The organism is Paenibacillus violae (genome assembly GCF_032461945.1).
Classification (GTDB): domain Bacteria; phylum Bacillota; class Bacilli; order Paenibacillales; family NBRC-103111; genus Paenibacillus_E; species Paenibacillus_E violae.
In genome coordinates this window covers 57672-170049 of sequence record NZ_JAWCUD010000012.1, presented here as the reverse complement: position 1 = coordinate 170049, position 112378 = coordinate 57672, and the positions used below count along the sequence as shown (strand labels likewise).

At 48.3% G+C, this 112378-nt stretch carries 120 protein-coding genes, 1 pseudogene and 1 riboswitch (2 of these 122 only partly in view); of the genes and pseudogenes, 75 read left to right on the top strand and 46 right to left on the bottom strand.

The annotated features are described in order from the left end of the window. Together hmpA and RQP52_RS28730 are read right to left on the bottom strand one after the other, a co-directional pair. Positions 1-148, bottom strand: the 5' end (the start) of a protein-coding gene (gene hmpA, locus RQP52_RS28735; RefSeq protein ID WP_315955029.1) for an NO-inducible flavohemoprotein. Its footprint begins 1067 nt before the window's first position; the window shows 148 of its 1215 coding nt (coding positions 1-148); its start codon is at positions 146-148; its stop codon lies off the left edge, out of view. 204 nt (positions 149-352) lie between these two features. Then, positions 353-571, bottom strand: coding sequence for a hypothetical protein (locus RQP52_RS28730; RefSeq protein WP_315955028.1), 219 nt, complete (start codon positions 569-571; stop codon positions 353-355). Between the two features lie 115 nt (positions 572-686). On the opposite strand from RQP52_RS28730, the gene RQP52_RS28725 reads away from it, so the two are divergent. After that, positions 687-2288 carry a beta/alpha barrel domain-containing protein gene (locus RQP52_RS28725; RefSeq protein WP_315955027.1) on the top strand — a complete coding sequence of 534 codons (1602 nt, stop codon included), beginning with the start codon at positions 687-689 and terminating at the stop codon, positions 2286-2288. 21 nt (positions 2289-2309) lie between these two features. Beyond that, the gene (locus RQP52_RS28720) at positions 2310-3044 is read left to right on the top strand and encodes a metallophosphoesterase family protein (protein ID WP_315955026.1); all 735 of its coding nucleotides are present in this window, start codon (positions 2310-2312) and stop codon (positions 3042-3044) included. Positions 3045-3323: 279 nt separating this feature from the next. Here RQP52_RS28720 and RQP52_RS28715 read toward each other — a convergent pair whose 3' ends face one another. Continuing rightward, the gene (locus RQP52_RS28715; RefSeq protein WP_315955025.1) at positions 3324-3959 is read right to left on the bottom strand and encodes an FMN-dependent NADH-azoreductase; all 636 of its coding nucleotides are present in this window, start codon (positions 3957-3959) and stop codon (positions 3324-3326) included. 267 nt (positions 3960-4226) lie between these two features. Between RQP52_RS28715 and RQP52_RS28710 the strand changes: the two genes are divergently transcribed. From RQP52_RS28710 to RQP52_RS28690, 5 genes are all read left to right on the top strand, one after another. Continuing rightward, complete coding sequence (locus RQP52_RS28710) at positions 4227-5261, top strand: agmatine deiminase family protein (RefSeq protein WP_315955119.1); 1035 nt, start codon at positions 4227-4229, stop codon at positions 5259-5261. A 6-nt stretch (positions 5262-5267) separates the two neighbouring features. Next, entirely contained in the window at positions 5268-6143 is an 876-nt protein-coding gene (gene aguB / locus RQP52_RS28705) for an N-carbamoylputrescine amidase (RefSeq protein ID WP_315955024.1), read from the top strand. Between the two features lie 3 nt (positions 6144-6146). Further along, positions 6147-6767 (top strand): LysE/ArgO family amino acid transporter, encoded by a 621-nt coding sequence (locus RQP52_RS28700; RefSeq protein WP_315955023.1) that lies wholly within the window; start codon positions 6147-6149, stop codon positions 6765-6767. Positions 6768-6855: 88 nt separating this feature from the next. Then, entirely contained in the window at positions 6856-7281 is a 426-nt protein-coding gene (locus RQP52_RS28695) for a YkvA family protein (protein WP_315955022.1), read from the top strand. A gap of 348 nt (positions 7282-7629) precedes the next feature. After that, the gene (locus tag RQP52_RS28690) at positions 7630-9147 is read left to right on the top strand and encodes a malate:quinone oxidoreductase (RefSeq protein WP_315955021.1); all 1518 of its coding nucleotides are present in this window, start codon (positions 7630-7632) and stop codon (positions 9145-9147) included. Positions 9148-9278: 131 nt separating this feature from the next. On the opposite strand, the gene RQP52_RS28685 is transcribed toward RQP52_RS28690, so the two are convergent. Beyond that, complete coding sequence (locus RQP52_RS28685) at positions 9279-10349, bottom strand: branched-chain amino acid aminotransferase (protein ID WP_315955020.1); 1071 nt, start codon at positions 10347-10349, stop codon at positions 9279-9281. A gap of 128 nt (positions 10350-10477) precedes the next feature. Between RQP52_RS28685 and RQP52_RS28680 the strand changes: the two genes are divergently transcribed. Beyond that, positions 10478-11374 (top strand): LysR family transcriptional regulator, encoded by an 897-nt coding sequence (locus RQP52_RS28680; protein ID WP_315955019.1) that lies wholly within the window; start codon positions 10478-10480, stop codon positions 11372-11374. Positions 11375-11408: 34 nt separating this feature from the next. After that, the gene (locus RQP52_RS28675; RefSeq protein ID WP_315955018.1) at positions 11409-12383 is read left to right on the top strand and encodes a TRM11 family SAM-dependent methyltransferase; all 975 of its coding nucleotides are present in this window, start codon (positions 11409-11411) and stop codon (positions 12381-12383) included. Here RQP52_RS28675 and RQP52_RS28670 read toward each other — a convergent pair. Together RQP52_RS28670 and RQP52_RS28665 are read right to left on the bottom strand one after the other, a co-directional pair. Further along, positions 12380-12988, bottom strand: coding sequence for a DUF3298 and DUF4163 domain-containing protein (locus tag RQP52_RS28670; RefSeq protein ID WP_315955017.1), 609 nt, complete (start codon positions 12986-12988; stop codon positions 12380-12382). The genes RQP52_RS28675 and RQP52_RS28670 overlap by 4 nt on opposite strands. A gap of 196 nt (positions 12989-13184) precedes the next feature. Beyond that, positions 13185-13343, bottom strand: coding sequence for a hypothetical protein (locus tag RQP52_RS28665; RefSeq protein WP_315955016.1), 159 nt, complete (start codon positions 13341-13343; stop codon positions 13185-13187). Between the two features lie 196 nt (positions 13344-13539). Between RQP52_RS28665 and RQP52_RS28660 the strand changes: the two genes are divergently transcribed. Continuing rightward, positions 13540-14109, top strand: coding sequence for a pyridoxamine 5'-phosphate oxidase family protein (locus RQP52_RS28660; protein WP_315955015.1), 570 nt, complete (start codon positions 13540-13542; stop codon positions 14107-14109). An 11-nt stretch (positions 14110-14120) separates the two neighbouring features. Here RQP52_RS28660 and RQP52_RS28655 read toward each other — a convergent pair whose 3' ends face one another. Continuing rightward, a complete protein-coding gene (locus RQP52_RS28655; RefSeq protein WP_315955014.1) occupies positions 14121-14513 on the bottom strand; it encodes an acyl-CoA thioesterase in 393 nt (130 codons plus the stop codon). A gap of 206 nt (positions 14514-14719) precedes the next feature. Between RQP52_RS28655 and fumC the strand changes: the two genes are divergently transcribed. Further along, positions 14720-16102 carry a class II fumarate hydratase gene (fumC, locus tag RQP52_RS28650; protein WP_315955013.1) on the top strand — a complete coding sequence of 461 codons (1383 nt, stop codon included), beginning with the start codon at positions 14720-14722 and terminating at the stop codon, positions 16100-16102. A gap of 44 nt (positions 16103-16146) precedes the next feature. Here the strand turns inward: fumC and RQP52_RS28645 are convergent, their stop codons facing one another. The 3 genes from RQP52_RS28645 to RQP52_RS28635 are packed head-to-tail and all read right to left on the bottom strand — an operon-like array spanning position 16147 to position 18871. Next, the gene (locus RQP52_RS28645; RefSeq protein ID WP_315955012.1) at positions 16147-16920 is read right to left on the bottom strand and encodes an ABC transporter ATP-binding protein; all 774 of its coding nucleotides are present in this window, start codon (positions 16918-16920) and stop codon (positions 16147-16149) included. Continuing rightward, complete coding sequence (locus tag RQP52_RS28640; protein ID WP_315955011.1) at positions 16920-17915, bottom strand: FecCD family ABC transporter permease; 996 nt, start codon at positions 17913-17915, stop codon at positions 16920-16922. The genes RQP52_RS28645 and RQP52_RS28640 overlap by 1 nt, the downstream gene beginning before the upstream one ends. A 2-nt stretch (positions 17916-17917) precedes the next feature. Then, positions 17918-18871, bottom strand: coding sequence for an ABC transporter substrate-binding protein (locus RQP52_RS28635; protein ID WP_315955010.1), 954 nt, complete (start codon positions 18869-18871; stop codon positions 17918-17920). 353 nt (positions 18872-19224) lie between these two features. Here RQP52_RS28635 and isdC point away from each other — a divergent pair, with 353 nt between their 5' ends. The 6 genes from isdC to srtB all read left to right on the top strand — a co-directional run bounded on the left by isdC (position 19225) and on the right by srtB (position 27913). Then, the gene (gene isdC, locus RQP52_RS28630; protein ID WP_315955009.1) at positions 19225-19896 is read left to right on the top strand and encodes a heme uptake protein IsdC; all 672 of its coding nucleotides are present in this window, start codon (positions 19225-19227) and stop codon (positions 19894-19896) included. A 40-nt stretch (positions 19897-19936) separates the two neighbouring features. After that, the gene (locus RQP52_RS28625) at positions 19937-24382 is read left to right on the top strand and encodes an NEAT domain-containing protein (protein ID WP_315955008.1); all 4446 of its coding nucleotides are present in this window, start codon (positions 19937-19939) and stop codon (positions 24380-24382) included. Positions 24383-24463: 81 nt separating this feature from the next. Beyond that, entirely contained in the window at positions 24464-25381 is a 918-nt protein-coding gene (gene isdE, locus RQP52_RS28620; RefSeq protein ID WP_315955007.1) for a heme ABC transporter substrate-binding protein IsdE, read from the top strand. Positions 25382-25394: 13 nt separating this feature from the next. After that, entirely contained in the window at positions 25395-26378 is a 984-nt protein-coding gene (locus RQP52_RS28615) for a FecCD family ABC transporter permease (protein WP_315955006.1), read from the top strand. Then, entirely contained in the window at positions 26368-27138 is a 771-nt protein-coding gene (locus tag RQP52_RS28610; protein ID WP_315955005.1) for an ABC transporter ATP-binding protein, read from the top strand. The genes RQP52_RS28615 and RQP52_RS28610 overlap by 11 nt, the downstream gene beginning before the upstream one ends. A 34-nt stretch (positions 27139-27172) precedes the next feature. Then, positions 27173-27913: a class B sortase gene (gene srtB, locus RQP52_RS28605; protein WP_315955004.1), complete on the top strand. Its 741-nt coding sequence runs from the start codon at positions 27173-27175 to the stop codon at positions 27911-27913. An 88-nt stretch (positions 27914-28001) separates the two neighbouring features. Here the strand turns inward: srtB and RQP52_RS28600 are convergent, their stop codons facing one another. Both RQP52_RS28600 and RQP52_RS28595 read right to left on the bottom strand, forming a co-directional pair. Further along, on the bottom strand, positions 28002-28415 hold the full coding sequence (locus tag RQP52_RS28600; RefSeq protein ID WP_315955003.1) for a hypothetical protein: 414 nt from the start codon (positions 28413-28415) through the stop codon (positions 28002-28004). 37 nt (positions 28416-28452) lie between these two features. Continuing rightward, on the bottom strand, positions 28453-28848 hold the full coding sequence (locus tag RQP52_RS28595) for a YtxH domain-containing protein (RefSeq protein ID WP_315955002.1): 396 nt from the start codon (positions 28846-28848) through the stop codon (positions 28453-28455). Positions 28849-29073: 225 nt separating this feature from the next. Here RQP52_RS28595 and RQP52_RS28590 point away from each other — a divergent pair, with 225 nt between their 5' ends. The 6 genes from RQP52_RS28590 (at position 29074) to rsbW (RQP52_RS28565) (ending at position 35454) form a co-directional block, all read left to right on the top strand. Then, positions 29074-30213, top strand: coding sequence for a fused response regulator/phosphatase (locus RQP52_RS28590; RefSeq protein WP_315955118.1), 1140 nt, complete (start codon positions 29074-29076; stop codon positions 30211-30213). A 138-nt stretch (positions 30214-30351) separates the two neighbouring features. Then, positions 30352-32253: a 1,4-alpha-glucan branching protein GlgB gene (gene glgB, locus RQP52_RS28585; protein WP_315955001.1), complete on the top strand. Its 1902-nt coding sequence runs from the start codon at positions 30352-30354 to the stop codon at positions 32251-32253. Between the two features lie 7 nt (positions 32254-32260). Next, complete coding sequence (locus RQP52_RS28580) at positions 32261-33454, top strand: glucose-1-phosphate adenylyltransferase (RefSeq protein WP_315955000.1); 1194 nt, start codon at positions 32261-32263, stop codon at positions 33452-33454. Between the two features lie 20 nt (positions 33455-33474). Then, positions 33475-34569: a glucose-1-phosphate adenylyltransferase subunit GlgD gene (gene glgD, locus RQP52_RS28575; RefSeq protein WP_315954999.1), complete on the top strand. Its 1095-nt coding sequence runs from the start codon at positions 33475-33477 to the stop codon at positions 34567-34569. A 139-nt stretch (positions 34570-34708) separates the two neighbouring features. Beyond that, a complete protein-coding gene (locus tag RQP52_RS28570) occupies positions 34709-35041 on the top strand; it encodes an STAS domain-containing protein (RefSeq protein ID WP_315954998.1) in 333 nt (110 codons plus the stop codon). Continuing rightward, on the top strand, positions 35038-35454 hold the full coding sequence (gene rsbW, locus RQP52_RS28565; RefSeq protein WP_315954997.1) for an anti-sigma B factor RsbW: 417 nt from the start codon (positions 35038-35040) through the stop codon (positions 35452-35454). Before RQP52_RS28570 ends, rsbW (RQP52_RS28565) begins: the two co-directional genes overlap by 4 nt. A 289-nt stretch (positions 35455-35743) precedes the next feature. On the opposite strand, the gene RQP52_RS28560 is transcribed toward rsbW (RQP52_RS28565), so the two are convergent. Next, positions 35744-36202 carry a Dps family protein gene (locus tag RQP52_RS28560; protein WP_315954996.1) on the bottom strand — a complete coding sequence of 153 codons (459 nt, stop codon included), beginning with the start codon at positions 36200-36202 and terminating at the stop codon, positions 35744-35746. A 186-nt stretch (positions 36203-36388) separates the two neighbouring features. Between RQP52_RS28560 and RQP52_RS28555 the strand changes: the two genes are divergently transcribed. From RQP52_RS28555 to RQP52_RS28510, 10 genes are all read left to right on the top strand, one after another. Beyond that, positions 36389-36844, top strand: a complete 456-nt coding sequence (locus tag RQP52_RS28555; protein WP_315954995.1) for a DUF948 domain-containing protein — start codon at positions 36389-36391, stop codon at positions 36842-36844. A gap of 15 nt (positions 36845-36859) precedes the next feature. After that, the gene (locus RQP52_RS28550; protein ID WP_315954994.1) at positions 36860-37228 is read left to right on the top strand and encodes an STAS domain-containing protein; all 369 of its coding nucleotides are present in this window, start codon (positions 36860-36862) and stop codon (positions 37226-37228) included. Next, complete coding sequence (gene rsbW / locus RQP52_RS28545; protein WP_315954993.1) at positions 37225-37683, top strand: anti-sigma B factor RsbW; 459 nt, start codon at positions 37225-37227, stop codon at positions 37681-37683. Before RQP52_RS28550 ends, rsbW (RQP52_RS28545) begins: the two co-directional genes overlap by 4 nt. Continuing rightward, entirely contained in the window at positions 37680-38447 is a 768-nt protein-coding gene (locus RQP52_RS28540) for a sigma-70 family RNA polymerase sigma factor (RefSeq protein WP_315954992.1), read from the top strand. The genes rsbW (RQP52_RS28545) and RQP52_RS28540 overlap by 4 nt, the downstream gene beginning before the upstream one ends. Positions 38448-38460: 13 nt before the next feature. After that, a complete protein-coding gene (locus RQP52_RS28535) occupies positions 38461-39276 on the top strand; it encodes a PPK2 family polyphosphate kinase (RefSeq protein WP_315954991.1) in 816 nt (271 codons plus the stop codon). Positions 39277-39369: 93 nt separating this feature from the next. Then, on the top strand, positions 39370-42162 hold the full coding sequence (locus tag RQP52_RS28530) for a CHASE3 domain-containing protein (RefSeq protein ID WP_315954990.1): 2793 nt from the start codon (positions 39370-39372) through the stop codon (positions 42160-42162). Beyond that, the gene (locus RQP52_RS28525) at positions 42132-43025 is read left to right on the top strand and encodes a CheR family methyltransferase (protein WP_315954989.1); all 894 of its coding nucleotides are present in this window, start codon (positions 42132-42134) and stop codon (positions 43023-43025) included. Before RQP52_RS28530 ends, RQP52_RS28525 begins: the two co-directional genes overlap by 31 nt. A 419-nt stretch (positions 43026-43444) precedes the next feature. Continuing rightward, positions 43445-43978, top strand: coding sequence for a DUF1003 domain-containing protein (locus tag RQP52_RS28520; protein WP_315954988.1), 534 nt, complete (start codon positions 43445-43447; stop codon positions 43976-43978). Positions 43979-44058: 80 nt separating this feature from the next. Beyond that, entirely contained in the window at positions 44059-44223 is a 165-nt protein-coding gene (locus tag RQP52_RS28515) for a DUF1328 domain-containing protein (protein ID WP_127458160.1), read from the top strand. A 76-nt stretch (positions 44224-44299) separates the two neighbouring features. Further along, complete coding sequence (locus RQP52_RS28510) at positions 44300-44680, top strand: general stress protein (RefSeq protein WP_315954987.1); 381 nt, start codon at positions 44300-44302, stop codon at positions 44678-44680. Between the two features lie 132 nt (positions 44681-44812). On the opposite strand, the gene RQP52_RS28505 is transcribed toward RQP52_RS28510, so the two are convergent. Then, the gene (locus tag RQP52_RS28505) at positions 44813-45013 is read right to left on the bottom strand and encodes a cold-shock protein (RefSeq protein ID WP_127457760.1); all 201 of its coding nucleotides are present in this window, start codon (positions 45011-45013) and stop codon (positions 44813-44815) included. Positions 45014-45084: 71 nt separating this feature from the next. Beyond that, on the bottom strand, positions 45085-45285 hold the full coding sequence (locus tag RQP52_RS28500; RefSeq protein WP_028555458.1) for a cold-shock protein: 201 nt from the start codon (positions 45283-45285) through the stop codon (positions 45085-45087). A gap of 188 nt (positions 45286-45473) precedes the next feature. Further along, a riboswitch (purine riboswitch) is annotated at positions 45474-45570 on the top strand. A gap of 49 nt (positions 45571-45619) precedes the next feature. Here RQP52_RS28500 and RQP52_RS28495 point away from each other — a divergent pair. Then, positions 45620-46975: an 8-oxoguanine deaminase gene (locus RQP52_RS28495; protein WP_315954986.1), complete on the top strand. Its 1356-nt coding sequence runs from the start codon at positions 45620-45622 to the stop codon at positions 46973-46975. A 65-nt stretch (positions 46976-47040) separates the two neighbouring features. Here RQP52_RS28495 and RQP52_RS28490 read toward each other — a convergent pair whose 3' ends face one another. Next, on the bottom strand, positions 47041-47373 hold the full coding sequence (locus RQP52_RS28490; RefSeq protein ID WP_315954985.1) for an LSm family protein: 333 nt from the start codon (positions 47371-47373) through the stop codon (positions 47041-47043). A gap of 117 nt (positions 47374-47490) precedes the next feature. Then, positions 47491-49050 (bottom strand): copper amine oxidase N-terminal domain-containing protein, encoded by a 1560-nt coding sequence (locus RQP52_RS28485; RefSeq protein ID WP_315954984.1) that lies wholly within the window; start codon positions 49048-49050, stop codon positions 47491-47493. Between the two features lie 186 nt (positions 49051-49236). Between RQP52_RS28485 and RQP52_RS28480 the strand changes: the two genes are divergently transcribed. From RQP52_RS28480 to RQP52_RS28470, 3 genes are all read left to right on the top strand, one after another. Then, a complete protein-coding gene (locus RQP52_RS28480; RefSeq protein ID WP_157323527.1) occupies positions 49237-49764 on the top strand; it encodes an NfeD family protein in 528 nt (175 codons plus the stop codon). A 36-nt stretch (positions 49765-49800) separates the two neighbouring features. Then, positions 49801-51249, top strand: a complete 1449-nt coding sequence (locus tag RQP52_RS28475; RefSeq protein ID WP_315954983.1) for a flotillin family protein — start codon at positions 49801-49803, stop codon at positions 51247-51249. A 111-nt stretch (positions 51250-51360) separates the two neighbouring features. Beyond that, entirely contained in the window at positions 51361-52878 is a 1518-nt protein-coding gene (locus RQP52_RS28470; RefSeq protein ID WP_315954982.1) for an HD domain-containing phosphohydrolase, read from the top strand. A gap of 81 nt (positions 52879-52959) precedes the next feature. On the opposite strand, the gene RQP52_RS28465 is transcribed toward RQP52_RS28470, so the two are convergent. From RQP52_RS28465 to RQP52_RS28450, 4 genes are all read right to left on the bottom strand, one after another. Next, positions 52960-54243, bottom strand: a complete 1284-nt coding sequence (locus RQP52_RS28465; RefSeq protein ID WP_315954981.1) for a MerR family transcriptional regulator — start codon at positions 54241-54243, stop codon at positions 52960-52962. Between the two features lie 138 nt (positions 54244-54381). Next, positions 54382-55671: a hypothetical protein gene (locus tag RQP52_RS28460; RefSeq protein WP_315954980.1), complete on the bottom strand. Its 1290-nt coding sequence runs from the start codon at positions 55669-55671 to the stop codon at positions 54382-54384. Beyond that, positions 55658-56224: an RNA polymerase sigma factor gene (locus RQP52_RS28455; protein WP_315954979.1), complete on the bottom strand. Its 567-nt coding sequence runs from the start codon at positions 56222-56224 to the stop codon at positions 55658-55660. Before RQP52_RS28455 ends, RQP52_RS28460 begins: the two co-directional genes overlap by 14 nt. 275 nt (positions 56225-56499) lie before the next feature. After that, positions 56500-57762 carry a hypothetical protein gene (locus RQP52_RS28450; RefSeq protein ID WP_315954978.1) on the bottom strand — a complete coding sequence of 421 codons (1263 nt, stop codon included), beginning with the start codon at positions 57760-57762 and terminating at the stop codon, positions 56500-56502. A gap of 177 nt (positions 57763-57939) precedes the next feature. On the opposite strand from RQP52_RS28450, the gene RQP52_RS28445 reads away from it, so the two are divergent. From RQP52_RS28445 to RQP52_RS28430, 4 genes are all read left to right on the top strand, one after another. Beyond that, entirely contained in the window at positions 57940-58389 is a 450-nt protein-coding gene (locus RQP52_RS28445) for a hypothetical protein (protein WP_315954977.1), read from the top strand. Between the two features lie 243 nt (positions 58390-58632). Continuing rightward, positions 58633-59862 carry an S-layer homology domain-containing protein gene (locus RQP52_RS28440; RefSeq protein ID WP_315954976.1) on the top strand — a complete coding sequence of 410 codons (1230 nt, stop codon included), beginning with the start codon at positions 58633-58635 and terminating at the stop codon, positions 59860-59862. A gap of 141 nt (positions 59863-60003) precedes the next feature. Next, on the top strand, positions 60004-60693 hold the full coding sequence (araD, locus tag RQP52_RS28435; RefSeq protein ID WP_309492452.1) for an L-ribulose-5-phosphate 4-epimerase: 690 nt from the start codon (positions 60004-60006) through the stop codon (positions 60691-60693). Between the two features lie 403 nt (positions 60694-61096). After that, a complete protein-coding gene (locus tag RQP52_RS28430) occupies positions 61097-61588 on the top strand; it encodes a GAF domain-containing protein (RefSeq protein ID WP_315954975.1) in 492 nt (163 codons plus the stop codon). Here the strand turns inward: RQP52_RS28430 and RQP52_RS28425 are convergent. The 4 genes from RQP52_RS28425 to RQP52_RS28410 all read right to left on the bottom strand — a co-directional run bounded on the left by RQP52_RS28425 (position 61581) and on the right by RQP52_RS28410 (position 64278). Beyond that, on the bottom strand, positions 61581-62030 hold the full coding sequence (locus RQP52_RS28425; protein ID WP_315954974.1) for a PilZ domain-containing protein: 450 nt from the start codon (positions 62028-62030) through the stop codon (positions 61581-61583). The two genes, RQP52_RS28430 and RQP52_RS28425, sit on opposite strands and share 8 nt — an antisense overlap. A 79-nt stretch (positions 62031-62109) precedes the next feature. Further along, positions 62110-63201, bottom strand: a complete 1092-nt coding sequence (locus RQP52_RS28420) for a polysaccharide deacetylase family protein (RefSeq protein ID WP_315954973.1) — start codon at positions 63199-63201, stop codon at positions 62110-62112. A 112-nt stretch (positions 63202-63313) separates the two neighbouring features. After that, on the bottom strand, positions 63314-63955 hold the full coding sequence (locus RQP52_RS28415; RefSeq protein WP_315954972.1) for a thiamine diphosphokinase: 642 nt from the start codon (positions 63953-63955) through the stop codon (positions 63314-63316). 89 nt (positions 63956-64044) lie between these two features. Beyond that, the gene (locus RQP52_RS28410) at positions 64045-64278 is read right to left on the bottom strand and encodes a hypothetical protein (protein WP_127457745.1); all 234 of its coding nucleotides are present in this window, start codon (positions 64276-64278) and stop codon (positions 64045-64047) included. Positions 64279-64414: 136 nt separating this feature from the next. Between RQP52_RS28410 and RQP52_RS28405 the strand changes: the two genes are divergently transcribed. Then, complete coding sequence (locus RQP52_RS28405; protein WP_315954971.1) at positions 64415-65149, top strand: DUF554 domain-containing protein; 735 nt, start codon at positions 64415-64417, stop codon at positions 65147-65149. On the opposite strand, the gene RQP52_RS28400 is transcribed toward RQP52_RS28405, so the two are convergent. Beyond that, positions 65146-65847 carry a response regulator transcription factor gene (locus RQP52_RS28400; protein WP_315954970.1) on the bottom strand — a complete coding sequence of 234 codons (702 nt, stop codon included), beginning with the start codon at positions 65845-65847 and terminating at the stop codon, positions 65146-65148. The two genes, RQP52_RS28405 and RQP52_RS28400, sit on opposite strands and share 4 nt — an antisense overlap. A 319-nt stretch (positions 65848-66166) precedes the next feature. On the opposite strand from RQP52_RS28400, the gene RQP52_RS28395 reads away from it, so the two are divergent. After that, positions 66167-67087, top strand: coding sequence for a GGDEF domain-containing protein (locus RQP52_RS28395; protein WP_315954969.1), 921 nt, complete (start codon positions 66167-66169; stop codon positions 67085-67087). A 162-nt stretch (positions 67088-67249) separates the two neighbouring features. Further along, positions 67250-68884 (top strand): S-layer homology domain-containing protein, encoded by a 1635-nt coding sequence (locus tag RQP52_RS28390; RefSeq protein ID WP_315954968.1) that lies wholly within the window; start codon positions 67250-67252, stop codon positions 68882-68884. Positions 68885-68983: 99 nt separating this feature from the next. On the opposite strand, the pseudogene RQP52_RS28385 reads toward RQP52_RS28390, so the two are convergent. The 5 genes and pseudogenes from RQP52_RS28385 to RQP52_RS28365 all read right to left on the bottom strand — a co-directional run. After that, positions 68984-69406, bottom strand: a pseudogene (locus RQP52_RS28385) (spore germination protein GerPE); the annotation flags it as partial. A 3-nt stretch (positions 69407-69409) separates the two neighbouring features. Further along, on the bottom strand, positions 69410-69589 hold the full coding sequence (locus RQP52_RS28380) for a spore gernimation protein GerPD (protein ID WP_157323778.1): 180 nt from the start codon (positions 69587-69589) through the stop codon (positions 69410-69412). Positions 69590-69594: 5 nt separating this feature from the next. Then, positions 69595-70335, bottom strand: coding sequence for a spore germination protein GerPC (gene gerPC, locus RQP52_RS28375; RefSeq protein ID WP_315954966.1), 741 nt, complete (start codon positions 70333-70335; stop codon positions 69595-69597). A gap of 60 nt (positions 70336-70395) precedes the next feature. Continuing rightward, complete coding sequence (locus RQP52_RS28370) at positions 70396-70605, bottom strand: spore germination protein GerPB (RefSeq protein ID WP_315954965.1); 210 nt, start codon at positions 70603-70605, stop codon at positions 70396-70398. A gap of 34 nt (positions 70606-70639) precedes the next feature. Next, entirely contained in the window at positions 70640-70867 is a 228-nt protein-coding gene (locus tag RQP52_RS28365; protein ID WP_127457737.1) for a spore germination protein, read from the bottom strand. A gap of 136 nt (positions 70868-71003) precedes the next feature. Here RQP52_RS28365 and RQP52_RS28360 point away from each other — a divergent pair, with 136 nt between their 5' ends. Beyond that, the gene (locus RQP52_RS28360; RefSeq protein WP_315954964.1) at positions 71004-71462 is read left to right on the top strand and encodes an Hsp20/alpha crystallin family protein; all 459 of its coding nucleotides are present in this window, start codon (positions 71004-71006) and stop codon (positions 71460-71462) included. Between the two features lie 142 nt (positions 71463-71604). Here RQP52_RS28360 and RQP52_RS28355 read toward each other — a convergent pair whose 3' ends face one another. From RQP52_RS28355 to RQP52_RS28345, 3 genes are all read right to left on the bottom strand, one after another. Next, positions 71605-72126 carry a C40 family peptidase gene (locus tag RQP52_RS28355; RefSeq protein WP_315954963.1) on the bottom strand — a complete coding sequence of 174 codons (522 nt, stop codon included), beginning with the start codon at positions 72124-72126 and terminating at the stop codon, positions 71605-71607. Between the two features lie 204 nt (positions 72127-72330). Continuing rightward, positions 72331-73698 (bottom strand): sensor histidine kinase, encoded by a 1368-nt coding sequence (locus RQP52_RS28350; protein WP_315954962.1) that lies wholly within the window; start codon positions 73696-73698, stop codon positions 72331-72333. Continuing rightward, on the bottom strand, positions 73695-74453 hold the full coding sequence (locus tag RQP52_RS28345; protein ID WP_315954961.1) for a response regulator transcription factor: 759 nt from the start codon (positions 74451-74453) through the stop codon (positions 73695-73697). Before RQP52_RS28345 ends, RQP52_RS28350 begins: the two co-directional genes overlap by 4 nt. Before the next feature lie 201 nt (positions 74454-74654). Between RQP52_RS28345 and RQP52_RS28340 the strand changes: the two genes are divergently transcribed. Continuing rightward, on the top strand, positions 74655-74978 hold the full coding sequence (locus tag RQP52_RS28340; RefSeq protein ID WP_315954960.1) for a hypothetical protein: 324 nt from the start codon (positions 74655-74657) through the stop codon (positions 74976-74978). A gap of 96 nt (positions 74979-75074) precedes the next feature. On the opposite strand, the gene RQP52_RS28335 is transcribed toward RQP52_RS28340, so the two are convergent. Next, on the bottom strand, positions 75075-76040 hold the full coding sequence (locus tag RQP52_RS28335) for an aldolase catalytic domain-containing protein (RefSeq protein WP_315954959.1): 966 nt from the start codon (positions 76038-76040) through the stop codon (positions 75075-75077). Between the two features lie 172 nt (positions 76041-76212). Between RQP52_RS28335 and RQP52_RS28330 the strand changes: the two genes are divergently transcribed. The 3 genes from RQP52_RS28330 to RQP52_RS28320 all read left to right on the top strand — a co-directional run bounded on the left by RQP52_RS28330 (position 76213) and on the right by RQP52_RS28320 (position 79210). Then, positions 76213-77037, top strand: a complete 825-nt coding sequence (locus RQP52_RS28330) for an inositol monophosphatase family protein (RefSeq protein WP_315954958.1) — start codon at positions 76213-76215, stop codon at positions 77035-77037. Further along, positions 76997-77515: a hypothetical protein gene (locus RQP52_RS28325; protein WP_315954957.1), complete on the top strand. Its 519-nt coding sequence runs from the start codon at positions 76997-76999 to the stop codon at positions 77513-77515. The genes RQP52_RS28330 and RQP52_RS28325 overlap by 41 nt, the downstream gene beginning before the upstream one ends. Positions 77516-77854: 339 nt before the next feature. Further along, a complete protein-coding gene (locus RQP52_RS28320; protein ID WP_315954956.1) occupies positions 77855-79210 on the top strand; it encodes a dicarboxylate/amino acid:cation symporter in 1356 nt (451 codons plus the stop codon). A gap of 69 nt (positions 79211-79279) precedes the next feature. Here the strand turns inward: RQP52_RS28320 and RQP52_RS28315 are convergent, their stop codons facing one another. Next, positions 79280-80536: a BaiN/RdsA family NAD(P)/FAD-dependent oxidoreductase gene (locus tag RQP52_RS28315; RefSeq protein WP_315954955.1), complete on the bottom strand. Its 1257-nt coding sequence runs from the start codon at positions 80534-80536 to the stop codon at positions 79280-79282. A 156-nt stretch (positions 80537-80692) separates the two neighbouring features. Then, the gene (locus tag RQP52_RS28310) at positions 80693-81574 is read right to left on the bottom strand and encodes an FAD:protein FMN transferase (protein WP_315954954.1); all 882 of its coding nucleotides are present in this window, start codon (positions 81572-81574) and stop codon (positions 80693-80695) included. Between the two features lie 221 nt (positions 81575-81795). Between RQP52_RS28310 and RQP52_RS28305 the strand changes: the two genes are divergently transcribed. The 3 genes from RQP52_RS28305 (at position 81796) to RQP52_RS28295 (ending at position 85982) form a co-directional block, all read left to right on the top strand. Continuing rightward, a complete protein-coding gene (locus tag RQP52_RS28305; protein WP_127458044.1) occupies positions 81796-82479 on the top strand; it encodes a response regulator transcription factor in 684 nt (227 codons plus the stop codon). Next, positions 82476-83999 carry a sensor histidine kinase gene (locus RQP52_RS28300; RefSeq protein WP_315954953.1) on the top strand — a complete coding sequence of 508 codons (1524 nt, stop codon included), beginning with the start codon at positions 82476-82478 and terminating at the stop codon, positions 83997-83999. The genes RQP52_RS28305 and RQP52_RS28300 overlap by 4 nt, the downstream gene beginning before the upstream one ends. Before the next feature lie 885 nt (positions 84000-84884). Further along, positions 84885-85982, top strand: a complete 1098-nt coding sequence (locus RQP52_RS28295) for a hypothetical protein (protein ID WP_315954952.1) — start codon at positions 84885-84887, stop codon at positions 85980-85982. A gap of 57 nt (positions 85983-86039) precedes the next feature. Here RQP52_RS28295 and RQP52_RS28290 read toward each other — a convergent pair whose 3' ends face one another. Then, positions 86040-87095 (bottom strand): metallophosphoesterase family protein, encoded by a 1056-nt coding sequence (locus RQP52_RS28290; RefSeq protein WP_315954951.1) that lies wholly within the window; start codon positions 87093-87095, stop codon positions 86040-86042. A gap of 156 nt (positions 87096-87251) precedes the next feature. Between RQP52_RS28290 and RQP52_RS28285 the strand changes: the two genes are divergently transcribed. From RQP52_RS28285 to RQP52_RS28275, 3 genes are read left to right on the top strand one after another with little or no spacing between them, the layout of a single operon-like run. Next, positions 87252-87620, top strand: a complete 369-nt coding sequence (locus RQP52_RS28285; RefSeq protein WP_127458717.1) for a GntR family transcriptional regulator — start codon at positions 87252-87254, stop codon at positions 87618-87620. Further along, positions 87620-88516 (top strand): ABC transporter ATP-binding protein, encoded by an 897-nt coding sequence (locus tag RQP52_RS28280; protein ID WP_315954950.1) that lies wholly within the window; start codon positions 87620-87622, stop codon positions 88514-88516. The genes RQP52_RS28285 and RQP52_RS28280 overlap by 1 nt, the downstream gene beginning before the upstream one ends. Continuing rightward, positions 88513-89196 carry a hypothetical protein gene (locus RQP52_RS28275; protein ID WP_315954949.1) on the top strand — a complete coding sequence of 228 codons (684 nt, stop codon included), beginning with the start codon at positions 88513-88515 and terminating at the stop codon, positions 89194-89196. Before RQP52_RS28280 ends, RQP52_RS28275 begins: the two co-directional genes overlap by 4 nt. Positions 89197-89238: 42 nt before the next feature. On the opposite strand, the gene RQP52_RS28270 is transcribed toward RQP52_RS28275, so the two are convergent. Next, on the bottom strand, positions 89239-89469 hold the full coding sequence (locus tag RQP52_RS28270) for a spore germination protein (RefSeq protein ID WP_127458720.1): 231 nt from the start codon (positions 89467-89469) through the stop codon (positions 89239-89241). 190 nt (positions 89470-89659) lie between these two features. Here RQP52_RS28270 and RQP52_RS28265 point away from each other — a divergent pair, with 190 nt between their 5' ends. From RQP52_RS28265 to nadE, 9 genes are all read left to right on the top strand, one after another. Further along, positions 89660-89980 (top strand): LiaF transmembrane domain-containing protein, encoded by a 321-nt coding sequence (locus RQP52_RS28265; RefSeq protein WP_315954948.1) that lies wholly within the window; start codon positions 89660-89662, stop codon positions 89978-89980. A gap of 39 nt (positions 89981-90019) precedes the next feature. Continuing rightward, positions 90020-90715 carry a PspA/IM30 family protein gene (locus tag RQP52_RS28260; protein WP_315954947.1) on the top strand — a complete coding sequence of 232 codons (696 nt, stop codon included), beginning with the start codon at positions 90020-90022 and terminating at the stop codon, positions 90713-90715. Continuing rightward, positions 90684-91148, top strand: coding sequence for a PspC domain-containing protein (locus RQP52_RS28255; protein ID WP_315954946.1), 465 nt, complete (start codon positions 90684-90686; stop codon positions 91146-91148). Before RQP52_RS28260 ends, RQP52_RS28255 begins: the two co-directional genes overlap by 32 nt. A gap of 3 nt (positions 91149-91151) precedes the next feature. Then, positions 91152-91838 (top strand): PspA/IM30 family protein, encoded by a 687-nt coding sequence (locus RQP52_RS28250; RefSeq protein ID WP_315954945.1) that lies wholly within the window; start codon positions 91152-91154, stop codon positions 91836-91838. A 221-nt stretch (positions 91839-92059) separates the two neighbouring features. Next, positions 92060-92950: a polysaccharide deacetylase family protein gene (locus RQP52_RS28245; protein ID WP_315954944.1), complete on the top strand. Its 891-nt coding sequence runs from the start codon at positions 92060-92062 to the stop codon at positions 92948-92950. A 62-nt stretch (positions 92951-93012) separates the two neighbouring features. After that, a complete protein-coding gene (locus RQP52_RS28240; RefSeq protein ID WP_315954943.1) occupies positions 93013-93900 on the top strand; it encodes a prolipoprotein diacylglyceryl transferase family protein in 888 nt (295 codons plus the stop codon). Continuing rightward, positions 93897-94289: a DUF3905 domain-containing protein gene (locus RQP52_RS28235; RefSeq protein ID WP_315954942.1), complete on the top strand. Its 393-nt coding sequence runs from the start codon at positions 93897-93899 to the stop codon at positions 94287-94289. The genes RQP52_RS28240 and RQP52_RS28235 overlap by 4 nt, the downstream gene beginning before the upstream one ends. Positions 94290-94422: 133 nt before the next feature. Then, complete coding sequence (locus RQP52_RS28230; protein WP_315954941.1) at positions 94423-94860, top strand: BrxA/BrxB family bacilliredoxin; 438 nt, start codon at positions 94423-94425, stop codon at positions 94858-94860. Positions 94861-95015: 155 nt separating this feature from the next. Further along, positions 95016-95825, top strand: coding sequence for an ammonia-dependent NAD(+) synthetase (gene nadE, locus RQP52_RS28225; RefSeq protein ID WP_127455021.1), 810 nt, complete (start codon positions 95016-95018; stop codon positions 95823-95825). A gap of 74 nt (positions 95826-95899) precedes the next feature. Here nadE and RQP52_RS28220 read toward each other — a convergent pair whose 3' ends face one another. Next, entirely contained in the window at positions 95900-96877 is a 978-nt protein-coding gene (locus RQP52_RS28220; protein WP_315954940.1) for an aldo/keto reductase, read from the bottom strand. A 208-nt stretch (positions 96878-97085) separates the two neighbouring features. Between RQP52_RS28220 and acpS the strand changes: the two genes are divergently transcribed. Next, on the top strand, positions 97086-97472 hold the full coding sequence (gene acpS, locus RQP52_RS28215) for a holo-ACP synthase (protein WP_315955117.1): 387 nt from the start codon (positions 97086-97088) through the stop codon (positions 97470-97472). Between the two features lie 5 nt (positions 97473-97477). Here the strand turns inward: acpS and RQP52_RS28210 are convergent, their stop codons facing one another. Further along, the gene (locus tag RQP52_RS28210) at positions 97478-97807 is read right to left on the bottom strand and encodes a c-type cytochrome (protein WP_315954939.1); all 330 of its coding nucleotides are present in this window, start codon (positions 97805-97807) and stop codon (positions 97478-97480) included. A 118-nt stretch (positions 97808-97925) separates the two neighbouring features. Then, positions 97926-98489, bottom strand: a complete 564-nt coding sequence (locus RQP52_RS28205; RefSeq protein WP_315954938.1) for a hypothetical protein — start codon at positions 98487-98489, stop codon at positions 97926-97928. A gap of 99 nt (positions 98490-98588) precedes the next feature. On the opposite strand from RQP52_RS28205, the gene mutY reads away from it, so the two are divergent. Then, entirely contained in the window at positions 98589-99710 is a 1122-nt protein-coding gene (mutY, locus tag RQP52_RS28200; protein WP_315954937.1) for an A/G-specific adenine glycosylase, read from the top strand. A gap of 21 nt (positions 99711-99731) precedes the next feature. Here mutY and RQP52_RS28195 read toward each other — a convergent pair whose 3' ends face one another. From RQP52_RS28195 to RQP52_RS28185, 3 genes are all read right to left on the bottom strand, one after another. After that, entirely contained in the window at positions 99732-100415 is a 684-nt protein-coding gene (locus RQP52_RS28195; RefSeq protein WP_315954936.1) for a Crp/Fnr family transcriptional regulator, read from the bottom strand. 203 nt (positions 100416-100618) lie between these two features. Further along, positions 100619-101230, bottom strand: a complete 612-nt coding sequence (locus RQP52_RS28190) for a superoxide dismutase (protein ID WP_127455033.1) — start codon at positions 101228-101230, stop codon at positions 100619-100621. An 87-nt stretch (positions 101231-101317) separates the two neighbouring features. Further along, positions 101318-101539 carry a hypothetical protein gene (locus RQP52_RS28185; protein WP_315954935.1) on the bottom strand — a complete coding sequence of 74 codons (222 nt, stop codon included), beginning with the start codon at positions 101537-101539 and terminating at the stop codon, positions 101318-101320. 155 nt (positions 101540-101694) lie between these two features. On the opposite strand from RQP52_RS28185, the gene RQP52_RS28180 reads away from it, so the two are divergent. Genes RQP52_RS28180 through RQP52_RS28170 form a run of 3 tightly spaced genes read left to right on the top strand, consistent with a single transcriptional unit; the run spans position 101695 to position 105475 of the window. Further along, positions 101695-103251, top strand: a complete 1557-nt coding sequence (locus tag RQP52_RS28180) for a spore germination protein (protein WP_315954934.1) — start codon at positions 101695-101697, stop codon at positions 103249-103251. Beyond that, on the top strand, positions 103251-104360 hold the full coding sequence (locus RQP52_RS28175) for a GerAB/ArcD/ProY family transporter (RefSeq protein ID WP_315954933.1): 1110 nt from the start codon (positions 103251-103253) through the stop codon (positions 104358-104360). Before RQP52_RS28180 ends, RQP52_RS28175 begins: the two co-directional genes overlap by 1 nt. Further along, the gene (locus tag RQP52_RS28170) at positions 104360-105475 is read left to right on the top strand and encodes a Ger(x)C family spore germination protein (RefSeq protein WP_315954932.1); all 1116 of its coding nucleotides are present in this window, start codon (positions 104360-104362) and stop codon (positions 105473-105475) included. Before RQP52_RS28175 ends, RQP52_RS28170 begins: the two co-directional genes overlap by 1 nt. Positions 105476-105517: 42 nt before the next feature. Here RQP52_RS28170 and RQP52_RS28165 read toward each other — a convergent pair whose 3' ends face one another. Further along, positions 105518-107386, bottom strand: a complete 1869-nt coding sequence (locus tag RQP52_RS28165; protein WP_315954931.1) for a PAS domain S-box protein — start codon at positions 107384-107386, stop codon at positions 105518-105520. Positions 107387-107602: 216 nt separating this feature from the next. On the opposite strand from RQP52_RS28165, the gene RQP52_RS28160 reads away from it, so the two are divergent. The 6 genes from RQP52_RS28160 to RQP52_RS28135 all read left to right on the top strand — a co-directional run. Further along, positions 107603-108958, top strand: a complete 1356-nt coding sequence (locus RQP52_RS28160; protein WP_315954930.1) for a TrkH family potassium uptake protein — start codon at positions 107603-107605, stop codon at positions 108956-108958. A gap of 53 nt (positions 108959-109011) precedes the next feature. Continuing rightward, entirely contained in the window at positions 109012-109524 is a 513-nt protein-coding gene (locus tag RQP52_RS28155; RefSeq protein ID WP_315954929.1) for a hypothetical protein, read from the top strand. After that, positions 109505-110011 (top strand): hypothetical protein, encoded by a 507-nt coding sequence (locus RQP52_RS28150; protein ID WP_315954928.1) that lies wholly within the window; start codon positions 109505-109507, stop codon positions 110009-110011. The genes RQP52_RS28155 and RQP52_RS28150 overlap by 20 nt, the downstream gene beginning before the upstream one ends. Before the next feature lie 280 nt (positions 110012-110291). Beyond that, positions 110292-111500 (top strand): MFS transporter, encoded by a 1209-nt coding sequence (locus tag RQP52_RS28145; RefSeq protein WP_315954927.1) that lies wholly within the window; start codon positions 110292-110294, stop codon positions 111498-111500. Between the two features lie 238 nt (positions 111501-111738). After that, on the top strand, positions 111739-112170 hold the full coding sequence (locus RQP52_RS28140) for a GNAT family N-acetyltransferase (RefSeq protein ID WP_315954926.1): 432 nt from the start codon (positions 111739-111741) through the stop codon (positions 112168-112170). A gap of 142 nt (positions 112171-112312) precedes the next feature. Then, a protein-coding gene (locus RQP52_RS28135; protein ID WP_315954925.1) for a DUF402 domain-containing protein crosses the window boundary here: on the top strand, positions 112313-112378 show its beginning. The gene runs 489 nt beyond the window's last position; 66 of the gene's 555 nt are visible here — the first part of the coding sequence; it begins with the start codon at positions 112313-112315; its stop codon lies off the right edge, out of view.

Below are 112378 nucleotides of genomic sequence, written 5' to 3'. Positions count from 1 at the left end.
GTTTTTGATTAGCATGGTTAAATATGTTCAGCAGTTCGGGGTGTGAAGTGAATAACATTTCATAGAAGCGTTTCGTGATGGATGTACCATGTATCTCTAATACGGGAGCTGTGGATTTAATGATATCGATGGATTGTTGACTTAGCATAGGGACTCGCCTCACTTCAGAAAGTTTTGGTGGTTATGAGGTAAGTATAGTAAAAAGCGAATGGGTGAGATGTGATTGTAATCACATGAAAAGACAACAATCTGTGTCTGTATTCATTTCAATCTTTTTCGCGTTATACTAGAAATGAACAAATTTCCATATCATTATAAGAGACAGGAGCGCATAGATGCCTGACTGGTCTTATCATTCGATATTTAAACCACTTTTGTTTCGTTTGCCGTCCAAGATCGCGCGGGACCTTACATTACAGACGATGGGCGGATTAAGCCGCATGCCGGGCGGTACCTTCGTTATCAAAACGATGGGGCATTTCGAGCAGTCGGCCGTGCTGCAAGATGAAATCGCTGGGGTGCCGATTCCGTGCCCCGTCGGCTTGAGCGGAGCTCTCGATCCCGAGGGCATCGCGCACAAAGCGCTGGCCCAGCTCGGGATCGGCTTCATCGAGCTTGGCCCCATCACCGTGCGCGAAGTGCGCTGCGACGCGCCTATCGAGCGCGTCCCCGAGCAGGAAGCCATCGTGTACCCCGATGGCTACGCCAATGCTGGCGCAGATGCGGTCGCCGAGCGGCTGCGCAAAGGCACAGGGCATCGCCTGCCGCACTTCGTGCGACTCCGGCCGATGCCGGGCAGCACGCCGCGCGAAGCGCTGCTTCAGCAGCAGGAGCTGCTGGAGAAGCTGGCGCCGTACGCGGCGGGCTTCTACATCGATGGCCTCGCCGAAGGCTGGCCACCGGACGAAGCTTTGTCGTACCTCCTCGAGGTACGACAGCTGGCAGCAGCAGCGGGCAAGCCGGCGCTGCTGTATATCCCGCCGCAGCTGCCCGAAGGCATGCTGCGTGAGCTCCAGCCGGCCAGCTGGAGCGGGGTCGTCGTCGGCGAAGCGCAACGCGAGGAGGGCAGCCGCCGCATCTGCGTTGGCGGCCGATCTGTCCTCAGCGCGCAGCTGAGCCTGATTCGCCGTCTCCGCGCAGCTGGGGCGGCCACGATCGTCGCGGCTGGCGCGGTGAGTCAGCCGCAGGATGCGCTAGAGCTACTGGCCGCAGGCGCGAATAGCGTGCAGCTGCACAGCGGGCTCGTATACGCGGGGCCAGGGCTGCCAAAGCGAATCAACGAAGCGATTCTTTATGACCGCATTCGTGACACAGAGGAGCCGCCGCCGCCGTCGTTTTGGGCGAATTGGGGCTGGATGAGCTTGCTCGGCATTGGCATGATGATCGGCGGTGTGCTGGCTTGGCTGATCGCTTCAACCAGCGTGCTTTTGCCATATGATGAAACCTTCCTTGGCGTGAGCCGGAGTGTCATAAATCGATTTAACGGGCATATTATACATTTCATGTCTCATGACCGTATTACTTTAGCGGGGACCATGATCTCGCTAGGCATTTTTTATTACCAACTGGCCACACATGGTTTGCGGTTCGGCTCGCACTGGGCTCGTACCGCGCTGCTTACTTCATGCACAGTAGGTTTCAGCAGCTTTTTCCTGTATCTTGGTTATGGCTATTTCGACCCGCTGCATGCTATCGCAGCTGCTGTGCTTCTCCCCATGCTGCTGCTCACCTTGCGCGGGTTGAATGATTATCCTTCAAGGAAGCCTCCGGGCTTACGGAATGACGCCCTCTGGTACAGAGCCCAGTGGGGGCAGTGCTGTTTCGTTGTCCTTGGGTTTGGTCTCGCGATCGGCGGGCTGACCATTGCTTTTGTCGGGATTACGCAGGTGTTCGTACCGACCGATTTAGCGTATCTGGGTGTAACACCTGAGCTTCTTACAAATTGGAACGAGCATCTGATTCCGCTTATCGCGCACGATAGGGCGGGTTTTGGGGGCGCCTTATTTTCATTGGCTGTAGCCATTGCAGCTTCCGCGCTCTGGGGAGTGAATCAAGGCGAAAGCTGGCTGTGGTGGACGTTTCTGTGGGGCGGAATACCAGGCTTTGCAGCAGGGTTGCTGGTCCATTTTCATATTGGCTATACAAATTTCATTCATTTGCTTCCCGTTTACATAGCTGTGCTGCTGTATGCCATTGGCCTATACCTGTTGTATCCGTTTCTAGTTCGGAGGGCGGGGAAAGAGGCGGACGTGTCAGTAACGGCATCATCAGCGGAGGAATCATTTTAATTTAAAGGCAGGTGCGGCTTGATGGAGAAACTAGCCCTTATTTCAGATATCCATGGCAATATGCCTGCATATGAAGCGGTCATGCACGATATTCAGGAGCGGAATGTGACGCAAATCATTTGTCTCGGCGATCTCGTCGGCAAAGGACCGCATTCCGAACAGGTCGTGGACCGTGTACGGGAATCCTGTGATGTAGTGATCAAAGGAAATTGGGATGATTTCATCGGAAACCAAGTAACGGATCCGGTTTTGCTTTGGCAGCAGGAGCGGTTGGGGATAGAGCGGACGACATATCTAAAAGAGCTGCCTTTTTCCTATGAATTTTGGATGAGCGGTAAATTCGTAAGATTGTTCCACGCTTCGCCAAGAAGTGTCTACGAACGCATCCAGCCGTGGGACTCTATGGAGAGCCGATTGTCGATGTTCGAATCCTCTGAAGCTTGCGGTGATCCCAGGGAAGCGGATGTGGCAGGTTACGCCGATGTCCACAATGCTTTTCTGCAAATACTCAAAGGACGAATGCTTTTCAACACAGGCAGCGTGGGCAATCCTCTAGATATGACGCAGGCTTCTTATGTCCTATTGGAGGGAAATTATCACAGCAAAGAGCCTGGTACGTTTAATCTTCAGCATGTGAGAGTTCCATACGATATCGAGCTTGCTGTACAGCATGCCAAGGATGAGCAGATGCTGGACGCGGATGCTTATATTCTGGAGCTGCGAACGGGGCAATACCGGGGCCGTAAGAAAACATAGACCAAAAAAGCTAAGTAGACCGTATACCGGTTTACTTAGCTTTTTTTGTGTTGGAGGGAACTATGATCCTCTATTTTCCATGGTAAGGCACAGTTTCTACGTGAAAGGGGAACTACGTTCCTCTATTTAAGTGTTTTTACCTAAAAGTACGCCATGGAGGATAAATAAAAGCCTGTAGTTCCGCTAGGAGAGGAAACAGCTCGTTTTTCTCCAGAATAGAGGCCTCCAGTTCTCTTGTTACCCTGGCTGGGGGGCGTAGTTTCCCCGACAGTCTTCCCTCTAAAAGCTCTTTGCCAAATCCTTGGCCTTAGCAATCGCTTCTTCTTTAATTTGCTGCGCTCTATCCGCGAACTGATTGGTCCCTTCTATGAAAAGTCCTTGGAAGTCGGTGATTCCAAAGAAAGACATAATGATGCCAATATAACGATGGCCCATCTCCATAGCTGCCGCGGGACCTTCTGAATACACGCCGCCACGGGCTTGGATGTGCAGTGCTTTTTTGCCTGGCAGCAGGCCTACGGCGCCGCTTTCTGTGTATTTGAATGTTTTGCCGGCCATACATATGGAGTCAATATAGGCTTTCATGATGGGAGGAAAGGAAAAGTTCCACATCGGTGTCACAAAAACATATTTATCCGCGGCGACAAACTGGTCGGTTAATTCGCCGAGGCGAGCAACCTTGGCCTGTTCTTCCTTGCTTAGCGAAGTAAATTCTTGGCCGCTCCGTAATTTGCCCCATCCGCTGAACACATCCGCGTCAATGTGCGGAACCGAGATTTTGTACAAGTCGATTGGAATCACTTCGTCATTCGGATTAGCTTCCCGATAAGCATCGATGAAGGCCTTCCCTACAGCCATACTGTAGGAAGTCTGATGATCGTGAGGGTGTGCGGTAATGTGTAAGATAGTTGCCAAAATTGGTCATCCTCCCTAATGTGTTGTGTTGTGCGCTGTTCAAGCCTTTTTTAATGTTCATAAATCGGAGGCAAACTATACGAAGCTAATTCTGGATGGCTTTTAGGTCTAGCTAGAGTTTGATAGAGTTTGCTAGCAGGTCGTTCTCAAAATTGTAAACCTCTGTACATTGAGTGGAGGCTCCTTTTGGTATATGATGAAAGACGGTGCTTTTTGGCCCTCAAAAATACGTATATAAATTTTATATAAAGTGAGATGGATGAAATGATGAAACCTAAGGATTTACGCTATAAAATGCCCGCAGAGTGGACAACTCATGAACGCACTTTCATTTCATGGCCTGTCCAAGCTTCCATGGTGTACCCAGAGGATCACGCTGTCGTAACAAAAGGCTACGCGGATTTGGTCAAGGCCATCGCGGAATTCGAGCCTGTGACGGTCGTTGTCAATCCTGCTGATGCCGATCAAGTTAAGGCAATGTTTACGGAGCCTAACGTTGATTTTCTAACAATTGAACATAACGATGCCTGGTTCCGTGATAATGGCCCTACCTTTTTGCTGAACGAACAGCAAGAAATCGCCGCGGTGAATTGGAAATTCAATGCATGGGGCGGCAAATATGCGCCCTGGGATCTGGATGATAACGTGGCTCCGCAAATTTTGGAGCACCATGGCGTGAAGCGTTTCGACGCTCCGCTAGTGATGGAGGGCGGCTCCATTCATGTCGATGGAGAAGGCACGCTTTTGACAACGGAAGAATGTTTACTTAATACGAACCGTAATCCGGAGCTAAGTCGCGAAGCGATTGAAGAACTTGTGAAGGACTTCGTGAATGTCGAGAAAATCATTTGGTTGAACAAAGGACTCGACGGCGACGAAACGGACGGCCATGTCGATAATATCGCTTGCTTCGCTGCCCCGGGCAAAGTCATCTTGCAAGTGTGCAATGACCCTTCCGATGCGAATTATGCCATCACACAGGAGAATCTGGAGATTCTGCGCAAGGCGACAGATGCCAAAGGCCGTTCTTTCGAGATTATCCAAATCGAACAACCGCCTATTACTTTCTTTGAAGAGCAGCGTTTAACACTTAGTTATTTGAACTTTTATTTCGTGAACGGCGGCATCATTTTGCCGGTGTTCGGCGGGACAGCCGAGGAGACGGATCGCAAAGCGGAAGAAGTGCTGAGCGCAGCATTCCCGGACCGCAGAATCCGCAAAATCAACGGGATGTCCATTATCAAAGAGGGCGGCAACGTCCACTGCACAACGCAGCAAATGCCAGCTAGCCAGAAAGGGTGATACATCGTGAGAAACGTTAAAGTAGCAGCCACTCAAATGAGCTGTTCCACAAACATTGATGAAAACATTCGCAAAGCAGAAGCTTTGGTTCGCCAAGCCGCTGCGAAGGGCGCGCAAATCATTTTGATTCAAGAACTTTTCGAGACGCCTTATTTCTGCCAAAAAGAAAAGTCCGATTACTACGTGTACGCGACGGAACTCGAGAATAATAAAGCCATTAATCATTTCCGCGAGATTGCCAAAGAGCTTAAAGTCGTGCTGCCGATTTCTTTTTATGAGAAAAAAAATTATGCGCGCTACAATTCGCTTGCCGTCATTGACGCTGATGGCCAAGTGCTCGGCACTTACCGCAAAAGCCACATTCCGGATGGTCCAGGGTATGAAGAGAAGTTTTATTTCAATCCTGGCGACACCGGCTTCAAAGTGTGGAAAACCCGTTACGCCAAAATCGGCGTAGGCGTATGTTGGGACCAGTGGTACCCGGAAGCTGCCAGAGTAATGGCTTTGATGGGCGCTGAGCTGCTGTTCTACCCAACGGCAATCGGCTCTGAGCCGCAAGATGGCTCCATTGATTCCAAAGATCACTGGCAAATGTGCATGCGTGGACACGCCGCGTCGAACCTGATGCCGGTTATTGCTTCGAACCGCATTGGGAAAGAAGTAGACGAAGATTCCAGCATCGACTTCTATGGATCTTCTTTCATTGCCGGCCCTCAGGGCAACATGATCGAAGAAGCTGGCCGCACGGAAGAAACGGTGCTTGTCGCTGAATTCGATTTGGATCAGTTGGAAATTCAACGGATCGAATGGGGCATTTTCCGCGACCGTCGTCCGGATCTTTACAAAAAAATTGCGACCTATGATGGAGATCAGGTGCTGTAAGTTATGCTCATTGCCTTATTGAAAGGTATTTTACTTGGGCTCTCGATCGCAGCGCCGGTCGGGCCCATTGGTATATTATGCATTCGAAGAACAATCGCATTAGGCCGCTTGCATGGCTTCTTGTCAGGGCTGGGAGCTGCGACAGCTGACGCTTTCTACGGCTTTATCGCCGGATTCGGATTGACGCTGATCACCGGCTTTCTCCTTGACCAAAAGGTGCTGCTGCAAGCGGTAGGCGGTTTATTCCTGATCTACTTGGGTGTGCAAACCTTTCGTTCCCGGCCTGCTACGGAAGCGGCCAAAGCCTCTGGTGATACGCTGCTCAAATCGTATGCGTCGACCCTCATGCTCACCATCACCAACCCGATGACCATCATGTCGTTCCTTGGTGCTTTTGCCGGTTTAGGCATGGGTGGCGCGCAAACCGGCATGGGGGCGGCCATCGCTCTGGTGATTGGCGTATTCGCCGGATCTGCCTTATGGTGGCTGGCGCTCAGCTTCGTGATCGGGATGTTTCGCGATCGTATCCATGTTTCCGTGTATCGCTGGATTAACCGGATATCGGGTGTCATTTTAACCATATTCGGTCTTGTAGCCATTGTTGGGCTGCTCCTTGGGGGGTAGCCTTTTGTCTTGCGAGTGCGAGAAGGTGTGATTTAGCTCATCACCATCGATAGTGGTATAATGGGGATAAGAATGGAGTGATCGTGAAATGGACGCTTCTAAATATCAAAAGTATTTTAATCGGGATGATTTCTGGTCCAAATTGAAAAAAGGTGCTAAAAAGGCAGGAAGCAAAGTGATTTACAGTTGCTTGTTGCTTTATTATGCCGTCGAGAGTCCTCGAACACCGCTAAAAGCTAAAGTACAAATCTACGGGACACTCGGCTATCTCATTCTGCCGCTGGATCTTATCCCTGATTTGCTGCCGATTGTCGGTTATGTCGATGATTTGAGCGCGCTTGGATTAGCTCTCGCCGTCGTCGCGAAGAATATTGACGAGGATGTGAAGATCAAGGCCAAGAGCAAGCTGAGGGATTTTTTCGGAGAAGAGGCCGTGAAATCCAAAGATATTATCGATATTGACGGTAAGTTGGTGGCTGATCGGGAAAAAGGAGAAGCACCTGAGCAGAAGTAAGACGAGTTCATGTTGATCTAACAGAAAGCGCCCCTCAGTCTATGGCTGTGGGGCCAAATACTATCATTTAGTTTCATACAAGATGTAAAGATAGGCATAATTGGTTCGGAAACTGCTTTCGTGGAAGCTTCTACGCACGATGTAAGGAATAACCTGCAAGGCTTCTTGGCCTTACTTCTTGTCGTACAGCTTATAACTATCATATAATAGTTAAATAAATATTTTATAAATAGGGTTAGTTTTGATCCAGAAAAGATGTGTGACTAGCTTGCTCCCTGGCTTGCTGTAGCGTCTTACCAAGAACGCCTACATCCTTTCTGCAAATCTTAGGGTATAAGGACGGTTAAAATGAGCAACAGACAAATGAAAACAGATGTTATCTTAATTGGTGCCGGAATCATGAGTGCGACCTTGGGGTCACTGTTGAAAGAGTTAGTGCCGGAATGGAAAATTACAGTAATTGAGAAGCTCGCAAGCGCTGGCGAGGAAAGCTCTAACGAATGGAATAATGCGGGAACGGGACATTCTTCATTGTGCGAGCTTAACTACACCGTCGAAAAATCGGACGGATCCATAGATATCAGCAAAGCTATCAAAACGAATGAAGAGTTTCAAGTTTCCAAACAATTCTGGTCTTATCTGGTCAATAGCAAACTGATCCGTAATCCGCAGGACTTTATCTCACCGCTGCCTCATATGAGTCTAGTACAAGGGGCGCAAAATGTAGCATTTTTGAAGAAACGCTTTGAAGCACTAACGAATAATCCATTGTTTCAAGGGATGGAATTTTCCGATGATCCGGCTAAATTGGCGGAATGGATTCCACTTATTATGAAAGATCGGGAATTGAATGAACCTATCGCAGCAACAAGAATTGAATCAGGCACTGATGTCAACTTTGGCGCGTTAACGCGTAACTTGTTTGCTCACCTAAAGGATCAAAACGTCGATATCATGTACAAACATAGCGTGGATGATATCAAACGTGCGAGCGACGGCTCTTGGGAGCTCAAAGTACGGAACCTTGATAGCGGTAACGTCGACCACCACTCGGCCAAATTCGTCTTTATCGGTGCAGGCGGAGGAAGTCTCCATTTGCTGCAAAAATCCGGTATTCCGGAAGGAAGAGGGATTGGCGGATTCCCGGTAAGCGGGATATTCATGGTATGTCAGAAACCGGAAATTGTCGACCAGCATTTTGCAAAAGTATACGGCAAGGCGCCGGTGGGTGCTCCTCCGATGTCGGTTCCGCATTTGGATACGCGATTTATCGATAAGAAAAAATCGTTATTCTTTGGACCGTTTGCCGGCTTCTCACCGAAGTTCTTAAAAACCGGCTCCATGTTTGACTTAATCACTTCCGTCAAAACGGATAATCTTGTAACGATGCTCGCGGCAGGCAGCAAAAACATGTCATTGACCAAATACCTGATCAAGGAAGTTATGTTATCCAAAGAGCAGCGTATGGAAGCTTTGCGTGAATTTGTCCCTAACGCCAAAAGCGAAGACTGGGAACTGGTGGTTGCTGGCCAGCGCGTGCAGGTTATCAAAGATACAGCTGCCGGCAAAGGAACGCTTCAATTCGGAACGGAGCTTGTTAGCGCCGCTGATGGTTCAATAGCAGCTTTGCTTGGTGCTTCTCCGGGGGCATCGACAGCCGTTTCCGTTATGCTTGACTTAATCAAAAAATGCTTCCCGCAACAGGTCAAAGCTTGGGAACCAAAAATCAAGGAAATGATTCCTTCGTTTGGCGTTTCGCTATTAAAAAACCCTGAGCTTATCAAACAAATTGATTCTTCAACAGCACGGGCGCTTGGTTTAGTTGAAAACTTGCCGTTAAAGGTAGCAAGCCGCACCGTATCATAATAACCGGTGGTACACGGACTTAAGGGTTAAGCGAAAGCTTAACTCTTATTTTGTTTTGGTGGTGAAACGAAAAAAGAACCTTTCCAACCACCTAAGTGGAAGGAAGGTTCTTTCAAGATGCAAGGATGCGATTAGCAAGTTACCATCCAACCGTGCTTATCCGCGATACGGCCGTACTGGATGCCAGTGATCGTGTCGTAAAGCTTATGGACGAGCTCACCGATCTCGCCATTGTTAATAACCATGGGAGTGCCCTGCCACAGCAGGCTGCCGATAGGCGAAACAACGGCGGCTGTGCCTGTGCCGAAGGCCTCTTCCAGCGTGCCATTTTCATACGCTTGCACGATTTCGTCGATGGAGATTTTCCGCTCCGTGACAGGGATGCCCCAATCGTTCAGCAAGTGGATGATGCTTTTGCGAGTAATGCCTTCCAAGATCGAGCCGCTAAGGCTTGGCGTCACGACTTCGCCGCTAATTTTGAAGAAGACGTTCATGCTGCCGACTTCCTCTAAGCTTTTCTTGTCGATAGCGTCCAGCCACAGCACCTGCGCGCAGTCATGCTCTTTAGCGAGCACTTGTGCCTTCAAGCTGGCTGCGTAGTTCCCAGCAGCTTTGGCACCGCCAGTACCGCCTTGAACCGCTCTGGCGTAATGGCTTTCTACGAGAATTTTGACGGGTTGAAGCCCTTCCTCATAGTAAGCGCCTACCGGCGACATAATGACAACAAAGGAGTAGCGCGAAGAAGGACGCACGCCAAGGCCGGCTTCAGTAGCAATCACGAAGGGACGAATATAGAGAGACGCACCTTGTTTGCTTGGTACCCAGTCAGCGTCGACACGCACGAGCTCTTGAATGGCGTTTACGATGAAGTCCTCATCGATTGGTGGCATATTAAGCCGTTCGCTGGAACGGTTGAGCCTTTTGGCATTTTGGTCCGGACGGAAAATTTGAATTTCTCCGTTCGCGGTACGAAAAGCTTTTAACCCCTCAAAAACAGCTTGCCCATAATGAAAAATCATCGCGGCAGGGTCATAAGAGAGCGGGGCATAAGGAACGATCCGCGGATCGTGCCAACCTTGTCCTTCTACGTAGTCCAGCACAAACATATGGTCTGTAAAGATACGCCCAAAGCCTAGGTCATCCTGGACGCCTGGTTTTGTTTTGAGGTGCGGATTGCGTTCAAATCGAATTTGTCCATACATGGGCAAGTAACCACCTTTCGTTTACGATCTTAATCGTTATTCTATACTATAGAAAAATAACAATCATTGATCAATTGGGAAATATCAATTACGATCATAGTTAATCGCTATGAACGGGGGCTAAGAGGATGGATTATCGGTTATTGGCCTACTTTTTGGCAGTTTGCGAAGAACTGCATTTCACGAAAGCCGCAGAGAAGCTGGGAATCAGCCAGCCCACATTAAGCCAACAAATTCGCATCTTGGAGCAGCGGATCGGTTCGCCTCTTTTTCAGCGCATCGGCAAAAAGGTTTATGTGACAGAGGCCGGAGAGATTTTGCTTAAGCACAGCCGCAATATTTTTCATGAGCTGGAGCAAGCGCAGGCTGCTTTCAACGAGATTCAAGGGATGCAGCGGGGGCGGCTGCGTATTGGCTGCTCGGGCAATCATCTGCTGACGGCTACGATTATGGCTTTCCATGCTGAGTATCCGAAAATAGAACTGTCTGTAGCTGAACTGGCTACCGAAGAGACGATAGAAGGGCTGCTGAACAATCAGCTGGATCTAGGCGTTGTTTTTTTGCCGGAAGAGGATGAGCAGTTGGTTCGTATTCCCTTGTATAAGGAAAAACTGCTGCTAGTCGTCTCGAAAGATCACCCGTTGTCTAACGCCGAGGCGATCCGGTTGGAGGATCTTGTGCAGCTTCCAGTCGCCATGCTGCCTAAGAAATTTTATGTCCGGCATATGATAGAGGCATGCTGCGAGCAGTCAGATTTGCTATGTAAGCCGGTGTTGGAGCTGTCCACTCTGGAATCTTTGCTGCAAATGGCTAAAAATCATGTGTGCGGTGCGGTTTTACCCGGCTCCTATTTGGAAGGTATTCAGAGCAGTGAGATCCGCTGTATTCCCATTATGGATCCTGTGCCGCAAAAGGATGTTGGCATCGTATATCGCAAGGATATGTTCTTGTGCCAGACGACCAAAACTTTCATGAAGCAAGTCACGCAGCAATTCCTAAGCGAAAACAAAGATGTTACTTCATAACCTAGATTCACATTTAAATGAGGGATACCGATCAATGGAACACATCTATATTTACGCCTGCCATGAAGACGAGCAGGCGCTATGTCAGTTAGAGCTGCGCACCTTACTGGGCGCAGGAACCGTGCTCGGCGCGGGCTACGCCGTCAGCCCGCGCTGCGTGGAACCGAGCCGCAGCCCGTTCCTGAAGCTGCGGCTGGATGTTCGGTACGAGGCCGGCAGCCTGCCGGAACTGGCCTCGCAGGTCGAGACGTTGACCGTACGCGGGTCAACGTTCAAGGTTGTGTTCGCGGAGACGGATACCCCGGTCAGCTATGACCGGCGGCGGGACGTCGAACGCGAACTAGGCCGGCATCTCCGCGGCAAAGCCGAGATGCGGAAGCCGGAGCAGTGGTTCGCCGTGACGCAGCTGGGGGACCGCTGGTTGTTCGGCGACTGCTCCTACGGCGAAGCCGTCTGGCTTCAGCATCAGCAGAAGCCGCAGAACTACTCCACCGCCCTGAGTACGCGCGTAGCGCGAGCGGTGGTGAACATCGCCGTGCCCGTCATAGCGGGCACGCGGGTCATTGACCCGTGCTGCGGCATCGGCACGGTGCTGGTGGAAGCGATGTCGATGGGCATCGACATCGTTGGCAATGACATGAACCCGCTGGCGGTGCGCGGCGCGCGGGTGAATCTGGCCCACTTCGGCATGCCGAACGTGGTCACGCTTGGTGACATGCGGTCGCTGGGCCTGCCAGCGGCCTCCCTTGTCTCTGCTGTCCCAGCTGCTGGCAGCGCAGAGAGCCGCTATGACGCGCTGATCCTGGACATGCCGTACAACTTATGCTCGAAGCTGCCGGAGGACGAGCAGCTGCAAATGCTGCAGTCAGCTCGCCGCTTGGCACAGCGTGCGGTCATTATTACGACGGAGCAGATTGATCCGCTGATCGAGCAAGCGGGCTTTCACATAGCAGAGCGCTGCGAAGTCAATAAAGGAAAGTTTAGCCGACAAATTATCGTCTGCGTTTAACTGAACATTTTCCCCAGCGGGCCCTCTTCGGCAATGATGTCTTGAATGGCATACACAGAAATAGGGAAATAAAGAAAACCGTACACATAAGCTGCCAGTTCGTAAACTTGAAAATAGATGACGAGTGCTTTATCCGCGATATAAAAATCCTGATCCGGCCGAATCGCTTTGAAATCTACCAGTAAGGGAATATCTCGCAGTTTAATTTCAGCTTTAATCATTTCGCTGAGCTTGCCGACATAATCGCTGCCCGGCTTAAACAAATCTTTTAACGCATAAGCCTGACCGGTTTCTGTATTGAAAGTTAAAGCATTTTGAATCGTAAGGCCATGAGCGCCGCCGGAAAACGCATAATTCCATAAGGTCAGGCTGAGTACCCCTCGCTGATTGTTTTTCAGTTCGTAGTAGGCTGTAACGTCTGTCTTCGGATTTTGGGGGTAGCCTTGATCGTAAAGCTGCTTGTTAACGGCATTAACAATCGCCACGTTCATGGCGCGCTCCGCGGTGTAAGGCGTGTGATGAATAACGGCGGGGTAGAGCAGTTTTAATTTGTCGTTGAGCATCTGGTAGGTTTGTATACTTACAGGGTGATCTAATCCGTCCATACGTAACATCCATCCCTAATGTTTTTGCTACAATTTATTCCGTCGATGGGCGATTGGTTCATGGGGATGGAGGTAGAGATGCTAGTCCTGCTGCGTATAAAAAGAGCTCTCCCCAGGTCCGGATTGACCTGTCGGGAAAGCTCTTTTAGTGTTTGTCCCTAAGGGCAAACGGTACTCAAGTAAAAATAGCGTTGCACTACTCTTCAGAGGATGTTTCCTCATTGGCATCGGCTGTTGAGCTTTGCAGCATGGAGCTTAGCTCTTCCACCTGCTGCTGCGCTTGGCTGTCTTCCGCATTGGCCTGGGCCGCGTTGATGGCGTGGCTTACCACATCGTTTTGATTGTTCGTTGACATGAACACTCACCTCCTCATTTTTCAACCAACTAAGTATGCCTCCATGTTTCCTGAATTATACAAATAATTTCCATCTTTTTTGATATCATTTGGTAAATGACCATAGGAAATAACTATAAAGCACGCCAAAGAAATATATTTCACAAATAGAGTAAGGAGGAGCATAATAGAAGAAAATGGAAAGGTGGAGAGCGCAATGGGGAAATCATTTGAGGCCATATTGCCGGAACATGAGGCGTTTATTGCCAAGCAGCACATCTTTTTCGTAGGATCGGCACCGCTGTCTGGGGATGGGCATGTAAATTTATCACCGAAAGGCCATGACGTTCTGCGCATTATGAATGCAAATGAAGTGGCCTATTTGGATTTAACGGGGAGCGGGAATGAAACGAGCGCGCATCTCGAAGAGAACGGAAGGATAACGGTTATGTTCACCGCATTCGAAGGACCGCCAATGATTCTGCGCTTATACGGGCAGGGGCGCGTCATTCTACCGGAAACCCCGGAATGGGAGGCGTTAGCCCCCATGTTCACTATGCTGCCTGGAGTCCGGCAAATCATCGCTGTCAAAGTCCATGAGGTCAAGACCTCCTGTGGCTTCAGCGTTCCCTTTTATAATTACGAAGGTGAGCGGAATACGCTGCAGAAATGGGCTGTAAATAAAGGGGAAGAAGGACTGTTGGCGTATTGGCAGGAGAAAAACATGATCAGCATGGACGGCATGCCGACACCACTTGGGGAAAAGTTATCCACAGGTAACCTTTAACTTTCTCTTTTTCAGCTAAAATGTTTCCGCAGCGCTTCAGGCGCTTCCACGCTTTTGCGTGTCGTGCTGTCCATTGTCACGCTGGTTACCAGAGCATCTGCGCACAGCTCCCCTTGCTCGTTATAAATTTCTTGCTTCAGCACATAGCTGGAGCGTCCCATTTTATCCGGGCGGCAGGTAATGGTGAGGTGTTCGCCTTGTTTGCATTCTTTTTTGTAATTAATGTTGATGTTCACCGTTACGGTTTGGATGCCCATCGAGCCGAAGGTCTCGTAGGATAGTTGGGAAAGTTCGTACCATTCCTCACGGCCCCACTCCAGATACTCCAAATATTTGGCGTTGTTGACGTGGCCGTTCACATCGATTTCCGTCGAGCGGACGATGATAGCAAGTCTGGATTCCATGCGTGAGAGCTCCTTTGGATACCCTGTACAGGGCACATGTTTTATTAGTTATCCTTGATTATAGCTTGTTTGCAAGGGAGAAAACCAGTTTATGGCTCATAGCGTTCCATCATTTGGGCAAACTATGCTTCATGTGTTTGACGCTAGCCATTGGCTGGTTAACAGAAGGTATTGGCGGTCAGCGCCTACATAGGAGGATGATTGGTTTGGAGCAGCAATTCCGGATTGAACGAGATACAATGGGGGAAATCAGAGTACCTGTGGATAAGTTGTGGGGCGCTCAGACGCAGCGCAGCTTTGAGAATTTCAAGATTGGGACCGAGCGGATGCCGGAGCGGTTAATAGCTGCTTTTGCGTTATTGAAAAAAGCGGCCGCTATTGTTAACCGTGAGCTTGGCGGGTTAACGCCGGGGAAAGCAGACGCCATCGCGCAGGCGGCAGATGAAATCGTGCAGGGCCGCTGGAGCGGCGAGTTCCCGCTCGTTGTCTGGCAGACCGGCAGCGGAACGCAGTCGAACATGAACGTCAACGAGGTGATTGCGCATCGCGGCAGCGAATTGCTTGGGGATGGAGCGCGCATCCATCCCAACGACGACGTGAATCGTTCGCAGAGCTCGAACGATACGTTCCCTACCGCGATGCACGTGGCCGGCGTTCTCGCGGTGGAGCAAGAGCTGCTGCCTGCGCTAGAGCTATTGCAGGCAACGCTGCACAGCAAGATGGAGGCCTATGCCTCCATCGTCAAAATCGGCCGCACCCACCTGCAGGACGCCACCCCGCTGACGCTGGGGCAGGAGATCAGCGGCTGGTGGGCGATGCTGGAGCAGAGCGCGCGCATGGTGCGCAGCAGCGTGGATACGATGCGCGAGCTGGCCATTGGCGGCACCGCGGTGGGCACCGGGCTGAACGCGCATCCGGAATTCGGCGCGCGCGTTGCCGAGCAGCTCTCGAACGAGACGGGCACGAGCTTCGTCTCGGCGGCGAACAAGTTTCATGCGCTGACCAGCCATGATCAGATCGTGTACGCTCACGGCGCGCTGAAGGCGCTCGCGGCGAATTTGATGAAGATAGCCAACGATGTACGGTGGCTATCGAGCGGTCCCCGCTGCGGGATCGGCGAAATCACGATCCCGGAGAACGAGCCCGGCTCTTCGATCATGCCGGGCAAGGTGAACCCGACCCAGAGCGAAGCGATGACGATGGTCGTGTGCCAAGTCATGGGCAACGATGCGGCCATTGGCTTCGCCGCCAGCCAGGGCAATTTCGAGCTGAACGTGTTCAAGCCCGTCATCATCCACAACTTCCTGCAGTCCGTCCGGCTGCTGGCCGATAGCATGCGCTCGTTCAACGACAATTGCCTCGTGGGGATGGAGCCGAATCGCGAGGTGATTCAGCGCAATCTCGAGCAATCGCTCATGCTGGTTACGGCGCTCAACCCGTATATCGGGTATGAGAAAGCCGCCAGCATTGCGAAGCAAGCCCACAAGGAAGGGCTGACGTTGAAAGAGTCAGCCGTGCGCAGCGGCTACTTGACGGCGGAGCAGTTCGATACTTACGTGCGGCCGGAGGATATGGTGCAGCCGAAATAACAAAACGGTTGAACAGCGCATTGTGTGCTGTTCAACCGTTTTTTTTACAATTTGCGAAGAGGCATGATGTTGACGTAGTTATCTTCGAACCTAACCTTGGCTTCGATCTGGTAAATATCTTTAAGAAATTCAGCTGTTATGACTTCCTTGGGATTTCCTGTTTGCTGGATTTCGCCCCTTTTCATAGCGACGAGGTAATGGCAGTAATTCGCAGCTTGCTGAAGATCATGAAGAACCATAACAATCGTTATCCGATAAGCTTCGTTGATCTTCACGAGCATTTCCATGACATCCAGCTGATGGGCGATATCAAGGAAAGTAGTCGGTTCATCGAGTAAAATAATCGTCGTTTTTTGAGCGAGTGCCATCGCAATCCGCGCCTTTTGCTGTTCGCCCCCAGACAGGGCATGAAACATGCGGTTTTCATGCCTCTGCGTGTGCGTAACCTCCATGGCCCATTGAACAATCTCTCGATCCTCCTGATTCATATGGTCAAATAATCGTTTGTATGGCGAGCGGCCATACGCGACGAGTTCGCCTACGGTTAGATTCGGTATCGTATGTTTGGATTGCGTCATGAGCGCGATTGTCCGCGCAAGTTCAATTGTTTTAAAACGCTGCAGGGGCTTATCCTGTACAAAAACTTCTCCCTGATCAGGCGTCAATAGACGGGTCATCGCTTGCAGTAAAGTCGACTTGCCGGAGCCGTTAGGCCCTACGATAGCTGTGATTTTTTCAGAAGGAATGGAAAGCGTCACATTCTGAAGTTGAAAACCGCCAACATGGAGGTGTACCTGCCTCGTTTCAATTGCAGACATTACATGATCCTCCGCTTCTTCAACAAGTATAAAAAGAATGGCGCACCCAGCCCCGCAAGCAAAATGCCGACAGGAAGTTCAATCGGATCAAACCACGATCGCGCCACGGTATCGGCAAGAACGACGAGGGCCGCTCCGCCCAGAATGGATAACGGGAGTAAATACCGATAATCGTCCCCAATCAGCAGGCGAATGGCATGAGGAACAATCAAGCCGACGAAGCCCACTAAGCCTGCTACGCTGACAGCAGCCCCCGCTAATAAGGAAGACAACAGGATAATAAGGAGCCGTTGAAGTTCGACTTTCTGGCCTAATAACTGCGCAGTATGATCACCCAACTGCAGCAGATTGGAGGGTTTGATCATCAAGGCGGACAAACCGAGACCAATGAGCGCGTAGGGAGCCATAAATGCCAAGTGATGCCAGCTTCTCCCGCTCAGTCCGCCCGCCAACCAAGGCAAAATAGCCTGAACACGGTCGCTGAATAGAACCATGACACCACTTGTTGCAGCCCCTAGCAGAGCATTGATAGCGACTCCGGCCAAAATAATTTTGAGTGGCGAGGAACCTTTATCCCATGCCAGCAAATAAATGAAAATGGAAGTGATGAAGGCTCCGAGAAAAGCGGCAATAGGCAGCAAATAGCTGTATTGCGGAAAAATAATCATGGTGACAACCGCGGCAAGACCTCCGCCGGCCGAGACGCCAATGACCCCTGGGTCGGATAAGGGATTTTTCATGGCGCCTTGGAGTAAGGCACCGGACGCAGCCAAGCATGCACCGACGAGCAATCCGATGAGCACCCTTGGAAGTCGGAGATTCATAACGATTTTCTCGTGTAAAGGCGATCCCTCCGCCATGAAGACGGCCCAGATTTCGCTGAGCGAGATATGCACGGAGCCGTAAGTTAATCCATAGATGGACACGAGAGCGACAAGGATAGGAGCGACAATAAAACTTAGTTTTCTTCTAGTATCACGCTGTTGTATGTTCATAGTTATTTAACAGAAAGGAGAAGCTTCTGCATCAGCGTAAGGGATTCAATGACGCGTGTTCCCGGATTGGAGCCGAACAGATCGGATGGCAGCACTTCAATGCGATTATTTTTAACGGCGTCCAAACTGTTCCATGCTGCGTTCATCTGCATCTCCTTCAGAAAACCCTCCTTCACTTTGTCTGTATCTCCATGTGCCATAAAGAAAATGACCTGTGGGTTCGATTTTATAATTTTCTCGGTATTTAGCTGCGCATATTGCGGATATTTATCCAGGCTTGGATAGTCTGACGCAATGTTCTCCCCGCCTGCGATCGAGAGAATATCACCGCTCAGCGAATTGTTAAGAGCAGCCATATAGGTGCGGGGAGCACCGTAAACAAGCAGAGCGCGTATCTTTGCTGAAGGCTGATTTTTTTGCAACTCACTAATTTTCTTATCAATGGCTTGAATTTGCTCGTCGGCACGCGTTTTTTTGCCCAGCACTTCGCCGAAAAGCCCAATTTGTTTTTTGATTTCTGGTACACTGTTGGCATCCGTCAAAATCATCTTGGAGCCGAGTGCCTCGACGGCAGGCACGTCTTTCAGGTTCAACGGGTTATTGCCCAGAACGACATCCGGCTGGACGAGCGCCACTTTCTCCATGTCCATGCCGTGAGGCGTCCCGATCTGTTCAGCGCTAGCCGCTTCTTTGATGGTAAGAGGGGCAGTGGATGTAGGTCTGCCTACCAATTGGCCGCCAAGCGCGTATACAATATCCATTTCACCGTTGCTAAGAGCAGCAACTTTCGTCGGAATCTTGGAGAAAGTCACTTTGCGGCCGGAAAAATCTGTAACGGAAAGGGAGCCGCTGCTCGCTTGCTGGTTGGTATCCGAAGACTGTGGGGGAGGAGTGGAACAACCCGCTAACATGCCAACCAGGATTGTGCTTAATAAGAGAAAATGAACTCTTTTCATAAAAGATGACCTCCAGATATTTTAAGAAAATGATGTGACCGATTCATATGACAGCACCTTTAAAATGATAATGAAAATCATTATCAAAAGTCAATCGTAATTTTTTATAATAAATCTAGGGGTTTAGAATGTATTGACAATTTTCATTAGGCTAGGCTAAGATTAAACCATAAACCAATTAATAATGATTATCATTCTCTATTAACAAGCGACTTCTGCTATCTTAGCATTCGACTTGCAAATGGGGTGTTGCGAAGTAATAGAATAGAAAGCCTATTCTTTTTTTTTGCTGTTTATTGATAATGATTATCATTATCTTAATTCCCAAGGATGATGAAAGGAGGGGAAAGAACATGAAAAAATGCTTATCCATCTCGGCTTCACTTTTAATGATGCTGATCTTCGTAGTGCTCATTAACGTGCCTGTAGCGAAGGCTGCTGCTCCTGCAGATGGGACGTACTCCATTGGATATACAGTTCTTCAAGGAGATAATGACTCTGCTTCCATGGCTAACGATTACTGGGAAAAGCCAGCGATTCTCCATGTGAAAAATGGGGAAATGACCATGCAAATGACATTGAATCACAGTTCATGGGTTACGGTTTTTAAAGTGGACAATGACGGAGGTTTCGCGGATACCCAAGTGCTAAAAAGCGATAGTGCCGATGATACGCGGATGGTTCAGTTTAAAGTGAAGGATGTATCGAGTCCGCTCAAAGCCAAAATCCATGTGACGGTGAAATCCGTCGATTACGATCATGATTATACGATTCGCTTTGCTTTTGACGCGAAGAGTATGAAAGCACTGAGCACCGCTGAAGCAAAGTCCGACACGGCTGCAAACGTAACGCCAAAAGCGAAGAGTGACAGCCCGGTTCCCGCAGCAGCTCCCGCTGTTAATACGGAGCATAAGAAGTCTGCGGTAGTGAATCCGCAAACCGGGGACACGACGCCAGTTACTGTATTGGTCGCTTTGTTAGTGATCTCATCATTTATTTTAATCCGCAAGTTCGTAAAGCCTTAACTCAGCAATTACGATTTCAGGACGAAGGAGAGTAATCATTTTGAAGAATCGATTAAGGAAAGTCGGAACGATCTTTCTGATGTTTTTTGTGCTGTTAAGCACGCTGCATTTCCCGCTAAGTCAAGACTCTGTAGCTCATGCAGCCACCAGTAATATAAATCTTCCAGACGGGGAATACCCAATTAAATTTACTTTATACAAAGACGGTACGAATGAACCGTCGATGATGCAGAGTTATGCTGACTCCGATAGCGGTCGTTTAACTGTGAAAGACGGAGCAGTGAAGGCTTCTTTCACATTAAATCACAGCTCATGGATTACATCGTTTATGACTGCGTTGAATGGCAATCTGGTTGAGGCTGCGACACTCGACTCTAATCAGTCAGAAAACACGAGAACGGTTCAATTTGCAGTAGCGGACTTGTCGCTCCGACTAGATGCCAGAGTCAAAGTGGATGTACCTGAGTTTAATATCCATGAAGACCAGCCTTTGCAAATCGGTTTTGATACAGAAGGTATCACGCCACCCGAACAAACGCCAGTTGATAAAACAAACCTGAATCAATTGATTGTTACAGCGCAAGCGAAACAAAGCGGAGCGCAAGAAGGCATCTATAACGGCCAATATCCGGCTAATGCGATAAGCGCCTTGCTGGCTGAGATCACGACGGCGAAGGCTGTAGCTGAGAATGCGAATGCTACGCAGGCTCAAGTAAACGATGCTTTGAGCAAGCTGCAAACCGCAGTTGCGACATTTGACGCTTCCGTGATAACCAATAATCCAAAGCCAGGAAATGTGAGTGCTGGCGTTTATCACATTTATTTTTCGGCATTAAATGCAACGGATCCGACGAAAACCTCTTCGATGGAATCATATTTCGTAAAACCGGCGAGATTGACGGTGGACGAAAATGGGAAGAAAACGATTCGGTTTACGGTCATTAAGAGCACGGATACGGACTCGCTGAAAACGAAGGATCAGCATGGGCAGTTCGTGGAAATGAACGTTGTCAGCACCAATACGGCAGCTAACACAAGAGAAGTTGAATTTGAAATAGCTGATTTGACTCAAAATGTAGCTGCCAGAGTGCATAACACGATAGCGCCACCTCAATACGCTACAAACGACTTCCAGTTTAAATTCGATACTGGCAACATCGTGCCGTTTATCGCAGACGGCGTATACAGCATTCCTTTTCAAGCGTTGAACGCAACGAACCCAAGCAAAGAATCCAGCATGAAAAGCTATTTTGTAAATCCTGCAACTTTATCCGTTCAGCAGGGGAAAAGAAAAGTGATTATGACGGTGCTGAAAAGCACGGATACAGATGTTATTCAGACCCAATTGAATGGACAGATGGTTGATGCCGTGGTTACAAGCCAGGATGCATCAGCCAATACGAGAGTCATTGAATTTGAAGCGAGGGATCTCTCGTCCAATATCCTTGCTTACGTACATAACACGATAGCGCCGCCGCAATATGCAGGCAATAACTTTTTGTTTAAATTTGATCCTAATGGCATTGTAGCAAAGTCACAGATTGCTGAGTTAATCGGCGCGCCAACTGTGGAGCCAAAGCAAGTGTTGGATCTGAATTTCAGAGTTACAGGCGTGAGCCAAAGCGTCTATCAACAAGTATATAGTCAAGAAATGACACTGACTTACGATTCGAACCTGCTTGAACTCGATAAAGCGAAATCCAAGTCGCTGATTGATAATTTCTCCTTAGGGTATACCGATCAAGCTGCTGGTCAGCTGAAGTTGACTTTAACAGGCGCTAGCGGAAAAAGCTTTGATGCCAACAATATGTATCTAATGCTCGAATTCAAAGCCAAGTCGGTTACCCAATCGACTTATGCTCCAGTGACATTGACGAATATCGAGCTTGCGAACAGTGAGGGTAACAAGTTAAAAGTAACGGATGTCTCTTATTCCATTACCATTCTTCCATCAAATAAAACGAAGCTGAATCTAGCGCTTACAGGCGCGCAAGATAAGCACGACACAGCGGAGGAAGGTATTTATAACGGCCAATTCCCGGCTAGTGCGATAAGCGCTCTGCAAACTGCCATTACGACTGCGCAGGTTACTGCAAATAATGCGGATGCAACGCAAAAGCAAGTAGATGATGCTTTAACCAAACTGCAAACGGCAGTTACGGCTTTTGATGCTTCGGTGATTACAAACAATCCTAAGCCGACACAGCCTGGGCAGCCTGGTCAACCTGAAGACGGATCCTACAAAATTAAATTCAATCTGCATAAGGACGGAACGAATGAAACGTCATTGATGGAGAATTACGCTGATTTAACGAGTGGACGCCTGAAAGTTCAGAATGGGAAAAAGATGGTCTCCCTTACGCTGAAAAACAGCTCTTGGATCACATCTTTCAAAACGGAACGAAACGGGACTCTGGTAGAGACAACGACACTTACCTCCAATCCATCCGAGGATACGAGATACGTTCAATTTGAAGTTAACGATTTGTCGGTGAAGCTGAACGCAAGAGTCGTGGTTGATGTGACAGGTGTTGTTCACGAAGATCAGCCTTTGCAAATTGCCTTTGATGCGAGCAGCTTGACACCGATCTTGCCTCTCGATCAGCCGCTTCCAGAAGGCAATTACAATGTAAGTTTGTACGGCAGCGCGCTCGGCGGTGTTATAGCTCCGGTAAGTTCCTACCTGGATAACACGAGCAGATTAACCGTTCAGAATGGCAAGAATGTGATGTTCTTTAAGCTGAAAAACGGGACATCGATCACGAAGCTGCAGTTAGTACATCCGGATCAAACTACAGAGGACATTTTACCTGCGGTAGCCATGAAAAGTTCAGACCTTGTTACTGTTTTATCGGCTTCCCAAGAAGTGAAATACGAATTGCCGAATTTAACATCGGCCTATAACCTGTTTTTATCCGCAACAGAGAACGGTCAGACAGTCAATCCAAGTTATCAAATTAGCTTTAGCGATGCTACGTCCGCAGGTACCAGTCCTGTAGATCCTGTAGATCCTGTAGATCCAGTGGACCCAGTGGACCCTGTTGATCCTGGGACGTCTCCGGGCACAGGTACAGGTCCTAGTACACCATCCGTACCTTCCAATATCCATGGGATTGCAGACGGCACATACAGCATCGACTATAAAATTCTTAAATATGGCACTACGGAAAGATCGGTTATGCAGGACTATGTTGTAACGCCTGGTACGTTAACCGTGAGCAGCGGTAAGATGCTCGTGTCGTTTACACTGAAGCAAAGCAAAGAAACGACAGATTTCCAAGTACAGTTTGATGGAAGCTTAAGAGATACCGATGTTATAAGCAGAGACGACACCAAAAATACGCGTGTGATTCAATTCCCTGTGGCTGATTTAACGGTCAGAACCATGGGTTGGGTGAAAGTAAATTGGCCGGAACTTAACTATAACCATTCTTACGATGTTGATCTTACATTTGATAAATCCAGTATTGTACGCGTACAATCGCCTGGCGAAGTTAAACCCGTGGTTGTAAAACCGTTAAGTGTAGTCTATATGCCTGGCGACTATTCGGTTGATTTCAACATCATCCTGCGTGGAAGTACTCAGAAGTCCATTACGAATGAGTTCGTGAAGCATCCGGCTATTTTGACGATTGTTGATGGCAAAAGCTATGTATATCTCACCGTAACGAAGAGCAAAGAGGCACCGGGCTTCAAAATTCAGTTAGAAGATGGAACGCTTGCCGATGCTGAAGTTGTTAGTACGAATGACGCTGAGAACAGCAGAGTCATCCGCTTTGCTGTGAAGGACTTTGCTCTGGAAACAAAGATTTATGCTCAGGTCAAAATGGACTGGGCCGGTCATTATACAGGGGATTACGATGTGCAGTTGGTGTTTAATGGAAACGACATCAAACCTTACGTCAAGCAAGACGATGAAACTAATGGCAATCAGCCGGAAGTGAAGAAGTGGGCGGATATTCAAGGCCATTGGGCTAAAGCCGCTATTGAGAAAGCGATTGATCTAGGTATCGTCAGCGGCTATGAGGATGGTCAATTCCGTCCTAACGGTCAAGTGACGCGCGCTGAATTTGCCGTGATGCTGGGCAACGCGTTGAAGTTGAAAGCAGCGGACGGTTCGCTCGCATTTAGTGACCTTGATCAAATTCCAGCTTGGGCGAAGCCGAGCTTGTCGGCAATAGCCGGAATGCAGATCATTAATGGCTATGAAGATGGTTCGTTCCGCGCTGAACAAAACATTAACCGATCTGAATTGGTTGTTATGATTGTTCGTGCATTAGGTTTGTCCACAGCAGGAAATACCGCGTTAACCTTTACGGATGCTGCTGAAATCCCGCAGTGGGCACAATCCGCTGTAGCGGAAGCCTACCGTCTGGGATTGGTTAGCGGCCGTGAGAACAATACGTTTGCTCCGAACCTGAGCGCTAGCCGGGCGGAAGCAGTTACTTTGGTTTTGGCAATGCTAAAACAAGCGGAATCCAAGTAATTAAGAGAATGAGGTAAGAAAGGGGATACCAGTTTACTGGTGTCCTCTGTAATTTTTAAGGGGAAGGATGTAGAACCGGGCATGAATAAGAGAATGGGAGCCATACTGCTTGCCGGTATGTTGGTTATGACAGCGGGCTGCTCGTCAGGAACGCCCTCGGACAGCAACACAGCTGCTTCTCAGACAGCGGCTCCGGCTGCTGATGTGCAGAGCGAGAAGCGGGTTATTGCGACTACGGTTGCGGCTGCGCAAATTATGGATGCGTTGGAGATGGATTTGGTCGGCGTCCCTACTAGCACGAAGGAGCTTCCTAACCGTTACGACGGGGCAACCAAAGTCGGAAATCCGATGAGTCCCAATATGGAGGTCGTGAAATCGTTGGATCCGACAGACGTACTGTCGGTGACGACATTAGAATATGATTTGGCCCCGGTATTTAAAAATGCTGCTGTCGATGCGACTTTTCTTAATTTCACAAGTCTGGACAAGATGAATAAAGAAATTATTGCGCTCGGCGATAAATACAATCGCCAGAAGCAGGCTCAGGCAATCGTCGCGAAGGTTCAAGACAAGCAAAAGGAAATCAATCAGAAGATTGCTGGCAAGAAGCAGCCAAGCGTGCTAATTTTGCTTGGCGTGCCGGGGAGCTATCTGGTTGCAACGGAGAACTCTTACATCGGAGATCTTGTTAAGCTGGCTGGAGGCATCAATGTGGTGCAAGGAGAGAAAGTCGAATATTTGGCATCGAACACGGAATATTTGCAACAGGCGAATCCGGACATTATTTTACGAGCGGCCCATGGGCTGCCGGATGAAGTCATTAAAATGTTCGATAAGGAATTCCAGAAGAATGATATATGGAAGCATTTTGAGGCGGTTCAGCATAATCGGGTTTATGATTTGCAGGAGGATTTGTTCGGAACAACGGGGAATCTTGCCGCTACGGAAGCCCTTGATGAGCTTGTGAAAATGCTGTATCCAACAAATAGGGATGAATAAAGGAAGAGAAGACATGAATAAAATTGGATGGAGCTTGGTTGTCGTTGTCCTCCTGCTTTTCATCGTAACGTTAGTGTCCATAACTACAGGAAGCATTAAGGTAGGTAGCCTTGAATTTATACAAGGCCTTTTTACAGGGGCCAATAAGAAAGTAGAGATTATTAAGGATTTGCGTTTACCGCGAATTATAGTGGCTCTATTCGTTGGAGCAACACTAGCCGTTTCCGGCATTCTGCTGCAAGCTGTCATGAGAAACCCTTTGGCTGACGCTGGGGTGATCGGCATCTCCTCCGGAGCGGGCGTTGTTTCGCTGCTGTTCGTGACGTTGTTTCCGCAGCTGTTTTACTGGCTGCCGATGTTCGCCTTTTTTGGAGGGGCGCTAGCGTGTTTCTTGGTCTATTCCTTTTCCTGGAAGTCTGGTCTGAGTCCGATCCGTATTATTTTGGTAGGTCTCGCCATCAACGCTACTTTTACAGGTTTGGGACAGTCGTTTAATTATCGCGGAAGCTACGCAGTCACCAGTATAAATCAGGCTGTCACCTCGATCTTTACGATGAAGACATGGAATGACGTCCAAGTGATGCTCATCTACGGGACAATCGGTTTGGTGGTAGCCTTCTTTTTATATTCATGGTGCAATATGCTGTCGCTTCAGGATAAATCAGCCCAAAATTTAGGGCTTAGGGTAACTCGGGCACGTTTACTTATTTCTGTAGTGGCCGTAATGCTCGCTGCGGTAGCGACCGCTATTGGCGGAATGATCGCTTTCGTAGGCTTGCTTGTTCCTCACATCGCTCGTTTGCTGGTAGGTTCGGATCATAAAATTTTGATTCCTTTCTCGGCTTTGGGCGGGGCGCTGTTAATTTTATCCGCCGATACGCTGGGGCGCACGGTGCTTGCACCTTCCGAAATTCCCGCCTCCATTATCATGGCTGTTATTGGCGGGCCGTTTTTAATCTTCATGCTGAGAAAGAGTGATCAGATTCGTGGAAATTAACAATATCTCTTTTTCCTATGATAAAAAGAACGATCAATTGAAATCCGTAACGAGTGAGATCGTGAAGGGTAAAATTACGACAATCATTGGCCCCAATGGCTGTGGGAAGTCTACGCTTCTTGGTGTGATGTCGAACAATTATGCGCCTCATACCGGTCAGGTAGTTCTGGATGGCAAAGAGCTAAACATGTATAAAACAAAAGAATTGGCCAAAAAGCTGGCTGTTGTCCACCAGAGCAATGAGGCTCCTTCCGATTTAACAGTTGAAAAGTTAACGAGCTTTGGGAGGTTGCCTCATAGAACCTTATTCGCTCAGGAGAGAAAAGAAGACGAAGAAGCGATTGAGTGGGCGCTGACCTGCACGAATCTGCAAAACAAACGCGCCAAGACCCTGCAGCAATTGTCGGGCGGGGAGAGGCAGCGTGTCTGGATCGCAATGGCAATTGCTCAACGAACTTCCATTTTATTTCTGGATGAACCTACAACGTTCCTGGATATCTACTATCAGATCGAAATTTTGGAGTTAATCAAGAAGTTGAATGTCGATCACGGATTGACGATTGTTATGGTACTTCACGATATGAATCAGGCCATTCGATATAGTGACCGACTTCTCGTCATGAAGAACGGTCAATTGTTTATGGAAGGCGCTCCACATGACATTATGACGGAGTCGATGATCAAATCAGTTTATGGAGTTGACGTCATCGTAAAACATGATCAAGATACGGGTTTATACATGGTGCCTGTCGGGATTTAGAAAATTAAGCAAGAGAAGCCTGTGGTCTAGCCTTGTGACGCTTCTCTGCATAGTCGTTTTTATTGGCTCCACCTTCAAGCTAGCTAACTATGTGTTAGCTAACTCAGAGAATAGCAAAGTGATGAACGAGGCGCGGGAGCTGTATAAGTCTGGAAGCTGGCCTTTGACTCAGCTTGCGCTGACGTCAGGACAGGATCCGAAGACGAAGCCTTCCAAATTCGATCGATTGCTTGAGAAAAATCCAGATACGGTTGGTTGGCTGCGAATCAGCGATACCCAAATTGATTATCCTGTCGTGCAAGCTTCTGATAACGAGTATTATTTGAGCAGAAACTACGAGCGGGAACCCATGGAAGCCGGAAGTATATTTATGGATTTCCGGAACGATGCGAGCGGGGACGAACGTCATACGATTATTTATGGCCATCGGATGAAAAACGGTTCCATGTTCGGGAATTTAAAGAAGTATCTGGACCCGGCATTTTTTCAATCCCACCGGACGTTTATTCATGAAAGCTTACATCAATCCTATCGGGTGGACATTATTGCGGTTTACTATACGACGACTGAATTCAACTATATTCAAACCGATTTTGCCGATGACGCGGAATATGCATCATTCTTGCATACGATTCAGAACCGCTCGATCTATGCGACTAATGAAGCGTTATTAGCAAGCGACTCCATTCTTACGCTTTCTACCTGCGACTACACGCTTGATTCCAAAGATGGAAGACTAGTGATACACGGTAAGCTCACTTCATTGACTGAATAATGCCTACTGAGAGCCGCATGGTATGGTTGTACGCAACACATTCGAAACAAAAAAGGTTGAACAGGAGGTTCTCCTGTCCAACCTTTTTTTATTGAATCGGGTCCGGGATCAGATTCTTCTCGATCAACTCGCTGTTGGTCTTCATGTGCTTCATTTCATTGCCGAGTTTCTTGATCTCGTCCAAATCTTGAGCCATGGAGCTGTTGTTGGCTTCCTCTAAGGTTTTACCGGAGGGGCCGTTACACAGCCGTTCTAGATCAATCAGCTTGTCCAGCGCGATCCGGCGCACCTCCAGCGGAACAAATCTATTCTCCGGAAAACCTGCCTCATGGAAGTGTACAGTGGTATTCCCGTGCTCGGAGGTGAGTGTCGTCAATGTAAGCGGATAGGAGGCAGCTGTAGCCTCACTATAGATATTATATTGATAGACGGCCTTCTCCGTATATTCCACACGTTCTAAACCGAAATCGGTTAGTTGTCGATGCAGCATGTTTTTATCCATTTCATATCACTCCTTTCAAAAACGATGGCTTACTCTTTTAGTGCCGATTATTCGAGTACTCCGGTTTAGCTGACTGCAATGGTTCGGCAATCTCCTGTACCTTAGTGCTAGCTTTCTCACTTGCCTTTTCACCAAATTCTTGCACCTTATCGCCCGCTATTTCGGCTAAGTCCTGTGTTTTATCGCTCAGCTTTTCCGCCATCTCTTCAGTTTTATCAGCAGTCTTGGCGGCCATTTCCTTTGTCTTTTGCCCGAGGGCTGCGGCGAACTGGTTTGTTTTATCGGATAGATTTCGATAGGTCGTTGTGAGGTTGTCTCGCAGTTCTGCTCCCTTTTTCGGGGCTAATAACAATGAGGCTACAGCGCCTATCGCACCACCGATTACCAGGCCTAACAATAGTCCGCTTCTGTTTGTTTCGACAGTTTCACTCATGAGTCATCTCTCCTTCAATTGGGGTATAGTGGGTCATGCCTTATACCAGGTTGTAACCCTATTTTCTTGGTTTGAAACAGGGGAGGTACTTTAAATACCTGGCCGATCATTGATGATGATTGAAATTCTCGCAGGCGGGTAGTACATAGAGAAGCTCTTTGTTTTTGAACTATGGTAAACTAGATGAGGGTTCCAGTTAACTTTTACCCGAAAGGGGTTATGACGATGAGCATTGTCATTGTGGACGATAACGCGACAAATTTACTAATTATTGAAAAAATACTGCTTAAAGCAGGATACACGGATCTTCAAATGGTGTCCTCGGCGAAAGAGCTGTATCAGTTATTAGATATGCATTCCCCCAGTCCGGCAGAGGTGCCGGTAGATCTCATCTTAATGGATATGATGATGCCGGAGATCGATGGCGTAGAGGCCTGTCGCACGATTCAAGCAGATGAGAGGCTGCGGGATATTCCCATTATTTTCGTGACGGCGATGGGGGATTCGAATAAGCTCGCTGAGGCTTTGGATGCAGGGGCGCTTGATTATGTAATGAAGCCAATTAATAAGGTGGAGCTGCTTGCCCGAATCCGTGCGACGCTCCGTTTGAAATATGAGAAGGATTGGCACAAAGAGCGGGATAAGCGGATTAAATATGAGCTGGATTTGGCAAAACAGGTACAGCGCAGCGTGCTCAGCAACCCCATAGAGGAGGAAGATATCCGAATCTCTGCGGTCTATAAGCCATCGTCGGAATTGGCGGGGGACTTCTACGCGTGGTATCCGATTGGACCGAATCGGTATGGTGTTATTTTGCTGGATATGATGGGGCACGGTATTTCGTCTTCCCTGGTGTGTATGTATATTTATTCGGCTTTGAAGGACACCATCACGCATATTTGCGATCCGGAGGGTGTGATGCGCGAGTTGAATGGCAGGATGCATCAGCTGCATCAATCGGACAGTTTGATCAATTATTATTTTACGGCGATCTACTTGGTGCTGGATACGGAGAAACAAACGATTGAGTATGTGAATGCGGGGCACCCCGCAGGCATTGCGGAGTTGGACGGCGAGGTGAAGCTGTTGACGGAAGGCTGCTGCGCCATTGGTTTTTTTGAGGAAATTGAAGTAACGAAAGGCGTAATTCGTTATGAGCAAGAGGCGCGTATTGTATTATTCACAGACGGTCTATCGGAATGGCTGGATGATGAGGAACAGGATGGTATCGCGAAAATACGGCAAGGTCTGCAGTCTTCTGGCAGCGTACACGATCCAGAGGATCTGGTGGAGCGGATCTATCCGCATGACAAAAGCGAGGCTCCACAGGACGATATGTGTCTGGTCATGATTAGCATTTCGTAATTGGCATTTATTAATAAGAAATGGATACATGCACAAGTTCGTCCCATAAATTGGGCGGCTTGTGCATTTTTTGTTTCAATAGGCGATAACGGGGGTAATAAAAGGCATGAAGTTAATCGATGGCGGGGAGGAAAATGGATGACAACGATGACATCGTCACCCAGTTCAGACGCTCTATATTTATTTCATGAGGGTACGCAGTATCAAAGTTATCGGTTTCTGGGCTCTCACTTGGAGGAAAAAGATGCTGTGAAAGGCGTCCATTTCGCCGTGTGGGCACCAAATGCAAAGCAAGTGAACGTATCGGGCAGCTTCAACGGTTGGGATGGCAGGAATCATGGCATGACGGTGTCAGACGGTGTGTGGACACTTTTTATCCCCGAATTGAAGGAAGGTACTTTATACAAATATGAAATTATTACGTCAGAGGATGATTGTTATTTGAAGTCAGACCCTTACGCGTTTTCTTCTGAGCTTAGACCCGGAACCGCTTCCATCGTGACTTCCTTGGAAGGTTATGCTTGGCAGGATGAAGCTTGGCTTGCAGGGAAGACATCTCACCAATTTCTACAGCAGCCGCTTCTGGTTTATGAAGTGCATCTGGGCAGCTGGAAGCGCAAGGAAGACGGCGGCTTCTACAGCTATAGAGAATTGGCGGACGAGTTAGTCGACTATGTCGTGACCCATGGCTTTACGCACATCGAGCTTATGCCGCTTATGGAGCATCCGCTGGATAAATCCTGGGGCTATCAGATAACGGGCTATTACTCGGTGACGAGTCGTTTCGGAACGCCTCAGGAGTTCATGTATTTGGTTGATCGCTGCCATCAGATGGGGATCGGCGTCATTATGGATTGGGTGCCGGCGCATTTCTGCAAAGACGCTCACGGATTAGCCCGATTCGACGGAAAACCGCTGTACGAATATGCGGACAACCGTAAAGGCGAGCATCCGACATGGGGGACTTATATTTTTGATTACGGGAAACCCGAAGTGCATAGCTTTTTAATTTCCAATGCTTTGTTCTGGATGGATGTTTATCATATTGACGGCTTGCGTGTCGACGCGGTGTACAGTATGTTGACGCTGAATTTTGACAGGTCGGAAGATGACTGCATCACGAATAACGAGGGTGGCGAGGAAAATTTGGAAGGCATCGCTTTTCTCCAAAAGCTGAATGCCGTCATCTTCGCCAGATACCCGAACGCCTTGATGATGGCGGAGGATTCCAGTTCATACCCGGGAGTAACCAAGCCGGTTGAACAGGGCGGACTGGGTTTTAATTATAAATGGAATTTAGGCTTTACGTGGAACACAATCGACTATATGAAAAAGAATCAAGAGGAACGCAGCGGGTTGGAACCGCAGTTGACGAAATCGCTGCAACAGGCATGGGATGAGAATTATATCCTCCCTTATGCGCATGACGAGATGGCTAATCCGGATAAGTCTCTCCTGGGTAAAATGTCGGGAAGCGACAGCTGGCAGCGATTTGCCAATCTGCGTGTGCTGTACGCCTATCTGATCGGGCATCCCGGCAAAAAGCTCCTGTTCATGGGCAGCGAATTCGGCCAGGAGCAGGATTGGGACTCGGAAGCGGCACTCACGTGGGATGTACTGCAGGATCGTAAACATCAACAGTTTCAACATTTTGTGAAGACACTAAATCATTTCTATATATCGGAGAAGGCTCTGTGGGAGCGGGATTATGCGCCTGATGGGTTTGAAGGGATTGATTTTGAGGATACGGCGGACGGTCTGGTGTTATTTGGCCGGAAAGGGGAGGAGAATGAAGACCTCCTTATGGTTTGTAATTTCAAACCCGAAACACACGAAGGTTACCGTATTGGAGTGAAAGAGCTTGCGCAATATCAAGAAGTATTTAACAGTGATCGCCCAGAATACGGTGGATCGGGTGTGATGAATGAGTCTGCACAGACTGCGGAAGAGTGGTCGTGTCAGAATCAACCTTACAGCATTCAGGTAACGATACCGCCACTGGCGGCTGTCATTTTCAAAAAAAACCAAAGGGAAGGATGAGATGATGATGAAAAAGCAGGAATGTGTAGCTATGCTGTTGGCTGGCGGAGAAGGGAGCAGGCTTCGTCCGTTAACGAGGTATATGGCGAAGCCGGCGGTTCATTTTGGAGCGAAATATCGGATGATTGATTTCGCTTTGAGCAATTGCCGCAATTCAGGAATCGGTACGATTGGCGTGCTGACGCAGTATAAACCGGCTGTTTTGCATGCGCACATCGGGAGCGGGGACGTTTGGCAGGTGGAAGGTGCTGGAAGTGGCGGCAGCGGCATTTCCGTTCTGGAGCGGCAGGCCGGAGCACCTAATGCATATAAGGGAACCGCAGATGCCGTCTATCAAAACCTGGCTTATCTGCAGGAGCATAACCCGAGTTATGTGCTGATCCTCTCCGGCGATCATATTTATAACATGGATTATCGGACGATGCTGGAACATCATCAGGCAACCGGCGCGGATGCCACGATTTCGGTTATACCGGTGAAATGGGAGGAAACCAGCCGGTTCGGGATTGTTAGCGTAGATGAGCAGCATCGGATTACCGCTTTTGCGGAAAAGCCGTTCAAACCGGCCAGCAACTTAGCCTCCATGGGGATTTACATATTCAACTGGGAGTTCCTGAAGTCCTGTTTGGAGCAGGATGCGGATCATCCGGCTTCAAGCCATGATTTTGGCCATGACATTATTCCCGGGCTATTGGCTGCAGGGGCGCATGTGTCAGCCTATCCTTTTGAAGGATACTGGAAGGACGTTGGCACGATAGAAAGCCTATGGGAATCTCACATGGATTTGCTTGGTTATAATCCGAGGCTGCAGATGAATCAGGAGGCATGGCCTGTGCTGACGGCCAAACGGAACTTCCCCAGAAGCCAAGTGGCGCTTGACGCGCGGGTTAATAACGCCGAAATAGGGGATGGCGTCTCTGTCTACGGCAATGTCAGTCACTCGGTTCTATTCGATGGTGTGAAGGTCGGCAAGCATAGCCGGGTGCTGAACAGCGTCATTATGCCCGGCGTGCAGATTGGGGAGCACGCCCTTATCCTTAACGCTATTATTGGGGAAGGATCAATTATTAAAGACGGCGCTATCGTAGGCAAGCCAGGGAATCCGGGCATTACTGTTGTCGGCGAGAAATCCGTGATTGGACGTCACTATCCAGCCTCTATACCTGCTACATTGACCGGTACGCGGCTGAATTTCGTTTAAGCCCAGAGGAGGAATGCCGTATGGAGAATGTTCTTGGTTTCCTTAATCTCATGAATGAGCAAAGCGATTTGTCCACACTTACCCGTGACCGGTGCGTGGGGGCGGTGCCTTTTGCCGGCCGGTACCGGTTAGCGGATTTTGCACTTTCCAATATGAGCAATGCAGGCATTCAAGAGGTAGTGGTGCTGGCGACTCCGAAGGCAGAGTCCCTGCTCCAGCATATCGGAAACGGGCGGCACTATGGGTTAGAAGCGCTGCACACACTAGCCGTCCAGCATGACGATGAGCTTCAGTTGGATAACAATCTGGATTCCTTGAAATCCAGAGCGGAGAAGTACGTTTTGCTTGCACCCAGCCGTATTATTTATCATTCCCATTATGATCAAATGATTGATTACCATCTCAGAAGCGGAGCGGACGTTACGGTACTTTTCAAACATTTGACGGAGATGGATCGTCATGCGCATATTGGACATGCCTATAGATTAAAAATGAATGATCAAGGCCGGGTTGTTGGTGCCGCTCCCACCTACCATGCGCTGCCAAGTCTCGTTCCGCAAAATATTGATCTGGATACGATGGTCCTGGAGCGCAAGCTGCTGATTGATCTCATTGAGATGAGCCTGAAGTCCGGAAGAGCCATGGATTTGAAACAGGCGATATGGGAGGAGCTGGACCGGCTTCATGTACAAGGTTATGCCAATCATGGCTACATGGCGATCATGGATTCCGTCGACAGTTACTATGCGCACAGCATGCAGCTGCTGCAGCCGCATGGATGGAGGCAGTTCATGGAGCATCAAGAGTCTGTGTACACGCGAAAAGAGGACGAGGCCGCGATTGCCTGTCATCAGCAGGCTTTGATTCGCAATGCGTTCGTCGCGCCAGGCTGCCGAATAGAAGGCTACGTGGAGAACAGTATCCTATTTCCCGGGGTTGCCGTTCATGCTGGAGCACATGTCAAAAATAGCGTGATCATGCAGGATTGCATGATTCAGGCAGGCGCCTATTTGGACCGGGTTATTTTGGACAAACAGGTCATTGTCGAACAGGGAGCGGTCATTTGCGGCGAGTACGCCCATCCTTTTGTAGCGGAGAAGAGCGGAGTATTGTAAGCGGAGGCAGGCCGGATTGGCCGGCTTCGTTGCATGTCCTGAAATGCCCGGTAGATCCGGCTTTTGGCTGTAAACCTTGTATAAAGGCCGGGCACTTGTTACACTTGAAAGAGCAAATCACATAGAAGGAGTGTGGCTCATGTCCGTAGAAAAGTTCCAAGTTGATCAAGAAGAATTGGAGACATCTATACAGCTTCATATCCGCGGTGAACTCGATTTGGCAGCAGCTTTAACGTTCCGCCATGCGCTCGAAGCGGTTGTTCATAGAACCGATAAGGCGTTAATTCTAGACGTAGGTAAATTAACATATATCGATAGCACGGGGATCGGTATTGTGGTCTCTGCTTTGAAAATACGCGATGAGTTGAAAGCGCCGTTTGCCGTACGCCATATTCCATCCGGTATTAAAAGGCTGTTTGACCTTACAGGCATTTCCGGATTTCTTAATGAAGGGATCGAAGGAACCGCATGAACGTCGTTCGTCTGCACATACCCGCAGCAGCGGAGTACCTGGACCTCGTCAGGCTTAGTCTCTACGGGGTTGCCTCTAAGCTGGGGTTTTCCTATGAGGATATCGAGGATATGAAAGTAGCGGTTTCGGAGGCCTGCAACAATGCGGTGCTTCATGGGGAGACGTCGGCCATGCTGGGGCAAATCCAAATCAGTTTTGAGCTTGGTGAAGGCAGGCTGATTGTGAAAGTGAAAGATGACGGCCCCGGATTTGATTACCAGAGTCAACAAGTGCAGTCGGAACCTCCGGATGGCCGGACACTCGGCGAACTGCAGTCTGGAGGCCTTGGCATGTATCTCATGCAAGCGCTGATGGATGAGGTGACGGTCAACACCGAGCAAGGGACGGAAGTCACTCTCGTTAAATATGTATAAAAAAGGGCTATCTCTAGGGTCAATTATGACCTATGGAGATAGCCCTTTGTGGTTAAGGGAACTATGATCGGCTATTTTCTCGAAAATCGATGCTTCTATCGGGGAGCGGGAACTACGGTCCTCTATTTTAGCCCTACAAGCTCAAATGTGCAATAGCGCCCTGTAGTTCCGTTCGGGACCCGAAAGCAGGCGATTTGGCTAGAATAAGGGCCTGTAGTTCCCCTTGGATCAACCCCAGCCCGCCCCGACCAAGCCCGCCCTAGACCGGGCCAAGTCAGCCCATAGCATCTTAGCGGCCGAGGAAAGATTCCAGCATCCAGCTATGCTTCTCAAGCGAAGCGCGAATCCCGATCAGCATATCAGCGGTCGGCTGATCCTTGCTTTCTTCGGCAAGTGCGATTCCCTCTGTCAACTCCGAGCAGATGAGGGTGAAGTCGCTTGCCAACTGCTTCACCATTTCCGCTGCGGAAGCCCCCTTGCTAGCTTCTTTGATGGAAGCAAGCTCCAGGTGCTCCTGCAGGGTAGCGGTTGGCACGGCGCGCAATGAAAGCATTCGTTCTGCGATAACATCCAGATGCAGCGCGGCCTCCCCATACAACTCTTCGAATTTTAGATGCAGCGTGAAGAAATTTTCTCCTTTTACATACCAGTGATAGTTATGCAGTTTCATATATAGTATTGAGAAGTTCGCTACTTGCTTGTCCAACGTTTCGGTAATGGCATGTTCCTTCAATGCGGTTTTCGCCATGGGAAATTCCTCCATTCATCTTATAGGATTGTTTGATTGTTTCTATTTTGTCTTTACCCGGGAGGTTCACTTTTGAAACATAGCATAGAAACATCTGGAAATTCATGGAGGGCTGTTTCATTTCTCGGCGATACGGGTAACGATAAGTAATCAAGCAAACTAATCAAGCGAACAGGGGTGATTGACATGTTGGTCGAACTTAGCGCAGTCCTTGCTGCCATAGCTTTCGTATTCCTTGTCTTCTATTTGATTCAAACCTTGAAATCACTGAAGCTGTCCCTGGATCAGATCACACTGACGATGGGGCAAATGAAGGACGAAGTCACGCAGATTTCTTCCGAAGTACAGGACGTTATTCTCAATACCAATGAGATGGCTATAGATGTTCGTGCGAAGCTGGCAAAGTTGAATCATCTGTTCAGCTCCGTGAACGACGTTGGTCAAGTCGTCCACGAACTTACATCTTCTATGAAACAATCAGCCACAGGTTTCATCGACGCGGTGAAACAAACGCGATTGCCGAAAGATACGCCGTCATTAAGCCACAGATGGCAAACGATTTTGCAGGGAGCGGCAGTTTCGGTCGAGATGTGGAAGAAGTTTAAATCCAAAAAGACGCCTCATATGGGCAGCATGAAATAGGAAGGAGCTATCTTTGTGAACATACGCAAATTTACGGTTTATAAGCAATCGAATGGGGAAGAAAATATTATATACTTAAGCGGGGAACTTGATTTGTCAGCAGCCTCCGAGCTTGCGGCCGTTTTGGATTCTGTCGTCTCTCAGGGTGATCAGCAATTAACCTTAGACTTAAAAGAGCTGCGTTACATTGACAGCACGGGGATAGGTTTAATTGTCTCGGTGCTTAAAGTAAGAGCTACGATGGGCGCACCCTTCCGTATTCAGCATATTCCCGCCAGAATTCAACGTTTATTTGAAATCACAGGCGTTGCCCGCTATTTGGTGGACGGAGAACTGCAAATTCATAATCAAGGCAGAGCAGAAAGGAAAGAAGAAATTATATGAACCCATACATCGGCCTTACGATCCCCGCACAGGCGGAATACTTAGATATTGTCCGACTTACCTTATACGGTGTGGCCTCTAAAGCGGGCTTCTCATTTGAAGATATTGAAGATATGAAGGTGGCTGTAGCAGAAGCTTGCAATAATGCCATTCTGCATGCTTATGAACAGGGGCAGCCTGGAACCATTGAGATTCAGTACGAGCAGCAGGACGGATTTTTGCAAATTAGTGTTAAGGATGAAGGGAATAGCTTTCATTATGTGCAAGCCGAATCCGATACGGTTGCTCTGCATCATAAATCCATTAGTGAAGCGGCGGTAGGGGGGTTAGGATTGTTCCTCATGCAGGCTTTAATGGACGATGTGCAGGTGTTAACGGACAGCGGCAAAGGCACTCAGGTTGTTTTGAAGAAGCAGCTAACAGGGCAGATGAATAGAAAAGAGGAAATGGTATGAATGTGAATGCATCATCCAACAAGCCTCTCTATGACATGTATGTGAAAATGAAAATTTATAAAGAGACGGCTTGCCAAGAGACGGCTACGGCACTGCTGCTGCACTATGAACCTATCGTTCGTATGGCAGTCGGCAAGATGTCACGGAGCCGTCCTGATCTCTATGAGGATCTGTATCAGGTCGGGCAGATGTCTTTGCTGCGGCTGTTCACCCAGTACGATAGTACACTGGATACTCCATTTGAAGCTTATGCGATGAAAAGCTTGATCGGTCACCTGAAGAACTATTTGCGTGACAAGTCATGGTACATACAGGTTCCGAGACGAATTAAGGAGAAAGGAGCCCTCGTTCAAAGAGCCCTGGATGAGCTCACCGTCAAGCTCGAACGGTCGCCGAATATCGATGAAATGGCGGCTTATTTGGAGCTTAGCACAGAAGAGACCATAGAAATACTGGCTGGCCGAGACTATTATCATTACACCTCGCTGGATACGCCACTGAACAGTGAAGGGGATAGTGCGACGATTGGTGATATGATTGCCGGGTCGACCGACGAATATCAATCCCTGGAGAGACGAATGGATCTGGAAGAGGCGATGACCTGCTTGAAAGAGGAAGAGAAGAAAGTCATTCATCTTATCTATCAGGAAGGGCTCTCACAGCGTCAAATTGCGGATCAGCTAGGGATATCCCAGATGAGTGTTTCCCGTATTCAGAAGCGGGCAATACTGAAACTGAAGGCAGTTCTTACACCCAATCCTTAGAGGAGGCCGGCCTATGCCAGTCAAGCATTTTAAATTGGAATATGGAAAAAAGTTTCGTTTAGCGAATATCGACCCCAATGATACCGGAGCCGTCCATGACAGGGAAGAGGTAGAAGCTGAGGTTGAACGATTGAAAGAGCAGCTGGAAGCACTGCAAAATAAGCTGTACGCCGAGAAGAAGCAATCCGTTCTTTTTGTTATACAGGGGATGGATTGCAGCGGCAAAGATGGCGTCGTTAAGCATGCTCTTGGGGGGTTGCATCCGCAGGGGTTCCGGGTAAACAGTTTCCGTGCGCCAACGGAAGAAGAAGCGGCTCATGATTTCTTATGGCGCGCTCATCAGATTGCACCGGCCAAAGGGATGATCGGAGCCTTCATTCGTTCGTATTACGAAGATGCGCTTATCACGAGAGTCCATAATTGGATTAGCGGGTCGGAAGTGAAGAGCAGATTCAAGCATATTAACCGATTTGAGAAATTATTGGAGAGCGGTGGCGTGAAAATCGTGAAGATTTTTCTCCACATCTCGAAAGATTTCCAACTTGCGAAACTGCGCAATCGGCTGACAGATCCTACGAAACATTGGAAATTTGATAAAAATGATTTGGTAGAGCGGGAGTCATGGGCCGAATATGAGGAAGCTTATGAAGCGGTATTTAAGCATTGCAGCTCTGAAACGGCGCCTTGGTACATTGTGCCAGCCAATCATCGCTGGTACCGGGATTGGGCTGTGCTGCAAATCGCTGTAGAAGCGCTAGAGAGCATGAATCTAGCATTTCCAGAGTCAGATCCGGAGCTCGATGAAATACTAGAAAAACTACAGGAATAGGCGTTGTTTTTCTCTCTACCTCCGTAACTATGGTATAGTTAGATTAGTAGAATGTTAACTAACGTTCTCTATGAACTGTACTAGGAGGCTGCTATGGGCAAATTTTTTCGTGCGAATATACGTGCAAAAATAATAATGGGATATGTATTTATTATCATATGCTTAGGAATTGCTCTTCTCATTGTGAGCGGTCGTGTCAATGCGCTGCAGAAGGAAGTGGATTTCGTCTCCAGTCATGATTTGGAAGCGCATGATCTTATCAACGCCATACAGAAAAATATGGTTGATATGGAAACCGGCATGCGAGGCTACATCATTACTGGAGACGTTCAATACTTGGAACCCTACGATACAGCCAACAAAACATGGCTCGATAATTATAATAAGCTTCTGCAGTTAGTCAGTTATAACCCCGCTCAGAAAGAGAGTTTGGAGCGTATCAAGCCGACCATCCAAAGTTGGATCCGCACGGCCGGTGATAATGTGATTCTGTTGAAGAAAGAAAACAAACAGGCGGCAATTGACGATTACTTCAGGCAAAATTCAGGAAAAAAACTGATGGATCAACTGCGTACCCAATTTGATTCTTTTCTTGCCGCAGAAAAGCAGCTGACGACGGCTAGAGCTGAGCAGCTCGCTCAAAGTAATAAAAATCTTAAAATTGTGCTTTTCACGCTTCTTGGCATCATTTCTATTTTTGCAATAATTGTAGCACTGGTCTTATCTAATTCTATTACGAGTACGATCAAGCAAGTTACGAGAATGATTCGTTATATTACATCTTCCGAAGGGAATCTGACGTCGAGAATTGAACTGACCAGCCATGATGAAATAAGAGAGTTGGCGGAAGCCACCAATGAAATGTTGGGAGATTTGGAGAAGCAAAACTGGATTCAAACGAATATCGCCGAAGTCGCCACTTTGTATCAAGGAATTAATGATATCGGCTGTTTGGGTGGAACTTTTATAAGCAAATTAGCGCCAATGCTGGATAGTGTTTATGGGGCTGTCTACCTACGTGAAAACGTCGGGGAGGAAACTCGCTATGTGAAAATAGCCGGGTATGCGGCGTCCGGAAAGGATCCTGCTGCGGCTGTTTTCCGGTTGGGAGAAGGTTTGGTTGGTCAATGTGCGGTGGATCAGCGTATTTTCCTCATCGATAACCTGCCGGAAAATCATGTGAAACTTACGTCTGGTTTAGGTGCTTCGGTCCCCCGTAACTTGCTGGTAGCGCCGATTCTTGTGAATGGTCACACAGAGGCTGTCATCGAGTTAGCGTCTCTTCATACGTTCCAGGCTCAGCATTTGACCTTGGTTGACTCGCTGCAAGAGAAGTTTGGTTCGGCCATCACAAATGTGCGCAGCCGCATGGAAGTAGAGCGATTGCTATCGGAGTCTCAGATATTGACGGAAGAGCTTCAAGCGCAATCCGAGGAGCTGCAGGCGCAGTCGGAAGAGCTGCAAATGCAGCAGGAACAGCTGCGCATGACCAACGAATTCTTAGAAGAGCAGAACCATTTCTCTGAGCAAAAGGCGTTGGAATTAAAGAAGGCCAAAGACGAGCTGGAAGATTATTCGTTAAAGCTGAAGACGAGCTCCCAGTACAAATCCGACTTCCTTGCCAATATGTCGCATGAGCTGCGTACGCCGCTGAACAGTATCATGATTTTGTCCCAGATGCTCGCGGAAAATAACGGCGATTTGCAAATGTCAGAGATTGTGGAATATTCGCGCGTGGTGAATGCCGCAGGGAAGGATCTGCTGGCGCTAATCGACGATATCCTGGATTTATCCAAAGTCGAGGCGGGCAAAATAGAAATCATGACGGACGATTTCAATGTGACTGAACTGCCGCAATTGATGAAGCTTATGTTTGCTCCGGTCGCGGAGAAAAAGGGACTCGACTTTGACATCACCTTGGATCCGGATGTGCCGAATGTCATTCAGACGGACGGTCAGCGTCTACAGCAAATATTGAAGAATCTGCTCTCCAACGCGTTTAAATTTACCGAAAAAGGTTCCGTGATGATGAAAATCGCGCTTGCCGACCCGGTTCGTGTGAAGGAGCTCCTGCGCAGAGATCCGGCAGAAAAAGTACTTGCCATCTCGATTACGGATACCGGTATCGGGATTCCCATCGACAAGCAGCAGGTCATTTTCGAAGCGTTCCGCCAGGTGGATGGCACAACCAACCGGCAATTTGGCGGAACAGGGCTTGGTTTATCCATCTGCCGCGAGTTTACGCGTCTGCTCGGGGGCTCCATTGTTGTGAAAAGCGAGGTGCACAAGGGCAGTACATTTACGCTCTACGTGCCTAACGCAATTGAAACGGAGCAGGATAACGGGTCGCCTGGCAATGACCCTCATGGAGGGGAAATTGCCGCAGCCGTGGAAGAGCGAACGATTATTTCTACGCAAGCTGTGGCGCCGTCTGCCGTTTCATCGGTTGAAACGATGATTGGGGACGTGGATGTCATCCATTCGGATGCGCAGCTGTTCCAAGGCAAAAGAGTGCTGCTCGTCGACGATGATGCGCGCAACGTTTTCGCGCTCGTTACTGCGCTGGAGACGAAGGGAGTTACCGTGGATGTAGCGGATCACGGGAAAGATGCCCTGGAAATGTTAGGCGAAGGCGCCGAGTACGATCTCATCTTGATGGACATCATGATGCCGGTCATGGATGGTTATGAGGCCATGCAGGCGATTCGAGGAGAACTGCAGATGCATGAACTGCCAATTATCGCCCTTACGGCCAAAGCGATGAAAAGTGAGAAGGAGAAATGTCTGGAAGCCGGCGCTTCCGACTATATTACGAAGCCGCTAAATATGGATCAGCTATTTTCGCTCATGCGTGTATGGCTAACGAAGCAGGTGAAAAAACATTGAATCGTAAGCTTGTGGAGGAGCCCGTCGACTTGGAGAACCCGCCTTATGAGGATGAACGACAAAACATTGAGATTAATCTCCTCTTAGAAGGCCTGTATCAAATGTACGGGTTTGATTTCCGCCACTATGTCCGTTCTTCCTTACGGAGGCGGGTTCTGAATCGCATGAAAGCAGAGAAGCTGCCGAACGTCACCGCCCTATTGGAGAAGGTTCTCCATGAACCTGGCTTCGTGGACCGCTTGCTCAATGACATGTCGATCCGCGTCACCGAGATGTTCCGAGACCCCAGCTTTTTCCGCGCTTTTCGCAATCGGGTCGTGCCTGAGCTCAGGAAGTACCCCGAGATTCGCATCTGGCATGCCGGCTGCGCGACGGGGGAGGAAGTGTACTCCATGGCGATCCTGATGCAGGAAGAGGGCTTGGCGGAGCGAACAAAGATCTATGCAACGGATATGAATGAGAAAGCGATTGATGCCGCGCAAAAAGGGGCCTTCCCGCTTAAGCAGATGCAATACTTCACCAAAAATTATTTGGATTCCGGCGGGACGAAAGCTTTCTCCGAATATTACACAACGGATCATCAGTACGCTTACTTCCAGCCGGTCATGAAGGATAACTTGATGTTCGCACAGCACAATTTGGCAACGGACGGCTCTTTTAATGAATTTCATGTGATCTTGTGCCGCAATGTCTTGATCTACTTCGATCATAAGCTGCAGACCCAAGTACACAGCTTGTTTCACGGCAGCTTGGTCGGCGGAGGGTACCTCGGGTTAGGCAAGAAAGAGTCCATTCTTTTCGTGCCGGAAGGCGTGCATTATGAGGAGTACGTTCCGCAGGAACGAATATACCGTAAGAGATAAGACCATTTGAGACGATGAGGGTATCGTTGTCTCAAGTGGTTTTTTTGTTGCTAGCTGCGGGGGATGGAGTTTTATGGTTGAGGAACAGTAAAAAACCTGGGAGAACGCTGCATAGGTGTATCTTAAGGGAACTGGGGGCCTCTATTTTTGGGAAAAAGAAGCATTTTTCCACGATGAGCGGAACTACAGGGCACTATTCGGCCTTCGTGCCACACTTTATCGAGCGAAACGCCAAAATAGTGGCCCACAGTTCCCTTTATCTGTATGGAACAAGCTATTTCAGGAGAATAAAGGACTGTAGTTCCCAAATAACCATGGGTTAAGCTATCTGACCTCATATGCACTCCATCAACCCTTGTTTCGCCCGCAGCGTCAGCGGTTAACAATGTTTATAAATCACCAGAAAGAAGGAGATCACAATGAGCGTAGCAGATGAGCTGAAGACTCCAAATGAGCGCATACCCGATAAGCTGATTCAAGAGTTGGAGCGTGATACGCATGCCAAGCTTAATATCGAGCAGCTGACGCGGATTACCGCAATGGTCAGAGAGTATCAAGGGAATATCAAGTCGCATTTGACGCAGCAGCAGGCCAAAAAGTCGTCCTGGGCGGACCGCATTGCCGACCGTATCGCGGTATTTGGCGGAAGCTGGACGTTTATCGTGCTGTTCGCTCTTTTTCTGGTGAGCTGGATGCTGCTCAATCTGACGCGTTTTGCCTACGATAAGCCGCCGTTCATTTTGCTGAATTTGATACTTTCGTGCATATCGGCTTTTCAAGCGCCGGTTATCCTCATGAGCCAGAATCGTCAGGCAAATCGAGATAAGCAGGAGGCTATCCTGGATTTTGCCATTAATTATCGGGCTGAACAAGAGAATATGGAGATGAAGGAGCTGCTCGAACGGATGGATCAGAGGTTGGAGAGAATGGAACGGGAGATTTTCCACCGATAAATGTTTCATTTTAAGGACAAGCGGTTAATAGATATCATAGCCAAGCAACACAAATTTAAGATGAAAAGAGGGTGTTTCCTATGTTAGGCTGGGCTGTCATGTTTCTAATCATTGCTCTTGTAGCTGGTGTATTCGGATTTTTTGGAATTGTTTCAGCGGCAGTAGGAATTGCCAAAGTACTGTTCTTCGTATTCCTGATCATGTTTGTCGTATCGCTGATTTTCGGCAGACGCCGAGGCATCTAGTCCACAACTGGTCTACATGAACCCACAGTAACAATCGCTTTACCCTATAAAATTAATCGAAAGAGGAGGAATTACCATGAGTACTTACACAAGAGTGAGTGTGACAACCAATCTGCAAGAAGCGCAGGAGAAAGTACAGCAATTGTACAGGGAAGGCTTTTCGAGGGAACACATTTATGTACTGACGCACAGTGCTGAAGGTACCGATTTCGTCGCAAATTATACGGGTGCAGAGCAAATTACCGTGCAGGAGGAGGGCATGCTGACCGCTATTGCAAATCTTTTCCGTTCCCGCGGCGATGAGCTTAGGGCGAAGATGAAGGCTCTCGGCGTGCCGGATGTAGAGGCCAGTCGATTGGAAGGTGAGCTGGATCGGGGGAAAATCCTTGTCCTGGCGATGCCTTCCAGTGAGTACAAAGCCTATGATGAAGCAGATTTTCAGCGTACGATTTTATAAAAATGGACAGGGGAGACTCCTTCGCGGGTCTCTTTTTTCCTGTTGATAGCACTTATGAATAGCAAAGCCCTTATTGCCTCCAATCTCGGAGACAATAAGGGCTTCGGGTACTACCGTAGGCTGTATTACTAATTATCGCCTGCTGCTTGTGTTCGATAAGGTTGGGAGCATCTTTGAATCCTTGACCATGGCAGAATGACAAATCGGACATTCCGGACTTTCGTCGAATGAAAAGTTATCTCTCATCCAACATGAGCACTGTTCCGTGCTGCAGGTCCAAATGTTCGTTTGCTCTTCGGGCACAGGTTCCATCGATTTCTTTGAAAAGTACATGTGAACTCCTCCTTGTCATTATAGACTCAGCCTCAGACTCGCAAGCAGTGTATAGCAATATGTGGTAAGGACTACAGCTTGACTACATTTTCAGCTTGCGGTCCGCGGTTACCTTGAACAACTTCAAATTGTACGCGTTGGCCTTCATCCAAGCTTTTGAAACCTTCCCCTGTAATAGCGCTGAAGTGAACGAACACATCATTGCCGCCTTCCATTTCGATAAAGCCAAACCCTTTTTCTGCATTAAACCATTTTACAGTACCTGTTTCCATGTAGACATAAACCTCCAATAATTTGTTCCTGCGTGTTGCTCTTGGATCATTCAGAACCTGACAGCTTGTTAACGCAGCTTTGATAATATATCCATTTCGAAGGGAGCTTATTCCAATTTCGTGAAAAAATCATTTCAAACCAATTGACGCGCTCCCAAAAGTTGCCTATACTGAGGCTAAATATGGCTTCAAATCATAATTTCATAGTTCGTATAACCTCGATAATTTGGTTCGGGGGCTCTACTGGGAACCTAAGTCCTAACTACGAACACAATATATGCTTATATATTGTGTTTGTTGGTTAGGATTTTTTTACGTTGAGGAGGAATGAAAGATGGGTTCATTATTAATTCGCAATGCGCAGGCTATTGTTACGGTGGATGCCGGGGATCGTGTGTTGGAACGGGCGAATATCCTTATCGAAGGGAATCGGATTACGAAGATGGGGAAGGACATGTATGAAGCAGACAGGGTTATCGATGCCTCGCAAATGTTTGTGTACCCAGGCTTGGTTAACGTGCATCATCACCTGTATCAGACGTTTACGCGCAATTTGCCGCAGGTGCAAAAGCTGGAGTTATTCGACTGGCTCCGCTATCTATATGAAATTTGGAAGGGGATCACGCCTGATACCGTGTATCACAGCTCCCTAACAGGCATTGCCGATCTCATGAAAAATGGGTGTACCACCGTTTTCGACCATCATTATGTATTTCCGCAGCAAAATAGCGCTCATTTCATCGATAAGCAGTTCGAAGCAGCCGAACGCCTAGGCATTCGCTTCGTAGCTTCCAGAGGGTCCATGACGCTTGGCAAGGATCAAGGAGGTTTACCTCCTATGAGCGTCGTGCAGGACCTGGATACGATCCTTGCTGACAGTGAGAGGCTGATTGATCGTTATCACGATGCCAGCGCAGGCTCGATGCGTCAGGTGGTGCTGGCGCCGTGCTCACCCTTCAGCGTCTCCGCAGAGCTGATGCGGGAGTCGGCGAAGCTGGCTAGAGCCAAAGGCGTACGGCTTCACACTCATCTGGCTGAGACGAAGAATGAAGAAGCCTATACGCTTGAAAGATTCGGCATGAGACCGCTGGCTTATATGGAAAGCCTGGACTGGTTAGGGTCCGACGTGTGGTACGCCCATGGCATTCATTTTAACGATGAGGAAATGAGGGTGCTCGCGCAAACCCAAACCGGCGTCGCCCATTGCCCGATTTCCAACATGAAGCTTTCGTCCGGTATCGCGAGAGTCCCCGAAATGCTCAATATGGGAATTCCCGTAGGCTTGGCGGTGGATGGCAGTGCATCCAATGACGGATCGAACTTGCTTGAGGAGCTCAGGGTAGCGTATTTGCTGCACAGACTGCAATCCAGCGCTCAGGCGCCCAGCGGCTATGATTTATTGAAAATCGCCACCAGAGGCGGCGCTGAAATTTTAGGCAGATCCGATATCGGCTCGCTTGAGGTAGGGAAGGCCGCGGACTTGTTCATGGTTCGTGTAGACCATATTGACGCTGTAGGGACGCAGACCGACCCCAAATCATGGCTGGCAACGGTTGGCCTTAAGCGACCAGTGGATTACACCATCGTGGCTGGAAAGGTCGTCGTCGAGAACGGCAGGCTTGTTGGAGAGGATGAGGAACGGCTTGCGATGGACTGCCAAGCATCGTTCGAACGTTTTATGCAACAGTAAGAGAACGAAAAAAGCCCGCACCTCTCGCAAGGCCTTTACAGACCAAGGGAGGGCGAACTTTCCTTTTAAGCAAGCAATAAAATGACTAGCAGCTCGAACAGAACTAACGTCAAAATTTGATTGTACTGAGCAGGCGTATATATAGGTCTGTGGTGCCCGTAAGGCTGAGCATGCGGGGTAACATGCAGATAAGCATGGTGGCCATCCACATTCACCAGCACGCCTTCATACGTATGACCGTCTATAGTTGTGACGCGAATCGTACGACCGACATGGGGGTGAACAGCTCCCATAATCGTGTTCCGCTTGTGCATCATTTGATGCTGCCAGTCTGGTTCTGCTTGATAAAGAACTTGCGATCCTTGATGACCGGGGTGTTGCGACGGATTCATATACATAGCTTTCGCTCCTTTTTCGTGCGGCTGCGCGCATCGGTAGGCTTTTTGCCTAGGTTCACTACAGACTATTCAGCCGTCCGAAAAAGGTGCGTTTGCCTATCCACTTATTCCAAGATACTAATCGCGTTTAATTGTTACCACACGAGTATCATCGTCAAAGGATACTTTACCGCCAAGCGACTCTGCGATGAAACGAATCGGCACGAAGGTAGATCCATTATGGAGCGTTGCAGCACTTTCCAACTCAATGGAAGCACCGTCAACAGTAGCAATCTTACTATCAAGTTTCAGTACAATCGTTTTACCGCTTAACAAGTCTTTGATGGTAACTTCCTGCAAGTCGCCGTTCCAGCTAACCTCAGCGCCAAGCTTTTCGGATATAAAGCGCACCGGCACCATGGTTTTGTTATCTGCATTAATGAATGGCTGCGGTGTATCGCTAGTCGAGCCAGCATCGCCATCCGTCAGCTTTAAGTTAACTTCCTTCTTCGTTACTTTCATATCTTCACGAAGCATTTTGTAGAATGTGGACTGGTTATCCAAGTCGCCCAGCACGCGATAAATGGAGGAAGCGTCCTTTCCAACTTGTACGGCGCCGCCGGAGATATCCATGGTATCAGCTGTAACCGGTTTATTCATATTCCAGGTTTCGCTTGCGAAGGAGATTTTAAGCCCTGCAACGCCAGTGCCTTTATCGGGAAGCGGGACGTTGACCGCAAGTGTTTGCTTACGAATGAATTTATCGGCATCGATGTAAAGATCAGCCTGCAGCGTAGACTTGGCGTCAAACAAGCCTTTAATGGGCATCACACCTTGCTCGGCATTCCCGCTAATGGCTTCTTCGAAAGAGGCAGCCGCTTTCTCCAGGAAATCATGGATAGGCTCATAAACGAGTCCGATGGCTAATTGTTTGTTGCTCAAAATCGTCATGGCGAAGTCGGCGGAACCGGACTTGACCTGATCTTCAATCACAGGTGACAAAGCATCGTACAATTGGCTCAGCAGCTCTTTTAATCCAGCTTCGTCCGCCAAGATATTGCTGAACAGTTTCTGGAGCAGGGTGGCTAGCTCAGTGCCGTTCAGTTCAATATGTGCTTGCTGGAGGGAGAGGTCGGCACCGTTAACTTTGTCTGTAACAGATGAGACCGAAATATTCGAAGGATTTGCCGTATTCGCTAAAATAAGTCCAATTACCGAAGATTTAATCTCGGCTAGTTTATTTCCGAACTGTTCCTGAATGACGGTTGGCAGCATTTTGGTGAGCGTTGCATCCGACCCGCCTAAGACGTCATAAACAATCGGTTTTTTCGCGCCTTCAATACTTAAAATAATTTTCGTACCTTCTGTAGCAAGCTTGAAGGGGATGGAGCCCTTCCCGTATGTAATTGTACCTTCTGCTGAAGTCTGTTGTGCGTTCTGTGTTTTCACGTTCGTAAGCTCAACTTGTACATGTTGCAGAGCGCTGAGCGACTTCTGCTCGTCAGCTGTTAGCTTGGAGGTGTCGCCGGGGACGAACTCAATCTGCAAGGTGCCTTTGGATTCGGAGGACTTCACGGTTGCGCTGTTTTTAATCGCCTCAGCAAGATCTAAGCCTTGTACAGCTTGGCAACCTGTCAGCGCAAGCAGCAGGAACACCATGGCGGCGGATACCCACCAAGTCATTTTCTTTTTGTACATGTGTTAATCTACTCCTTAGTTTTAATAGAAATAACAAAAAGACGTCCAATGATTATACGCTATGCACCAAAGAAGGATTCGCTTGAAAACGGATTATTTTTTGACCGAAACCTTTTATTACCAATTTCGTCTATATTTATTAGATGGAGTATGCTTCCTGAAGGAGGCCACAAGGAGGTGACGTCTATGATGACTTTGTTTGCGGTATGTTTTTTTGTAGGCCTTGTACTAACTGTTCTTGTTACATTTTTTGGAGGCGACTTTTTCGAGGTCCACGGAGATACCGGAGGAGCACATGGCCATGGGGGACCGTCCTTCTTCAACTTGTCTTCCCTATTAGCGAGCTTAACGGTATTCGGTGGGATGGGGTATATGCTGAGTGAGGTAGGAATGACCAGCAGTTTATTCATCCTGCTCATTGCTATTGGCGCCGGGCTTTTTGTGGGTTGGCTGTTCTTCCTTTTCTATGCCAAAGTCATCTATAAGCATGATGACAGCATGAGAGAAAGCGATTTTGAACTTAATGGACAGTTAGGGAAGCTGATTGTGCCCATTAACGGGAAGGGAATCGGCGAGATGGTGATTGTGATGCAAGGGACCAAACGGTCCATTAGTGCGCGATCCGAGCTTGGAGAATCGATACCCAAAGGAGCGAGAGTAGTCATTCTTCATATGGACAAAGGCGTCGCTACAGTAAGTCAATTTAGTGATTAAACTTGAAGGTATTACTAACTTCCGGGAGGTTATTTGATGACGTTAACGATTTTGTATACGGTTGTTGCGATTGTGCTTGTTGTTTTCATTTTACTTACTACCATTGTTAGAGCCTATAAGAAAGTTCCGCCGAATGAGGCGATGATCGTGTTCGGTTTGGGCGGCAAACGCGTCGTGCAGGGCGGAGGAACGTTCGTCATTCCGGGCTTTCAGAGCTACAAAACAATTTCCATGATGCTCATGAGCTTCGACGTCAAGCCGGATCAGCCCATGTTCTCTCAACAGGGGATACGGCTTAAGATCGAGGCGGTTGCCCAGATCAAAATTCAAAGCGACCCCATCGCCATCGCCACGGCCTCCGAGCAGTTTCTGGACCACACGCTGCTGGAGCGTGAAATGATGATTCTTCATTCCGTTGAGGGGCATCTGCGCGGGTTGGTTGGCCAATTAACGGTAGAAGCTATCCTCAAGAATCCGGATGAGTTGAACAGCAAGATGAGGGAGACGTGCTCGGAGGATTTGGATAAAATGGGGCTGAGCCTGATCTCCTTCGTCCTCAAGCGTGTGGCGGATGATCAAGGTTATATTGAGAACCTTGGTGTGCCGGAAGTGGAGCGCATCCGCAAAAGCGCCAGCATTGCCAGAGCCGAGGTCGAACGGGACATCCAGATCCGACAAGCGGATACAGAAAAAGAATCGGCTATTCGCAAAGCAGAGGCGCACCAGCTGAAGGTCGAAGCCGAAACGGTCGCATCGGCCAAAGAAGCACAGTACCGCAAAGAGCTAAGCATGCGAGAAGCGGAATTTAAGCAGGAAACGACGAGCCGGCAGGCGGAAGCGGACTTGGCTTATGAGCTGAAGCAGAAGCAGATTCAGCAGTCGCTCGTGACGGAGCAGGTGAGAATCAGGCAGATGGAAGCTGAAGCGAACAAGACCGTACGGCAGATTGAAGTTGAGCTGAAGCAAAAGGAACTCGAGGCGTCGGTCATCAAGCCCGCCGAAGCGGAGAAGCAGGCTGCGATTATGCGCGCCGAAGTGAGCAAACAGCGGCAAATTCTCGAAGCCGAGGCGGATGCCGAGTCGACGAGAAAGCGCGGTGAAGCGACGGCCGAGGCGGAGCTCGCCAAAGGGAAAGCGAATGCGGAAGTCGTTCGCTTGGCGGGGCTTGCTGAAGCGGAGGCGCTGGAGAAGAAAGCCGAAGCCTACAAGCAGTACACGCAGGCGGCGGTGACGGTGGAAATTCTTCGCATTCTGCCGGAGTTAGCGGAGAAGATTGCAGCGCCACTGAGCAACGTGGACAAAATCACGGTGATCTCCCAAGACGGTGCGACATCCGGCGTGAACAAGGTGACAGGCGACATCGTCAAAATGATTGCCCAAGTGCCTGAAATTACGCAGACATTAACAGGCCAGAGTGTGACAGAGCTTGCGCGCGCCTTCCTCGGCAAGGACAATGTGCCTAATGTGAATAAGGAAACGGAATGAATCCAAGTGAATGTCCTTGGCCCCTAGGGCTGAGGGCTTTTTTTTATAAGCACAAAAGATCGGATTGCTATACAATAGGGACTAAGTTTAGAGTGAAATGAGGCATCCGTCATGGTTATTTACCAAAGGTTTCTGCGAGATTTGATCCGCAATTATATCATAGGTTCGGGTATTGCTGTTGTTGTGGTTGGCGGGGTCATTATTTCAACGACCTTATCCATTTCGAATGCAGAAATGGTGCGTATTTTCTTCATTATGACCATTTCCCTAGGTGTCATGATGCTGGCGGAGCTGCTGGTGTTTCGCAGGCACATGCAACCCATTCGGACCCTGCTGGAGCAGGAGGCGCCTGACTTAACGTCCATTCGGGACGCTTATTTGCAAACTCATCGCTTTCCGGCACTGTCCGTGAAACGGATTCTGGGGCCTCATTTTCTTGGCCTGTCGATTCCAGCCATGACGATGGCGTCCATCGGGATTGCGATGGGCTGGCTTTCACTGCCGGCTTATTATATTGGGCTTGCCGGAGTAGGTGCTGTGCTTGTGGCAAGCATGCATGCTTTGCTTGAATTTTTTACGACAGCCCAGGCGATCCGGCCGGTTCTTATCCATATCCGTGAGGTAGGCCAGCGCCTTTATGGGGAGGACGTCTCTTTGGATGGGCGCGTGATTGTTTCCATTCAACGCAAATTCCAGTTAAGCGCGTTCCTGATTGGAACGATGCCGCTGTTCCTTTTTAGCTTAGCAACGCAAATTCGTCTTCTTTCACAGTCTTCGGATTTTACGGTGGATTATTGGAAGTGGGCGGGGATCATTCTGCTGCTTGGCGTGGGGTTTTCCTCTCTTGGGGCACGGATGCTGGTCAGAGATATTCAACAGCCTATCGGAGACTTGTACCGAGCGATGAGAGACGTGCAATCCGGGGACCTGCAGGTTAGGGCTTCGGATTTATATTCAGATGAATTTTCAAGATTGGTTGCAGGTTTTAATCATATGGTCAAAGGGCTTGAAGCGCGCGAGAGTATGAATAATCAGCTGCTGCAGAGTTATTATTCCACATTAGCTGCTGCCCTAGACGCTAGAGATGCTTATACGGCAGGGCACTCCACACGCGTTGCTCAGTATTCCCTTCTGATTGGAAAAGCTGTGGCTTTAAGTGAGCAGGAACTCGATCTATTGAAGAAAACAGCGCTGCTGCATGACATAGGGAAGATAGGCGTTCGTGACAATGTATTGCTGAAAGAGGGCCGATTGACCGATGAGGAGTTTGAGAAAATCAAGCTGCATCCGGTGCTAGGCGAATCGATCCTGAAGCAAATTGAGCCGGCAGAGGCGATGGCGCCTTTGCTTCCGGGCGTGCGCTCACATCATGAGCGCTATGATGGCAAGGGATATCCGGACGGCCTGAAAGGCCAGGAGATCCCAGAATTTGGGCGTATTATCGCGGTAGCCGATGCGTTCGACGCCATGACCTCCGATCGTCCTTATCGGAAGGGGATGGCGGTTGAGAAGGCGATGGCCATTCTCGCGGAGGGCAAAGGGACGCAGTGGGATCCCAGCTATGCGCAGGCGTTTATTGATGTTTTCATGAGCTCGAACACTGGGAAGAAGACATCACAGGTAAGTTGACCGCATGAAACAGCAAATGCATAAATAATAGAGCCCGCTGCTGCGTGAAGGAAGGTCTATTATTTATGCAATCCATGACGATCAATTGATAACAGGATAGCCTAAGAATTCGGCAATCTTATCCAGTAATCGTTGCTGTGCAGTCATTTTTTGAAACATGTCATCGTATTTTTTGTTCAGGTCATCTTTCAGTTGGTTCATTTCCCCGGTAACGCCTTCATATTGCTGGTTCAGCAACTGGGTTGTGGCAATAAGCAGTTCACCTTTGACGTCTTGTTCAGAGGCTTCTTGGATCTGCTGTTGAATAGCTTGGATGACATTCTGAAGTCCTTTCACTTTAAGAGAAGCACCTTCAAATTGTCGGTGTAACAATTCAATGGTTGTAGCGATTTCACTTCGGATGTCCTGTTCAATGAGCTCAGCGATCTTGTTAACAAGAATCTGATTAACGCTGCTAAGTTCCGTTACTTCCTCCGTAAGGGCGTCACAGCGGTTGCCCAGCTTCTGTACTTCCTCCGAAACACCTTCGACTTGTGGTCTCAGTAGCTCAGTTGCAGCGGAGAGGATCTCACCTTTGAGGTCGATCTCCGAAGTCTCGGGTTGTGCTTGGACTTGCGCCTGCACTTGCTCTTGCGATTGCGCGAGACGCTGGATTTCATTACGCAGGTCCGCTATTTCATCCGAAACGCTATGATATCGTGTATCCAATGCTTCAACAGTGGTTATCAAGCTTTCTTCCTGACTTGTTTGTTCCGGTGTTTTTATGACCTTCTGCATGAGAGAATGGACAATGGCGCTTAGCTCTGTGAATTTATGCGTTAACAGATCGAACTGAAAGTTGGAGTGATCCATAGCAGGTGATGAAGCTCTGCCGGCTGTAACTGATGCTATACTGGCTTTTTGATTCAGGTTATCTGCGTAGTCCTTTAACTTCTCCGTTGTTTTGTTCGATTCTATCTTTTGCTTGAGGAGCTGTACCGAATTACGCAATTCGATCGTATCATTGTTAAACTGAGCGTTCGATTTGTTGACAGCCAGCGGGGGAGTAATGGAGCCGGAACTAGCAGGAGACGGAGGAGAAGCCGGAGTTTCAGGCTGCGCAGTTTGTATATCTTTGGGAAGTGCAAGAGCTTCCTTATCACGCATTTCCTGTAACTGTTCTTTTATGAACTTAAGTGGCTTATTGGCGTCTTTCATCCTGGCGATGACTCGAAACATTTCGATGGCCTCTTCCGTGTACCTGAGTGAACCGTCAACCGCTACGATCGGAAGAAATTCGCGAAAGTGATTGGACCATTCGACGACAGATGCACGTGTCTTTCCGATTTTGCCGGCGATTTCGGTGAGCTTATATGATCTTTTCATTGTTCTGTATCGTCATCCTTTCTTCTTAAGCTCTTTAGGCTTAGGCAATTAGCTGTAACATTGTATTCAGGACATGAAACAAATGACAATGAAAAAAGAGTCCATTCCCAACAACTGGGGAATGGACCTTTCTTGTTTTTAATCAATCGACGGCACATGTTTATCCGTCTCTGGTGCTAAATACCGACCAACCTTATCAATCCATTCCTCGACATAATGATCTGTGGCCCACTGCGCCATGACAAGCTGCTCACCGGGGAGTAGATTCAGCACAAGCTGTGGATCACTGCCGGGTGCCTGGCCGTAGGGATAGAACTTGAGCTTGCCGTTTTCAAAGATAACGAGCATATCGTTCATCGGCGAAGTTAAAGCATCGGTCGCTTGCGGCCAGGAAGACTGAATGCCGTTCCAGTTGCAGCACAAATCGTCGTGGTTGACGACTTTATCGGGCAGCTCTCGCGGGAAGTCATGCAGCGCATAGCTGTCGGGTACTGCCGCCGTGTTTGTGACACGCGGCGTTTCAGCGACCTTGCCAACCCAGTGCCCTGGTTCACGCTGAACCGTCCAGCTTTCGCCAGAGACCTCGCCGCGCAAACTGCTGGATATGCTTGCAAGCACGCCGCTGATATTCGTGTTCGTGCCGTAGACATCAGCGATAGATACGTGATTCTTGTCCACCGGTTTGTTGTAAAACTGTACGGTGTGGCCTTCTTTTAATTGCGGCAGGGTGCGGACCCAGATGCGATCTGCCTGATAGGGCGTGCCGCCACGCACGGTCTGTTCCGACTCGGCAATAGATACATATTGATTCCCTGCAAATAGGAGGGTTTCTGTCCGATTGAGCTGCTCGTCTTCTTGATCCGGGAAAACTTCCGGTTTCACGGGCTGATCCGCCAAATGAGCGGATAAGTAATGGAATTCATCTGTTTTCGTTCGATGGACCAACGAATCGATTTTCCAGAAGTTTTGCTTATAAGGCATAAGAATCCCTGAGCCTTCGGACGTCTTCTGCAGCTGCCCCCGAACAGGCGCGATCAGCATCGTGCGATAGGTACTATAGCGCATGGGTTTCAGTACGCGCCCAGGCTCGCTGGCAGGCTCATGTTCGGTCCTTAAGCCAATCAGCAAAGCCGTGGTAATCGGCGTAGGAGAGAGGTTTAAGGACGCAGTTGTTGCTGTGATGGCTGCATCTGCGACAGGTGCGGCATCACTTTGGGTATGTAGCGTATTCCAAGGGAAAAGCAAGATCGCGGCCGCGATTGCACCGACACCAGCGAAGCAAAGCATGGGCTTGATTCTTGGCTTCGTTCGTTCTTTGCGTTCAACCGCTTCTTCAATCTCGCGCTGAAGCTTGGAAGTAAAGCCTGGGCGCTCAAGCGGTCCTGATTCCAATTGTTTGCGTAAATCATCCGGATCAGGATTCTTCAAGAGCCTCACGCTCCTTCAATTTGACCACCTTGAGTCTGGCGTGATGAAGCCGTGATTTAACGGTTCCCTCCGATATATTAAGGATAGACGCCATTTCTTTCGTTGAGAGCTGATAGTGGGCATGCAAAATCAGAATTTCCCTGTATTTCGGTGGAAGGGAAATTACTTTTTTCCAAATGTCGCTGGCATATAATTTCTCCATAGCTTCTGTTTCGGCGGAATTTGATGTACCTGTAGATTGAATGAAGCCAACAAGGGTAACTTTGCGCCAGAAGGCCTTGCGTAAATAGTCATAAGTAGTATTGCGTGTAATCGTAAGAAGCCAGGTCTTAACCGAAGCTTCGCCGCGGAATGTAGTAAGATTGCGATAAACTTTTAGGAAGGCATCTTGGGCAATATCATCAGCTAAATCGGAGTTGCGGCAAATGCTGAAAGCGTAATTCCAAACATCATTTCCGTAGGTCTCCATTAAATTGCGAAGAATGACTTTTTGATCTGTTGTTTCAGATACGTACTTTAAATACTCAAATACATGGACACCGGTCGTCTCCATTCTCTCACCTCTCTGAATTAGACGTTTGCAGGTTCCAAAAAGTTCGCAAAACGCCCAAAAAATTTTTACGGCATTATCCCCCTACTTAAATAATTCGAAAGGATATTGCCGCAAGAGTCGGAGAATGAAGTTAGATAGGCAGAAAAGAAGTAGGTCGGATTCTAGAGGAGATTTGAGCTGGGGAAGAGAATGGGTCCTGTATATAGGAAGTGGACGCTACCGAATTATCCGTCTAAATGAAACGGCTGAAGGGTTCCAACGTGTTGTTCAGCCGTTTAAAGCGCAGGATTAGCGTGCTGGCGGTCGATTCTACCCACTGTTGTAGCTTTGTAACGCCAGAACGTCTCATGAATGAGCGCAGCTTCCTCCTCATTTAGATACTGAACCAGCACCGTCACTTCCGGAAGCTTATGCTTTTGATGAGGGAGGGAATGTTTGGATTTGATAAGGAGTCCGATGCCGAACCCGAGCAGGAAGCCGCCAAAACCGTAGATAAGTCCCCAAATGATAGGCCCCCATTCTAAGATGAAGCCTAGGCTAATCCCCAAGACACTGCAGGCTGTTGCGCTGGCAAAGCCGATTTCAACGGATTTAGCTGTACGATCAAAGCGTTGATCAACAATGGATAACGATTTATCTGCATGGGCGTCCATGAGGACGGGGCGAATGCGGCTTGGATGAATACCGCTGTGCTCCAACATGCTTAAAGCTTGCTCTAACTCCGTACAATGCTCAAATGTGCCTATCATCCACAAAGGAGAGTTCATCTCGGTTCCATTCATCGATGCGATCCTGGCTTTCTCATAATAATCGGTTAAAAATTGACGCTGGGTGATGCGGAAAAGCCGATTTTGTTCAATCGAGCTGGTATAAGAATGGTACATGGCACCTCCTAGAACGGAAGGCATGAACATAAGCCACTGAGGGTTCAGAATACTGACAACCATACGGTTATGACCCAAGATGAGAGCCATAAGCGCTTCATAGAAGTGAGAAAATGTGAGATAAATCCACCACCAGAAAATACCGTAAAAGCCAAGCCAAATGTGCTTGTTGTATAGCTGTCCAAGACCCGGAAAAAGAAATGAGCAGTAGGCGGCGATAAGAGGTCTCTTTTTCTCAAGAAACTGGATGCCGGTTGAACGCATGAGATGTATCGGGATTCGTCCGTTTTCCAGCATGGCCAGTTCGTAGTGCTTATTCGCTTCAATGGAGCAGCGATAGCTGTCCCAGATTGCAAAAAAATAAATAAACATATAACCGAATAGCCACTCGGGACGCAAAACTTGCTTCGCCATCGCGAAATTGCCGCTAAACGAATACACCATAGCCAGATTAATATTGGCCAATGAATTAATAATGACTTCAGAAAGCGTTAACAGAACACCTGTCGTGTTCTTGTACATGAGCAGATGTCCAAAACCAGGGAAGGAGGCTGACCACCAGGCAACCATGAAGGAGTTGCGGCGTTGGGCATAGATAATATCAAACCTTCTGACAGCAGCCATTGTCCATCGGGAGGTGGAATGTGTTGACAAAGGAAACCCGTCCTCTTCACTTCAAAATGTCTTTGGATTAGTATCGCAGGTATTGGTATTTTTTATGCAAATAATAGGGCAAATGCGATTTGCAGCCTTGACAATAGAAGGTATTAGCACGCAATATGTAGGAAGGATACTGCATGTAAATCAGGTCCTTTGGAGAGGAAGAACACAATGAATTTCGTTGAGCATGTCATGGATCACCTGCGTTCCGGAGTCATTAACAATTACCCTCAGCCAGTTGCCTTGAATATGGGCTTAGCGTATACCGTTAAACTGGAAGATAAGAAGACGAATTTAATTTGGCTGCCTTTTGAGTATACAGGTCTTGCATACGTGGATATGGGGCGACAGGTCAATGTGCATCCTTATTATAGAGGCGTGATTTTTGAGGAAATTGAACTCTCTAGGGGAACGGATCTTCACAAGCCGCAAACGGAAGAGGCCTTTGTGAAAGCCGTATTTCTGAAAAGCTTTGAGATGCATCAGCTACTCCAGCAGGAGAAATATGCCTACTTGCAGGGGAGCGCACCGGATTTCCTAACAAAGATGTTATACATAACAGATTGGCTCCGTTACTACAATTCAATGAAAACCGTTGGCGCAGGCAGAAAATTGGGCTAAGTGCCGGAATAATAGGACTATACTTTCTACGGTTGTAGAGGGTGTGGTCCTTTTTAATATGCAGAGAGACGGAATCATTCATGGATTAAAGCCCGCCCCTGCGGCTATAGACCCAATCCTGCTAGTGCTTGGCACTCTTCTCTTACTAGGCTTTAAGGCTATTCTCAAAGGTTAATAGAAGCCTTATCCTAGAGATTGGTACAAGTTGGTATCAAAAATTTGTAGAGGGCGGAGAGTCTTAACATGGGGCAGTTGAATAAATGGATAGCCATAGCAGTGGCTTGCTGTGTAATAACCATAGGGGTTGGACAAACAAAAAGTGAAGCGGCTACGATGTCGGACATACGAGGGCACTGGGCGGAGCAGACGATTACCCAGATGGCGCAGCAAGGGCTGCTGGATGGATTCCCGGACGGAACGTTTCGACCAGATGATGCGGTGACGGCTGACCAATTCGTGAAAATCGTTTTGCTTGCGTTTACAGATAAGTTTCCGAATGGTGAGCGCAATTGGAAAGCAAGCTTTCTGCAAGCACTAAGCGCGGGTAATCAGAGCATTTTGAAACAGGATTACCGGGATTTCACCTTTAAGCCAAGCACGGTTGGGTATTGGGCGAAGCCGTACTTGGACTTGGCCAGCGATCTTCATTTCATTAGTAAAGGGCAGTTCACGGATTATAAAGCGAAGCTGAAACGTGAGGACGTAGCTGAGATTTTGTATTACTTGCTGAAGGAAACCGAGTATTTGGAAGATGAGGTATACAGCCTCAAAGCGGCTTCCCAATTCGGTGATCTGCAAAGCGCGACGTCCAGACAGCAGAAATTTATCGGCGAAGCGATGACAAAGGGGATTATGGAAGGATACCCGAACGGTTATTTTGGTGTGGGGCGATATGTTACCCGTGCAGAAGCCTTGCAAATTATTACTCGTTTGCAGACGAAGTCCAAGCGGATCAGCGTGAAAAACGAGGGAGACTCCTTCATTAAAGTTGTACCGACCAAAGATGGCAGCTATAAAAAACTGATATTCCCTGATCAGCGCATGCTCGATGCTTATAGCATGATGGAGGATGCAGGCAAGCTGCGGGGGACGAATTATGACTTGGAAGAAACAACGCTCCGCCTGTTCCGCGATGCGGATGCCAAAGCGCTTGCCGTGAACGGGGCGACAGCTGATATACGTAACAGTAATGAAGCATCGTTGTGGCTTGATCCTCAATTTTTGACCTATGGCGTAACCGTTCGCCTTGAGGATGGGACTCTGGCGCGCAATATGGAAAGTATTCGCAAGTTTACGGATTTCCTTTTTGGTTATGATGCGGACATCTTCTATCGCCACTTTACAGATGCGTGTGAGCGCGCTGCAGCAAAGGGCGTACTGGAAACAACGACGAAGCAGATTGGCAGCTTCTCCGTGGAGACGCGGCTTGAGCCGGATGGCAAGACCCTTGTTTTCTCAATTATACATACTTAATCATTAATGGCATTAAAAAGTGAGGTGTACATACAAGTTGTACACCTCAAACTTTATATCTCCACTATCTAGATAACATGTACGTACAAGTGTATAATAGTACATTATACGTACATTCATATCGGAAGGTGTTGAGTACACGTGCTGGAGAATTTGAAACAAGCGGTACTGGAAGCAAATTTGGATTTGCCCAAATATCAGCTCGTCACATTTACTTGGGGCAATGTCAGCGGGATTGACCGGGAGCAAGGGCTTGTCGTGATCAAGCCTAGCGGCGTGCCTTACGAAGACTTGAAGGCCGAAGATCTCGTGGTCGTCGATCTGGAAGGCCGAGTCGTAGAAGGCACGTTGAAGCCTTCCTCAGACACGCCGACGCATTTGGCGTTGTACCGCGCCTTCCCGGCCATTGGCGGGATCGTGCACACGCATTCGCCATGGGCGACAAGCTGGGCGCAGGCCGGGAGGGGCATCCCTGCACTGGGCACAACACACGCGGACTACTTCTACGGGGAAGTCCCTTGCACGCGTCTCATGACGGAGGCTGAGATTAAAGGAGCCTACGAGCTGGAGACGGGCAACGTCATCATCGAGACGTTCCGTGATCTCGACCCGGCGATGGTACCGGGCGTGCTGGTGAACTGCCATGCTCCTTTCAGTTGGGGGAAGGACCCGCACAATGCGGTGCATAACGCTGTCGTTCTAGAGGAAGTCGCGAAGATCGGTTACCGCACCTTCGAGTTAAATTCAGCAATCCAGCCTATGGATCAAACGCTGCTGGATCGGCACTTTCTTAGAAAACATGGCGTTAATGCGTATTACGGACAAAAATAAACGAAGGACAGCCGGCATCTCGACGAGTGCCTGCTGTCTTTTTTGTGATTAGGGCCGCCCCTCACACCTCATTTGAAATAGATGGATAATCCACCGTTAATCTACGCTGCTTAGTGGCAAGAAACGAAACAGCGGTAGAAGCTCTAGCTAAATTGTCGCTAGCTACCCAAATCTGGTTGATTTGGTGAAATTAGTGGTAGGAAGTCCAGTTAATGCGGTAAAAGTGGATTTTCGGTAGGAAATAGTTGGAGGAATCGGCGTAATTGCAAATCATCTACCCTTTTTCGGCTGTCCGCTAGGGCAGATGGGAAAGTAACAGGTAAATCTTATCCTTTGGCGGAAATGTGTACTTTTTGGTATGATGAGAGAGCAAGAATGTTAAGGGGAAGAAGGATGATAGAACATGTTCGCGAAGTCAGGTTATGAAGGAACAAGAGAAGAGAATTATACCTTGCTGATTCAGCAGGTTAAAGCATTGATACATGATGAACCGAACCGAATTGCCAATTTATCCAATGCAGCGGCGCTGCTCGGACAGTTTTTGACCGATGTGAATTGGGTAGGTTTCTATTTGGTGGACAAGACGCAAGAGAAGGAAGAACTCGTTCTGGGCCCTTTCCAAGGATTGCCGGCATGCGTTCGGATCCCGTTAGGTAAAGGAGTTTGCGGCACGTCCGCGCAGCTACGGGAAACGGTGCTTGTACCGGACGTTCATGCGTTCCCGGGCCATATCGCCTGCGATGCCGCTTCGCAATCGGAAATCGTCGTTCCCATTCTTAGCGGTGACGAGTTGATTGGTGTGCTGGATATCGATAGCCCTAGCCTAAACCGTTTTGATGAACTCGATCAGCGCTATTTGGAGCAGTTCGTGCAAGCTCTAGCTGCCGCTATGTAAGGTCGTAAGTCATAGCATAAATATCATCCATATCTTCATCGGAACAAAAGCTGCAGCTTGCCAAGACATTGGTGTGCCTCAAACGAGAACCCAACATAATCAGGTGGCTAGTCAACTGCTGTTCGATCGCTTTGTCTGCGATGCTGAATTCAATCCCGTATTCATAGAGGGAGGGCTTCAGCATCGTTTTTCGTTTAATGATGCCTAGTATTTTCATTTCTTGATGAAAAAGATGAAACGTAAATTCCAATAGCAGGCTCATCTCGGTAGGGAGATTCAAGGGCGTGTGCATACGAATGCCCCCTGCGCTGATGTCCCTTATCATGATTTTGGAATGCTTCGTGTCGGCAGCTTTATTTTTGATCCCTATAATCTTGAATAGGGCGGTTAAAGGTATTTGGAGATGCAGCCTGAAACTGGAGCGTTTATTTGGTTGTGACATGGAGAGGCTCCTCTTCATTAATAGGCATATTATACTATGAAAGTAGATATTATGAACCATATTTCAGAAAGAAAGCCCCTCATTTGCGCATAAGGAGCTTGGACTCGAAGGCTTGTAAATCTTCCTCGCCATTAACAAAAAGCCGTTTCAGCAGGAAAGGGGACTGCTCGTTTGTTGCAAATCCTTGATCGATGGTAAAAGCATATCGAAATCCGTGCTGCTTAAGCAGCTTAAGCGTCGTTTTGTTGCGTTCGCCATACGGGTAACAAAAGATATCGGCTTTGGTTCCCAGATGCTCCTCAATCAGCTTTCGGGCTTCCACGATTTCGTACGCTTGTTCATCCGCCGTCAGCTTGGGAAGGTGAGGATGTGACATGCCATGCGGCTGAATGTCCCAACCTCCTGCCTGCATCTTCTTAATTTGCTCCCAATTGAGATAGCCGTCCTGCTCCGTCATGCCAGGGGAGACAAAAAGTGTGGCAGGAAACCCGTATTTCGCGAGAATCGGCATCGCCTGTTCATAATTATCGATATAGCCGTCATCGAATGTCAGCAGTATCGGCTTCTCCGGGGCTTTCTCGGATGTGTCTCCTTCCAGGAGACGTATAAATGCTTCGAGTGAGAGCGGTGTGTACCCGTGATCGTGCAAGTACGCCATTTGTTCTTCCAGCTTATCCGGAGAAATGACGACAATATTCCCTGGATCTATGGCTACACTGTGGTAGTTGAGCACAGGGATACTGACTTTGGACGAAGTCTTGCCCGTGTTCTTTTGCGGAACGACAGGGACATACGTATTCGTGGTAACGGAGGGGGGAACCGGATTCTTGTCCTCGGAGAGTGGAAGAAACAGGGTGGTCCCTTCGTTGGAATCTTGCTCTGGTTCAGCGCCAGGTACCGCATTGGACACAGCTTCAGGCACAACGCTAGGCACAACAACAGGCACTGTAACGGATTCTACTTCTGCTTCTGCCAGGGGCTTGTCCACTTGTAGAGCGGAAAGCTCCTGATGCTCATCGGAAGCCGTAATTATGTAAGGAGCCGCTGCGTCAGCCTCCTCCTCAGTTCCATAGTCCGCAGAGGGAAGGCAGCTAACTAAGAGCAGCAGCACTATCGTGATAATCCCGATAACTAACGAAAACGACAGGATTCCCTTTCTTCGAAAGCTCATAGGCACACCAACCATTTCTAGAGGAATAGTCTATTACTCTATTTGTAAGCAATGGTTGGAAGAATTATACCTAATCCGTAGAAGAGATTACTGGAAATATGGAGTTTTGTAGTTAATCTTTGCTTTGAATAACCAAGAGGAGACCAGTCTGCAGCTCGATGAGTCCTTCCGGTTCGTTAAGGATGTTGCTGATCCCGAGGGATTGGCCGATCTCTAACGCCGCTTGATGTAACGGATACGCAAAGCCGTGAAGTGTAATACCTGTAACTTCAAGGCTAAGCGGAAGTAAAGAGATATGGGAATAGCGCCCACGTTCGATGCGAGTGGTTTGATTCATAACGATGATTTGGTTATTGGCATCGATAATGGAGCAGGCAATGCCCAGCTCAGTTCCTTTGCGCAGCAGATGCACATTGGCTAACGAATGATCGAAGCGAGTGCCTAAGGCACCCAGCAGGATGATCTGCTCAGGCTGCTCGGCAAGTGCCCAATTAAAGGCCATCTCTGTATCGGTCAAATCTTTATGGATAGGATCGCATTCGATAAACGAAACGCTTGAAGAACGAATAAGGCTTAACTCTTCAGTCGTTACCGAATCGAAATCCCCTAGTGAAATATGAGGTTTATAGCCGTGCTGAATCAAATACAAGGCCCCGCGGTCAGAGCCAACCAAGACATCATTCTCTTGAATGACACCCAGCGCCCAATCCCCAAGCGTACCGCCAGTTACTATAATTATTCGTTTCCCGTTCATGCTTGTTCCCCCAGCGCTTATTATCATCCCCTTAGTATACCATATTGAGGCAAAAAACCGAGCTGCATCCTGGCAGCCCGGTTCTAAGATTAAGTTCGGTTATCAGCGCGCTTGCGCATAGGATTAAGCTCCGTTTGATCGTGATCAATCTCGGCTTCTTCCGCGAAGCCCTGCAACTCCCATGTCGTTCTGCCCAGCACGAGGTCCGCAGGAAATTCATCACCGCGTTTGAGGGTAACCTCTTGCCCTGCCTCATTGGCATAAATTCCGTCTGTCTCTACAATATCGCCTGTCATCGGTTCCATTGATTTGTCTTTCGCCATGCCGTATTCCTCCTTTCCTGTTGCTTATCCATACCATTTCCAAGCGTGGAGGAAATTATGAATAGAATCATGTAGAATGATAAGGTTGTCATATACGGAATACATACTTTGGTCAGGCAGAAAGGAAATGAACATAATGGCATTATGGGGAACGATCGTGAATGCTGCTGCTATCATTATTGGGGGATTATTGGGGCTGCTTCTACCGCGCATCTCGGAGGGCATAAAAAGCACAGTCATGCAAGGCTTGGGGCTCGCAATTACTGTGTTGGGGATTACGATGGCTCTGAAATCGAGTCAAATCGTGCTTGTTATTTTGAGCGTCGTCATCGGAGGCATTATCGGAGAACTGCTCCGCATCGAATACCGGTTAGGTCAGCTTGGTGACTGGCTGCAAGCCCAAATGCGCAAAAGCTCCTCGCAGCATCAAGGCAGCGTCTCGGAGGGCTTCGTGACTTGTACGCTGATTTACTGCATTGGAGCTATGGCGATTCTTGGTCCGCTGGACAGCGGTCTGCGGCATAATCATGATATTTTGTACACGAAATCGCTGCTGGATGGGTTCTTATCCATTATTTTCGCTTCAACTTTAGGTGTAGGCGTAATCTTCTCAGCCGTGTCCGTTTTCATCATGCAGGGAACGATTGCACTGGCAGCAACTTTGATCGCCATGGCATTCAGCCAAGCTTCGCTGGACGCGATGATCATTCAAATTACAGCCGTTGGCGGTATTCTGGTGATTGGTGTAGGCATCAATATTCTTCAAATTAGGAAAATCAATGTCGCCAATATGCTTCCGGCATTAGTTATAGCCGCAGCAGCTGTGCCACTGCAGCATCATATCTCCGCTTGGTGGGAGCGATTGTTCTAGACCGCAGAACCGTTAAATTTATAGCCGACGCCGCGCACCGTGATAATGTACCGAGGTTCAGCCGGATTCACTTCAATTTTCTTGCGGAGATTGCTGATATGTACAATGAGTGTTCGCGGGTCGCCCATACTATCCAGGCTCCAGATAAGCTCAAATAAGTGTTCGATTTTGTAAACACGATTAGGGGTTTTGGCCATAAGGGAAAGTAAATCAAATTCTTTGGCGGACAGCGAAATGGTCTGCCCATTCACGCGAACGATGTGGCTGACCAGATCAATCTCAAGCCCTGGAAACTTCACCAGCTGCGGATCATCCTGATGTTGTTCGCGGATCGAATTCCGGCGCAGAAGGGCCTTCACCCTTGCAACAAGCTGACTAGGGCTGAAAGGTTTCGTCATATAATCGTCGCCACCCATGCTTAATCCGAGAATGATATCGATATCCTCGCTTTTACAGGAGATGAACAGAATTGGCGTATTGCTGGTTTTGCGGAGCTGTCGGCAAACTTCTATGCCATCAAGTCCTGGCAGCAGTATGTCCAGAACAATAAGATCGGGCTTGTGTTCTTTGACGATTTCAAAAACATCTTGTCCATTGTTGGCACTGATGACTTTGTATCCTTCTCTCGCTAGATAGAGTTGGATCAGTTGGACAATTTCTTGTTCATCATCCACGACTAAAATTGTTTCTCCTGCCATACTAGAAATCCTCCTCAGTAACAAAACGGCTCATGATGAAAGCGGAAATCCCGCTCACAAATATTACCTTCATTATAGAACGATTCTCCTAAAAATTTCTATCCTTTTATTGACAGATCGCTAGATTTGGTATGGTCTACAGAAGAAATTGGGTACTATGCCCTATTGCCGCTCTAAAACTTTGGCGAAATAGGAAGAAAATAGACGGAAAGCGGCTTTAATTGACGCAAACTTTAGGTGGCCTTTATGGAATCTTTATGTTCCCATGCTAATCTACCCTTGTCTCTATGCATGAGTAGAGAAGGGGGCGACGAAAGTAATGAGTCATTCGGCTGATTTGAATCCCGTCACACATCCATGGTTGCAGAAGGATAACTTCGTACGCCAATTCATTGAGCAGGCTTGGGATTTGTTTTGTATTTTCGATGTACATGGAAATTTAACCTATGCGTCCAAGAGTTTTAACCCCGTGATCGGACTTATCCCTGAGGATTTTCAACAAATTGTAGACTTTATCGATTCCGAATACCGGATGGATATACATAAAATGTTTATCAAAACCTTGCAGACAAGCAGCAGCAGTAAGCTGGAGCTTCGTATGAAAGGGACCAGCGAGAGCTTTAACTGGTTTGAATGCACCGCGATGCCGATATGTAATGAAGAAGGAAATCTTACAGAGATTTGTTTCGTGCTTAATGACATTACGCTGCGCAAGAATCACGAGAGCCGGCTAATCGCGATGGCTTTCCATGATCCATTGACCGGTTTGCCGAACCGGCGGCTGTTCAAGGAGCAGTTGCAGCAGATGTTTTCGCAGGCTAAACGAACGAACAGGCCTTTTGCGCTGTTATATGTGGATATCGATGATTTTAAAATGATCAATGACACGATGGGGCATGATGTGGGCGATGCTTTCTTGCAGGATTTTGCCCATCGCATTCAAAACTGCCTTCGCGAGGTCGATTTGTTTGCCCGGATGGGCGGCGATGAGTTCGCCATCCTTCTGCCATCGGTAGATTGCGAAGAACATGTGAATAGCGTGGCTAAGCGAATCCTGCATTGTGTAGATCAACCGTGGGAGGTTCAAGGCCATCTGTTCAGGGCTACAATCAGCATGGGAGTTACGATGTATACGCCTGACAAAACCGAAGCATCGCATATGATGAAGGAAGTCGATATCGCGCTCTATCAAGTGAAGGGCAAGGGCAGAAATCACTTCCAATTTTATCATGAGAAGTAGATTCATAGACAGTTATCAACTAACCGTTATAGGGGGCATAAAGCCCGCCGTATAGCGGTTTTTTTGCGTTCACCAATATTTACAACTAGCGATTTAATACGCTTTCTAAGATGATAGAGGAATGACAGTCTCGGAGAATGCTAGAGAAGGGAATGAGTGTAAATGCCGACGAACAAGCGATGGCGTAAAATCTTTGTTGCTTTGGCAGCAGCGGGGATACTGACGATAGCAACAAGCTCGGAACCTCATGATGCTCTGGCCCAAGCTGGTTCGGCGCAGGGGAAATTCAATATGTCCTATATGTATTTTGGGAGCCCGAGTTCGTATACAGCGCAAGTGGATAAAAGCGGACAAACGCTTGATGTCGTGGCACCCAGCTATTTTCATATCGACGCAACCGGCAACTTGGAACTATCCGATTCACTGCTAGCTTCTTTCATCGCAGACATGCATCAGAGGGGAAAACGGGTTGTACCTTTTCTTAGCAATGATTTTGACCGGTCACTTGGAGAAAAGGCGATCGATAATCGTGAAGCGCTAGCGGATCAAATGGTTAAGGCTATTCAAGAAAACAATCTCGATGGCATTCAGTTCGATATCGAAAATGTGGATGCCGCTTACCGGGATAAATACACGGATTTGGTGAAAATCATTCGTAATAAATTAGGCAGCGACAAGGAAGTCTCCGTCGCGGTGGCCGCCAATCCAACGGGCACAACGCAGGGTTGGACAGGTCTGTATGACTATAAAGCATTAGCCGCCGTAAGTGATTACTTGATGGTCATGGCTTATGATGAAAGCTATCCCGGCGATACGACGCCAGGACCTGTGGCTAGTTTGCCCTTTGTAGAGAAGTCGATTCAATATGCGATTTCGCAGGCGCCTGCGGATAAGGTTGTCTTGGGGATCCCGTTTTATGGTAGGTACTGGAATCAAAATGCAGCCGATAACGGAGCTGGTGTGTCCTCTCAAACCCTTAGCAAGCTTATTCAAACATACGGGGGAACCGTTCGTTATGATACCGCTAGCCAGTCTCCTGTTGCCTCTTTTACAATTCTCCCAACGGATGAATCGTTCAGTATCAACGGCAATAGCCTGGTTCCTGGCGATTACACGGTTTGGTTTGAGAATGAACAGTCGCTGAAGGAAAAGTTGAAGTTGGTCAGCAAGTACAACTTGAAAGGTACCGGGAGCTGGAGTTTGAACCAGGAAACAGCAGATACCTGGGATTATTATGGCTTGTGGGCGGATGGCTTCTATTTCACAGATGTGCAGCAGCACTGGGCCAAAGAAGACATCCTCGCCGCGGCGAACAACGGCTGGATGCTAGGCACCGCCGCAGACCGGTTCGCGCCGGACGCGGCGCTCACCAGAGCCGAAGCCGCGACGATCATCGTGCGCGCGCTCGGCTTGCAAGGCGAGGCTGCCGGCAGCGCCTCGTTTACGGATGTGCCTGCGAGCCACTGGGCCTCGCAGGATATCCGGATCGCGAAGAGCAGCGGGCTGATCCAAGGGATCAGCGACGAGCGCTTCGCGCCGGATCAGATCATGACGCGGGAGGAGATGAGCATGCTGCTCTCCCGCGCTTTGCACTTGACTTCGCAGGGTGGCTCAGCCGCTGCGAAGAGCTTCTCTGACGTGCCGGCAGGCAGCTGGTCGGCGGAGGCCATTGCTGCGATGAGCAGCAATGGCCTTGTCGACGGCTACGCGAACGGCACGTTCCGCCCCGGCGCGTCCTTGACGCGCGCGGAGATGGCTGCGCTGCTAAACCGCGCGCAGCCGCTGCTCACGAAGTGAGCCACACCAAAGAACCGCTTCCACCGATGAGGGTGGGGGCGGTTCTTTGGTTTATGGAACCTACAAGCCAGGCGGCGGCTTGATAGCAGGCAGAACATCGCCGATAACATCCTCGGTGCCTATCTTGATAAAGGTTTGCTGCCCATGAGGACCGGGCTTGTCGGTAACGAACTGACGGATGTTTTTGATTCGGGCTTCGCTTCCAATTACGCGGTTGCTGCCGATCTGGAGCACAGAGGTTGAGCCAACGCCTAGAATTTTGATGCCCCGCACCCGGATATAGGAGCCTAAGTTATCCACACACATTGTAAATGGCTCGGGTGGCTGAGGTGTGGGAATTGGACGTTGATAGAAGGGATAGGCCTTAAAGCTCCCTTCATTCCCGTAATAGATCGGTACTTCGCGCTGCACAGCGAAGACGTTGGTATCCAGCGCGGTGGTGACGTTATCTCCGACCTGCATGACACTGCTGGCGCCAATTTCAAGCACATAGACATAGCCGACAATGGAGAGGCGCGCCATCCTCTAGGCCTCAGGTGGGAGCGGGACGAATGGCGAGATGATGACGGCTTCCGGAGGAGTGTCGAACATCGAAGACAAGGAGATGACCTCTGTATCGCCGATAAGAAAAACCGAGGAGCTGGAAACCCCGACGATGCGTACATCACCTACGAAAATTTGTTTGTTTTCCACATTCAAGTTCATCATAGTTAACCCTCATTTCTTGGCAGACTGGATATGTAGCTTTCAACTGCACTGATAATGTCCTGTTTTGTTTTATCAATGATACTTGTCGTTACAGCTTCCATTGGTTCTTTAAATCCTACACCGCGGTATTGATTGACATAATGCTGAATGCGAGCATCCAATTGTTTGCGAATATCGTCTATGATAAGGTCTTTGTAATCTTCGTCCAAATGGTACTGGTATTTGTTTTCCAGATTCAACATATCGGATTGGAGCCCATATTGCAGATAATGCGCAATGCCTTTCGAAACGTCGTGCTGCATCGAAGCTCCTGAATGGGCTTGCCCTTCCGTGCCCTGCTGCTTTCTCGTATTCCCGGTGTTCATAGGTCCAATTCCGAATTCTTGCCCTGTTCCCATCCCCATCCCTTGTCCCTGGGCGAACGGATTCTGATCTTGATTTTGATTTTGATTTTGCCCGGCATCTTTCCCTACTGAGGCACCATTAACTGTGAAATCGTCGACGTTATCCAGCGAGCTCGGGCTGATGCCTATGGTCAAAGTTCCGTCCAGTTTTTCAACCTTCAGTTGATCGAAATTATATTCGATTTTATCGATATGGAATCGTTTCTCAACTTTTAGAGCATCGAGGTCGGACTGCAGTTTCGTAACGGTTTCTTCCAGTTTATCGATACGCTGCTTCTGCAATTCAATATAGGCGGAAAGCTGCTGGGCCCATTGCTGCCACGTGATTGAATTATGCATATATGGCACCTCCTTCCGGTTTCATTAGAAAACCTTTCATGGTGGTCATTTCATAGCGGATTAGGTAGGCGGCGGCAATCGAACGAGCGAAACGGGATTTACATCACTCGAACCAAGCGCTGGCGTAGGTTCAACATAACCGCCTGTATTATAGAGGTTTGACAAGGAACGAATGGAACCTGCGGTGCCGATTTGAAGAACGGAGGAGTTGGCAACGGAGTTCACTTTTAGCTGCTGAATCATGATGGTTTGGTGAATGATCATGTTCATAAGGAACACCTCGCTGTGTTTGACATCGCGTTCGTTAGACGATCACTCCGCTGGTGGCGTTCGCTTCGATAAGATCCGAATCATTAGTGACGGTAGTGCTGTATGCATTATAGACACGAGGGAAATCACCCGTATTAAAGGAGCCTGCTCCTGCGAATGTTTTGGAAGAGCTGGTAGGTGCGATGATGAAGGTATCGCCGAAGTGGACAACTGAGCTGGAACCAACGCTGATGATTTTCACGTTCCCTACAATAGATGGCATATTTCGGCCTCCCTGACTTCAGGCTTCTCACACCTTTAGTATATGAGGGTATTCGCCTAGAGGTGATCTGTTTTTCAGATTGGTGTCACATCAGGGCGTAGGCACATATACTGCAAGAGAAAACGAGGTGATAGGCTTGAGCGGGTTTAATCGCCATCCTTGGCTGAAATGGGATCATGTAGAGAAGTTTCTCGGGCAAAAGCTGCCTTTCGCTGAAAAAGGGCAGACCTTTCTAGATAATATGACGTGGGTTGAGGGATATGTACAGGACATGCTGAAAAAAGCTATGCCGGGCATGGACGCAAGCATTTCTACGCAAGGAGCGACCGGCGCCGAAATCTTTGAAACGCATGAACATGTCATTGTCAAAGTGAAAATCGCCAAAGGCGAAGATCCAAGGGCACTTCGAGTGTTTGTAAAATCGAATCAGATGAAGCTCACCGGATTCACCAGCGGGAAGGGCCGAATTATTAAATTTCCGACGCTTGTGCTTCCCAGATCGGCGAGAGTCAGTTACAAGCAGCGTTTACTCCAGATAAAGGTGCGTAAAAGAGGATTAAAAGAGACTTATACGGAAGCCTACATTCGTTATTAGCAGCAGCGAAGCCGAACATACAAAAAACCGTTCCTATCGTATTCTGGAGGCCGCAGGGACCCGCCATTTTACGAAAGAACGGTTTTTTGTAGATGCGTATGCGCTGAGGAACTACGGCGCTATTTGAGCCTAGTGTGCATTCTTACAATACGCGGCGGGCGGTCATATAACGGGATGACCAAGTCCCGCTATGAATGTTCGTAATGCGTACGCCGCCAGCCCCGTAAGTTTGCAGGAGGTTGCCATTCCCCATGTAGATGGCAACGTGGTTAATGACGCCCGGCTTGCCGGGATTTGAGAAAAACACAAGGTCACCTGTGCGAAGATTGCTTCTAGACACATAGCTGCCCACATGGGCCTGATTCTTAGATGTACGCGGCAGGTTGACACCTACGCGACTGAATACATATTGCGTGAAGGAAGAACAGTCGAATGTGTTCGTTTGACCTGATCTTGAACCGAATAGGTAAGGTGTTCCCAAGTATTTTTTACCGATACTAATGACACTATTCCCACGGGAGGTTGCCGTGATCGAGGCTTCAGTCGTTGAAGCTGTGGCAGCATCAGCTTGACGAGGTGCAGATATCATCCCTGCAGAGAGTCCTATGGAAACGGTCAACGCCGTAACAACTAACTTCTTGTACCAGTTGGTTTGTATATTCATCGTGGTAGCCTCCTAGAATTGAGTTGTTTGAAATTGCTTCACCAGACTCATCTATTGAGTGACGTTATGTCGGTTACGTTTGACATGCCCCAAGTATACCAGATGAAATTCAACCTATTTTTTACCTTGAAAGCCCTTTCGCCATACTATGGTTGGTTTTCCTACGCTTTCTGAGAGAATGATGAAAATCCTATGAAAATTTTTTTATTGACATGTTGTCGGTAGTTTGACAATCACTGTAGTCCCTTCTCCCAAATGGCTTTGAATTTCGATCGTGCCTTTATGCTTCTGCACGATATGCAGAGCTATGGCCAGTCCCAGACCCACACCGCCCTGTTTGCGATTCCTTGCTTTATCACTGCGATAGAACCTGTCGAAGAGATGGGGGATATCGTCTTCAGGGATGCCAATTCCTTGATCGATGACTTTAAGGATGACCCAATGATCATTGGTGAGTTCGATGTGCATAACGATCTTCTGCTGGCTGTATTTCAGCGCATTATCTAGCAAGATAATAAGCAGCTGCTTTATTTTATAGGAGTCACCGCTCATAAGAAGTTCTTGTTGTTCCGAAGCCAGCTCTACGTCAATTTCTCTCCCGGATGTCATGCGAAGGGAAGCCGCGGTTTGATGGGCGAGAGGAAGCAGATCGAAGTCGACGTCCTGCTCACAGTTTTCCCGGACGACATCCGTGAGAGAAAGCAGGTTCTGAGTTAGCTGCTTCAACTGAGCGGATTCGGAAATAATCGCTTCGAGCGCTTCCTCCCGCAGCTTTTCATCATGGAAAGCCCATCTTCTTAGCAAGCTCGCATAGCTCTCAATGATGGTCAGGGGGGTGCGCAGTTCGTGGGAAGCATCGGCAAGGAATTGTTCCTGCTTTTGAAACATATCCTGCAGCCTGTCGATCATCCGGTTGAAGGTCGCGCCAAGTATCACGAGTTCATCGTTGGTATCCTTCGCTGGCAGGTTGATGTGCCGGAAGGAGCCGCTCTGTTCGATGTTCTGCATCGTGCAGACGAAGTCCTGAAGCGGGCGGAAAAGGACGTTCGTATAGAAATATCCCCCGATCAGAGCGAGAATCAGCGTTCCCGTTGAGGTCAAGAGGAGTACCGAGATGAGCATGTCCGCATATTGCCCCAATCTCCTCAGGCTGCGGCCAATTTCAAGCGTTGCAAGCTGATGGCCCTCTTTAAAAACGGGCATTTTTACAAAAACATAGATACCGTCTGGAGCCGTTTCTACCGTAATGGTGTCTTTGTTCACATAGGTGACGGGGTAGCGAATTAGCGTCTCATCAGAATAAATTTGATATATGACCTTGGAATCCGGTCCAATATAGCGCAGCATTTCCTGAGGGATGAGGAGTTCTTCCATCTGGGAATTGTCCTGCCAATACTCAGGATGATTGGGCAGATCCTTTAAAAGCAGTGTCCTCGCCTTCTCTTTGAGCAAATCGGCCTCGCCATTGGTGGTCACCCGAATGAACATGTAGTAGGCAAAAGTAAAGCTGATAAAAAGGATCAGCATGAGACCGACGGCAACGCCCAGTGTAATTTTCAGCTTTAGACTCATAAAGGTTTTTCTTTGGTGGCCGTTCCACCCGACGCTTCATCTGTTTCTTTGGGTGCTTGCGCTGGATCTACTTTAATCAGGTAACCGATTCCGCGGATCGTTTGTATAAGCTTGGAGGAAAAGGGCTTGTCCACTTTCTGCCGAAGATAACGAATATAAACATCAACGACATTCGTATCCCCTACAAAATCATAGCCCCAAACCTCGGAAATAATCTGTTCCCTCGTCATGACTTCATCTTGATGCTGAATCAGGAAGCGAAGCAGTTCAAATTCTGTTGGCGTAAGTTCAATAGTAGTTCCCTCTCGTACTACGGATCTGCTTTTCAAGTCCATGGTTAAGTCATCAATTTTCAGCAAATGAGGCTGCTCTGCCGGCTGGTCCTGCAGATTCCGCTGTCTGAGCAAGCTGCGTATGCGTGCCAACAGTTCAATAGTGGCAAAAGGTTTCGTCACATAATCGTTAGCGCCTTGATCCAGCCCGCTGACTCTGTCCGACACAGCATCTCTCGCGGTCAGCAGAATAATAGGCAGCGTAGCGTTCACTTGGCGAATACGGCGCAATACTTCCAGACCGCTTAGTTCCGGCAGCATGACGTCCAGTAAAATAAGATCCCATTCGGTTTCAGACAGCGCGGCATCCAGTCCTGCGCGCCCATCTGGCTTCGTATGTACTTCATAGCCTTCATGCTCAAGCTCCAGCTTCAACACGCGGGCAATGCGTTCTTCATCCTCGATCAGCAATATGCGGCTCATTCGGAAAAATATTCACTCCCAGCTCCCGCCAGAACAGCGGCTTCGATTCATCGTCTTAGTTTCTCAGGTAAGGAGCTTTTACATACATGAACGCTAGTTTCGAAGCTGCCCAGTCTTTCATAGAGTGATCATTAGCCTAGTCCGCGTTTAACCTTCGTGACATAAACTAGCACAGAGAATGCTGATAAAGGAGCCGAACAAATGAGCATATCACCGGAAAAGAAAGTACGTGCCAAGACGGTACAGAAAGTAGTCATTTTACTGCAGGACCAAGATGCGACAGGAAGAGTGTATGTACGAATTGAGGGTGGGTTAAAATCGCGTGAAGCGATGGTTGAAGCGATCAAACGTTTGGACGGCGGCCTGATTTATGCCGATGAGGATTGCACGCAGCTTATAGACAGTGAATATATCGAGGTGTTCCGGAAAAGAGGAAGCGCTCGCCGGGAGGAAGAGGAATTTACCTTCCTTATTGACCGGGAATATGCCGAGGATTACGTTGTTTCAGCCAAAATTATCAAATAAGTCTCCGTTTCGCAGCCATAAGAAAAACCCCTTGTCGCTCTTCCGCAGGCAATGCCTTACGAACAAGCTGACAGGGGGTTTCTTTGGTCGAACGAATTAGCCTTTGTGAGAAGCAGGCACGGTCTCAACGGAAGTCAAACGGTCGTAGAAATCGACGAAGTTATTTCTTTCTGCTGAGTTGAGCAGCGCCATAGCTGTGCGTGGGTGCTCATCGAGTGCACCTACGATCATGTAAGGAATGAGGTAGCCCCAATCCCATTTCTCACGCATCGTGATCATGTGTTTTTCAATGATTTCGAGGACAGGACGAATATCGTAGCGCGCGCCTTTCAAATGGCTGAGCAACAATTCTGTCGTACAGTTTCCTGCAGCGCGACCCATACCGTATACGGAGGAATCCAAGAAGGTTACGCCACTGGCTGCGCCAGTAATCGTGTTGGCAAAAGCAAGCTGCATGTTGTTATGCATATGCAAGCCAAGCTCTTTCTCAGGAAGCAGGCGTTGGAATTTCGTTACCAGGTAATCAATATCCTTAGGAGCCATGCTGCCGTAGGAGTCTACGATATAGACAACGTCAACGGGGCTTTTGTTAATTTCTTCGAATGCTTCGATCAGCTCATTTTCCATCACGTGGGAAAGCGCCATAATGTTCAGGGACGTTTCATAGCCCATGTCGTTGAACTTTTGAACAAGCTCCAGACCTTTGTCCACATCTTTGATATAACAAGCGACGCGGATCAAATCAAGCAAGCTGTCTTCACGGGGTAAAATGTCTTTCTCATCGACACGGCCGATATCTACGAGCGCAGATAGCTTCGTATCTGTCTTTTTGGTAATGACATCACGCAGAAAAGCCTCATTCAAAAAACGCCATGGACCGGATGCTCCGCCTTTCAGCAGTTTCTCCGAGTTTTTGTAGCCGATCTCCATATACTCTACGCCGGCTGCACTTAAACCGCGATACATGTCTTGGACAAACTCCACGCTAAAATCCCAGTCGTTCACCAAACCGCCGTCCCGAATCGTACAATCCAAAATCTTGTGTTGATGATGCTTTACCATGCTCGTAATGCCCCTTTCGACTGCTCATATCGCTTAAGATTTTGCTATATTATCACTTATGAAGAGGCTGCTTGTCAATGCAAGGGGCTTCACACAAGGGTAACTTCGTAGGGAACATATGGTAAAATGGTTACATCTATAGAAGAATGTTTCCACAAAGGGGCTAAGGGATATGGATGGTAAGGAATGGATTGTAGCCAGAGAAGTTGCTGTGAAAGCAGCATCCAAGGCGGGAGAGTTGGCAAGAGAGCACTTCGGCAGTAAGTTGAATATTCAGCACAAGGATGAGCGTGGCGACTTGGTGACCGAGGTCGATGTGAAAGCGGATCGCCTCATTGTTGATGAGATTATGGCGGTGTTCCCAACTCATCGTATCTATAGTGAAGAAGCCGGTGAAGGCGGTGCGGCAAGTGAATGGGTTTGGCACGTTGACCCGCTGGATGGAACGAATAATTTCGCTCTCGGGATACCGCTTTACGGAGTATCCATTTCCTTAAGCTATCAGGGGCGAATTGTACTTGGCGTGATCCACGATTCGGCACTCGGGCTTAATTATGCCGCCCTGCAGGGGGAAGGCGCTTGGCAGGATGGCAGGAAGCTTGCGGCAAAGCCCAGCGGAGCGCTTGTAAAATCCACCATCTCATGGATTCAGGGCCATGTCGTTGGCAAAAATGATCAAGGGGCGCTAAGGCTCCGGCATCATCTGGAGCATTCAATGAAAAGGGTACTGCGCATGTGGGCGCCGTCTTTGACATGGGCGCTGCTGGCCAGAGGCGACCTGCACGGCATTGTTCTATACAACTCTGAAGGGGAGGATTTGTACGCGGGGTTGCTGCTGGCGCAAGAGGCAGGCGTGAAGGTGACGGATTTTGATGGCAATCCACTTGCTATGCTTGGTGGAACTGGTGACGGGAGCGGAAAGCCGGCTTATATCGTTGCTGCGGTGCCCGAATACCATGCGGAGCTGCTCAAAATCGTGCAGGAAGCTACGATGTAGAATAGGCAGGGAACAAGTTGCAGAAGCTAATGGCAGACTTTTCATTTGGAGGAAGAAAGGATGCTATGCGATGAAGAACTTTGTTCCTATCTTTTTTGGTTTTGATAAGGAGCGGGATGCACTGCTTGCGCTTGATACATTGGAGGAGCTCGGCTACAAGCCGGAGCTGCTGGAAGGGGAGAGGACGACGCTGCACATCCATCTCGACGACCAGGAAATGACCTCAGCGCTTGAGATCGCGCAGGCACACGGCGGGCGTCTAGTGGAACGGCAGCCCACGCAGTCCGAGCCGGATACCTACGCTATGGCGTATGATCTGGAGGGCTCCATCCGCATCCCGGCTCACACCGTGAATGAGGATTGGCCGGATAATTACGCCTCAACGCGTGATGCCGACGCCGTGCCGAGCGAGGAAGAAGCGGCTTTTGATCCGTCCTCTGACGACTACAATCACTTCAGCGCCGGCATACGGATCTGAGGTGAGTTAGTTCTGTTCGCACAGGTTCATGAGTCAAGGTGGGGGCTGTCCCATTTGGTCAAGGATGACCGGAGGGGCATCCCCTCATTTCTATGCAGCATTGCAATTCAGCTATAATAGGCTTCCGATTGGATTAGCCTCATTTAAGGCATGCTTTGTAAATTTCGTTCGTAATTACACAAATATTGTGAGAAAAAACCGCATTTTATCTCGGATTAACGAGCATAAAATTCGGTTTTTTTGCATTATTTTAAATTAACCATTGACATGTAACTTCTAATGTCATATTCTAATTCCATTAAACCAAGTAAGATCGTAGGAATTAAGGAGATGATTCTAGTGAAAAATAACCTGGTCACCGCATTTACATCGAACTGGGTCAGCTTAGTCGTATCAATATTAATTATTGGTTTGCTCGTTTTCTTGGGGAGAAAAAGAGTAAGCTTCGGGAACCGCGTTTTCATCGGGTTAGGTCTTGGTCTCGTAGCCGGGATAGCGTTTAACCAATTGCATTTGGAGTACAAAAGCGTAAGCACGATCGGAACGATTTATGTTAACTTGATTAAAATGCTCGTAATGCCTCTGGTCCTTATCTTAGTTATTAACAGTATTTCCTCTCTATCCAGTCTAGGTCAGCTTCGTAAACTCGGTCTGAAAACAATCGGCTGGTTTTTGCTGACAACAGGGATTGCATCTGTGATTGGTTTGGTCATTGCCCTGGCGTTCGATCCAGGTAACGGGATTGCACAGGCTGTACCGAAAGATTTTAAAGCTAAAGAAATTCCGACGTTCTCCCAAGTTATTCTGGATCTGGTGCCGTCCAACCCGATTAACGATATGGCAACAGGGAAAGTTGTACCCGTTCTGATCTTCGCGATCTTCGTGGCTGTGGCTATTGTTCACGTTGGTTCCAAGAAGCCTGAGAGCGTAGCAGCTGTTAAATCGTTTATTACATCCGCAACTGCTGTGATTCACCAAGTTGTTAAGTATGTTATTCGTCTGACACCATATGGTGTATATGCATTGATCGCAGGTATGGCGGCGAAATATGGGATTGAAACCCTTGCTCCGCTTGCCAAAATTATCTTAACTTCTTACGTAGCACTTATCATTCACTTCGTCTTGATTTTCGGTGGTTTAGTTCTTCTGGTAGCGAAAGTTAACCCTATTAAGTTTTTCAAAAAAGCGTATCCGACGATTGCTGTCGCATTCACAACACGAAGCAGTTATGCAACGCTGCCGGTGAACCTGGAAGTTATCACGAAGCGTCTACGTATTTCACCGCGTATTGCCAGCTTCGTAGCACCACTCGGCGCTACAATGAACTTCAATGGTTGCGGCGGTGTGTGGCCGGCGGTTGTAGCGATTTTCGTAGCGAAAGTTTACAATCTCCCACTTAGTGGATCTGACTACTTTATCCTTATCCTAGTAAGCGTAATTTCCTCCATTGGTGTTGCCGGTGTTCCGGGACCTGCTGCGATTTCGACGACCGTTGTATTGACAGCTCTTGGTTTGCCTCTGGAAGGTATGGGTCTTGTGCTTGGCGTTGAAGCGCTGATCGACATGGGTCGTACAGCCGTTAACGCAACGGGTACAACCGTTACAGCTTTGCTTGTAGCTGAGTCCGAAGGCGAATTCGACCGCGCGGCATTTGATCGTGACGAAGAAGATGACCTTGAAGCGGTAACAGCTTAATCTCTTGTAAAATGAAGAAGGACCTGCATCCGTGGATGTAGGTCCTTTTTAGTTGGAGTAGGGAACAATCTACTGCTGCGCCGCGCTTTGGCCGGCCATATAACCGGTAGAGAAAGCAGCGGTGATATTATAACCGCCTGTATAGCCGTGAATATCCAGGACTTCTCCACAGAAGTAAAGTCCATTCACCAACTTCGACGCCATCGTGCTGGGGTCGACTTCTTTGAGATGCACGCCGCCGCCCGTAACGAAGGCTTCTTCAATGGAAAGCGTCCCGTGAATGCGCACGGGGAAAGCCTTCATAAGCTTGCACATGTCGAGCCACTTCTGCTTCGGAATGTTATCGTGCGTAAGCTGCTCGTCCAGACCGGATCGCTCCAGCAGCATAGGAATCAGACGCTCGGACAGGAGAGGCTTCAGCACGTTCTTAATTGCTTTCTTGGCCTCAACCTTCGTGAGCGCCATGCTTTCTTTGTACAGCTCATCCATGCTCAGGTCAGGGAAGAGATCCACGGTAAGAAGAACTTCCTTCCGCTCGGCTTTGGCTAGTTCCTTGACGACGAACTGACTGCAGCGCAGGGCGATGGGGCCGGACAGCCCGAAGTGCGTAAACAACATGTCCCCGCGGTGGGAGATGACAGCCTTCCCTTTGGCGTTCCACACGGAAAGTGTCACGTCGCGCAAAGAAAGTCCTTGCAGCTCGCGGCTGCGGATCCAAGCTTCCTTCGAGGTTAGCGGGACCTCGGTCGGAAAAAGCTGCGTGATCGTATGCCCGCCAGCTTCCGCCCACGCATATCCGTCTCCAGTGGAGCCGGTATGCGGAACGGAGCATCCGCCTGAGGCGATGATGACAGCGCGGCTGTCCATCTTCTCGCCGGAGTGGAGCTGGACGCCTTGGACGCTGCCGTCCTGGAACAGGACCCTTTTGACCGGACTGTTCGTCCGGATCTCCACACCCTGCTTGCGAACTTGGCCGATCAACGCGTCTACGACGGTTTTGGCCTTGTCGCTGACGGGAAACATACGCCCGTTATCCTCTTCTTTCAGACGGATCCCGAGATTTTCAAAAAATTCGATAATGTGCTTGTTGCCGAACTGCGTCAAAGCACTGTATAGGAAGCGCCCGTTGCCCGGGATATGCTGAATAAGCTCATCCATGTCTTTGTTATTCGTAACGTTGCACCTGCCGCCTCCGGAGATGCCAAGCTTGCGGCCGAGCTTATCCCCTTTGTCGAGGAGAAGAACCTTGGCGCCTTGGCGGCTTGCGGCAATACTAGCCATGAGGCCAGCCGAACCTCCGCCGATGACAATGACATCATACTTCATACGATACCTCTAGTTCATTTTTGAAAAATTGTATCATGTTTTCGTTCTTACTAACAACCTGTGGATAACTTGTTGATAAAATAACCATCCTTGTGGGTAAATCATCTGAAATATGTGGATAATGTGCGCAAGTATGTGGATAAAGGTTCCAGTGGCTTAAGATACCTTATCTTGAAAGTGATAATGGTCGATTCGCATATCCAGCCATCTTCGCTGGAGAGAGGCTTTTTTCCCGAAATAGTGAAGCTCCTGTTCCGCGGTAATCACGACCGCTTCACACACGGAGGTGCGTTTGGCCAGCAGCGCCAGCCCTTCATGAACACCAAGTCTTGCAAGCGTCCTAGCCCAAACTTGGCATTCCACAAGATCTTCACCGGCAACCGTGCACTGCACGACATCATGGACCGAGCCAGCATCCGGATCTTCGAACTGGCTGTACGTCGATAGGGAACCTTCGGGTAAAGCGATGGCACCTAGCTTAGCGTTGTCATGCCAAGGGTTCTGAATGCCGATAATCCAAGGATCAATGCCCAGCGAGCTTCGACCCCATACCGTAATTTCTCCTCCGGCGAGGATTAAGCCTTGCTCCAGGGAAAGCTGTTTCTGCATATATTCTGCTAATCGTTTGACCGCCCAGCCCTGCTCCAGCCCTCTCAAATGAATGTTGGCATTATGGGGGAGCTTAATCGATTTCGTGGAGGGATCTACTTCCCATTCCAAAAGGGCAGCGGCCTGCGCACCATCCGCATGAAGTGGATGATAATAGCCATCGGTTACAGCTTGGTACATTTCAGCTAAAAAAAGTACCTCTAGCATGGTATTAGAAACCATGCAATTTTCCCCGGCTAATGTATTTAATAGAGAAATTTCACTGTCGGCAAGAGCCGGGCTGAAACGCTTATCGACATTGCGAAACCAATCATCGGTTAATTGCGTGATGAGCGTGCGCTCTTTATCGTCACAGCGGAGCAATAATTCGATCTCAGCCTTGAGCGATTGGAAATGGAACGAATGGAAGGAGGGGGATAATGGCTCCATAAGTGTTTCCTCTTTTCTTTGGTGTCCTTTACGTTGTTGGTCTAATTATAGAAGCATTACCTGAGATTCAATTGATAGTTAGCTGAAAAATTACTGAAAAGTGATAGTATTCAGCAACCTTTCAGCTTTTGCTCAGGTTGCTTTTAGGCAGGATATGGGATACTGACTATAGAAAATGTCTGTAAAGCCTGTATTGAATTGAACCCGGGAGGAACGACCCCATGCGCCAGTTAAAAGGAATCAAAATTCTGCTCGTAGATGACGAGCCTCATATTTTGGAATTTTTAGAATTAGGTCTAACGAATGAAGGCTTCGAGGTGATGACCGCAACGGATGGACTTTCCGCCATCACGACATGCAATAAATTTCAGCCGCATATTGCGATATTGGATGTGATGATGCCGGGAATGGACGGATTCGAAGTTTGCCGTATGATCAAAAAGACGGAAAACATCGCCGTCATCATGCTGACAGCCAAAGACGAAATCGATGACCGGGTGAAGGGACTTACAATCGGAGCGGACGATTATATGGTCAAACCGTTCAGCTTTGAAGAGCTGCTTGCCCGCATTTATGCGCGGATACGCAATCATTTTCCAAACTTGTTCGGCGAGGTTGTAATTGGACCGCTTCGCATGGATGACCGTCGCAAAGAAATTAGCCTGCATGACAGAGTGCTGGAGTTATCCCCAACCGAATATGAGCTGCTTAAATTCATGGCGATTAATCATGGACTTGTGCTCAGCAAATCGATGATTCTCGATAAAGTTTGGGGATATGATTTTGGAGGCGAAGAGAATATCGTGGAGGTGTACATTCGGTCCTTGCGCGATAAGCTGAACGATAAGGAACATAAGCTGATTCGCACGATTCGCGGAGCCGGTTACCGGATGGATTTGACATGAAAAGGAAGGGGAGGTTTGCCGATCTTTTTGCGACGGGCTCTCTGAAATTTCAACTGCTTTCTAGAACCTTACTGGTGCTATCCGTGCTGCTGCTGCTCATTGGGGTGTTTCAATATGTCGTTATGCAGCGGTTCATGTATCAAAATAAAGCGGAGACCATCCGCAATCAGCTTGCTGCACTGCCCCCGAATATGCTGCGTCTGGGTTTGGGTACTGGAGACGGGCAAACGCCCGTATTTCCCTCAAACCGTGAGAACCGGCCTGGTTTCGCCGGTGAGCAGGAGCGGATTTTCGTATCGGAGTTATCCATTGCTTTTATTGATGAAAAAGGAAATTATAAGCTGATCTCCTCACCTTATGAGCAGCCAGCTCCACAACTGAGCCAAGAGGAATATCTGAGTCTCCTGGCAAAGAAGAAAATGAAGCTGGAGCACCGCATCGTCAAAGATGAGAAGGGCAATGATCAACTTGTGGTTTTTCATCAGATTGGCGGAGAGCCTGAACGATCCCGGGGCGGTCCCGGCGGACCAAGCTTTCAGGGCATTATTCAAGCCAGCACCAGTGTTGCACCGATTCGGGATGTGTTGGTTCAGCAATTACTTACTTTTATTTTTCTATCCTTGTTAGCGATGGTGTTTGGTCTTCTAGGCTTCCTTCCCGTCTTGCGCCGAACGCTGGTTCCGCTCTCCAATATGGTGGATACGGTCAAGCAGATTGACTCAGGTAACCTGAACGAGCGATTCCCTGCACATCAGGGACAGGTGGAAATTGATCGTCTGGCCGCCTCATTTAATGGGATGCTGGAACGGTTGGAGGTATCTTTCGAGGCGGAAAAGGAAGCGAAAGAGCAGATGCGCCGTTTCGCAGCGGATGCTTCGCATGAACTTCGCACACCGCTCACATCCATACACGGCTTTCTGGAGGTACTGCTTCGCGGAGCATACCAACAGCCGGAGCCATTGCTGAAAGCATTGAAAAGCATGCATGGCGAATCCGTGAGAATTAATAAGCTTGTCGAGGATCTCCTTTTGCTGGCGCGGCTTGATCGTTCTCCCTCTTTTCAGAAGAAGGAAGGAGTGCTTGATGAGATGCTGCATGAGATGGAGCCTCAGCTTCGTCTACTTGCAGGAGACAGGAAAGTCACCTTTCACCTAGCGCCTCAGACCCGATGTCTGTATGATCCGGATAAAATCAAGCAGGTTGTGCTTAACCTGTTCCACAATGCCGTTCAGCATACGCACCCGTTGACTGGGCAAGTCGGGCTTACGCTGGCGCAAACGCCAACTGGCGTGGAAATTGCAATCCATGACAACGGAGAGGGGATTGCGCCCGAGCATCTTCCTCATCTGTTTGACCGGTTTTACCGCATCGATACCTCGCGCGCAAGACGTAGCGGCGGCGCCGGTCTGGGCTTATCGATCACCCATTCGATTGTTCAGCTACATGGCGGATTGATCGAAGTGCATAGTATCGTGGGAGTGGGAACCACCTTTAAGGTGATTCTTCCTGCGGTGAAATAAAAAGATGCCTATCTCGGCTGATGCCGGGATACGGACTCAGCAGCCGCTATTTTGCCTCTTTGAGTAGATTTGGAAAGCTACCGGACTGAGGCGCCGTTATCTACTGGTTTGCAGCTGTTTTAAGGCCATTTCTTGACGATTAGCGGCAGGTGAATCCGTTAGATACTAATCCTATCCCAAAAGCGGCAAATAGCCCCACTCAGTCCTTTAGCACACAGCAATGCTCAGAAGTGGTGATCTGATGGTTGTAGTAACATGAACACTCCAATAGTAGTTAACTAGTTAAAGTATCTGAACCCCACCAAAGTAGCCAGCTAGTAAAGTATCAGAATCCCACCAAAAGTGGCCAGCTAGTGAAAGTACCTGAATCCCACCAATAGCCGCTCACCCATCAGCCCTCCATAACGCCCACTCTCCCGCACCTCCTCCAGTCCCCAATCCCGTTCGCACCAGAACCAGAACCAGAACCAGAACCAGAACCTCGCCCTCGCCGCCAGCAGCCCCGCACTTGAACCGAAGGGAACTACAGGGTCTTAATTGAGCCCAAAAGGCTCATTTCAGTTTTTGAAGGAACTACAGGGCTCTATTTCCCCTCAAAAGCTTACCTACAAGCCGATATCGCTAAAATAGCGCCCTCTAGTTCCCTTTGACTAGCGCAAACACAGATTCCAGGCAGAATAACGCCCTGTGGTTCCCCACGGAGTCTATCCATGCACTTTTTCACCCAATGAGCCTACGTGAGACTAGTTTCCTTTTTCAGCCAATTCTCAGATACTTCTCAACCAACATTCAGTTACTACTCAGATCCAATTCAGGTAAGGCATCTATACTAGGTTTTGTAAGGAACAAACAAAAAAATAATTGAAAGAAAAGGTGGAACACACGATGAAAAATATCTCCAGAAAAATTCTTACAGGTTCATTGATCGCTTCTTTTGTACTTGGTGTCGGTTTTGTTGGAGCCCTACATAATCAAGCATATGCAGATACGATAAGCCCTTCCGCAAACGATATGACTCAAAAAGCAGGCTTTGGCAAAGGAGGAAAAGGTTTCGGAGATCGCGGCGGCTTCCGCGGCGGGAATGTGGTGAAAGAAACAGCAACCATCTTAGGTGTTGAGGAAAGCGCTGTGCAAGAGGCATTGAAAGCAGGCAAAACATTGGCTGCATTCGCAGAGGAGAAAGGTCTGACGAAAGAAGACTACTTGCAAAAGCTGGTTGCAGCGGAAACAACATTCATCACGGATCAAGTAACGGCGGGTAAATTGACACAAGAGCAAGCGGACAAAATTGTTGCCGGTCTCTCTGACCAATTAACGAAGCAAATCGATGGAACAGGGTTCAAAGGCGGCTTCGGAGGCGGTTTCCCGGGTGGTTTCCCGGGCGGCGACCGCGGTGGAAAAGGACATGGTGGCGACAAACTTCTTGAGGAAACGGCTACCATCCTTAGCGTTGAACCAAGCGCTGTGCAAGAAGCTTTAAAGGCAGGCAAGACTTTATCAGCATTTGCAGTTGAAAAAGGCCTAACAGAAGCGGACTTCGTGGCGAAGTTAGTCGCGGCTGAGACAACAGCGATTAACACTGAAGTTACAGCTGGCAAGCTGACACAGGAGCAAGCGGATAAAATGCTAGCTGATCTTTCCGACCGTGTTACGAAACAAGTGCAAAGCACTCGTCCGGAAGGCGGACCTGAAGGCAGAGGCGATCACCGTGGTCCCGGAGGTCCTGGTTTTGGAATGTTCGGCAACCCTGAAGCACTGACACAGATCCTAGGCATCACCCAAGAAGAGCTGAGAACGGAGCTGGAAGCAGGAAAATCCATTACTGACGTGGCTTCTGCCAAAGGCATCAGCGAAGATGATCTTATCAGCAAAATCAAAGACAGCATGACAGATGGCATCAAAAAACAAGTCGAGCAAAAAGGCTTCGTTGGCCCTAAAGGCAAGCCTTCCAAAGAGGAAGCAGCTCCGGCAACAACGAACTAATCGATTAAAAAGCCGCACTCCTTTCCCGTTATTCGGGACATAGGAGTGCGGCTTTTTTTATTTGACGTCGTAGCCTTTCGCGATGGAAGGTTCAATCCAGCGCTTCGTCGTATGCTCACGACGCATGATAACCACGCGGTCCTTGTAGACGTCCACGATGAGACTCTGGCTGACGCCAATCGTCTCCGGTTCGTTCTGAGCGTTCCATACCTCGCGGATGGAAGCGCTGGAAGCGGCCAGAAACTTCAGCTGCTTGATTTGGTTGGTCGTCTCCAGGTTCCAGTGGGTATGGCCGCTGAACAAAATAACATTCGGGTGCTCATCCAGCAGCGCCCGCAGTTCCGCGTGCTGGACGACGCCCAGCTCACGGTCTGTACCATCCAGCGTCTGCGGCAGCGGCTGATGGAGGAACACAAACACGGGCTTGCCGGCATCCGCCGTGCCCGCGACGGTAAGCCGATCGCGCAGCCAGGCGAGCTGCTCGGCCGAGAGGAACGCATCCTCCTTATAGGAGGCGTTCACGTCACGATACGCTTCCCCGCTAAGGAAGAGGAAGCGGTAGCCCTCCACGATAAGCTCGTGATACGGCTTATCGTAGCCCCACATGCGGTCGAATAAGGCGACCGCTTGTTTGCTGGACCAGGCAGGATTCATCTTCGATGTATCCATGCCACCCTCCGGCGTACGCCATACACCGTAGTAGTCGTGGTTGCCCATGGTCGCGTGCACAGGGGCATGCGGCTGGCTGCTGAGCAGCCCCATCAAGCTGCGATAGTCGCCTTCGGTGCCGCCCGTCAGGTCGCCGTTGAGCACAAGCAGCTTGCTCTCCGGACGCAGCTTGTGGTGATCGGCCAGCGCGCGACTGAGCAGCATCTGGGACACTTGATCCGTGTTCACGATATGAGTATCGCTAAGCACGGAGAAGGAAAATAGCGGGGCTCCCTGCAAGGCAGAGGGAGCCTCATTTATTTGGTTTTCGGCTAGGTAGTTTGCACGCTGCACGTCTTGTGTCCTTGACTCCGCACTATAGGCGGTGACAGGTACGGATATGAGCAGCAGGGCAGCGAGAGTTAGACGCATTTTAGATAAAAACATAGGCGGATTACCTTTCATGGGAGTAGTGAATGACAGTTTGTTCTAGTGGTATTCCCAGTTTGGAGGGGATTTATGTTTGAAAGGGTGCCCAAAATACGCAATGCCTGTTGACAATAGAGTCCTTTGGTTGTATGGTTAATTACATGAGTAATTAACCAATGTGGTGGTGAGGAAATGGGTTTGACGATGGACGATAGCCGCCCGATTTTTGTGCAGATCGCGGAACGGATTGAAGATGACATTATTGAAGCAAGAATGCCGGAAGAATCGCAGGTGCCTTCTACGAATCAATTCGCAGCTTTTTATCAAATTAATCCGGCGACCGCGGCGAAAGGCGTTAATTTGTTGGTGGACCAAGGTATTTTGTATAAGAAACGCGGGATTGGCATGTTTGTAGCGGAGGGAGCGCGGACGAAGCTGATGGAGAAGAGAAAAGAATTATTTTATGAACAGTATGTTGTGGCGATGGTGAAAGAAGCTGAAAAGCTAGGGATTACGGTGGAACAGCTAACTGAAATGGTGCGAAGAGGAGGGAAAGTGTGATGACCCACATTGTGGAAGTAAACGGGTTAACGAAGTCTTATGGGAACGTAACCGCGGTTGATCATGTCACCTTCAAGGTAGAAGTAAATAAAATCTATGGTTTACTGGGTAGAAACGGTGCGGGGAAAACCACGATCATGCATATTCTTTCAGCCCAGCAGTTTGCTACCAGCGGCGAGTTGAAGGTATTTGGCGAAGATCCCTATGAAAATAACCGTGTTTTGAATCAAATCTGCTTCATCAAGGAAAGCCAGAAATATCCGGAGGGTTATCGTGTTGCAGATGTGATGGAGATTGCCAGAACACTTTATCCGGATTGGGACGATGCGTATGCTAAGTCATTGATTGAAGATTTTCGATTGCCTTTGAAAAGAAGAGTGAAGAAGTTGTCCAGAGGGATGCTTTCCTCTGTTGGAATTGTGGTTGGTTTGGCCAGCCGCGCACCGTTAACTATATTTGATGAGCCGTATTTAGGCTTGGACGCCGTAGCAAGAGCTTTATTTTATGACCGCTTGCTGGAGGATTATGCGGAGTATCCGCGTACGGTGATCCTGTCTACGCATTTGATCGACGAAGTAAGCCGTCTGCTTGAACATATTTTGGTCATTGATAATGGTCAGTTGATCCTCGATGAAGATGCGGATGCGCTGCGTGGCCGCGCTTGCACAGTATCTGGGTTGGCTACGGCGATAGACGCGTTCTCAAGAGGCAAGGAAGTGCTAGAGCGTCAGTACATTGGTGCTGCTGCAACGGCCACAATTCTGGGCGCTTTAACGGATCACGATCGGAGAGAAGCGGAGTCGCTGGGGCTGGAGTTTGCGCCGGTATCACTGCAGCAGCTCATTGTGCATCTGACACGTACACCACTTGTGGGGAAGGGGACTGAGCGGATATGAATCGGGTAAGTAATGTGATTAAGCTTCATATGCGGAATAAAATGTCGTGGTTATTCGTCCCATGGATGATTCTTGGCTTGAATTTTGTTATCAGTTTTTTCATTGCGTTATCCCTGAATGAGGAAGAGACAATGAATACAGGCGGCCTTGCTTCAATATTCATTTACGCATTAGTTTCAGGCGCCGTGACACTCAAAGATACATTCCCTTTTGCTTTGGGACTCAGCATCCGTAGAAAGGATTACTTCGTAGGAACAGCTTTAACAACTTTCCTCTACAGTATTTGTACAGCGGCGCTGCTCGTGATTTTGTCACTTATTGAAGAAAGTACCGGTGGTTGGGGAGTTCGTTTGCATATTTTCAAAATTGCTTTTTTGGGAGATACTTCACCCATCGCAGTTTTCGGTATTTATTTGATTCTCCTGCTGCAAATGTACTTTCTGGGGTTTGCCACTTCCAGCATTCATAGGCGTTTCGGAGTGTTAGGTATGTTAATCTTTTTCGTTGTTGCGCTTCTGATAGGTACAGGAGGATCCATGTTATTATCCCAATTCGGGCTGTGGGGAAGTATCTTTTCATGGATCGGTCAACATTATCTGGAGCTATTTTGGTGGATGGTGCCGTTAGTTGCTGTTTATTTGCTGGCAGCATATGGCTTGTTGCGCAGGGCAGCGGCTTAATTGGAAATGAACCCGGGAATTTGTTCCCGGGTTCATTTTGCGTTACACCACATTATTCGTATTCGTATCAATGAGATCCGGATCACTCGTATTGGCACTGCCGTTTAGGACATTCTGGACACTTCCGAAGCTATCCCCCGGGGAAAATGAGTTGGCGCCCGCATAGATCTTGGAGTTACTCGACAGCCGTATTAATGCGGTATCCCCAAACTGGACATTCGAACCCGAGTTCACACTTAGAATTTTGACACCGCCATAGACCACTGAAGGCATTGGTTCGGCCCCCTTCCCACTCACTTGTTATTGTATGTACACGGCAGCCTATCTGCCACCGCAATATTTCCGGTCTGAACAGAGGTCGTAGATGCGCCCCGACTAAGGTCTAGTATGAAATACCGTCCGCGGTCCGTTTTGGAAAGGCTCGATTTTACCTAGAATAAAGACATGAACAAGAGCACAGCACATGACGAAAGGCGGTGACGAAATCATGAAAAGAAATACAGGCTTAGCCGCTCTGCTAATCGCATTCGGCGCACTGATTCTGCTTAACAAGTTAGGACTTCACATGGGACCCTTTATCGGTTCGGTGATGGGATACCTGATTCCGATTGGTATGGTCGGTCTAGGATATATTGGCATTCAGAACGGCAATAAATTCGGTTGGCTTATTGCAGGAATCGGCGGTGTTATCCTGGTTGGCAAATTAGCCGGCTGGATCATTATTCTTCTGGCGATTGGATTGATTGGTTACGGGGTTTCGATGTTGACAAGAAGAACCGTGTAAATAGGATGGCAAAACAGAGTGGAAAAGGTGGTATGAGAGATGAGCCTATTGAGGCGTATGAGAGACATTACCGTAGCATCCCTGAATGAACATTTGGAACGGTCCGAAGATCCGGTTCGCTTGATCGACCAATACTTAGTTGCTCAGCGCGAACAGCTTCAACAATCCGAGAGGCTGTACCAGCAATGCGTCACTCACGCAGCTTCGCTAAGGCAGCAATATTTGACGGCGTTAGAAACCAAAGAGAAGCGCGAGCAGCAAGCGCTCCTGGCTTTGAAGGCCGGCGAAGAACATATGGCACGGATTGTGCTTCAAGAGAAGCTGCAAGCTGAGGAGAAAAGCGAGCAATATCGCGAATTGTATGAGCAAGCCAAGCAATCCATCCTGGACTTGGATGAGGAGCTGCAGCAGCTCAAAGCAGATTATAAAGAAGTGGCAGATAAACGCAGCTACTACCTGGCCCGAATGGAATCCGCTCGCTTGCAGCAGAGATTGCATGCTCGCAGCAGCGTGTCGCAGGATGCGTCACCACGGATGTTCGGCCGCTTGGAAGAGCGCGTATCCGATATGGAGCTTCATGCAAGAACGCTCCGAGATGTACGACGTATGAGCCGAGAAAGCTACTACGGTGCGGGAAATCCGGCTGTAGACGCGGAGCTTGAGGCACTGCGGAATAGGCTGAATCAGGAGGGAGCAGACAATCATGAGCAAAATATACCGCTCACGAAGAGATAAAAAAGTAACCGGTCTTTGCGGCGGACTCGCCGAAGCTATGAACGTTGATGCTACATTACTAAGACTGCTAGTGGTTATCACAACATTTTTCACAGGCGGAACGGTCATTTTCATCTACTTTATCGCCGCTATTGTGATTCCGAAGGAGCCTGGTTACGACCATCCGCCTTTTGATCCTTATGCCGGCTCGTATGCCCGCCCTCCGTACAACGGTGGATGGAACACAACGGCACACAAGCCGCACTCTGGTCACGTGCCACCGCATCATGCAGGCTACAACGCACCATACGAGGCAAGCAAAACTAATAACATTGATGAAATGATGAAAGATATCGAGAAGAAAGCTTTGCAAAGAGAAGTGGAAGAACTTAGAGCCAAAGTCGCTCGTTTTGAACAACAACAACCAATTGATATTAAAAAAGGAGACGTGTAAACCATGGGAGTATTTACAAGAATGAAGGATATGACAAAAGCATCAATTCACGAGGTATTGGATAAAATCGAGGATCCGATCGTCATGTTGAATCAGTATCTGCGCGATATGGAGCAGGAAATTGCGCAGGCGGAAGTGACAGTAGCTCGACAAATTGCAAGTGAGCGCAAATTGAAACAGCGCCTTGAGGAGTCCGTTCGTCTAGTAGCTGATCGTGAAGCGAAAGCTTCCGCAGCAATCAAAAACGGTCAAGAAGGCATCGCTCGCCAAGCGGTTGAAGAAAAATTGTACCATGAAGATAAAATTGTGGAGTACACAGATTTATATGCTTCTGCCAAAGCACATGCCGATGAGCTGACACAACAGCTTCATGAAATGAAAGATGAGTTCTACAAAATGCGCAACAAACGCAACGAGCTTGTATCCCGTGCTCAGCTTGCCAAAGCGAAAAAACAAATGGCGCAAGTTTCCTACAACGGCGTAATCGAGAGCGGCAACGCATCCCGTGGCTTCCAACGCATGGAAGAGAAAATCATTCAACTGGAAGTTGAAGCGGAAATCGCACGCAAGCCATATGTACCCGCTGGTACGGTTGGCAGCTACACGCCTGTTGATGTTGCGAAGCAAGCAAAGGTTGATGAGCAGATGAACCTGCTAAGAGAGAAATTAAACGGAAGCGCTGCTGAGTAAGCGGTTTGTAAGGAAAGGACCATCCTTAGGTTGAAATTGACCTGTGGATGGTCTTTTTTTATGTTCTCATAAAACGACGAAGCTTGCTGCCAAAACTCACTTATTCAAGGGGGAGACGGGCTGTTCCTGTCGGATTTCCCGGGAAATATTGGATTTAATGTCGAATGAGCGGATAGCCATACTAAAGTGGCACAGGAAACGCACGAAAAGGGGGAGCATCCATGGGTGATCAGAAACGGCGAGCGGGCATTTATTTAATAGGGTTAATGATTAGCGTCAGTGTGGCAGGGTGTGGGACCGATCAGATACATACGGAGCAAGCGGCGCAAGTACCTAAACAGTTATCCGGAAAAATAGTGAGTGAGGTATCAGAGGTGAGCCCATCTGCTCCGGCGGGTGATGACAAAGAAATAACAGCTGTGGAGACGAGGCGTTTTTATTCCGGCCCCCCACATCACAGTCCACCTCCTGTAGGGAATAAAATCGCCTATTTGACCTTTGATGACGGTCCGTCAAATAGCACAAGGAAGATTTTACATATTTTAAAAACCAATGGGGTAACCGCAACCTTCTTCGTCATAGGCACAGAAACGAGCGAGGGAAAATCGCTCTATAAAGAAATTGCAGCGGAAGGACACGCACTTGGGAATCATACGTATTCGCACGATTATAACCGTATTTATAAATCGCCTGAAGCTTTCATCAAAGATGCAAGCAGGTTGGATCGACTTCTGGAAGAAACGGTCGGATTTCGACCTGAGATTCTAAGGTTTCCAGGCGGTTCGAACAATCAAGTGAGCCGTAAATCCGGCGGCAGGGGAGTTATGAGTAAGGTGACGGCCAAGGTTAAAGAGCAAGGTTACCAGTATTTCGACTGGAACGTTAGCTCGACGGATGCTGCTGCCCCCGTGCAGGATAAAGATATGATCATCGATTCTGTGCTGAGTGCAAGCAAAGGGAAGAAGCGTATTATCGTACTGATGCACGATAATACGTATAAGACCACGACTTTAGAGGCGCTGCCCGTCGTGATCCGCAAGCTGAAGGCTGCTGGCTTCCGTTTTGACAAGTTGCAGAAATCTTCCTTTACCTTTCAGTTCTTGGAGCCTTGATAGTTGCACATCGCGTCTCCTCTCGTTACGATGGAAGTAATGGAGAGAGGGAGGCGATAAGAATGCCGGATGTATTTCAGTTAGGACCCTTACAGCTGCAAGGGAAACTGGTAGCGGTCCTTTTGGCTTGCGCAGTAGGCTTATGGTTGATTCGGAGAGCAGCGCGGCAATTAAGCAGTCGGGAAGAGGCTACGATGACTAAGCCGATTGATGATATCGTTTTTGCTGGTGCAATCATCGTACTCATCGCATGGAAGCTTGGCGTTATCGTCACACAACCCTCGTTACTCTGGACAAGTCCATTGAAACTTCTTATGGTAGTAGGCTCTAGCACAGAAATCATGCTTGGACTTCTATTGGCTGCTGTTTATATGTACGTTCAAATAAGAAAACAGCGGATATCGCTGTACGTTTTTCTAGATATACTGGCTACTGGTCTGACTGCAGCCGTATTTGTATACTGTGCGTTGGTCCCGGCATACGGATTGCCGACTACATGGCCGTGGGGCATCAGCGTAGAAGGTACGATATCGCGTTTTCATCCTTTTCACGCCTATGTGTCTCTGCTGCTTCTTCCTCTGCTTATTTGGCAGATTGGATATGAGGGGCGTAGAAATCGCTACGGGAACGGGATTCTACTGAAGTACTCACTGATGTACGGAGGCGCGGTAGGGATGTTGGCTAGTTTTTTTGCTGCTGCGAAGCCGGAACTGCTTTATTTAAGCATGGCACAGCTGATCTTTCTTTTCATGCTCGTGATTGGAATGCTTCTACCTGCTTTGGCACATAATACTGGCAGAAGGGAGCTGAGTGCAATGAGTCAAAACGATTCCAAGACCCAAATCCAACAAGAACAGCAAAACAAAGAACGCGAGAAGTCGCAATCAGGTGCAGGGAAAGAGGGCTTTGTAGACAAAAAACTGGACGGACCCAACCGGCCATCGACATGAGCAAGGATCCGAAAAAGGCAGCCCAAGCCGCTCAAGACCAAAACAATCTCGATCCTTTCGAGATCGATTTTCTCCCGCAATTTGAGCAGGGGCGCGGTCCGCGTGAGGCGTTCGTGAACGAACATGGTGTCGTCATCGGCGATCATGAGTATGAATCAGACAACTCCCCGCTGGAGCAGTGGACGGCTGAGACCGATCCTGAAGTCATGGCAGGCGATGAATGGGTTCACCCGTATAAGGACATTGGCTTTCAAAGCGCCGAGAATCGCGATTATTTCGAAAAGGGCATCGTGCCCCAAAGCGGGATTTTCACGCATCCGGATAAAGATGTTTCATTTGAGCCGGGAGAGGCTTCTAGTACGAGGAAAAAGGATGAGGCGGAAGCTTAATAGCTTTCGCTTTATTTCCATTTGTTTTAGAAGTCAGCTATAGGTACTTTGCATTCACCGCCAACGGATGTATAATATAAGTTGTAACGATTACGTTTTGAGAGTAACTATTAAATCCTAAGGGGTGGAACATATGGCAATGTCTTTTGATTCTTACATGAAAGATATGGTTAAACCGATGAGGGAAGATTTGACTCGTCTGGGAATTACGGAGCTTCTGACTCCGGAGCAAGTGGACGAAGTGATGGAGAAGTCCAAAGACGGCACCATGCTGCTGGTTATCAATTCCGTTTGCGGATGCGCAGCAGGTCAATGTCGTCCTGGGGTAGCCAAAGCGCTTCAAAATGATACACTGCCAACGTACACATACACTGTGTTCGCAGGTCAAGAGAAGGATGCAACAGCGAAGGCTCGTGAATATTTGGCACCATACCCGCCATCATCCCCATCCATCGCATTGTTCAAGAATGGTGAGCTTGCTCACTTCATCCAACGTCACCAAATTGAAGACCGTTCCGCTGACATGATCGCAGGCGATTTGATCGGTGCTTTCAATCAATATTGCAAGTAAGGAATAACGACTCGCTATTGCAGCTGATGCATGGCGGGTCTTTTCCTTTTTATGGGCAGAAAAATGCGATTATTCTTTGAAATTTTGGGGTTGAAAGTCTATACTAGATTTCAAAGAAGGTTGGATTTTATACGATAGAAAAGGTGGAGAGAGGCATGAGTTTGCAAGCAGAAATTATCGCGAAGCTTGGCGTTAAGCCGGAAATTGATATTGACGAAGAAATCCGCAAACGTGTGGACTTTCTGAAAAATTATGTGCTTGGCGCGAAAGCGAATGGCCTGCTGATCGCAATCAGCGGCGGAATCGATAGCGCTGTAGCGACAGGGTTGTGCAAGCAGGCAACGGACGAGCTGACTGCGGAAAAAGGCACCGAGTACAAGACGGTCGGCGTGTTTCAACCCTACGGTCAACAAGTAGATATCGAAGATAGCTACGCGGTGGCCAAAGCATTCGATTTGAAATATCAAATCGAGAACAATATTGAAGAAGCGGTCGACGAAATTGCCATTGAAGTCGAATACGGGCTCAAGCATATCGGCGTTCACCAGCATGTGAGCCGTGGCGGCAAAGGCAACATCAAAGCGCGGACACGCATGGTGATGCAGTATGCTCTTGCTTTTGAACTTGGCTTAATCGTTGTGGGCACAGACCATGCCTCCGAAGCGATTACCGGGTTCTTTACGAAATATGGCGACGGTGCCGTCGACATTACACCGCTTAGCACGCTGAATAAGCGGCAAGTGCGAGCTCTTGCAGCGAAGCTGGGCGTTCCGCAAAGCGTGCTGGACAAAGCCCCGACCGCAGGTCTCTGGGATGGCCAGACGGATGAGAACGAGCTTGGTATTACATACGGCGATAACAGCGACTACTTGGAAGGCAAGCAAATTGATCCGGCTGTCCAAGAGAAGCTGGAGAAGCAATATCTCAAAACGGAGCATAAACGTATTCCGATTCCGGGTATTTAATCCCGTTAATCAAAACCCCCGGCCTTGTCAGGTCGGGGGTTGTTTGTATGTTCAGGGGCGAGTGAGTGCCGAACCTAAGGAACGCGCACGCCGCGTGAGCTTTCGAGCAGCGTATACCACTCTTCGCGTGTCATATTTTCGGATACGCGGACCGCATCTTGGCAAGCGTGTATACGCTCGACAGATGAAGTGCCGATAACCGGCTGAATGCGGGCCGGGTGCTTCATTAACCAGCCAAGTACGACGGCTTCCAAGCTTGTTTCTTTCTCGGCAGCCAGTTGCTTAACGAGGGCTGCCGTTTTTACGATGTTTTCCGGCGCATCCTCCAACACTTTGCCGGAGAAGATCCCCTTCGCCAGCGGGCCCCAAGCCTGAATTTGGATGTCCGCCATCTGGCAGTGCTCCAGGATGCCATCGGCGAAATTGACGCCTACGCCGGCTTTTTGATTGACAAGGATACCTTGTTCAATCCAGTCCAGGCGAGCCAAGCTCAATTCCAGCTGGTTGACCACAAGCGGCTCCGGCAAGGAATTTTGAATGAAGCGCATTTGTGCAGCGGTCATATTGGAGACGCCGAAGTGACGCACTTTGCCGGCAGAACGCAAAAGATTAAATGCTTCGGCGATCTCTTCCGGTTCCATAAGCGGATCTGGACGATGAAGCAGCAAAACATCCAGATGCTCCACGCCAAGACGGCTTAGAATGCCATCGACTGCGGGAATCATGTGATTTTTGCTGAAATCAAATCGCTGTGGATTCACATCATCCTGGAAACGAATGCCCACCTTGGATTGAAGGATGATTTGATCGCGAAGATCAGGTCTTTTCTTCAGGACTTCGCCGAAAACAATTTCCGACTTTCCTCTTTTATAAATATCGGCATGATCAAACATGGTGATGCCAATGGAAAGCGCAGCTTCTACAGCTTTCTCGGCAACGATATAATCTTCTTTGGTCAAGGGTGCTGCCGTCCAGTCCCCGCCAATGCCCATACATCCAAAAGCAATTCGGCTGTTCGATATTCCACGTTTTTCAAGTGGCATTATTCTCATTTATGTAGGCCTCCCAGCTTTTTATCTATGTCCAGTATACGCCTAGTTCCTGCTTGGCATAAGAACTGAAAATAGGGTAACTTACTTACCTGGAAGTAACTAGAAGTCGTTTCAAAAAGCACTCTGCATGCAAACAGCCCCTTGACCGTGAAGAATGAATCGTGTACAGTGGACGCAAAACGCAGCAGAAAAGTGGTGCTCACGAGCGATGATTATTGGCGTCGGAACGGATTTATTGGAAATTGCGCGAGTGCGCAAGATGCTGGAAGGTTCAGCGGGTGAAAGGTTTCTGGAGCGGATTTTGACGCCTCAGGAGAGAGAGCTTGCGCAAAAGCGCCGAGGGCGGTTAGCGGAGTTTGCTTCCGGCCGTTTTGCGGCCAAGGAAGCGATTGTCAAAGCGATCGGCTGCGGTATCGGCAAGCAGATTGGCTTTCAGGATGTGGAGGTGCTGCCCGATGGACTGGGCAAGCCGATATGCCACGTGCGCGAGGAAGCGCTGCAGCGGGCAGGCTTAATAGGCAGCCTACGCATCCATATCAGCATCACGCATACGGAATCGATGGCTGCCGCCTATGCGATTGTAGAGCAGCTCTAAGGCTGCTATTTTTTGGAGCTGAGCCAATCGCTCAGCTGTCCGATTTCATCCTCGGACAACTTAGTGCTGTAAGCGGGCATGCCGCCGCCTCCGTTTTTGATCTGGCTCGCGATCTGTTCTTTGGTCATTTGGCTGCCGACTTTTTGCAAATTGGTCTTGGCGCCGGCCCTGCCAGCCAGATCAACGCCGTGGCAGCTGATGCACTTGTTCGCTGTGAAGAGCTCCTGCGCTTTCACGAACGCAGGGTTGCTCTCGCTTGCTGCGGTGGCAGCCGGAGGCTTCGGTGTGGCTTCGCCACCGGAAGCCCCGCCGCATGCAGCTAATGCGAGCACCATCGGCCCAAGGACGAGTGCGCCGATGCTCCGTCGCCATGCTGTGCGCAGCATGGTTTCTTTGTTTTGCCTCATAGTGAGTGTCCTCCTATTTGCCGCTGAATGTATGCCTTACACTTTCCTAGCTCTGCCGCCCCCAAACGCGCAGCATATATCCGCATACGACGAGGCTGATACCACCCATGCCCTCGAGGATGACGGCGGAGTAGCCCAAATACCAGACACCCATCACGGCGGACAAGGCGAACAGCCACAGTCCCAAATAAATCAAAGGTCTGCCGAGCAGCAGCCCGAACTGCACAAATCCGATTGCGAGAATGAAAGCTCGCAGCACAGGGACGAATAAAGGCCCGATAGCGCCAATGGCCTCAAGCAAAGCGATAGCGGCAATCAGCATCACGCCTGGCAGCAGCAGCAGAGCCGGATGCCCCCAGCCGCTTTGGTCCTGTAAGCCCTCTCCGTCAGCGCGGAAATCCTTCCGCAGGCTCCACAGCTGCACTAAGCTCGCTACGACAGCGGTAAGGAGGGCGGCTTGTTTTAACCAGTCCAGGTCGCGCCAATAGATCGCAATATCCATAAGCGCACTGAACATCCACTCCGCGCCCCAGATGAAGAGAAGAGGGAGGAGAGCACGCGCTTCACCGATCCATAATTTCCTTTTATGTACTTGCTTCTCGTTTTGCATACATTCACCTCTAGTTTTATGTTCCGCAATTCTCGTATAATGGACTCATGTCCATTCATTCATTATAACTGGAACGCGCCCTATAGAGAAGGAGAGCTCATGTACAGTCAAGAACAAATGCTTTATTTTTCCAAAAACTTACTGGATTGGTACCATACGCACAAACGTGATTTACCATGGCGAAGAAGTAAAAACCCTTATTATATATGGATTTCCGAAGTCATGCTGCAGCAAACCCGAGTGGATACGGTTATTCCTTATTTCCATCGGTTTATTGATCAATTCCCAACAGTAGAAGCCCTGGCGACTGCACCTGAGGAGAATGTCCTGAAAGCCTGGGAGGGACTAGGCTATTATTCGCGTGCAAGGAATCTTCAAACTGCGGTGCGTGAAGTGCACGAGCGTTATGGCGGCATCGTTCCGCAGACGAAAGAAGAGATTTCATCGTTAAAAGGTGTCGGTCCCTATACGTCTGGAGCGGTGCTAAGCATCGCCTACAATAAGCCGGAGCCGGCTGTAGACGGTAATGTCATGCGCGTATTGTCGCGTTATTTTCTCATTGAAGAAGATATTATGAAGCCGGCAACTCGGACCCGTATGGAGAAGCTGGCGCGCGAGCTCATCCTGGAAGGAACGGCGAGCGACTTTAATCAGGCGCTGATGGAGCTTGGGGCTATGGTCTGTACGCCACGGTCGCCGCACTGTTTGACGTGTCCCGTCATGGCACATTGCTCTGCGCGTGAAGCCGGGATGGAAGAAGGCTTGCCTATCAAAAAGAAAGCCAAACCGCCTCGTCCTGAGCTGCGGGCAGTGGCTTTGATCGAAGGTACGGGTGAGAATGAAGGAAAATGGCTGATCAGACAGCGTCCGCAGGAAGGTTTGTTAGCCCGTATGTGGGAGCTGCCGCATGTGACGTGGGAGCCGGAGGGATGGCTCTCTGACGATGAGAACAAGGACATGCTGCGCAAAGCGCTTGCAGACCAAGAACAAATCATGATCCAGCCTGGCGAGTGGTTCATGGATACGGAGCATATTTTCAGCCATATTGTCTGGAAAATGAAAGTATTTCGCGCCAAGCTCACCAGCTTGAGCCACCCAACCAACGGGGGAGAATGGATCCCGTTCCATTATCGCTGGGTAGGCCCGGATGAGCTGCAGCAGTATGCTTTCCCGAATGTGTTCATTCGGATTATGAAAGAATGGCAGGAGAGCAACGAGTAGGTGCTTCCTGATCCACGAATATTAGCGAATTTCGGCTTTAATCGCTTCCACATTTCTTAATGTGATTAACTTTTTATCAATTTGTATGAGGTCGTCGTCCTGGAGCTCTTGCAGCACCTTGGTAACGGACTCCCGGACAGTGCCCACCATATTGGCTAGCTGCTGATGGGTCAACTTGACATTAATCAGAAGGCCGTCCTGTGCAGGGATGCCATGCTGTTCGGATAGGCGAATAATGGTTTTAATAATGCGTGAGCGCACGCCAAGAAACGTCAGATCGTAGATTTGGTCATTGGCTTGACGCAATCGCCCCATTGTTGTCTCCAAGAGCTTCAGGCACAGCCTGGGGCTCTTTTCCATGTATTGCACGAAGGAAGTGCGCTTCAGAGCATAAAGTGTGCAGGCTTCCAGCGTTTCAGCGGTTGCCGATCGGGTAAGACCTGCGCTGATCAGAGACATCTCACCAAAAAAATCCCCGTCCCGAAACAAAGCCAGAATGATTTCTTTGGCTTCATCCAACCGATATATTTTGACGACACCCGATTTGATAAGGAATAACTCCTCGCCTGCATCGCCTTCCAAGAATAGAATGCTGCCTTTCTTTACTTTTTTTTCAATAAATAAAGGGGCGATGCCTAATAAATCAGCTTGTGAGAGTTCTTGGAAAAGAGGAACATTTTGAAGTAGGGGGACGATTGTTTTCACAGGCTCTCAACTCATTTCAGGATAATATTGGTTACCGTTATCGTACTACTTTCCCGAAAAACCGTAAACAATTTCCACCATTAATAGTCCCAAAGGAGGATGTCCGAGGATGTCCCTAGGCCACTGCACATAGGCTCAAATGAAAAAAGAGCTGCCCTCAAGTAGAAAAATCTACTCGATGGACAGCTCCTTGTAGGGCTAACTTATTTTGCAGCGTCGTAACGCTTGCCAACTTCAGCCCAGTTCACAACGTTCCAGAACGCTGCGATGTAATCAGGACGTTTGTTTTGGTAGTTCAGGTAGTAAGCGTGCTCCCAAACATCAAGACCAAGGATTGGCGTTTCGCCTTCCATGATCGGGCTGTCTTGGTTAGGCAAGCTGTATACTTTCAATTTGCCAGCTTTGTCAACAGCCAGGAAAGCCCAACCGGAACCAAAGCGTGTTGTTGCTGCTGCAGCGAAGTCAGCTTTGAATTTGTCAAAACCGCCAAGCTCGCTTTCGATAGCTGCTGCAAGCGCGCCAGTAGGTGCTCCGCCAGCATTTGGTCCGATAACTTCCCAGAACAGGGAGTGGTTCGCGTGTCCGCCACCGTTGTTGCGAACAGCAGTGCGAATATCTTCAGGAAGGCTGTTCAGGTCAGCGATCAAATCGTTAAGGGATTTATCATGCAGAGCAGGATGCTTGTCCAAAGCTGCATTCAAGTTAGTCACGTAAGTGTTATGGTGACGATCGTGGTGAATTTCCATCGTTTTTGCATCGATGTGTGGCTCAAGTGCATCGTTCGCATAAGGAAGAGCTGGTAGTTGATGTGCCATTGTATAAATACCTCCTAAAATTATGTAGATTCAACTTCTTCATTATGAAGGAATTCCGATAATAAAGCAACATCTATGTTTACTAAGTCAGACGCCGCGACGTTCGATTTCCTGAATGATTTGACTGTGGATATGGGTGCCCTGCTCATTAAGCCAAGGGGATAAGTCGCTCATTTGCCTGTGGCTGTTGTGGAGTTCAATCTCCGTCCATTCACTTGGCTTCATTGTGCTTAGTACTTGGAAGTCGCGGATTTTCCGCGGATATTCTGAACTGGATTCCTCGTGGGTAGACATGGTTTCACCTCGCATTCCTCCTATAACATCCGAAATTTTTCCACTTTTTATACACGTCTGATTGAAAAAAAGCTAGATGTCTCTGGCCCAGAAAAAAAGTCATGAATAATCCGTGGAAATTCAAGGGAAAATGAGATGACAAGATTGGAAGAGGTAAGAGGGTGTACATGATGAGTTTTGTTCGCCGATTATTTCGCTGGACGAACCGAATATTCATTCAAGCGGCCGTACCGGAGCAGAACATTCCTTTTGCACCAGGGAGCAATTCGCTGCATACCACTCTTACAGAGAATGTAAAGTTACTGCAGACGCTGTTTAACAAAACACCAGATTTGGTCGTCCGTACTTTCACTTATAAACAAACGGATAGCCAAGCGGCACTTGTGTATCTGTCCGGACTAGTCGATAAAAATGCGATCAACAACAACGTTTTGCGTCAGCTCATGTTTCACCAAGCAGATACAACAGAAGGCGAACTGCCTGTAACGCTTGGGCTTATGAGCACGATAACGACATGGGAGCAAATAGAGACCTCTATCTTGCACGGGTATAGCGTCCTCTTCATTGATGGACTGCCACATGCCTATGCCATGGATACGCAGGGCTGGCCGCAAAGGGCGATTACAGATTCGCAGATCGAGGCCTCGTTAAAAGGAGCTCACCAAGGATTTGTCGAAACGGACGCTCAAAATATTGCGTTAATTCGCCGGTATATTAGCAGCACCGAGTTGAAAATCAAGGAGTATTATATAGGCCAAAGAGCAAAAAGCAAGGTTTCACTTCTATATTTAGAGGATGTTGCGTTGCCCGAGTTTTTGCAGGAACTGGAGAACAGAATTACGGGGTTAAATGTAGACTGTATATTAAATACAGGAGAACTAGCCGAATATATCGAGGATAACTCCTTCTCCTTGTTTCCGCAATTTATTACGACGGAACGGCCCGATACAGCGGCCTCCCAAATTTTGCAGGGGAGAATTTGCGTTGTGCTCGATCGTTCGTCCAGCGTGTTGGTTGCACCCATGAACCTGGTCTCCTTTTTTCAAGGCATTGATGACTACAGCATGCGTTGGCCCGTGGCGACCTTCCTTCGGCTGCTGCGCATATTGGCCTGTTTTGTGGCCGCTTTCCTGCCGGGGATCTATATTGCCTGCATTTCTTTCAATCATGAAGTAATTCCTCTAGATCTTATCTTATCTATCGGTGAGTTTAGAGCTGTTGTTCCATATCCGCCGCTTATCGAAGCCTTAATTATGGAAATTATGCTCGAAATGCTTCGTGAGGCAGGTATTCGACTGCCAGCTCCCGTAGGGCAGACGGTAGGCATTGTGGGCGGGATCGTCATCGGACAAGCGGCTGTTCAAGCAGGTATCGTCAGCAACCTTATGGTCGTGATTGTGGCCTCTACGGCGGTAGCCTCCTTCATCTTGCCTAACTATGATATGGCCTCTTCCATTCGGTTAATCCGATTTCCTATGATGATTATTGCCTCTATTTTCGGCATTGTCGGGATCGTAGCCGGGTACATGGTTTTGATTGCGCACCTAATTAATTTAAAATCACTTGGCCAGTCCTATACTTCACCGCTTGCCCCCATACGTCTAGGGGATTGGAAAGATGGTTTCGTACGTCTACCACTGTGGAAGATGATTATGCGCCCCCAAAGCGTTAGAACTCTTCAGAAAAAGAAGATGATCTCAAAACGGGCAAAAGGTGATGACAGCTAATGCCACAGACAGGGAATACCTATGAAAAGAACAAAATTACACGCTTGCAGTTTATCTTTTTGATTCATGGGATGCAGGTAGGTGTAGGCGTGATAACGATGCCATCCGCTTTGGCAGAAATTAGTGGTACAGATGGGTGGATCGCCATTTTCGGTGGCTGGGTATGTTCAGTTGTGGCGAGTCTAGCTATGATCCAGGTCATGAAAAAATATCCTGGCGGGACCGTGGTCCATCTGGTGAGACATTACTTTGGCAAGTGGTCCGGTACCCTTTTGACCATCATTTTTGCTGTTTACATGATTCTGTTCGCCTATCTAATTTTTGGCCGAATGGCTCTACTCATTAAAACTTGGATTATGCAGCAATCTTACACTTATGTGCTTATGTTGTTATTTGTTGTGCCAGCTTTTATGGTCGTAAAGGGAGGCGTCCGAAGTTTAGGACGCTTCGCAGAAGTCGTGATTTTAAGCACTATTTGGATGCCGTTCATCCTGCTATATGTATTTAAGGAGGCAAATTGGATAAATCTTCTTCCGGTTCTAAAAGAGGGATGGATGCCAGTCTGGCATAGTGTAAGCTCAACGATCCTCTCCTTTTTGGGTTTTGAAGGCATAATGTTTTTTTACCCTTATTTGGAGAATAAAAAAACAGCTTCCGCCAACGTAGTCATCGCTAATACCCTAACTCTTGCGGTTTACTTATTTGTGACGATCATTTGTTTTGTTGTCTTCAGCCCGGATGAAATCACCCAATATCAACTAGCACCGCTTTCCGCTGCTAAAATCATCGAATTTCGTTTTCTGGAGAGATTCGATATTATTTTTTTATCTGTGTATACACTCCTCATTTGTAAAACGTGGTTTCCTGCTCTTCATATTGCCGTGCAATGCACGGAGCAATTGGTTGCAAAAGGGAAAACGAACGCACATATGCTCGTTCTGTTGGCAGGGATGATCGCATACACCTTCTTTTGGGATCTAAGTTGGCACGAAAGTAAGATTTGGATCGCACGTTTTAATCAGCTTGGAGTGGGTGTAGCGTACTTACTTCCTTTTGTTCTATGGGGACTTCTTATCATGAAGAATTGGGTAGTGAGGTGGCGGAATTGATGCGGGTTCGAAGAGCAATCCTGCTCTTGATTGTGGTGCTGTTGGTACTACCAGGGTGTGATGATCGGACTGACTTGGAAGATATTTCTCTTCTTCTTATGCTGGGTATTGATCTGGACAAGGACAATAATCTTGTCTTTTATTCTTCAAGTCCTGTATTTAACAAGGAAGCGAAGGAAAAAAATGAGCAAACCAAGGTATATTCCCCGACCGTGAGAGGAGCAAGAAACGAGTTGGATGCTCGTGTTTCAGCGCTTATAAGTTCTGGTAAAGTCCAAAGTATTCTTGTTGGATCGCGCGTTCTAGAGCACGAGGGATGGCTCAAGATGTTGGACATTTGTTTCAGAGATTCCAAATCGAATATTTTGGCGAAAGTTATTGCTGTTGATGGCCCTGTCGAGGATATTATGTTCTTCAAGCCCTTGAATAAACGAAGGCTTCCACTGCATGTGGCTACGCTCATTGATACAGCGAAAGAGAGAAATCTGATTTCGGCGACAACACTTCATAATCTGCACACTCAGATATATGAAAAGGGAATAACACCATACTTGCCGCAATTACGCAAAAATAGAGAAATTGTCGCGACGGGGACCGCATTGCTGAATAAGAAAGGAAAATATGTAGCGAATTTGAATACCGCAGAAAATCAACTTCTGCTATTGCTTCAAGGAGGAATAGAAGGAAGTCTTTCGTTTTCTGTGCAATTGCCAGAAAAAAGCAGGGACGACCTTTTTTCCGAAGGCGCGGTCACTTTTTATATCCTGCATTTCACAAGGAAAGTGAAGGTGACTTATTCACAAGATCAGTTCCATTTTGATGTCGTGTTGAATCTGCCTTTGTTCATAACGGAAAAGTTATTCGTTTTGGATGCAGATAAGGAAGGCAAGAAACTGGAGAAGATGATCAAGACTCAATTGGACAAGCAGATGAAAGAACTCATTGATAAATTTCAGAAGCACCAAATCGATCCGATCGGGTTTGGTTTGTTCGCACGTGCTCATACATATGAAGCGTGGAAGAAGGTAGAGGATCGTTGGGGAGAGGTATTTGCCAAGGCGGAAGTAAATGTCCAAGTAAATGCGATAGTTAAAGACGTAGGTGAAGTTAAGTAGGGTAAACATAGAGCCATGCTGCGTCTGCAGAATGGCTCTATTCTAGTTATTGGTCGGAAGGCAAACCTCAACGGTTGTTCCTTCTGTATCTTTACTGAACACGCTTACCGTTCCATTATGGCTTTCAATAATTTTTTTGCTGACCATGAATCCAAGGCCCGTTCCTTTTTCCTTTGTTGTATAGAACGGCTGTCCCAGCTTAGTTAAAATGTGTTCGGGGATTCCGCAGCCTTGATCGATAAAGCGGAGAATCAGGTTGCTTTCGTTCTGTGTTTTCACTTGAATGAGGAGGGTTCCGCCAAGTGACATAGCCTCTATGCCGTTTTTAATGAAATTGATGCAAACCTGTTTCAACTGATTCTGATCGCACAAAATCGGGGGAAGATCGGGTTCGCATTCCGTGATGATTTCCACATTATTAAGAATCGCTTGCGATTCCAGCAATGTAGTTACTTGAGCCAGAATGTTGCGAATATCTTTACGATCCGAGTGGATCAGCTGAGGTTTAGCCAAAATCAGCAGCTCGCTGAGAATCATTTCGATGCGCTCAATTTCTGATGACATAATCTCATAATACAATTTCTTCTCGGAAACTCCTGATTTCATAAGCTGAATGAAACCTTTAATCGCTGTGATCGGATTCCGGATCTCATGGGCGATCCCGGCAGCTAATTGACCGGCGATAGAAAGTTTTTCTGAATTAATGAGCATTTGCTCGGCTTGTTTCTTTTCCGTAATATCGTGACACGTGCCAGCGATGCCAATAATATGCCCCGTCGTGTCATGAATAGGAGATAACGTCGTGCTCACATCAACGAGCGATCCGTCTTTGCGCAATCTAACCGTTTCGAAACCGATCACCGATTGCCCGGATAGGACCTGATCGTGAAGTTCCCTTGTTTGCTGGGCGAGATTTGGTGGTGTGATGGGCAGCAATTGATGGATGATTTCCTCGGACTTCCACTGAAAAAGCTTGTCGAATGCGGCATTGGTTTCAACGACCTTTTCGTCACGGTCAATGACCCAAATCGCGTCCCCATTGTTTTTGATGAAGGATTCAAGTCTTTCCTTGGTCGCGCAGAGCTCATCTTCGGCCTGTTTCCGTTTTGTAATATCCCGGCCGACGGCGACGATTTTTTCGACATCGCCTTCTTCATTGCGAATCATTTTGACCGTCGTTTCAAACCAAACGTAATGGCCCTCTTTATGGCGGATGCGGCATATAAACATATCGACATCCGAATTATCAAGGAGACAGCGCTTACCCCACGCAAGCAAATCATCCGGATGCCAGAGATCCATCATTTTTTTTCCTACGATTTCATCCATTTCATAGCCTAGCAAGCTGCGAACAGCCGGAGAAATATGACGTGTTACGCCCTCCGGTGAGGCAATCGAAATGATATCTAAAGCATGATCGGAAATCATCCGATACAGCTCATGAGTTTGTTCCAAATGGTTCATCATGTTGACACGATAGTGGACGTCTTTTTCATAGAGAAGGCGTTCTTTCTCGCGCAGCTCGTTTTCCGCCTGTTTTTGATCGCTGATATCAATAATTTGAGAGACGAAAAACGGATTGTGACTCTCCTCATCCTGAGCAAGAGATACAGCCAAGAGGCACCATACAATATGTCCGTTCTTATGAATATACCTTTTTTCCATTTGATAGGAATCCCGTTTGCCACTAAGCAGTTCAGTCATTAATTGCAGATCAAGTATCAACGGATGGGTGATCTCCTGAAAAGTAAGGGAGGACAACTCCAACTCCGAATACCCCAATATGGTGCAAATAGCCGGATTAGCTTTGAGACAGCGTCCATTCAATGAAACAAGAACCATGCCGATCGGAGCATATTTAAAAGCTTGTATAAATAAAGATTCATTTATTAATCTTTGGTCTATGGACATGGACAAAACTACCTCCGCTAAGGGCTTAACTCAAGATTCCAACTGAAGTGTAAGTGTTCTACCAGAAAGGGGGTTATTCCTGCCTATACGGCATTTAATTTAGGAGGAAAGCCGCAGTGTTAGGCGATAATTCCTCTTAATCTGACAGTTCTTTACATTGACTCTATCAAATTATACAATTGTCGCAAACTCATTATAGGTATGGGGTTGCTCGCAATGATACATAATTCGAAAAAGAGATTCCGCTTAAGTCCTCCCCAAGTACTGGCTATCGGGTTTATTTTGATCATTATCGGGGGATCGATCCTGCTGTCTTTGCCCGTTTCCATAGCGGGGGAGGGCCAAATGACATGGACCGATGCCCTATTTATGGCGACCTCCGCCACTTGTGTAACGGGGTTGTCCGTGATTAATACAGGCGCACATTTATCAACCTTTGGGGAAATTGTCCTTATTCTTCTTGTCCAAATTGGCGGCCTTGGTTTCATGACCATGTCCACACTTATTGCCCTTGTTCTGCGGCGGCGCATCTCCTTCCAGGAGCGTCTTATCCTGCAGGAAGCGATGAATCATGAGTCTACGGAAGGCATCGTCCGGCTTGTTCGAAAAGTCTTGATTTACGCACTCTACATTGAGCTGGCTGGCGCCGTGTTATATGCGATCCGTTGGTCATTTGAGATGCCGATCGGCCAAGCCGTATACTTTGGCATATTTCACAGCATCTCGATATTCAACAACGCCGGGTTCGATCTATTCGGCAGCTTGTCTGATCGGCCGGGAAGTTTGATGCATTATGTCGAAGATCCCTTCGTTAACATCGTCTCTATGCTCCTTGTCATTTTAGGAGGAATCGGGTTTATCGTAATTTCCGACTTGCTAACGTATCCTAAGAATAAAAAGCTTACCCTGCATAGCAAGGTGGTTCTCAGCGCTTCTGCGGGGCTGATCATCATCGGGGCTCTCGTCATTCTTATCTTCGAGTTCACGAATACGCATACGCTGCAGCCGCTCTCCGCGATGGGCAAGCTGCTCAGTTCGCTGCTGCAGTCTGTTTCATCGCGTTCAGCAGGCATTAATACCATCGATATTCCATCGATGCGGCAGGCGACGCAATTCTTCATCATTATCATGATGTTTATTGGGGCTTCGCCCGGTTCCTCCGGAGGGGGCATCAAGGTGACGACCTTCGTCATCCTTGTCGGTGCTGTAATTGCCATGATGCGGGGCAATGAGGAAATTGTGCTGTTCCGCCGGCGCATTTCCAAAGATCGGATTTATAAGGCGATTACGTTCACGCTGCTTTCTTTTTCATTGATTGTCATTGCCACCATTGTTCTTACAATAACAGAGAGTTATCCGTTTCTTGGCGTATTGTTTGAGGTCACATCGGCTTATGCCACAGCTGGGATGTCGATGGGATTAACCTCGCAGCTGACGGAATTCGGCAAAGTATTTCTTGTTATGCTGATGTTCATTGGGCGGCTTGGACCCGTTACACTCGCTTACATTTTGATTCCGCTACCGGAGAAGGAGCACTTCCGCTACCCGGAAGGAAAGATTACGATAGGATAACTTATTGAATACGGAGCCTTCAACGGGGAATAGTAAGGTAAAACTTTTCCCGATTGGAGGTTTTTTCTATCTTATTTTTATTAAACGTTTGCACGACCTTGATTGCTGTTGGCGCAGTGGTTTCCTTGGGCAAAATGCCGAAGCTTTTTGACCGTTTCGAAAAATGGGTGTACTACATGGTCATCTTGATTGCGATTGAACAACTGCATTCAGCGATTGTAGATAATTTCAAATTGATACAATTTGCAGAGTCGTTTTGGGCCTTTTACTTTTATAAGCTCAATCAAATCCTTATTTTCCCGATTAGCACCTTGTGGCTGCTCGTTCCTATTTTTCAAGCGAATACACGGTTTCTTATCAAAATCCTCTATATAGGCATCTGGTTTTCAGCTCTAACAGGTTCTTATCACTTATTTCAGTTCTTTGGTATTCTGACCTTAACGGGGTGGAATATCGGTTATTCTGCGGTAATCTGGTACATCGCCTTGCTCGAGTCAACCTGTTTCTGCTTAGTTTTCAGAAAAATGCTTGGAAAGTGTGATGGCCATGATTCTCTATCCACCTGAACACTTCGATATCAATGAGTGGTTCACTTTGATTTCACTCGCTGTCACCGCAACCATCGCTTTTCTGCTGCCCAAACGATTCTCTCCCGTTGCGATTACTGTGTATACCGTGTTCACCGTTTTTATATCACAGTCGGTTGATTCATTGATTGCCGTCAAACCTTTCGACATGTATGACGTCAATGATAGCTCCAAGTATGAGTTGATGGACATTGTCATTTATTATCTTAACTATCCTCCGTATACCTACATCTTTTTGTACTTTTATGATAAATGGAAACTAAAAGGCATAGGCCGGATCCTTTATGTGGGCGTATTCTCGGGGTTCTCCGTGTTTTTTGAATGGTTGGCTTGCCTTTGTCACGTGTTTACGTTTCATGGATGGAAGCTGTGGTATTCACCATTTGTTTATCTTGTAACATTTACGCTGTACATCATTGTTTATCATGCAACAGAGAAAGTAGCTCCCAAGCCTGACGGTGTCTGACCTGTCAGGCGTTTCTTTTATGTGAGAATTATTTATTTAGAAAATAACTGGAAACTCTGCCGTTAATCTTCAATGCTCTGTGGTCGATTCACGCGGCTGTCTAATTTTTCAAGTAAACCTTTACTGAAATCCCAGTGGCTTTTTTGTGTTCTTGATTTAAAATTTCTAATATCGGAATAAAGATGATAAAATAAGGTTATCGTTTCGCGGTTATCGGGAGAGAGAAGGAGAAATGAACGAGCACTTACGTGCAGAAAGAAGCATTAGGAGGGGAAATGACATGGAATTTTCTTGGAAGCGAAATCTGGTTACATTATGGATCGGCGTTTTTTTCTGCGGGATGGCCTACACCATATCGGTTCCATTCTTGCCGATATTCCTGCACACGGAGCTCGGGATTGATAAAGGGCTCGAAGCATGGTCGGGTATCACATTTGGTATTACTTTTCTAGCCAGCGCTTTAATTGCACCCTACTGGGGATCGCTTGCCGACAAATATGGTCGCAAACCGATGCTCATTCGTTCAGGGTTCAGTTTAAGCGTTCTTTATTTTGCGACGTTTTTCGTACATGATCCTTATCTGTTCTTAGTCGTACGTATCCTGCAGGGGCTGCTTGCCGGCTTCGTTCCGGCGTCCATTGCACTGGTTGCCACGAACACTCCGGAGAAAGAAGTCGGTTACGCCCTCGGCGTCATGTCTACCGCAGGAGCCGCAGGAAGTGTGATTGGCCCGCTGGTTGGCGGTTTTGTCAGCCATTGGGTAGGGAACAGGGAGTCCTTTCTGGTCTCTGGCTGTGTCGTCTTGGTGGCGGCTTTCATCGGCCTATTCGGAGCCAAGGAAAAAAACTTCAACCGCTCCGCCGAGCGTTCCAGCGTCTGGGATGACTTGAAATCGGCTGCGCACAACCGATCCTTCATGATGATCCTTGGCGTCACCATGCTGGTGGCTACCTCGGTTATGATCGTTGAGCCGCTGCTCACCATCTATGTGCTCCAAATGGGGGGTACCCAAAGCTCAGCGTCTCTAAGCTCAGGCATCATCTTCTCAGCGGTTGGCGTAGCCACGGTCATAGCCGCGCCTCGATGGGGCAAGCTCGGGCAAAAGCTCAGCTACTCCAAAACGCTGTTCATCGGGCTGCTGGGCGGAGGCATAGGTAATCTGCTGCAGCTGGGAACTCATCATTTGCTGGCATTCGGCATATTGAGGTTTAGTTACGGGCTGTTCTTCGCCGCCGTCTATCCGGCGTTAAATGCTTTGATCGTGAAATTTACGGATCCCGGCTTTCGGGGCAGGGCCTTCAGCTTGAATCAATCCGCTACGCAGCTTGGGACGATGAGCGGTCCGATCATCGGCGGCTTCTTGGGCGGCTGGATCGGAATTCCTCTCGTTTTTGCCATCAATGGACTTGCCCTGATTGGTGTGGCATTTTTCTACAAATATCGCGGTCCGCAAGCGGTTGTTACAGAGTCGCGAGCGACTAGCAGCTAATGAGGTATTTAAGGGGTAAGCTTAGCTTACCTCTTTTTTTGTGTTAAAAGAGGACGATGCACGCACAATTTGTTGAAAACGCTTGCATTTAAGCGCTTTCAAGAGGTTTCTAGAAAAAAACAAAGATTTTTGTGAATTTTAACACATTTTCAGCAGGATTCCGTCCTTTTTTGTCGTATTTACTAAATTACCATAAAATTAATCCTAGAAAATGAATAGGGGATTGGGAGAGAACCGTATGCATGTTCGTTCATTTCAGCTTGGTGATACGTCTTCGGTGACATCACTTTTACAGGATGTTTTGTCGGAAATCTGCTATGAGGAAACGATGGAAGCATTTGCTCGTCAACTTTCTTGGGATACGGAGCTTGTGCTGGTTGCACAAGAAGAATCGGAAATCGTGGGCATGATTATTGGCACCATCGATAACAACAATGGCTATTACTATCGGATTGCAGTTGCCACAGAGTATCAGCGTAAAGGTATCGGAAAAGCTTTGATCGAAGCAATGAAAATGAGGTTCCTCCAACGGAACGTGAACAAAATTATGGTAACGGTAGACGTCCATAATGAAGTCGTACTCCCTGTGTATGAGTCGGCGGGTTATAGTACATCTGATTTTTCCCGTGCTGCGCATCGTTTGAGCATTGTGAAGAAAGTCAGCGTGTAGTCACAGCAGTGACTAGAGTGAAATTGAACAGATTTGAATCTAGAGAAGCATATCTGTGCCACCATTGCATTTGGGGGTCAGATATGCTTTTCTATATAATAGGAGAACTTATCGGCAGCTATCAATAGAGGAGCTTTGAGACATGGATAATTTCGCGCCGTATGTGATAAAAAGCTTCAAACATGACGGACATTTACACCGGATGTGG

Coding starts and splice junctions, on each gene's coding strand:
- RQP52_RS28405 (WP_315954971.1), top strand. CDS start 64,415: ATGGCATTATGGGGAACGATCGTGAATGCTGCTGCTATCATTATTGGG.
- RQP52_RS28665 (WP_315955016.1), bottom strand. CDS start 13,343: ATGTCAACGAACAATCAAAACGATGTGGTAAGCCACGCCATCAACGCG.
- RQP52_RS28685 (WP_315955020.1), bottom strand. CDS start 10,349: ATGTATGGACAAATTCGATTTGAACGCAATCCGCACCTCAAAACAAAA.
- RQP52_RS28400 (WP_315954970.1), bottom strand. CDS start 65,847: ATGGCAGGAGAAACAATTTTAGTCGTGGATGATGAACAAGAAATTGTC.
- RQP52_RS28600 (WP_315955003.1), bottom strand. CDS start 28,415: ATGGATAAAAACATGCTGCATCGACAACTAACCGATTTCGGTTTAGAA.
- RQP52_RS28305 (WP_127458044.1), top strand. CDS start 81,796: ATGCGCCAGTTAAAAGGAATCAAAATTCTGCTCGTAGATGACGAGCCT.
- RQP52_RS28440 (WP_315954976.1), top strand. CDS start 58,633: ATGGGGCAGTTGAATAAATGGATAGCCATAGCAGTGGCTTGCTGTGTA.
- RQP52_RS28180 (WP_315954934.1), top strand. CDS start 101,695: ATGAGTTTTGTTCGCCGATTATTTCGCTGGACGAACCGAATATTCATT.
- RQP52_RS28530 (WP_315954990.1), top strand. CDS start 39,370: ATGGGCAAATTTTTTCGTGCGAATATACGTGCAAAAATAATAATGGGA.
- RQP52_RS28315 (WP_315954955.1), bottom strand. CDS start 80,536: ATGAAGTATGATGTCATTGTCATCGGCGGAGGTTCGGCTGGCCTCATG.
- RQP52_RS28495 (WP_315954986.1), top strand. CDS start 45,620: ATGGGTTCATTATTAATTCGCAATGCGCAGGCTATTGTTACGGTGGAT.
- RQP52_RS28235 (WP_315954942.1), top strand. CDS start 93,897: ATGAGCAAGGATCCGAAAAAGGCAGCCCAAGCCGCTCAAGACCAAAAC.
- RQP52_RS28655 (WP_315955014.1), bottom strand. CDS start 14,513: ATGGAATCCAGACTTGCTATCATCGTCCGCTCGACGGAAATCGATGTG.
- RQP52_RS28720 (WP_315955026.1), top strand. CDS start 2,310: ATGGAGAAACTAGCCCTTATTTCAGATATCCATGGCAATATGCCTGCA.
- RQP52_RS28700 (WP_315955023.1), top strand. CDS start 6,147: ATGCTCATTGCCTTATTGAAAGGTATTTTACTTGGGCTCTCGATCGCA.
- RQP52_RS28555 (WP_315954995.1), top strand. CDS start 36,389: ATGTTGGTCGAACTTAGCGCAGTCCTTGCTGCCATAGCTTTCGTATTC.
- rsbW (WP_315954993.1), top strand. CDS start 37,225: ATGAACCCATACATCGGCCTTACGATCCCCGCACAGGCGGAATACTTA.
- rsbW (WP_315954997.1), top strand. CDS start 35,038: ATGAACGTCGTTCGTCTGCACATACCCGCAGCAGCGGAGTACCTGGAC.
- RQP52_RS28490 (WP_315954985.1), bottom strand. CDS start 47,373: ATGTATATGAATCCGTCGCAACACCCCGGTCATCAAGGATCGCAAGTT.
- RQP52_RS28590 (WP_315955118.1), top strand. CDS start 29,074: ATGAGCATTGTCATTGTGGACGATAACGCGACAAATTTACTAATTATT.
- RQP52_RS28645 (WP_315955012.1), bottom strand. CDS start 16,920: ATGTCTGCAATTGAAACGAGGCAGGTACACCTCCATGTTGGCGGTTTT.
- RQP52_RS28485 (WP_315954984.1), bottom strand. CDS start 49,050: ATGTACAAAAAGAAAATGACTTGGTGGGTATCCGCCGCCATGGTGTTC.
- RQP52_RS28250 (WP_315954945.1), top strand. CDS start 91,152: ATGGGAGTATTTACAAGAATGAAGGATATGACAAAAGCATCAATTCAC.
- RQP52_RS28345 (WP_315954961.1), bottom strand. CDS start 74,453: ATGAGCCGCATATTGCTGATCGAGGATGAAGAACGCATTGCCCGCGTG.
- isdE (WP_315955007.1), top strand. CDS start 24,464: ATGAATAAGAGAATGGGAGCCATACTGCTTGCCGGTATGTTGGTTATG.
- RQP52_RS28420 (WP_315954973.1), bottom strand. CDS start 63,201: ATGAGCTTTCGAAGAAAGGGAATCCTGTCGTTTTCGTTAGTTATCGGG.
- RQP52_RS28520 (WP_315954988.1), top strand. CDS start 43,445: ATGAGCGTAGCAGATGAGCTGAAGACTCCAAATGAGCGCATACCCGAT.
- RQP52_RS28335 (WP_315954959.1), bottom strand. CDS start 76,040: ATGGTAAAGCATCATCAACACAAGATTTTGGATTGTACGATTCGGGAC.
- RQP52_RS28365 (WP_127457737.1), bottom strand. CDS start 70,867: ATGCCATCTATTGTAGGGAACGTGAAAATCATCAGCGTTGGTTCCAGC.
- RQP52_RS28355 (WP_315954963.1), bottom strand. CDS start 72,126: ATGAATATACAAACCAACTGGTACAAGAAGTTAGTTGTTACGGCGTTG.
- RQP52_RS28710 (WP_315955119.1), top strand. CDS start 4,227: ATGAAACCTAAGGATTTACGCTATAAAATGCCCGCAGAGTGGACAACT.
- acpS (WP_315955117.1), top strand. CDS start 97,086: ATGATTATTGGCGTCGGAACGGATTTATTGGAAATTGCGCGAGTGCGC.
- RQP52_RS28145 (WP_315954927.1), top strand. CDS start 110,292: ATGGAATTTTCTTGGAAGCGAAATCTGGTTACATTATGGATCGGCGTT.
- RQP52_RS28690 (WP_315955021.1), top strand. CDS start 7,630: ATGAGCAACAGACAAATGAAAACAGATGTTATCTTAATTGGTGCCGGA.
- RQP52_RS28245 (WP_315954944.1), top strand. CDS start 92,060: ATGGGTGATCAGAAACGGCGAGCGGGCATTTATTTAATAGGGTTAATG.
- RQP52_RS28230 (WP_315954941.1), top strand. CDS start 94,423: ATGGCAATGTCTTTTGATTCTTACATGAAAGATATGGTTAAACCGATG.
- RQP52_RS28150 (WP_315954928.1), top strand. CDS start 109,505: ATGATTCTCTATCCACCTGAACACTTCGATATCAATGAGTGGTTCACT.
- glgD (WP_315954999.1), top strand. CDS start 33,475: ATGGAGAATGTTCTTGGTTTCCTTAATCTCATGAATGAGCAAAGCGAT.
- RQP52_RS28635 (WP_315955010.1), bottom strand. CDS start 18,871: ATGAAAAGAGTTCATTTTCTCTTATTAAGCACAATCCTGGTTGGCATG.
- RQP52_RS28475 (WP_315954983.1), top strand. CDS start 49,801: ATGACGTTAACGATTTTGTATACGGTTGTTGCGATTGTGCTTGTTGTT.
- nadE (WP_127455021.1), top strand. CDS start 95,016: ATGAGTTTGCAAGCAGAAATTATCGCGAAGCTTGGCGTTAAGCCGGAA.
- RQP52_RS28670 (WP_315955017.1), bottom strand. CDS start 12,988: ATGGACGGATTAGATCACCCTGTAAGTATACAAACCTACCAGATGCTC.
- RQP52_RS28510 (WP_315954987.1), top strand. CDS start 44,300: ATGAGTACTTACACAAGAGTGAGTGTGACAACCAATCTGCAAGAAGCG.
- RQP52_RS28220 (WP_315954940.1), bottom strand. CDS start 96,877: ATGAGAATAATGCCACTTGAAAAACGTGGAATATCGAACAGCCGAATT.
- RQP52_RS28695 (WP_315955022.1), top strand. CDS start 6,856: ATGGACGCTTCTAAATATCAAAAGTATTTTAATCGGGATGATTTCTGG.
- RQP52_RS28455 (WP_315954979.1), bottom strand. CDS start 56,224: ATGGAGACGACCGGTGTCCATGTATTTGAGTATTTAAAGTACGTATCT.
- RQP52_RS28205 (WP_315954938.1), bottom strand. CDS start 98,489: ATGCAAAACGAGAAGCAAGTACATAAAAGGAAATTATGGATCGGTGAA.
- RQP52_RS28295 (WP_315954952.1), top strand. CDS start 84,885: ATGAAAAATATCTCCAGAAAAATTCTTACAGGTTCATTGATCGCTTCT.
- RQP52_RS28430 (WP_315954975.1), top strand. CDS start 61,097: ATGTTCGCGAAGTCAGGTTATGAAGGAACAAGAGAAGAGAATTATACC.
- RQP52_RS28680 (WP_315955019.1), top strand. CDS start 10,478: ATGGATTATCGGTTATTGGCCTACTTTTTGGCAGTTTGCGAAGAACTG.
- RQP52_RS28370 (WP_315954965.1), bottom strand. CDS start 70,605: ATGAACATGATCATTCACCAAACCATCATGATTCAGCAGCTAAAAGTG.
- RQP52_RS28210 (WP_315954939.1), bottom strand. CDS start 97,807: ATGGTGCTCGCATTAGCTGCATGCGGCGGGGCTTCCGGTGGCGAAGCC.
- RQP52_RS28500 (WP_028555458.1), bottom strand. CDS start 45,285: ATGGAAACAGGTACTGTAAAATGGTTTAATGCAGAAAAAGGGTTTGGC.
- RQP52_RS28410 (WP_127457745.1), bottom strand. CDS start 64,278: ATGGCGAAAGACAAATCAATGGAACCGATGACAGGCGATATTGTAGAG.
- RQP52_RS28570 (WP_315954998.1), top strand. CDS start 34,709: ATGTCCGTAGAAAAGTTCCAAGTTGATCAAGAAGAATTGGAGACATCT.
- RQP52_RS28140 (WP_315954926.1), top strand. CDS start 111,739: ATGCATGTTCGTTCATTTCAGCTTGGTGATACGTCTTCGGTGACATCA.
- gerPC (WP_315954966.1), bottom strand. CDS start 70,335: ATGCATAATTCAATCACGTGGCAGCAATGGGCCCAGCAGCTTTCCGCC.
- RQP52_RS28290 (WP_315954951.1), bottom strand. CDS start 87,095: ATGAAAGGTAATCCGCCTATGTTTTTATCTAAAATGCGTCTAACTCTC.
- RQP52_RS28380 (WP_157323778.1), bottom strand. CDS start 69,589: ATGAACTTGAATGTGGAAAACAAACAAATTTTCGTAGGTGATGTACGC.
- RQP52_RS28185 (WP_315954935.1), bottom strand. CDS start 101,539: ATGCGAGGTGAAACCATGTCTACCCACGAGGAATCCAGTTCAGAATAT.
- RQP52_RS28340 (WP_315954960.1), top strand. CDS start 74,655: ATGAGCATATCACCGGAAAAGAAAGTACGTGCCAAGACGGTACAGAAA.
- RQP52_RS28190 (WP_127455033.1), bottom strand. CDS start 101,230: ATGGCACATCAACTACCAGCTCTTCCTTATGCGAACGATGCACTTGAG.
- RQP52_RS28675 (WP_315955018.1), top strand. CDS start 11,409: ATGGAACACATCTATATTTACGCCTGCCATGAAGACGAGCAGGCGCTA.
- RQP52_RS28300 (WP_315954953.1), top strand. CDS start 82,476: ATGAAAAGGAAGGGGAGGTTTGCCGATCTTTTTGCGACGGGCTCTCTG.
- RQP52_RS28255 (WP_315954946.1), top strand. CDS start 90,684: ATGAGCAAAATATACCGCTCACGAAGAGATAAAAAAGTAACCGGTCTT.
- RQP52_RS28640 (WP_315955011.1), bottom strand. CDS start 17,915: ATGAACATACAACAGCGTGATACTAGAAGAAAACTAAGTTTTATTGTC.
- RQP52_RS28580 (WP_315955000.1), top strand. CDS start 32,261: ATGAAAAAGCAGGAATGTGTAGCTATGCTGTTGGCTGGCGGAGAAGGG.
- RQP52_RS28390 (WP_315954968.1), top strand. CDS start 67,250: ATGCCGACGAACAAGCGATGGCGTAAAATCTTTGTTGCTTTGGCAGCA.
- RQP52_RS28170 (WP_315954932.1), top strand. CDS start 104,360: ATGCGGGTTCGAAGAGCAATCCTGCTCTTGATTGTGGTGCTGTTGGTA.
- RQP52_RS28325 (WP_315954957.1), top strand. CDS start 76,997: ATGCGGAGCTGCTCAAAATCGTGCAGGAAGCTACGATGTAGAATAGGC.
- RQP52_RS28270 (WP_127458720.1), bottom strand. CDS start 89,469: ATGCCTTCAGTGGTCTATGGCGGTGTCAAAATTCTAAGTGTGAACTCG.
- RQP52_RS28540 (WP_315954992.1), top strand. CDS start 37,680: ATGAATGTGAATGCATCATCCAACAAGCCTCTCTATGACATGTATGTG.
- RQP52_RS28285 (WP_127458717.1), top strand. CDS start 87,252: ATGGGTTTGACGATGGACGATAGCCGCCCGATTTTTGTGCAGATCGCG.
- RQP52_RS28445 (WP_315954977.1), top strand. CDS start 57,940: ATGAATTTCGTTGAGCATGTCATGGATCACCTGCGTTCCGGAGTCATT.
- RQP52_RS28465 (WP_315954981.1), bottom strand. CDS start 54,243: ATGAAAAGATCATATAAGCTCACCGAAATCGCCGGCAAAATCGGAAAG.
- RQP52_RS28560 (WP_315954996.1), bottom strand. CDS start 36,202: ATGGCGAAAACCGCATTGAAGGAACATGCCATTACCGAAACGTTGGAC.
- RQP52_RS28280 (WP_315954950.1), top strand. CDS start 87,620: ATGACCCACATTGTGGAAGTAAACGGGTTAACGAAGTCTTATGGGAAC.
- RQP52_RS28350 (WP_315954962.1), bottom strand. CDS start 73,698: ATGAGTCTAAAGCTGAAAATTACACTGGGCGTTGCCGTCGGTCTCATG.
- RQP52_RS28595 (WP_315955002.1), bottom strand. CDS start 28,848: ATGAGTGAAACTGTCGAAACAAACAGAAGCGGACTATTGTTAGGCCTG.
- RQP52_RS28535 (WP_315954991.1), top strand. CDS start 38,461: ATGCCAGTCAAGCATTTTAAATTGGAATATGGAAAAAAGTTTCGTTTA.
- RQP52_RS28505 (WP_127457760.1), bottom strand. CDS start 45,013: ATGTACTTTTCAAAGAAATCGATGGAACCTGTGCCCGAAGAGCAAACG.
- RQP52_RS28615 (WP_315955006.1), top strand. CDS start 25,395: ATGAATAAAATTGGATGGAGCTTGGTTGTCGTTGTCCTCCTGCTTTTC.
- RQP52_RS28480 (WP_157323527.1), top strand. CDS start 49,237: ATGATGACTTTGTTTGCGGTATGTTTTTTTGTAGGCCTTGTACTAACT.
- RQP52_RS28730 (WP_315955028.1), bottom strand. CDS start 571: ATGCCCTCGGGATCGAGAGCTCCGCTCAAGCCGACGGGGCACGGAATC.
- RQP52_RS28240 (WP_315954943.1), top strand. CDS start 93,013: ATGCCGGATGTATTTCAGTTAGGACCCTTACAGCTGCAAGGGAAACTG.
- RQP52_RS28470 (WP_315954982.1), top strand. CDS start 51,361: ATGGTTATTTACCAAAGGTTTCTGCGAGATTTGATCCGCAATTATATC.
- RQP52_RS28310 (WP_315954954.1), bottom strand. CDS start 81,574: ATGGAGCCATTATCCCCCTCCTTCCATTCGTTCCATTTCCAATCGCTC.
- RQP52_RS28165 (WP_315954931.1), bottom strand. CDS start 107,386: ATGTCCATAGACCAAAGATTAATAAATGAATCTTTATTTATACAAGCT.
- isdC (WP_315955009.1), top strand. CDS start 19,225: ATGAAAAAATGCTTATCCATCTCGGCTTCACTTTTAATGATGCTGATC.
- RQP52_RS28275 (WP_315954949.1), top strand. CDS start 88,513: ATGAATCGGGTAAGTAATGTGATTAAGCTTCATATGCGGAATAAAATG.
- RQP52_RS28260 (WP_315954947.1), top strand. CDS start 90,020: ATGAGCCTATTGAGGCGTATGAGAGACATTACCGTAGCATCCCTGAAT.
- RQP52_RS28265 (WP_315954948.1), top strand. CDS start 89,660: ATGACGAAAGGCGGTGACGAAATCATGAAAAGAAATACAGGCTTAGCC.
- RQP52_RS28425 (WP_315954974.1), bottom strand. CDS start 62,030: ATGTCACAACCAAATAAACGCTCCAGTTTCAGGCTGCATCTCCAAATA.
- RQP52_RS28515 (WP_127458160.1), top strand. CDS start 44,059: ATGTTAGGCTGGGCTGTCATGTTTCTAATCATTGCTCTTGTAGCTGGT.
- RQP52_RS28395 (WP_315954969.1), top strand. CDS start 66,167: ATGAGTCATTCGGCTGATTTGAATCCCGTCACACATCCATGGTTGCAG.
- RQP52_RS28175 (WP_315954933.1), top strand. CDS start 103,251: ATGCCACAGACAGGGAATACCTATGAAAAGAACAAAATTACACGCTTG.
- RQP52_RS28415 (WP_315954972.1), bottom strand. CDS start 63,955: ATGAACGGGAAACGAATAATTATAGTAACTGGCGGTACGCTTGGGGAT.
- RQP52_RS28525 (WP_315954989.1), top strand. CDS start 42,132: ATGGCTAACGAAGCAGGTGAAAAAACATTGAATCGTAAGCTTGTGGAG.
- RQP52_RS28160 (WP_315954930.1), top strand. CDS start 107,603: ATGATACATAATTCGAAAAAGAGATTCCGCTTAAGTCCTCCCCAAGTA.
- glgB (WP_315955001.1), top strand. CDS start 30,352: ATGACAACGATGACATCGTCACCCAGTTCAGACGCTCTATATTTATTT.
- mutY (WP_315954937.1), top strand. CDS start 98,589: ATGTACAGTCAAGAACAAATGCTTTATTTTTCCAAAAACTTACTGGAT.
- RQP52_RS28330 (WP_315954958.1), top strand. CDS start 76,213: ATGGATGGTAAGGAATGGATTGTAGCCAGAGAAGTTGCTGTGAAAGCA.
- RQP52_RS28660 (WP_315955015.1), top strand. CDS start 13,540: ATGGGGAAATCATTTGAGGCCATATTGCCGGAACATGAGGCGTTTATT.